Annotated in this window: 102 protein-coding genes and 1 tRNA gene (1 of these 103 only partly in view); 38 read left to right on the top strand and 65 right to left on the bottom strand. The window is 65.3% G+C overall.

The window, feature by feature from the left end:
* The 4 genes in view from VGT77_RS07455 to VGT77_RS07440 are tightly spaced (at most 36 nt apart) and all read right to left on the bottom strand, a layout consistent with a single transcriptional unit that may run on beyond the window.
* On the bottom strand, window positions 1-220 hold the 5' portion of the coding sequence (locus VGT77_RS07455; protein ID WP_327461121.1) for a type II toxin-antitoxin system VapC family toxin. The gene continues 167 nt to the left of window position 1, outside the view; only the first 220 of its 387 coding nucleotides appear in the window; it begins with the start codon at window positions 218-220; its stop codon lies beyond the left edge, outside the window.
* On the bottom strand, window positions 217-468 hold the full coding sequence (locus VGT77_RS07450; RefSeq protein ID WP_327461119.1) for a type II toxin-antitoxin system prevent-host-death family antitoxin: 252 nt from the start codon (window positions 466-468) through the stop codon (window positions 217-219). Before VGT77_RS07450 ends, VGT77_RS07455 begins: the two co-directional genes overlap by 4 nt.
* A gap of 31 nt (window positions 469-499) precedes the next feature.
* A complete protein-coding gene (typA, locus tag VGT77_RS07445) occupies window positions 500-2,320 on the bottom strand; it encodes a translational GTPase TypA (RefSeq protein WP_327461118.1) in 1,821 nt (606 codons plus the stop codon).
* A gap of 36 nt (window positions 2,321-2,356) precedes the next feature.
* A complete protein-coding gene (locus VGT77_RS07440) occupies window positions 2,357-2,896 on the bottom strand; it encodes a TetR/AcrR family transcriptional regulator (RefSeq protein ID WP_327461116.1) in 540 nt (179 codons plus the stop codon).
* A 122-nt stretch (window positions 2,897-3,018) separates the two neighbouring features.
* On the opposite strand from VGT77_RS07440, the gene VGT77_RS07435 reads away from it, so the two are divergent.
* Together VGT77_RS07435 and VGT77_RS07430 are read left to right on the top strand one after the other, a co-directional pair.
* Window positions 3,019-3,498, top strand: coding sequence for an ester cyclase (locus tag VGT77_RS07435; RefSeq protein ID WP_327461114.1), 480 nt, complete (start codon window positions 3,019-3,021; stop codon window positions 3,496-3,498).
* On the top strand, window positions 3,495-3,782 hold the full coding sequence (locus VGT77_RS07430) for a hypothetical protein (protein ID WP_327461112.1): 288 nt from the start codon (window positions 3,495-3,497) through the stop codon (window positions 3,780-3,782). Before VGT77_RS07435 ends, VGT77_RS07430 begins: the two co-directional genes overlap by 4 nt.
* Before the next feature lie 76 nt (window positions 3,783-3,858).
* On the opposite strand, the gene VGT77_RS07425 is transcribed toward VGT77_RS07430, so the two are convergent.
* The 5 genes from VGT77_RS07425 to VGT77_RS07405 are packed head-to-tail and all read right to left on the bottom strand — an operon-like array spanning window position 3,859 to window position 8,146.
* Complete coding sequence (locus VGT77_RS07425) at window positions 3,859-4,437, bottom strand: thymidine kinase (protein WP_327461110.1); 579 nt, start codon at window positions 4,435-4,437, stop codon at window positions 3,859-3,861.
* Window positions 4,430-5,767: a glutamate--tRNA ligase gene (gene gltX, locus VGT77_RS07420; RefSeq protein ID WP_327461108.1), complete on the bottom strand. Its 1,338-nt coding sequence runs from the start codon at window positions 5,765-5,767 to the stop codon at window positions 4,430-4,432. Before gltX ends, VGT77_RS07425 begins: the two co-directional genes overlap by 8 nt.
* Window positions 5,764-6,183, bottom strand: coding sequence for a type II toxin-antitoxin system VapC family toxin (locus VGT77_RS07415; RefSeq protein ID WP_327461106.1), 420 nt, complete (start codon window positions 6,181-6,183; stop codon window positions 5,764-5,766). Before VGT77_RS07415 ends, gltX begins: the two co-directional genes overlap by 4 nt.
* A complete protein-coding gene (locus VGT77_RS07410) occupies window positions 6,180-6,440 on the bottom strand; it encodes a type II toxin-antitoxin system prevent-host-death family antitoxin (RefSeq protein WP_327461104.1) in 261 nt (86 codons plus the stop codon). Before VGT77_RS07410 ends, VGT77_RS07415 begins: the two co-directional genes overlap by 4 nt.
* 50 nt (window positions 6,441-6,490) lie before the next feature.
* Entirely contained in the window at window positions 6,491-8,146 is a 1,656-nt protein-coding gene (locus VGT77_RS07405; RefSeq protein WP_327461103.1) for an NAD+ synthase, read from the bottom strand.
* Window positions 8,147-8,305: 159 nt separating this feature from the next.
* On the opposite strand from VGT77_RS07405, the gene VGT77_RS07400 reads away from it, so the two are divergent.
* Window positions 8,306-9,241, top strand: coding sequence for a ribose-phosphate pyrophosphokinase (locus VGT77_RS07400; protein ID WP_327461101.1), 936 nt, complete (start codon window positions 8,306-8,308; stop codon window positions 9,239-9,241).
* Here the strand turns inward: VGT77_RS07400 and VGT77_RS07395 are convergent.
* Window positions 9,238-9,474: a hypothetical protein gene (locus VGT77_RS07395; protein WP_327461099.1), complete on the bottom strand. Its 237-nt coding sequence runs from the start codon at window positions 9,472-9,474 to the stop codon at window positions 9,238-9,240. The two genes, VGT77_RS07400 and VGT77_RS07395, sit on opposite strands and share 4 nt — an antisense overlap.
* 115 nt (window positions 9,475-9,589) lie before the next feature.
* Here VGT77_RS07395 and VGT77_RS07390 point away from each other — a divergent pair, with 115 nt between their 5' ends.
* Window positions 9,590-9,889, top strand: coding sequence for a hypothetical protein (locus VGT77_RS07390; RefSeq protein ID WP_327461097.1), 300 nt, complete (start codon window positions 9,590-9,592; stop codon window positions 9,887-9,889).
* Here VGT77_RS07390 and VGT77_RS07385 read toward each other — a convergent pair.
* From VGT77_RS07385 to VGT77_RS07350, 8 genes are all read right to left on the bottom strand, one after another.
* Complete coding sequence (locus tag VGT77_RS07385) at window positions 9,875-10,669, bottom strand: potassium channel family protein (protein WP_327461095.1); 795 nt, start codon at window positions 10,667-10,669, stop codon at window positions 9,875-9,877. The two genes, VGT77_RS07390 and VGT77_RS07385, sit on opposite strands and share 15 nt — an antisense overlap.
* 96 nt (window positions 10,670-10,765) lie before the next feature.
* A complete protein-coding gene (gene rpoC / locus VGT77_RS07380; protein ID WP_327461093.1) occupies window positions 10,766-15,034 on the bottom strand; it encodes a DNA-directed RNA polymerase subunit beta' in 4,269 nt (1,422 codons plus the stop codon).
* A gap of 110 nt (window positions 15,035-15,144) precedes the next feature.
* Window positions 15,145-19,308 (bottom strand): DNA-directed RNA polymerase subunit beta, encoded by a 4,164-nt coding sequence (gene rpoB / locus VGT77_RS07375; RefSeq protein WP_327461091.1) that lies wholly within the window; start codon window positions 19,306-19,308, stop codon window positions 15,145-15,147.
* 280 nt (window positions 19,309-19,588) lie between these two features.
* Entirely contained in the window at window positions 19,589-22,255 is a 2,667-nt protein-coding gene (gene ppdK, locus VGT77_RS07370; protein WP_327461089.1) for a pyruvate, phosphate dikinase, read from the bottom strand.
* Between the two features lie 58 nt (window positions 22,256-22,313).
* Window positions 22,314-24,596 (bottom strand): glycine--tRNA ligase subunit beta, encoded by a 2,283-nt coding sequence (gene glyS, locus VGT77_RS07365; RefSeq protein ID WP_327461087.1) that lies wholly within the window; start codon window positions 24,594-24,596, stop codon window positions 22,314-22,316.
* The gene (locus tag VGT77_RS07360) at window positions 24,589-25,020 is read right to left on the bottom strand and encodes an endonuclease domain-containing protein (RefSeq protein WP_327461085.1); all 432 of its coding nucleotides are present in this window, start codon (window positions 25,018-25,020) and stop codon (window positions 24,589-24,591) included. Before VGT77_RS07360 ends, glyS begins: the two co-directional genes overlap by 8 nt.
* 110 nt (window positions 25,021-25,130) lie before the next feature.
* Window positions 25,131-26,000 carry a glycine--tRNA ligase subunit alpha gene (locus VGT77_RS07355; RefSeq protein ID WP_327461083.1) on the bottom strand — a complete coding sequence of 290 codons (870 nt, stop codon included), beginning with the start codon at window positions 25,998-26,000 and terminating at the stop codon, window positions 25,131-25,133.
* A 110-nt stretch (window positions 26,001-26,110) separates the two neighbouring features.
* Window positions 26,111-26,389 (bottom strand): hypothetical protein, encoded by a 279-nt coding sequence (locus VGT77_RS07350; protein WP_327461081.1) that lies wholly within the window; start codon window positions 26,387-26,389, stop codon window positions 26,111-26,113.
* Window positions 26,390-26,461: 72 nt separating this feature from the next.
* On the opposite strand from VGT77_RS07350, the gene VGT77_RS07345 reads away from it, so the two are divergent.
* From VGT77_RS07345 to VGT77_RS07330, 4 genes are all read left to right on the top strand, one after another.
* Window positions 26,462-27,241 (top strand): SDR family oxidoreductase, encoded by a 780-nt coding sequence (locus tag VGT77_RS07345; RefSeq protein WP_327461078.1) that lies wholly within the window; start codon window positions 26,462-26,464, stop codon window positions 27,239-27,241.
* A 142-nt stretch (window positions 27,242-27,383) separates the two neighbouring features.
* A complete protein-coding gene (gene proB / locus VGT77_RS07340; RefSeq protein ID WP_327461076.1) occupies window positions 27,384-28,487 on the top strand; it encodes a glutamate 5-kinase in 1,104 nt (367 codons plus the stop codon).
* A gap of 4 nt (window positions 28,488-28,491) precedes the next feature.
* Complete coding sequence (locus VGT77_RS07335) at window positions 28,492-29,403, top strand: NAD-dependent epimerase/dehydratase family protein (protein ID WP_327461074.1); 912 nt, start codon at window positions 28,492-28,494, stop codon at window positions 29,401-29,403.
* A gap of 158 nt (window positions 29,404-29,561) precedes the next feature.
* Entirely contained in the window at window positions 29,562-31,343 is a 1,782-nt protein-coding gene (locus tag VGT77_RS07330) for a DUF885 domain-containing protein (protein WP_414713365.1), read from the top strand.
* A gap of 92 nt (window positions 31,344-31,435) precedes the next feature.
* Here the strand turns inward: VGT77_RS07330 and VGT77_RS07325 are convergent, their stop codons facing one another.
* The 11 genes from VGT77_RS07325 to VGT77_RS07275 form a co-directional block, all read right to left on the bottom strand.
* On the bottom strand, window positions 31,436-31,819 hold the full coding sequence (locus VGT77_RS07325; protein WP_327461072.1) for a hypothetical protein: 384 nt from the start codon (window positions 31,817-31,819) through the stop codon (window positions 31,436-31,438).
* Between the two features lie 11 nt (window positions 31,820-31,830).
* Window positions 31,831-32,364, bottom strand: a complete 534-nt coding sequence (locus VGT77_RS07320; RefSeq protein WP_327461070.1) for a demethoxyubiquinone hydroxylase family protein — start codon at window positions 32,362-32,364, stop codon at window positions 31,831-31,833.
* On the bottom strand, window positions 32,361-32,846 hold the full coding sequence (locus VGT77_RS07315) for a disulfide bond formation protein B (RefSeq protein ID WP_327461068.1): 486 nt from the start codon (window positions 32,844-32,846) through the stop codon (window positions 32,361-32,363). Before VGT77_RS07315 ends, VGT77_RS07320 begins: the two co-directional genes overlap by 4 nt.
* A gap of 122 nt (window positions 32,847-32,968) precedes the next feature.
* A complete protein-coding gene (locus tag VGT77_RS07310) occupies window positions 32,969-34,297 on the bottom strand; it encodes a S41 family peptidase (protein ID WP_327461066.1) in 1,329 nt (442 codons plus the stop codon).
* A gap of 59 nt (window positions 34,298-34,356) precedes the next feature.
* Window positions 34,357-35,451: a murein hydrolase activator EnvC family protein gene (locus tag VGT77_RS07305; RefSeq protein ID WP_327461064.1), complete on the bottom strand. Its 1,095-nt coding sequence runs from the start codon at window positions 35,449-35,451 to the stop codon at window positions 34,357-34,359.
* Entirely contained in the window at window positions 35,448-35,870 is a 423-nt protein-coding gene (locus tag VGT77_RS07300; RefSeq protein WP_327461062.1) for a 23S rRNA (pseudouridine(1915)-N(3))-methyltransferase RlmH, read from the bottom strand. The genes VGT77_RS07305 and VGT77_RS07300 overlap by 4 nt, the downstream gene beginning before the upstream one ends.
* On the bottom strand, window positions 35,871-36,266 hold the full coding sequence (rsfS, locus tag VGT77_RS07295) for a ribosome silencing factor (RefSeq protein ID WP_327461060.1): 396 nt from the start codon (window positions 36,264-36,266) through the stop codon (window positions 35,871-35,873). It abuts the gene before it with no gap.
* Between the two features lie 13 nt (window positions 36,267-36,279).
* On the bottom strand, window positions 36,280-36,900 hold the full coding sequence (locus tag VGT77_RS07290) for a nicotinate-nucleotide adenylyltransferase (protein WP_327461059.1): 621 nt from the start codon (window positions 36,898-36,900) through the stop codon (window positions 36,280-36,282).
* Window positions 36,897-37,181 carry a type II toxin-antitoxin system RelE/ParE family toxin gene (locus tag VGT77_RS07285; protein WP_327461058.1) on the bottom strand — a complete coding sequence of 95 codons (285 nt, stop codon included), beginning with the start codon at window positions 37,179-37,181 and terminating at the stop codon, window positions 36,897-36,899. The genes VGT77_RS07290 and VGT77_RS07285 overlap by 4 nt, the downstream gene beginning before the upstream one ends.
* A complete protein-coding gene (locus VGT77_RS07280) occupies window positions 37,181-37,456 on the bottom strand; it encodes a hypothetical protein (RefSeq protein ID WP_327461057.1) in 276 nt (91 codons plus the stop codon). Before VGT77_RS07280 ends, VGT77_RS07285 begins: the two co-directional genes overlap by 1 nt.
* Window positions 37,457-37,487: 31 nt before the next feature.
* Complete coding sequence (locus VGT77_RS07275) at window positions 37,488-38,732, bottom strand: glutamate-5-semialdehyde dehydrogenase (RefSeq protein ID WP_327461055.1); 1,245 nt, start codon at window positions 38,730-38,732, stop codon at window positions 37,488-37,490.
* A 47-nt stretch (window positions 38,733-38,779) separates the two neighbouring features.
* Here VGT77_RS07275 and VGT77_RS07270 point away from each other — a divergent pair, with 47 nt between their 5' ends.
* Entirely contained in the window at window positions 38,780-39,835 is a 1,056-nt protein-coding gene (locus VGT77_RS07270; RefSeq protein WP_327461053.1) for a DUF3667 domain-containing protein, read from the top strand.
* On the opposite strand, the gene VGT77_RS07265 is transcribed toward VGT77_RS07270, so the two are convergent.
* A complete protein-coding gene (locus VGT77_RS07265) occupies window positions 39,832-40,794 on the bottom strand; it encodes a glycosyltransferase family 2 protein (RefSeq protein WP_327461051.1) in 963 nt (320 codons plus the stop codon). The genes VGT77_RS07270 and VGT77_RS07265 overlap by 4 nt on opposite strands.
* An 87-nt stretch (window positions 40,795-40,881) precedes the next feature.
* On the opposite strand from VGT77_RS07265, the gene hemF reads away from it, so the two are divergent.
* Window positions 40,882-41,721, top strand: a complete 840-nt coding sequence (gene hemF, locus VGT77_RS07260) for an oxygen-dependent coproporphyrinogen oxidase (protein WP_327461049.1) — start codon at window positions 40,882-40,884, stop codon at window positions 41,719-41,721.
* A 3-nt stretch (window positions 41,722-41,724) separates the two neighbouring features.
* Here hemF and VGT77_RS07255 read toward each other — a convergent pair whose 3' ends face one another.
* On the bottom strand, window positions 41,725-42,810 hold the full coding sequence (locus VGT77_RS07255) for a helix-turn-helix transcriptional regulator (RefSeq protein ID WP_327461047.1): 1,086 nt from the start codon (window positions 42,808-42,810) through the stop codon (window positions 41,725-41,727).
* Between the two features lie 140 nt (window positions 42,811-42,950).
* On the opposite strand from VGT77_RS07255, the gene VGT77_RS07250 reads away from it, so the two are divergent.
* Entirely contained in the window at window positions 42,951-43,616 is a 666-nt protein-coding gene (locus tag VGT77_RS07250; protein ID WP_327461045.1) for a PEPxxWA-CTERM sorting domain-containing protein, read from the top strand.
* Between the two features lie 62 nt (window positions 43,617-43,678).
* Here VGT77_RS07250 and VGT77_RS07245 read toward each other — a convergent pair whose 3' ends face one another.
* Window positions 43,679-43,846, bottom strand: a complete 168-nt coding sequence (locus VGT77_RS07245; protein ID WP_327461043.1) for a Flp family type IVb pilin — start codon at window positions 43,844-43,846, stop codon at window positions 43,679-43,681.
* A gap of 212 nt (window positions 43,847-44,058) precedes the next feature.
* Between VGT77_RS07245 and VGT77_RS07240 the strand changes: the two genes are divergently transcribed.
* The 4 genes from VGT77_RS07240 (at window position 44,059) to VGT77_RS07225 (ending at window position 46,701) form a co-directional block, all read left to right on the top strand.
* Window positions 44,059-44,391: a YciI family protein gene (locus VGT77_RS07240; protein ID WP_327461041.1), complete on the top strand. Its 333-nt coding sequence runs from the start codon at window positions 44,059-44,061 to the stop codon at window positions 44,389-44,391.
* A complete protein-coding gene (locus VGT77_RS07235) occupies window positions 44,388-45,614 on the top strand; it encodes an RNA polymerase sigma factor (RefSeq protein ID WP_327461039.1) in 1,227 nt (408 codons plus the stop codon). The genes VGT77_RS07240 and VGT77_RS07235 overlap by 4 nt, the downstream gene beginning before the upstream one ends.
* A gap of 77 nt (window positions 45,615-45,691) precedes the next feature.
* Entirely contained in the window at window positions 45,692-46,102 is a 411-nt protein-coding gene (locus VGT77_RS07230; RefSeq protein WP_327461037.1) for a RidA family protein, read from the top strand.
* 2 nt (window positions 46,103-46,104) lie between these two features.
* Entirely contained in the window at window positions 46,105-46,701 is a 597-nt protein-coding gene (locus VGT77_RS07225) for a GNAT family N-acetyltransferase (protein ID WP_327461556.1), read from the top strand.
* Here VGT77_RS07225 and VGT77_RS07220 read toward each other — a convergent pair.
* Entirely contained in the window at window positions 46,648-47,406 is a 759-nt protein-coding gene (locus VGT77_RS07220; protein WP_327461035.1) for a hypothetical protein, read from the bottom strand. The two genes, VGT77_RS07225 and VGT77_RS07220, sit on opposite strands and share 54 nt — an antisense overlap.
* 56 nt (window positions 47,407-47,462) lie before the next feature.
* On the opposite strand from VGT77_RS07220, the gene lipB reads away from it, so the two are divergent.
* The 3 genes from lipB (at window position 47,463) to VGT77_RS07205 (ending at window position 49,328) form a co-directional block, all read left to right on the top strand.
* The gene (gene lipB / locus VGT77_RS07215) at window positions 47,463-48,104 is read left to right on the top strand and encodes a lipoyl(octanoyl) transferase LipB (RefSeq protein ID WP_327461033.1); all 642 of its coding nucleotides are present in this window, start codon (window positions 47,463-47,465) and stop codon (window positions 48,102-48,104) included.
* Between the two features lie 105 nt (window positions 48,105-48,209).
* Window positions 48,210-48,503 carry a hypothetical protein gene (locus tag VGT77_RS07210; protein ID WP_327461032.1) on the top strand — a complete coding sequence of 98 codons (294 nt, stop codon included), beginning with the start codon at window positions 48,210-48,212 and terminating at the stop codon, window positions 48,501-48,503.
* Window positions 48,504-48,665: 162 nt separating this feature from the next.
* Window positions 48,666-49,328, top strand: a complete 663-nt coding sequence (locus VGT77_RS07205; RefSeq protein WP_327461030.1) for a hypothetical protein — start codon at window positions 48,666-48,668, stop codon at window positions 49,326-49,328.
* 81 nt (window positions 49,329-49,409) lie between these two features.
* Here the strand turns inward: VGT77_RS07205 and VGT77_RS15610 are convergent, their stop codons facing one another.
* From VGT77_RS15610 to VGT77_RS07170, 8 genes are all read right to left on the bottom strand, one after another.
* Window positions 49,410-49,916 (bottom strand): tetratricopeptide repeat protein, encoded by a 507-nt coding sequence (locus VGT77_RS15610; protein WP_414713371.1) that lies wholly within the window; start codon window positions 49,914-49,916, stop codon window positions 49,410-49,412.
* Between the two features lie 82 nt (window positions 49,917-49,998).
* Window positions 49,999-53,466, bottom strand: coding sequence for a DNA polymerase III subunit alpha (gene dnaE / locus VGT77_RS07200; RefSeq protein WP_327461028.1), 3,468 nt, complete (start codon window positions 53,464-53,466; stop codon window positions 49,999-50,001).
* A gap of 115 nt (window positions 53,467-53,581) precedes the next feature.
* Window positions 53,582-55,759: a family 1 glycosylhydrolase gene (locus VGT77_RS07195; RefSeq protein ID WP_327461026.1), complete on the bottom strand. Its 2,178-nt coding sequence runs from the start codon at window positions 55,757-55,759 to the stop codon at window positions 53,582-53,584.
* A gap of 80 nt (window positions 55,760-55,839) precedes the next feature.
* A complete protein-coding gene (locus VGT77_RS07190; protein ID WP_327461024.1) occupies window positions 55,840-56,319 on the bottom strand; it encodes a glutathione peroxidase in 480 nt (159 codons plus the stop codon).
* Window positions 56,320-56,333: 14 nt separating this feature from the next.
* Window positions 56,334-57,860 carry a PQQ-dependent sugar dehydrogenase gene (locus VGT77_RS07185; protein WP_327461022.1) on the bottom strand — a complete coding sequence of 509 codons (1,527 nt, stop codon included), beginning with the start codon at window positions 57,858-57,860 and terminating at the stop codon, window positions 56,334-56,336.
* Between the two features lie 61 nt (window positions 57,861-57,921).
* On the bottom strand, window positions 57,922-58,887 hold the full coding sequence (locus VGT77_RS07180) for a hypothetical protein (protein ID WP_327461020.1): 966 nt from the start codon (window positions 58,885-58,887) through the stop codon (window positions 57,922-57,924).
* 33 nt (window positions 58,888-58,920) lie between these two features.
* Entirely contained in the window at window positions 58,921-59,595 is a 675-nt protein-coding gene (locus VGT77_RS07175; RefSeq protein WP_327461018.1) for an ABC transporter ATP-binding protein, read from the bottom strand.
* Window positions 59,596-59,718: 123 nt separating this feature from the next.
* A complete protein-coding gene (locus VGT77_RS07170) occupies window positions 59,719-60,969 on the bottom strand; it encodes a lipoprotein-releasing ABC transporter permease subunit (protein ID WP_327461016.1) in 1,251 nt (416 codons plus the stop codon).
* Between the two features lie 492 nt (window positions 60,970-61,461).
* On the opposite strand from VGT77_RS07170, the gene VGT77_RS07165 reads away from it, so the two are divergent.
* A tRNA-Pro gene (locus VGT77_RS07165) sits at window positions 61,462-61,538 on the top strand.
* 6 nt (window positions 61,539-61,544) lie between these two features.
* Here the strand turns inward: VGT77_RS07165 and VGT77_RS07160 are convergent.
* The gene (locus VGT77_RS07160; RefSeq protein WP_327461014.1) at window positions 61,545-62,447 is read right to left on the bottom strand and encodes an ROK family protein; all 903 of its coding nucleotides are present in this window, start codon (window positions 62,445-62,447) and stop codon (window positions 61,545-61,547) included.
* 119 nt (window positions 62,448-62,566) lie between these two features.
* On the opposite strand from VGT77_RS07160, the gene VGT77_RS07155 reads away from it, so the two are divergent.
* A complete protein-coding gene (locus VGT77_RS07155) occupies window positions 62,567-63,895 on the top strand; it encodes a hypothetical protein (protein WP_327461013.1) in 1,329 nt (442 codons plus the stop codon).
* Window positions 63,896-63,909: 14 nt separating this feature from the next.
* On the opposite strand, the gene VGT77_RS07150 is transcribed toward VGT77_RS07155, so the two are convergent.
* Window positions 63,910-66,042, bottom strand: coding sequence for a prolyl oligopeptidase family serine peptidase (locus tag VGT77_RS07150; protein ID WP_327461011.1), 2,133 nt, complete (start codon window positions 66,040-66,042; stop codon window positions 63,910-63,912).
* 149 nt (window positions 66,043-66,191) lie between these two features.
* Here VGT77_RS07150 and uvrA point away from each other — a divergent pair, with 149 nt between their 5' ends.
* From uvrA to VGT77_RS07135, 3 genes are read left to right on the top strand one after another with little or no spacing between them, the layout of a single operon-like run.
* Window positions 66,192-69,215, top strand: a complete 3,024-nt coding sequence (uvrA, locus tag VGT77_RS07145) for an excinuclease ABC subunit UvrA (protein ID WP_327461009.1) — start codon at window positions 66,192-66,194, stop codon at window positions 69,213-69,215.
* Between the two features lie 6 nt (window positions 69,216-69,221).
* Entirely contained in the window at window positions 69,222-69,872 is a 651-nt protein-coding gene (locus tag VGT77_RS07140) for a hypothetical protein (protein ID WP_327461007.1), read from the top strand.
* Entirely contained in the window at window positions 69,873-71,273 is a 1,401-nt protein-coding gene (locus VGT77_RS07135) for a hypothetical protein (RefSeq protein WP_327461006.1), read from the top strand.
* Between the two features lie 410 nt (window positions 71,274-71,683).
* Here the strand turns inward: VGT77_RS07135 and VGT77_RS07130 are convergent, their stop codons facing one another.
* A complete protein-coding gene (locus VGT77_RS07130) occupies window positions 71,684-71,926 on the bottom strand; it encodes a hypothetical protein (RefSeq protein WP_327461004.1) in 243 nt (80 codons plus the stop codon).
* 204 nt (window positions 71,927-72,130) lie between these two features.
* Between VGT77_RS07130 and VGT77_RS07125 the strand changes: the two genes are divergently transcribed.
* Window positions 72,131-72,541 carry a cupin gene (locus VGT77_RS07125; RefSeq protein WP_327461002.1) on the top strand — a complete coding sequence of 137 codons (411 nt, stop codon included), beginning with the start codon at window positions 72,131-72,133 and terminating at the stop codon, window positions 72,539-72,541.
* A 138-nt stretch (window positions 72,542-72,679) separates the two neighbouring features.
* Here the strand turns inward: VGT77_RS07125 and VGT77_RS07120 are convergent, their stop codons facing one another.
* Entirely contained in the window at window positions 72,680-76,057 is a 3,378-nt protein-coding gene (locus VGT77_RS07120) for an error-prone DNA polymerase (RefSeq protein ID WP_327461000.1), read from the bottom strand.
* A 69-nt stretch (window positions 76,058-76,126) separates the two neighbouring features.
* On the bottom strand, window positions 76,127-77,626 hold the full coding sequence (locus VGT77_RS07115; RefSeq protein WP_327460998.1) for an NAD(P)/FAD-dependent oxidoreductase: 1,500 nt from the start codon (window positions 77,624-77,626) through the stop codon (window positions 76,127-76,129).
* A 249-nt stretch (window positions 77,627-77,875) separates the two neighbouring features.
* Here VGT77_RS07115 and VGT77_RS07110 point away from each other — a divergent pair, with 249 nt between their 5' ends.
* The 4 genes from VGT77_RS07110 to VGT77_RS07095 all read left to right on the top strand — a co-directional run bounded on the left by VGT77_RS07110 (window position 77,876) and on the right by VGT77_RS07095 (window position 80,891).
* On the top strand, window positions 77,876-78,568 hold the full coding sequence (locus VGT77_RS07110) for a phasin family protein (protein ID WP_327460996.1): 693 nt from the start codon (window positions 77,876-77,878) through the stop codon (window positions 78,566-78,568).
* Between the two features lie 143 nt (window positions 78,569-78,711).
* Window positions 78,712-79,059: an ATP-dependent Clp protease adapter ClpS gene (clpS, locus tag VGT77_RS07105; RefSeq protein WP_327460994.1), complete on the top strand. Its 348-nt coding sequence runs from the start codon at window positions 78,712-78,714 to the stop codon at window positions 79,057-79,059.
* A gap of 118 nt (window positions 79,060-79,177) precedes the next feature.
* Complete coding sequence (murA, locus tag VGT77_RS07100) at window positions 79,178-80,461, top strand: UDP-N-acetylglucosamine 1-carboxyvinyltransferase (RefSeq protein WP_327460992.1); 1,284 nt, start codon at window positions 79,178-79,180, stop codon at window positions 80,459-80,461.
* 40 nt (window positions 80,462-80,501) lie between these two features.
* A complete protein-coding gene (locus tag VGT77_RS07095; RefSeq protein ID WP_327460990.1) occupies window positions 80,502-80,891 on the top strand; it encodes a hypothetical protein in 390 nt (129 codons plus the stop codon).
* A gap of 39 nt (window positions 80,892-80,930) precedes the next feature.
* Here VGT77_RS07095 and VGT77_RS07090 read toward each other — a convergent pair whose 3' ends face one another.
* From VGT77_RS07090 to VGT77_RS07080, 3 genes are all read right to left on the bottom strand, one after another.
* A complete protein-coding gene (locus VGT77_RS07090) occupies window positions 80,931-82,178 on the bottom strand; it encodes a DUF445 domain-containing protein (RefSeq protein WP_327460988.1) in 1,248 nt (415 codons plus the stop codon).
* A gap of 78 nt (window positions 82,179-82,256) precedes the next feature.
* The gene (locus tag VGT77_RS07085) at window positions 82,257-85,355 is read right to left on the bottom strand and encodes an efflux RND transporter permease subunit (RefSeq protein ID WP_327460986.1); all 3,099 of its coding nucleotides are present in this window, start codon (window positions 85,353-85,355) and stop codon (window positions 82,257-82,259) included.
* A 9-nt stretch (window positions 85,356-85,364) separates the two neighbouring features.
* Window positions 85,365-86,552 carry an efflux RND transporter periplasmic adaptor subunit gene (locus tag VGT77_RS07080; protein ID WP_327460984.1) on the bottom strand — a complete coding sequence of 396 codons (1,188 nt, stop codon included), beginning with the start codon at window positions 86,550-86,552 and terminating at the stop codon, window positions 85,365-85,367.
* A 167-nt stretch (window positions 86,553-86,719) separates the two neighbouring features.
* Here VGT77_RS07080 and VGT77_RS07075 point away from each other — a divergent pair, with 167 nt between their 5' ends.
* The gene (locus tag VGT77_RS07075; protein ID WP_327460982.1) at window positions 86,720-86,980 is read left to right on the top strand and encodes a GlsB/YeaQ/YmgE family stress response membrane protein; all 261 of its coding nucleotides are present in this window, start codon (window positions 86,720-86,722) and stop codon (window positions 86,978-86,980) included.
* A gap of 59 nt (window positions 86,981-87,039) precedes the next feature.
* Window positions 87,040-87,753, top strand: coding sequence for an SIMPL domain-containing protein (locus tag VGT77_RS07070; protein ID WP_327460981.1), 714 nt, complete (start codon window positions 87,040-87,042; stop codon window positions 87,751-87,753).
* Between the two features lie 63 nt (window positions 87,754-87,816).
* On the opposite strand, the gene VGT77_RS07065 is transcribed toward VGT77_RS07070, so the two are convergent.
* Window positions 87,817-88,074: a GlsB/YeaQ/YmgE family stress response membrane protein gene (locus VGT77_RS07065; protein ID WP_327460979.1), complete on the bottom strand. Its 258-nt coding sequence runs from the start codon at window positions 88,072-88,074 to the stop codon at window positions 87,817-87,819.
* A gap of 162 nt (window positions 88,075-88,236) precedes the next feature.
* Between VGT77_RS07065 and VGT77_RS07060 the strand changes: the two genes are divergently transcribed.
* The 3 genes from VGT77_RS07060 (at window position 88,237) to VGT77_RS07050 (ending at window position 89,976) form a co-directional block, all read left to right on the top strand.
* Window positions 88,237-88,998 carry a class II aldolase/adducin family protein gene (locus tag VGT77_RS07060; protein WP_327460977.1) on the top strand — a complete coding sequence of 254 codons (762 nt, stop codon included), beginning with the start codon at window positions 88,237-88,239 and terminating at the stop codon, window positions 88,996-88,998.
* Window positions 88,999-89,115: 117 nt separating this feature from the next.
* Entirely contained in the window at window positions 89,116-89,652 is a 537-nt protein-coding gene (locus tag VGT77_RS07055; RefSeq protein ID WP_327460974.1) for a (2Fe-2S)-binding protein, read from the top strand.
* A 111-nt stretch (window positions 89,653-89,763) separates the two neighbouring features.
* On the top strand, window positions 89,764-89,976 hold the full coding sequence (locus tag VGT77_RS07050; protein ID WP_327460972.1) for a hypothetical protein: 213 nt from the start codon (window positions 89,764-89,766) through the stop codon (window positions 89,974-89,976).
* A 3-nt stretch (window positions 89,977-89,979) separates the two neighbouring features.
* Here VGT77_RS07050 and VGT77_RS07045 read toward each other — a convergent pair whose 3' ends face one another.
* The 5 genes from VGT77_RS07045 to petA form a co-directional block, all read right to left on the bottom strand.
* Window positions 89,980-91,701, bottom strand: coding sequence for a diguanylate cyclase (locus tag VGT77_RS07045; RefSeq protein WP_327460970.1), 1,722 nt, complete (start codon window positions 91,699-91,701; stop codon window positions 89,980-89,982).
* A gap of 71 nt (window positions 91,702-91,772) precedes the next feature.
* A complete protein-coding gene (locus VGT77_RS07040; protein WP_327460968.1) occupies window positions 91,773-92,300 on the bottom strand; it encodes an adenine phosphoribosyltransferase in 528 nt (175 codons plus the stop codon).
* Between the two features lie 84 nt (window positions 92,301-92,384).
* Window positions 92,385-93,254 carry a cytochrome c1 gene (locus tag VGT77_RS07035; protein ID WP_327460966.1) on the bottom strand — a complete coding sequence of 290 codons (870 nt, stop codon included), beginning with the start codon at window positions 93,252-93,254 and terminating at the stop codon, window positions 92,385-92,387.
* A 12-nt stretch (window positions 93,255-93,266) separates the two neighbouring features.
* Window positions 93,267-94,577 carry a cytochrome b/b6 gene (locus tag VGT77_RS07030; RefSeq protein ID WP_327460964.1) on the bottom strand — a complete coding sequence of 437 codons (1,311 nt, stop codon included), beginning with the start codon at window positions 94,575-94,577 and terminating at the stop codon, window positions 93,267-93,269.
* A complete protein-coding gene (petA, locus tag VGT77_RS07025; RefSeq protein ID WP_327461555.1) occupies window positions 94,574-95,152 on the bottom strand; it encodes a ubiquinol-cytochrome c reductase iron-sulfur subunit in 579 nt (192 codons plus the stop codon). Before petA ends, VGT77_RS07030 begins: the two co-directional genes overlap by 4 nt.
* 167 nt (window positions 95,153-95,319) lie before the next feature.
* Here petA and VGT77_RS07020 point away from each other — a divergent pair, with 167 nt between their 5' ends.
* Both VGT77_RS07020 and gatB read left to right on the top strand, forming a co-directional pair.
* The gene (locus VGT77_RS07020; RefSeq protein ID WP_327460962.1) at window positions 95,320-95,766 is read left to right on the top strand and encodes a tRNA (cytidine(34)-2'-O)-methyltransferase; all 447 of its coding nucleotides are present in this window, start codon (window positions 95,320-95,322) and stop codon (window positions 95,764-95,766) included.
* 26 nt (window positions 95,767-95,792) lie between these two features.
* Complete coding sequence (gene gatB, locus VGT77_RS07015; RefSeq protein ID WP_327460961.1) at window positions 95,793-97,277, top strand: Asp-tRNA(Asn)/Glu-tRNA(Gln) amidotransferase subunit GatB; 1,485 nt, start codon at window positions 95,793-95,795, stop codon at window positions 97,275-97,277.
* 75 nt (window positions 97,278-97,352) lie between these two features.
* Here the strand turns inward: gatB and VGT77_RS07010 are convergent, their stop codons facing one another.
* The 10 genes from VGT77_RS07010 to VGT77_RS06965 form a co-directional block, all read right to left on the bottom strand.
* A complete protein-coding gene (locus VGT77_RS07010; protein WP_327460959.1) occupies window positions 97,353-98,354 on the bottom strand; it encodes an ATP-dependent DNA ligase in 1,002 nt (333 codons plus the stop codon).
* A 3-nt stretch (window positions 98,355-98,357) separates the two neighbouring features.
* Window positions 98,358-98,999 carry a hypothetical protein gene (locus VGT77_RS07005; protein ID WP_327460957.1) on the bottom strand — a complete coding sequence of 214 codons (642 nt, stop codon included), beginning with the start codon at window positions 98,997-98,999 and terminating at the stop codon, window positions 98,358-98,360.
* A 28-nt stretch (window positions 99,000-99,027) separates the two neighbouring features.
* On the bottom strand, window positions 99,028-99,723 hold the full coding sequence (locus VGT77_RS07000; protein ID WP_327460955.1) for a PepSY domain-containing protein: 696 nt from the start codon (window positions 99,721-99,723) through the stop codon (window positions 99,028-99,030).
* A gap of 124 nt (window positions 99,724-99,847) precedes the next feature.
* Window positions 99,848-101,248, bottom strand: coding sequence for a dihydrolipoyl dehydrogenase (gene lpdA / locus VGT77_RS06995; RefSeq protein ID WP_327460953.1), 1,401 nt, complete (start codon window positions 101,246-101,248; stop codon window positions 99,848-99,850).
* 109 nt (window positions 101,249-101,357) lie between these two features.
* Window positions 101,358-102,566: a 2-oxoglutarate dehydrogenase complex dihydrolipoyllysine-residue succinyltransferase gene (gene odhB, locus VGT77_RS06990; protein WP_327460951.1), complete on the bottom strand. Its 1,209-nt coding sequence runs from the start codon at window positions 102,564-102,566 to the stop codon at window positions 101,358-101,360.
* 10 nt (window positions 102,567-102,576) lie between these two features.
* Window positions 102,577-105,531, bottom strand: a complete 2,955-nt coding sequence (locus VGT77_RS06985; protein ID WP_327460949.1) for a 2-oxoglutarate dehydrogenase E1 component — start codon at window positions 105,529-105,531, stop codon at window positions 102,577-102,579.
* A gap of 110 nt (window positions 105,532-105,641) precedes the next feature.
* The gene (gene sucD, locus VGT77_RS06980; protein WP_327460947.1) at window positions 105,642-106,526 is read right to left on the bottom strand and encodes a succinate--CoA ligase subunit alpha; all 885 of its coding nucleotides are present in this window, start codon (window positions 106,524-106,526) and stop codon (window positions 105,642-105,644) included.
* 44 nt (window positions 106,527-106,570) lie between these two features.
* Window positions 106,571-107,536 carry a malate dehydrogenase gene (gene mdh / locus VGT77_RS06975; RefSeq protein WP_327460945.1) on the bottom strand — a complete coding sequence of 322 codons (966 nt, stop codon included), beginning with the start codon at window positions 107,534-107,536 and terminating at the stop codon, window positions 106,571-106,573.
* A 230-nt stretch (window positions 107,537-107,766) separates the two neighbouring features.
* Entirely contained in the window at window positions 107,767-108,963 is a 1,197-nt protein-coding gene (rlmN, locus tag VGT77_RS06970; protein ID WP_327460943.1) for a 23S rRNA (adenine(2503)-C(2))-methyltransferase RlmN, read from the bottom strand.
* A gap of 40 nt (window positions 108,964-109,003) precedes the next feature.
* Window positions 109,004-109,648, bottom strand: a complete 645-nt coding sequence (locus VGT77_RS06965) for a histidine phosphatase family protein (RefSeq protein ID WP_327460941.1) — start codon at window positions 109,646-109,648, stop codon at window positions 109,004-109,006.
* Between the two features lie 140 nt (window positions 109,649-109,788).
* Here VGT77_RS06965 and VGT77_RS06960 point away from each other — a divergent pair, with 140 nt between their 5' ends.
* Genes VGT77_RS06960 through VGT77_RS06950 form a run of 3 tightly spaced genes read left to right on the top strand, consistent with a single transcriptional unit; the run spans window position 109,789 to window position 112,805 of the window.
* Complete coding sequence (locus tag VGT77_RS06960; protein ID WP_327460939.1) at window positions 109,789-111,075, top strand: homoserine dehydrogenase; 1,287 nt, start codon at window positions 109,789-109,791, stop codon at window positions 111,073-111,075.
* A gap of 18 nt (window positions 111,076-111,093) precedes the next feature.
* Window positions 111,094-111,852: a precorrin-2 dehydrogenase/sirohydrochlorin ferrochelatase family protein gene (locus VGT77_RS06955; RefSeq protein WP_327460937.1), complete on the top strand. Its 759-nt coding sequence runs from the start codon at window positions 111,094-111,096 to the stop codon at window positions 111,850-111,852.
* The gene (locus VGT77_RS06950; RefSeq protein ID WP_327460935.1) at window positions 111,849-112,805 is read left to right on the top strand and encodes a zinc transporter ZntB; all 957 of its coding nucleotides are present in this window, start codon (window positions 111,849-111,851) and stop codon (window positions 112,803-112,805) included. The genes VGT77_RS06955 and VGT77_RS06950 overlap by 4 nt, the downstream gene beginning before the upstream one ends.
* Window positions 112,806-112,947: the final 142 nt, after the last annotated feature.

Here is a 112,947-nt window from a genome sequence, read left to right as displayed (position 1 = left end):
TGACCTGCAAAGACGCGATCTCTGCCTCGAAGTTTTCGGCGAGGCTACTCGCTTCAGCCAGTTTGCCGAGACTGTGCTTGAAGCAGATTTCATACGCCGAGACCGCGCTGACGAGCAGGTCCGCTGCGGCATCGCCGATCACATCGATCGCGCGACTGGACAGCCGTTGTCCGCCCTCAAGCGCCCAGAACAGTGCATGAGTGTCGAGCAGGACCCTCAAAGAGGTTTGTTATCCCACTCGGCAAGGCCGAGCTCGTCCTCAGTCCAGGGCTTCCAGACGTCATCGCCTACGTCACCCAGCCGCCCTTTCAGCGCGCCAAGCAGCGGCCTTTTCTTCGCCGGCCCCTCGCGCACAAGGCGCACAACCGGCTCCTTGTTCCGGGCGATCACCACCTCTTCGCCGGCGAGCACGCGCTCGATCAGGCGCGACAGGTGCGTCTTCGCCTCATGGACACTAACGGTAGTCATCGCCCGAACTTAGTCATAAGGTTGACTAAGTTCAAGCTGCGTCCTTTTGCCGGCTTGCCCGCTTGCGCTCATGCGGGTCGAGGTGACGCTTCCTGAGGCGCACGCTCTTGGGCGTGACCTCGACCATCTCGTCATCGTCGATATAGGCGATCGCCTGTTCGAGCGTCATGCGTCGCGGCGGGGTGAGGCGGATCGCGTCGTCCTTGCCGCCCGAAGCGCGGAAGTTGGTCAGCTGCTTGGACTTGAGCGGGTTGACCTCAAGGTCTTCGGGCTTCGCATTCTCGCCGATGATCATGCCCTCGTAGAGCGGCTCGCCCGGATCGACGAACAGCACGCCGCGCTCTTCCAGCGCATTGAGCGCATAGGCGACCGCCTCGCCGGTGCCGTTGGAGATCAGTACGCCATTCTTCCGGCCTTCGATCGGTCCCTTGTACGGACCATATTTCTCGAACAGCCGGTTCATGATGCCGGTGCCGCGCGTGTCCGACAGGAACTCGCCATGATAGCCGATCAGGCCGCGCGAAGGCGCCGAGAAGGTAATGCGCGTCTTGCCGCCGCCCGAGGGACGCATGTCGGTCAGCTCGGCTTTGCGGATCGACATCTTCTCGACGACTGTGCCCGAATGCTCCTCGTCCACGTCGATGACGACGGTCTCATAGGGCTCCTGGCGCTGGCCGCCTTCGTCGCGGAACAGCACGCGGGGGCGGCTGATGCCAAGCTCAAACCCTTCGCGGCGCATCGTCTCGATCAGCACGCCAAGCTGAAGCTCGCCTCGGCCGGCGACTTCGAAACTGTCCTTGTCGGCCGCTTCGGTCACGTGGATCGCGACGTTCGACTCCGCCTCGCGGAACAGCCGGTCGCGGATCATGCGGCTGGTCACCTTGGTGCCCTCCCGGCCTGCCATCGGCGAGTCGTTCACCGCGAAGCGCATAGACAGCGTCGGCGGGTCGATCGGCTGCGCCTTGATCGGCGTGGTCACTGACGTATCCGCGATGGTGTTGGCGACGGTCGCCACCGTCAGGCCGGCGAGGCTGATAATGTCCCCCGCTTTCGCCTCTTCGACCGGCACCCGCTCCAGGCCGCGGAATGTCATCAGCTTCGACGCACGGCCGGTCTCGATGACGTTGCCGTCCATGTCGAGAGCGTGGATCGGCTGGTTGACCTTGACCGTGCCCGCATTGACGCGGCCGGTCAGGATACGGCCGAGGAAGTTGTCGCGGTCGAGCAGCGTGACAAGGAAGCTGAACGGGGCATCCTCGTCGACCTTGGGTGCGGGCACATGCTCGACGATCTTGTTGAACAAGGGCGCCAGCGTGCCTTCGCGCGCCTCGGCATCTTCCGACGCATAGCCGTTGCGGCCGGACGCGAAGAGCACCGGAAAGTCGAGCTGATCGTCATTCGCCTCCAGGCTCACGAACAGGTCGAACACCTCGTCGAGCACTTCCTGCACCCGCGCGTCCGACCGGTCGATCTTGTTCACGACGACGATCGGGCGCAGGCCCAGGGCCAAGGCCTTGCCGGTCACGAACTTGGTCTGCGGCATCGCGCCTTCGGACGAATCGACGAGCAGGATGACGCCGTCCACCATCGACAGGATGCGCTCCACCTCGCCGCCGAAATCGGCGTGGCCGGGCGTGTCGACGATGTTGATGCGGGTACCTTCCCAATCCACCGAAGTGCATTTGGCGAGGATGGTGATGCCGCGCTCTTTCTCGAGATCGTTTGAGTCCATCGCGCGCTCTTCGATGCGCTGATTGTCACGAAAAGTGCCGGATTGGCGGAACAGCTGGTCGACGAGCGTGGTCTTGCCATGATCGACGTGCGCGATGATGGCCACGTTGCGGAGGCTCATTGATAATCCTGATCTGAGCGGGAGTTGGCGGCGCCCTTAGCGCAAATGCTGCGGTGCGGGAAGGGGCGGCGTCAGGGAGTCTAGGAGTTGGGCGAGGCCATGCTTCAGGTCCGCTTCGACCGATCTCCCACCCGCTTCCGCATCGCCAGACTTGCTCTTGCGCCAGGCGGCAAGGGCCATGCCGGCGCCATTCAGATAGGCTCCGAGGATCCGCACCCGCCGCAGTGACTCATTCGCGTCGCAGCCCATCCGCTGAAATGCTTCAACGAAGCTGCCCGCCGCAGCGACGGCATCTGGCGTGTGCCACCTTCTGGTTGCGATCAATACGAATGCTTCGGGCCATTTCGAGGCGAGCGTCAGGTAAGCCTGGGACGCCTTATCGATAGCGGCGACCGAGTCGCTGCCGATCGGCAAGAGGGAACCGAGCAACCGGTCGACAATGGCATCGTACAGGTCGTCCATGTTTGCGACATGGTTATAGAGAGACATCGCCTCGCAGCCGAGCTTCGACGCCAGTTTCCTGGCGCTAAGCGCTTGCAATCCCTCCGCTTCGATCAGCTCGAGTGCCGTGCTCACCACCGTCTCCCGATTGAGGCGCCCTCGTGTGTCTCGTCGCATGCGATCGTTCCTTTGACTTGCTTACAATGTAAGTTTACGCGGTCAAGGAGTCTTACGTTGTAAGTTTATGGAGAATGAAAATGAGAACGGTGTTTCTGACCGCCGGCGCGCTTTTCCTGTGCCTGGCATCGCCGAGCATGGCGGGCGTCGCCGCACACAAGATCACGGCGGCCCGCGTGTTCCTGGAAAAGATGGGCCGCGGCGACTTCAGCAAGCTCGATCAAATCTACGGCTCCGGCTTCGTGGCGCATGGTTCCGGCAAGAGCTACACGCTGGATGAGGATAATGCGTCGGGCAAAGCGATCCGCGAGGCGGTGCCCGATCTTGCCGTGTCGGTCGATCATCTGATCGGCGAGGGCAATCTGGTCGCGGTTCGCTGGAGCGCGCGCGGCACCAACTCCGTCGCGGCAGCCGGCATGCCCGGAACCGGTAAGTCCATCGCTGTCGAAGGCATGACCATCTTCCGCTTCAAGGATGGGAAGATCGTCGAAGAGTGGAGCTTGACGGACCGGCTCGCCCTGATGCGTCAGCTGAGCGCCGAACAGGAGGGCCGGCGATGAGCGTACGCGCGATCCAGTATCTTCTCGCCTCCGTTTTCTTGGTGCTCGGAGGCTGGTGCCTGATATCGCCAGCCTCGGTTCTGGCGCTCGCGATACGGCCCGAATACCAGTCCGATGCTCCGATCGTGCCGGTGCTGATAGGTGCATTCGGCGCCCAGGCGCTAATTGCAGGCCTGTTCGCCACTTTCTCCGATTTCCGGAAGCGCACGTTTCTGGCTTACGGCGTGGCGTTGCTGCCGTTTTTGTCTTCGACTGGTACTTCTATTTCGAAGAGCCGATGCTGACTGCGGTCGGCATGTTGGATGCAGTGGGAAACATCGTCATGCTGGCGCTCTGCGCAATCGGCTGGCGCAAGGCGAGCTAGCCCCGCCACTGCTCCATGAAGTGCCTGCGGCAAAGCGCAACGTAGCGGTCGTTGCCGCCGATTTCGGTCTGCTCGCCGTGGCGCACTGCGCGACCCTCGGCATCGACGCGCAGGTTCATGGTCGCCTTGCGGCCGCAGGCGCACACGGCTTTGAGTTCGACCAGCACGTCGGCCAGGGCCAGCAGGCATTTGCTGCCTTCGAACAGCTCGGCGCGAAAGTCGGTGCGCAGGCCATAGGCGAGCACCGGAATGCCGAGATCGTCGGCGACGCTTGCCAGCTGCAGCACCTGGTCGCGGGTGAGGAACTGCGCCTCGTCGATCAGCACGCAGGCGAGAGGCCGCGCCGCATGTTCAGTCTCGATCGCGGCGCGCATGTCCAGCTCCGGATCGAAGCTGTTCGCCGGGGCGTCGATGCCGATGCGCGAGGTGATGACGCCGCTGTCATAGCGGTCGTCGATCGCGGCGGTGAACAGCATGGTGTGCATGCCCCGCTCGCGATAGTTGAAGTCCGCCTGAAGCAGGGTGGTCGACTTTCCCGCATTCATCGAGGCGTAGTAGAAATAGAGCTTAGCCATTGGCGGCCGCCGCCAGCCGCTCCAGCGCCCGCTCCCGTCCGATCAGGGGCAGCAGCGCCGCCATGTCGGGGCCGTGGTCGCGGCCGGTCAGGGCCCGGCGGAGCGGCAGGAAAAGCGGCTTGCCCTTGCGGCCGGTCCGCTCCTTCAACTGGCCGGTAAGCGCGTGCCAGGGATCGGCGGACCAGTCCATCTCGCCGGCGACGTCTCTGGCGGCGAGGACGAACTCCCGATCCCCTTCCGCAACAGAAGAGCTGATCGTGCCGCCGATCACTTGCCACCAGTCCGCCGCTTCCGCGACCGTCTCCAGGTTCGGCTTCACGGCTTCCCAGGCGCGGGCGTCCATGCCGTTGGGCAGTCGCTCCCGCACTTGATCGAAGCTGAGCAGGTGGATCGTCTGGGCATTGAGCTTCGCCAGTTCCGCTTCGTCGAACCGCGCCGGCGCCCGGCCGAAGGTCGCAAAGTCGAACGCCTCGATGAGACGCTGCATCGAAGCGGCCGGCTCGACGGGAAGGCTGGTGCCGATCCGCGCCAGCTTTGCCGCCAGTGCCAGCGGCTCGATGCCGGTCCCACGCCAGTGGTCAACGTCCGTCGCTCCCGCGCGCTTGGAGAGCTTGCCCTCCGCGCCCGTCAGCAAAGCTTCATGGGCAAAGGCGGGCGGCGAACTCCCAAGCGCCCCGAACATCTGCACCTGAGTGGCGGTGTTGGAGACATGGTCTTCGCCGCGCACCACATGGGTAACGCCCATATCGATATCGTCGATCACGGACGGCAGCAGGTAGAGCCAGGAGCCGTCGGCGCGACGCACGACCGGATCGCTCATCAGCCCGGGATCGAAACTCTGGTCGCCGCGGATCAGGTCGTGCCAGGCGATCGGCGCGGCGTGGTCGAGCTTGAATCGCCAGTGCGGCCGCACCCCCTCACCTTCCAGCCGCTCACGATCCGTGTCCGTCAGCTGGAGTGCCGAACGGTCGTACACCGGCGGCAGACCGCGCCCGAGTTGGATCTTGCGCTTGAGGTCCAGCTCCTGCGGCGTCTCGTAACAGGGATAGACGCGGCCGGCCGCTCGTAGCGCTTCGAACCGCGCCTCATAGGCATCGAAGCGAGCCGACTGCCGTTCCTCGCCATCCCAGTTCAGCCCCAGCCAGCGCAGGTCATCGCGGATGGCCTCGACGAACCGCTCTTCGGACCGCTCCCGGTCGGTGTCGTCGATCCGCAGCAGGAACCGCCCGCCCTGCTGCCGAGCATAGAGCCAGTTGTGCAGCGCGGTGCGAATGTTGCCAACGTGGATGCGCCCGGTCGGGGACGGCGCGAAACGAGTGATGACTTTCATGACAGTACCGGAACCGCGATAGCGTGCTTTCGGGCTGCATCTACGAGCCGCCGATCGAGACTGATCAAGCCGGCGGATGCTCGCTTCGCCAGTTCAAGATAGCCCGCGTCGTAGATCGTGAGCTGGTGGGCGGAAGCAAGCTGATAGCTATCGCTCCAGGCGCGAGCCCCTGTTTCGGTATCAACGATCAGCCCGAGGCCGTCCAAAAGTGCAAAAGCTTCGTCCGCCTCGGTCACAAGAGCGCGGCCACGACGGACACCCATCAAGATCAGATTGGCGACTTCCAGCCGCCAATGGGCGGTCGTCAAACAATCATGCGAAGCGATCAACTGTTCGATCGCTTGAGTTGATCCACTTCGCTCATCCTCAAACACCAGCGGGCCAACAATGGACGCGTCCAAGACGAGCAGGCTCAACGCTGGCCCTCATTCTTCCAGGCGATCATTTCCTCTATCGTGGCAGTGCGGCCCTCGGCTCGCATCCTCGCCCGCAAACGCGCAAGTCGGTCCAGCGCCTCTCTTGCTCGGCGTTGACGCTCTTCCCGGTCAACAGCAGTGGTCAGCCGTGCAGCCGGTCGACCATGGCGGGTGATGATGATTTCCTCTCCCCTTTCTGCGGCCGAGATATACTCAGATGCCTTATCCTTGAAGGCAGCGAGCGGAACATGACGCATCAAGACTTCCTTTCTGGCCAGAAAATAGGCCCGAACGGGCGTCCTGTCGACTAGGCAGTGCGAAAAGCGTGAGTGATCGGGTAGCGGCGATCGCGACCGAAGTTTCGTTTGCCGAGCTTGACGCCGGGCGGTGCCTGACGGCGCTTATACTCGGCGACATGGAGCAGCCGCTCGATTCGTGCGACCGTCTCGCGATCGAAGCCGCGCTCGACCAACTCGGCGACCGACAGCTCCTCTTCGACCAGGCCGTGCAGGATCGGGTCGAGCACATCGTACTCGGGCAAAGAGTCGGAGTCCTTCTGGTCGGCGCGCAGTTCTGCCGAGGGCGGCTTGTCGATCACCCGCTGCGGCATGACTGGGCCGTCCGACCCCAGGCCGAGCGCCGGCCTGTTCGCGTTGCGCCAGCGGCACAGCTCGAACACCGTCGTCTTGTAGGCGTCCTTCAGCACCGAATAGCCGCCGGCCATGTCGCCATAGATGGTGGCATAGCCCACCGACATCTCGCTCTTGTTGCCGGTGGTGAGCAGCATCGGCCCGAACTTGTTCGATAGGCCCATGAGCGTAACGCCGCGGATGCGTGACTGAATATTCTCCTCGGTGAGGTCCGGCTGCCGTCCAGCGAAGACTGGCGCGAGCATTTCTCCAAACGCCGCGACGGCCGGCTCGATCGGAATAGCATCGAGCCGCACACCGAGCATGCGCGCGCATTCGGCCGCGTCGTCGAGCGAGTCCTGGCTGGTGAAGCGCGACGGCAGCATCACGCACCAGACGCGATCGGCGCCCAGCGCGTCCACGGCCACCGCGGCGGACAGGGCGCTGTCTATGCCGCCCGACAGGCCAAGCACCACGCCGGGAAAGCGATTCGCGTTCACATAGTCGCGCAAGCCGACGATCATGGCGTGATAGACATCGGCCGGATATGGATCGAGCGGGTGGATCTCACCCTCGGCGCAGCGCCAGCCGCCATCGCCGCGCTCCCACTCGGTCAGCACCAGTGCCTCTTCCCAGTCGGGAAGCTGATGCGCGAGCGTGCCATCGCCGTTCAGCACGAAACTCGCCCCATCGAACACCACTTCGTCCTGGCCACCGACGCGGTTGAGGAAGATGAGCGGCACGCCCGTCTCCCGGACCCGATCGGCGCCGATCTGGCCTGTGCGAAGATCGTCCTTCTCGATCTCATAGGGGCTGCCGTGCGGCGAAATGAACAGCTCCGCCCCTTGCGTTCCAAGGTGAGCGCAGACCTGCGGGAACCAGATATCCTCGCAGATCGGGAGTCCGAGCCGCAAACCCCGCCACTCGATCGGCGCCGGCATCGGCCCAGGGGTGAACCACCGCTTCTCGTCGAACGTGCCATAATTAGGCAGCTCATGCTTGCGGGACGTGCCGACGATGCCGCCGCCGTCGATCAGGTGGAGAACGTTGTAGAGCCGCCCATCCTCGGCGAGCACCGCCCCGACGATCATCGCCGGGCCGCCATCGCCGCTGGCCGCAACCAACCGCTCCAGCTGCTCGGCGACGCGCCGGTGCAACGCCGGCTTCAGGACCAGATCCTCGGGCGGATAACCAACCAGCTGGAGTTCCGGGAAGACGATCAGGTCGGCGCCTTCCGCCTTGGCGCGCCACTCCAGCATCGCATCGGCATTGCCGGCAATGTCACCGACCCACTGGCTGATCTGGGCAAGGGCGATGCGGAGCCTTTCGGTCATGGCCGGGCCTTAACCTCCTCGTCATTCCCGCGAAAGCGGGAACCCAGTTCGTCACTCGGCTCGTCACAAAAGCTCGGTCCCCGCGTTCGCGGGGATGACGAAGAAGAGCGATGGTCCTAATGACCGCGACAGAATCGTGACAGCGGCGGGACGCAATCCATGAAACTTCTCTCCGGCAATGCGAACCTGCCGCTCGCGCAGGCGATCGCCGACTATCTCGAACTGCCGCTGACCGAAGCCAGTGTGCGCCGCTTCGCCGACGAGGAAATCTTCGTCGAGATCAACGAGAATGTGCGCGGCGAAGACGTGTTCGTGCTGCAGCCGACCGGCTTTCCCGCGAACGACAATCTGATGGAGCTGCTGATCTGCATCGACGCGCTAAAGCGTGCGTCGGCCAAGCGGATCACGGCGGTCGTGCCCTATTTCGGCTATGCGCGGCAGGACCGGAAGCCCGGCCCCCGCACCCCCATCTCCGCCAAGCTGGTGGCAAATTTGATCACCGTCGCGGGTGCGAACCGGGTGCTCTCGGTCGACCTGCACGCGGGGCAGATCCAGGGCTTCTTCGATATCCCGACAGACAATCTCTACGCCGCGCCGGTTATGTCGGCGGACATTCTCGCCCGCTTTCCGGCTGCCAATCTGACGGTTGTGTCGCCCGACGTGGGCGGCGTGGTTCGCGCGCGCGCGCTCGCCAAGCGGCTCAACAACGCGCCGCTGGCGATTGTCGACAAGCGGCGCGAGCGGCCGGGCGAGTCGGAGGTGATGAACATCATCGGCGACGTGGACGGGCGCTTCTGCATCCTGGTCGACGACATCGTCGATTCAGCCGGCACACTCTGCAACGCCGCCGCCGCCCTGCGCGAAGCGGGCGCGGAGGACGTCGTTGCCTATGTGACGCACGGCGTTCTGTCCGGGGGCGCTGTCGCTCGGGTGGACGGGTCGGCGTTGGCCGAACTCGTCATCACCGACTCGATCGCCGCGACGGAAGCGGTGCAAGGCAGCAAGCGCATCCGCACGCTGACCATCGCACCGCTTCTCGCCGAAGCAATCAAGCGGATCGCCGACGAAAGTTCGGTGTCCAGCCTGTTCGACTAGGCGCTTTCGGCGTCGTCGTCGGACGTTGCCGCGAGTACACCGATCGCGAGAATGCCCGCAACGAGCGCGATCGCGATGATCCCGCCCGTGCCTTCCGCCAGCTGATTTCCATCCGAAGTCGCCGCGCCCAACCGGGCATTGGACAGCGACAGCGCCGACGCGTCCGGAGCCGCCAACACGGGCGCCGAGACGAGACTGGCGGAAACGAGAACCGAGCTAATCAACTTACGCACATGCGCCTCCCTGGGTTAGGCCGCCGGTGAACCCGCCGAACCCGTCTCGGTTCCGTCGTCAGCGCCGAGCAGCGTGAAACTTGCGTTGGGGCGCAGCTCCGCGCCAAAGAGGCGCATGCGGCTCGGGGAAACAGTCAAACGGCAGGCAACGCGCGCCGGACTTTGCGCGGCACTGGCAGCCCTGCTCCTCTGGCCCGCCTTTGCCATCGCGCAAGGCTGGCTCCGCTGGCCCTTCGCCGCGGCTCTTGCCGTTGCCGCGGTGAGCGGCGGCGCGATCCTGATCATCACCCTGTCCGACATGCTCACCATCCGCCGCAGCCGCCATGCACGTCCTGCGCGCGTGTTCGATCTGGTGCTGGGAGCCGCGCTTGCGCTTCCCTGTGCCGCCGGACTAGCCGATCTATTGCTGATCTAGTCGCGCGCCTGTCGCACCTTTCTGGAACGCCTCGCTGAATGCACCTGCGAGAATGCCGGCCGGCAGAGCGATCACGCCGATGCCCGCGATTGCCAGCACAGAGGCAACGAGCTTGCCCGCAGGCGTGATCGGATAGACGTCGCCATAGCCGATCGTGGTGAGCGTGATGACGGCCCACCAGAGCGCGCGCGGCACGCTGCCGAATTGCTGCGGCTGGAGCTGGCCCTCGATCCAGAACAGCGCGGTCGCGCCGACGATCAGGAGCAGCGCCGCCAAGGTCAGCCCCAGCTCATAGGATCGGCTCCGCACTGCCCAGAGCAGACGCTGGAGCGCAGTCGAGGTGCGGCCCAGTTTGGCCAGGCGCAAGATACGCAACAAACGGACGAGCCGCAGGGGCATCAAGGCGGACCCCATAAGCGGCGCAACAGTCGCGAGCAGGACCACCAAGTCGATCAGCGACGAGGGAGTGAAAAGAAAGCGCAAGCGGCTGGTCGCAGCTGGCACTCCGGGTCGTTCGGCGGCGGTCCAGAGTCTGGCCAGGAACTCGCAGGCAAAGAGAACCAAAAAACCGAGCTCGCCAGCCGCGAACCAGCCGCTCCACCTGGCATCCAGCTCCGGTTCGGTCTCCAATATCGCGAGGAGTGTGGCGGCGAGAATGGCGACGATCAGCAGCCGGTTGAGCACCGACAAGCCAGATGCGCGCGCCTGCGGATCGAGCTGCAGATAGAGCCGCCACCGCAGCGTCGCCGCCGCTTCTCCAGCCGTAACGTCCCCGCTCATCCGCTTGCCCCCGAGCCGAACGGTAAGACGTGACCTAAGACGAGAAAAGCCCCGGCGTTTCCACCGGGGCTCTCCTTTTCACCTAGAGCTGCGGGATCACTTCTGCAGGTAATCGCCGGCGGCCTCGTCCGAGCCGTCGCCGCTGACCACCGCGACTGCGAGCGGATCGTCGCCGCTATCGTCCTCGACCGGACGGCGCAGCTCGGCGGCATGCTCTTCCGCGGCGCTGTCCGGCGCCACGAGCGAGGCCTGCCAGTTGCGCTGGGCGGCACGGAGGGCGGCATCGCGGCTGGAGGCGGCGACGCGGAGGCGGTTCATGCCCGCACCCGTGCCCGCCGGGATCAGCCGGCCGACGATGACGTTTTCCTTCAGGCCCATCAGCGTGTCCTTCTTGCCCTGGACCGCCGCTTCGGTGAGCACTCGGGTCGTCTCCTGGAAGGAAGCGGCCGAGATGAAGCTGCGGGTCTGGAGCGACGCCTTGGTGATGCCCAACAGGACCGGCTTGCCCTCGGCCGGGCGCTGGCCTTGGCTCAGCTTGGCGTTGACCTCGTCCATCTCCTCCCGATCGAGCTGCTCGCCGACCAGAAGGGTGGTATCGCCGGACTCGGTGATCTCGACCTTCTGCAGCATCTGACGAACGATCGTCTCGATGTGCTTGTCGTTGATCTTCACGCCCTGCAGTCGATAGACCTCCTGGATCTCCGACACGAGATATTCGGCGAGCGGCTCGATGCCGAGCACTTCCAGGATATCGTGCGGATCGGGCGAGCCGCCGATCAGGTTGTCGCCACGCTTGACGTAATCGCCTTCCTGGACGTCGATTACCTTCGACTTCGGCACCAGATATTCGACGACCTCGCCGCCGTCATCCGGCTGGATGCCGATCTTGCGCTTGGCCTTATAGTCCTTGCCGAACACGACGCGGCCGGAGACCTTCGCGATGATCGCGTTTTCCTTCGGCTTGCGTGCCTCGAACAGCTCCGCCACCCGCGGCAGACCGCCGGTGATGTCGCGGGTCTTGGCCGCTTCGCGCGAGACGCGGGCGAGCACGTCGCCGGCCTGGACGGTCTGGCCATCCTCGACCGAGAGCATCGCGCCCGGCGCCAGCATGTAGCGGGCCGCCTCGCCCGACGCTTCGTCGAGAAGGGTAATGCGCGGACGCAGATCCTCCTTCGACTTGGTCGTCGCGCGATATTCAATGACCACGCGCTGCGCGATGCCGGTCGCCTCGTCCGTCTGCTCGACGAGCGTCTTGCCCTCGATCAGGTCCTGGAACTTCACCACCCCGGCCTTTTCGGTGATGATCGGCATGGTGAACGGATCCCATTCGGCAATCCGCTCGCCCTTCTGGACGATATGGCCGTCGTTCACGAGCAGGTGCGCACCGTAAGGCAGGCGATGGGTCGCCCGCTCACGGCCGTCCATGTCGAGGATCGCGATCTCGCCGTTCCGGGCAAGCGCGATGCGCCGGCCGCGGCTGTCGGTGATCGTCGGCAGGTCGCGGAACTCGATGCGGCCGTCGCTGACCGCTTCGAGGTTCGACTGCTCGTTCAGCTGCGCCGCGCCGCCGATGTGGAAGGTCCGCATCGTCAGCTGAGTGCCCGGCTCGCCGATCGACTGGGCCGCGATGACGCCAACCGCTTCGCCGATATTGACCGGGGTGCCCCGGGCAAGGTCGCGGCCATAGCAGGCGCCGCAGACGCCGCCCTTCGATTCGCAGATCAGCGGGCTACGGATACGCACCGACTGGATGCTCATTTCCTCGAGACGGGCGACCATGGCTTCGTCGAGGAGCGTGCCTTCCGAGACCAGCACTTCGTTGGTCTTGGAGTCGACGATGTCCTCGGCAGTGGTGCGACCGAGCACGCGCTCGGCCAGCGAGGCGATGGTGGCGCCGCCCTGGACGATGGCCTTCATTTCGAGCGCACGCTCGGTGCCGCAATCCTCTTCGACGACAACGCAATCCTGCGACACGTCGACGAGACGGCGGGTCAGGTAGCCTGAGTTCGCGGTCTTCAGCGCGGTATCGGCCAGCCCCTTGCGGGCGCCGTGGGTGGAGTTGAAGTATTCGAGGACGGTCAGACCTTCCTTGAAGTTCGAGATGATCGGCGTTTCGATGATCTCGCCCGATGGCTTGGCCATCAGGCCGCGCATGCCGGCGAGCTGCTTCATCTGCGCCTGCGAACCACGGGCACCGGAGTGCGCCATCATGTAGATGGAGTTGATCGGGGCCAGACGTCCGTTCGCGTCCTTGGGCGTCGCCTTGATCTCTTCCATCATCGCGTTCGCGACCTGGTCGCCGCAACGGCTCCAGGCGTCGATCACCTTGTTGTACTTTTCCTGCTGGGTGATCAGGCCGTCCTGGTACTGCTGCTCGTAATCCTTCACGAGCAGGCGCGTTTCGTCGACCGTCGCTTCCTTCGACGCCGGGATGATCATGTCATCCTTGCCGAACGAGATGCCGGCCTTGAACGCGTGGCGGAAGCCCAGCGCCATGATGGCGTCGGCGAACAGCACCGTCTCCTTCTGGCCGGTGTGGCGATAGACCACGTCGATGACGTCGCCGATCTCCTTCTTCGTCAGAAGGCGGTTGACGGTTTCGAACGGCACCCGGTGCGACTTGGGCAGGGTCTCGCCCAAAAGCATGCGGCCCGGCGTCGTCTCGACGCGCTTCATATAGGTGTTGCCGTTCTCGTCGGTCTGCGGAACGCGGCTGATGATCTTTGAGTGAAGCGTCACTGCGCCGCTGTCGAGCGCCTGGTGCACCTCGGCCATGTCCGAGATCATCATGCCCTCGCCCGGCTCGCCTTCGCGCTCCATCGAGAGGTAATAAAGACCCAGCACCATGTCCTGCGACGGCACGATGATCGGCTTGCCGTTGGCGGGCGACAGGATGTTGTTAGTCGACATCATCAGCACGCGCGCTTCCAGCTGCGCCTCAAGGCTCAGCGGGACGTGTACGGCCATCTGATCACCGTCGAAGTCCGCGTTGAACGCGGAGCAGACCAGCGGGTGGAGCTGGATCGCCTTGCCCTCGATCAGCACTGGCTCGAACGCCTGGATGCCGAGGCGGTGGAGCGTCGGCGCACGGTTCAGCAGCACCGGATGCTCGCGGATCACCTCGTCAAGGATGTCCCAGACTTCCTTGCGCTCCTTTTCGACCCACTTCTTGGCCTGCTTGAGCGTCATCGACAGGCCCTTGGCGTCAAGGCGCGCGTAGATGAACGGCTTGAACAGCTCCAAGGCCATCTTCTTCGGCAGGCCGCACTGATGCAGCTTCAGCTCCGGGCCGGTCACGATCACCGAACGGCCCGAATAGTCGACGCGCTTGCCGAGCAGGTTCTGGCGGAAGCGGCCCTGCTTGCCCTTCAGCATGTCGGACAGCGACTTGAGCGGACGCTTGTTCGCACCGGTGATGGTGCGGCCGCGACGGCCATTGTCGAACAGCGCGTCGACCGCTTCCTGCAACATGCGCTTTTCGTTGCGGACGATGATGTCCGGTGCGCGCAGCTCCATCAGCCGCTTCAGGCGGTTGTTACGGTTGATGACGCGGCGATAAAGGTCGTTCAGGTCTGACGTCGCAAAGCGACCGCCGTCCAGCGGCACCAGCGGGCGCAGCTCGGGCGGGATGACCGGAATGACGTTCAGGATCATCCACTCCGGACGGTTGCCGGATTCGATGAAGCTCTCGACGACCTTCAGCCGCTTGATGATCTTCTTGGGCTTGAGCTCCGACTTGGTGGTCGCCAGCTCTTCCAGAAGCTGGGTGCGCTCCCCTTCGAGATCGAGGCTTTCGAGCATGATGCGGACCGCTTCCGCGCCGATGCCGGCGGAGAAGGCGTCCTCGCCATATTCATCCTGCGCGGTCAGCAGCTCGTCTTCGGTCAGCAGCTGGTAGCGCTCGAGCGGGGTCAGGCCCGGCTCGATCACGACATAGGCTTCGAAATAGAGGATGCGCTCCAGCTGCTTCAGCTGCATGTCGAGCAGCAGGCCGATGCGCGAGGGCAGCGACTTCAGGAACCAGATATGGGCGACCGGCGCAGCCAGCTCGATATGGCCCATCCGCTCACGCCGGACCTTCGAGACGGTGACCTCGACGCCGCACTTTTCGCAGACGATGCCCTTATACTTCATGCGCTTGTACTTGCCGCACAAGCACTCGTAATCCTTGATCGGGCCGAAGATGCGCGCGCAGAACAGGCCGTCACGTTCCGGCTTGAACGTACGGTAGTTGATCGTCTCGGGCTTCTTGATCTCGCCGAACGACCAGGAACGGATCCGCTCCGGCGACGCGATGCCGATCTGGATCTGGTCGAACGTCTCCGGCTTGGTCAGCGGATTGGCAAAGGGGGTCATCTCGTTCATGTCTTGCTCCAGTTCCCCTCCCGTTCGCGGGAGGGGTTAGGGGAGGAAATATCGTGAGGGAGGCGCTTGCCCCTCCCCCGTCCCCTCCCGCGAGCGGGAGGGGAGAAGAGTTACTCCGCGGCCTCGGCGAGCTCGTCGCCGTCGTCGGGCAACGCGTCCATCGTGTTCAGCTCGACGTTTAGGCCCAGCGAGCGCATCTCCTTGACGAGCACGTTGAAGCTCTCCGGAATGCCGGCCTCGAAGGTGTCGTCGCCCTTGACGATCGCCTCATAGACCTTGGTGCGGCCGACCACGTCGTCGGACTTCACCGTCAGCATTTCCTGCAAGGTATAGGCGGCGCCGTAGGCCTGGAGCGCCCAAACCTCCATTTCGCCGAAGCGCTGGCCGCCGAACTGCGCCTTGCCGCCCAGCGGCTGCTGGGTGACGAGCGAGTAAGGCCCGATCGAACGCGCGTGGATCTTGTCGTCGACCAGGTGGTGCAGCTTCAGCATATAGATGTAGCCCACGGTCACCTTACGGTCGAACGCCTCACCGGTGCGGCCGTCGTAGAGCGTCGACTGGCCCGACGAGTCGAGACCTGCCAGCTCCAGCATCGCCGACACGTCCGCCTCGCGAGCGCCGTCGAACACCGGCGTTGCCATCGGCACGCCGTTCTTCAACAGCTGCGCCATCTCCACGATATCGTCGTCGGAGCGGCCGTCGATCTCGGCGGCATAGTCGTCGCCATAGACCGTCTTCAGCCGGTCGCGGACCGCCTGCGGAGCAGCGCCGCCCTGCGCGTCCGGATTGGCCTCGCGCCAGCCTTCCAGAGCCTCGGTGATCTGGCGGCCGAGACCGCGCGCGGCCCAGCCCAGATGCGTTTCGAAGATCTGGCCGACGTTCATCCGGCTCGGCACGCCCAGCGGATTGAGCACGATGTCAACATGTGTGCCGTCTTCCAGGAACGGCATGTCCTCGATCGGCAGGATGCGGCTGATCACGCCCTTGTTGCCGTGACGGCCGGCCATCTTGTCGCCCGGCTGCAGCTTGCGCTTCACCGCGACGAACACCTTGACCATTTTCAAGACTCCCGGCGGCAGCTCGTCGCCCCGCTCCAGCTTCTCGCGCCGATCCTCGAACTTCTCGTTGATCGACTTCACGGCCTCGTCATACTGCGCCTTGACCGCCTCGATGTCGGCCTGGACGCGGTCGTCCTGCACCGCGAACTTCCACCATTCGTGACGCTCAACTTCATTCAGGAGCGCGTCGTCGATGGTCGAGCCCTTCTTGACACCCTTGGGCGCCGCGGTCGCGACCTGGCCGAGCAGCATCTCGCGGAGCCGCGACCAGGTGGCGCGGTTGAGGATGCCGCGCTCGTCGTCGGCATCCTTGCGGAGCCGCTCGATCTCCTCGCGCTCGATCGCGAGCGCACGCTCGTCCTTATCGATGCCGTGCCGGTTGAACACGCGCACATCGACGACCGTACCAGTCACGCCCGGCGGCAGGCGCAGCGACGTGTCGCGCACGTCCGACGCCTTCTCGCCGAAGATGGCGCGGAGGAGCTTTTCCTCCGGCGTCATCGGGCTTTCGCCCTTCGGCGTGATCTTGCCGACGAGGATATCGCCCGGCTCAACCTCTGCGCCGATATAGACGATGCCCGCCTCGTCGAGGTTGCGAAGCGCTTCCTCGCCGACATTCGGAATGTCGCGGGTGATGTCCTCGGGCCCGAGCTTGGTATCGCGGGCCATGACTTCGAACTCGTCGATATGGATCGACGTGAACACGTCGTCCTTCACGATCCGCTCTGAGATCAGGATCGAGTCTTCGTAGTTGTAACCGTTCCACGGCATGAACGCGACAAGCGCGTTGCGGCCGAGCGCCAGCTCGCCGAACTCGGTCGAGGGGCCGTCGGCGATGATATCGCCGGCAGCGACTGCATCGCCCACCTTCACCAGCGGACGCTGGTTGATGCAGGTCGACTGGTTCGAACGCTCGAACTTCATCAGCCGGTAGATGTCGACGCCCGACTTGCCGGCCTCGACCTCGCCGGTGGCGCGGACGACGATACGGGTCGCATCGACCTGGTCGACGATACCGGCGCGCTTGGCCGCGATCGCCGCGCCCGAATCCCGCGCGACGGTCTCTTCCATGCCGGTGCCGACGAACGGCGCTTCGGCGCGAACCAGCGGCACCGCTTGGCGCTGCATGTTCGATCCCATCAGCGCGCGGTTCGCGTCGTCATTCTCCAGGAACGGAATGAGCGAAGCGGCGACCGAGACAAGCTGCTTCGGCGACACGTCCATCAGCGTGATCTGCTCAGGGAGTGCCATCAGGAACTCGCCAGCCTGGCGAGCCGAGACGAGCTCCTCGGTAAAGCGGCCTTCGGCATCCAGCTCGGCATTCGCCTGCGCGATGGTGTGCTTGGCCTCTTCCATCGCCGACAGATAGACGACGTCGTTGGTGACCTTTCCGTCGACGATGCGGCGATACGGCGTCTCGATGAAGCCATATTTGTTGACCCGGCTGAACGACGCGAGCGAATTGATCAGGCCGATGTTCGGCCCTTCCGGCGTCTCGATCGGGCAAATGCGGCCATAGTGGGTCGGGTGGACGTCGCGAACCTCAAAGCCCGCGCGCTCGCGGGTCAGACCGCCCGGCCCGAGCGCCGACACGCGACGCTTGTGGGTCACTTCCGACAGCGGGTTGGTCTGATCCATGAACTGCGACAGCTGCGACGAGCCGAAGAACTCGCGCACCGCGGCGACGGCAGGCTTCGCGTTGATCAGGTCGTTCGGCATCACGGTCGACACGTCGACCGAGCTCATGCGCTCCTTCACGGCGCGCTCCATGCGGAGGAGCCCCACGCGATACTGATTCTCGAGCAGCTCGCCGACCGAACGGACGCGGCGGTTGCCGAGATTGTCGATATCGTCGATCTCGCCCTTCCCGTCCTTCAGGTTCACCAGTTCCTTAACGACCGCGAGGATGTCCTCGGTGCGCAGCGTCGTGATCGTGTCCTCGGCGTCCAAGCCCAGGCGCATGTTGAGCTTGACGCGGCCGACGGCCGACAGGTCGTAGCGCTCCGGATCGAAGAACAGGCCGGCGAACAGCGCCTCGGCGGTTTCCTTCGTCGGCGGCTCGCCAGGGCGCATGACGCGATAGATGTCGCTGAGCGCCTGGTCGCGATCCTCGGCCTTGTCGACCTTCAGCGTGTTGCGGATCCAGGGACCGGTGTTGACGTGATCGATGTCGAGCAGCTCGACGCGGTCGAGCCCGGCCTTATCCAGCTTCTCGAGATTCTCAGGGCTGACCTCGTCGCCGGCTTCGATGTAGATCTCGCCAGTCGCCTCATTGATCAGGTCGAGCGCGGAATAGCGGCCGAAAATCTCCTCGGTCGGGATCAAGAGCGTGGTGAGGCCGTCCTTGGCCGCCTTGTTGGCGGCGCGCGGCGTGACCTTCTGGCCGGCGGCGAACACGACTTCACCGGTCTCGCCGTTAACGACGTCGAACTGCGGCTTCTGCCCGCGCCAATTCTCGACGACGAACGGCACCTTCCAGCCGCCCTGGCCGCGCTCCCACGTCACCGTGTTGTAGAAATGGTGGAGGATCTCCTCGCCGTTCAGGCCGAGGGCGAGCAGCAGCGAGGTGACCGGCAACTTGCGCTTGCGGTCGATGCGGACGTTGACGATGTCCTTGGCGTCGAACTCGAAGTCGAGCCACGAGCCGCGATAGGGGATCACCCGCGCGGCGAAGAGATATTTGCCCGAAGCGTGCGTCTTGCCGCGATCATGGTCGAACAGCACACCCGGCGAACGGTGCATCTGCGAGACGATGACGCGCTCGGTGCCGTTGATGAAGAAGGTGCCGTTCTGCGTCATGAGCGGCATGTCGCCCATGTACACGTCCTGCTCCTTGATATCGAGCACGGAGCGGGAATCCGTGTCCGCATCGACCTCGAACACGATTAGGCGCAGCGTGACGCGCATCGGCGCCGCATAGGTGATGCCGCGCTGGCGGCATTCTTCCACGTCGTATTTGGGCGGTTCGAGTTCGTAATGGACGAAGTCGAGCTCGGCGGTGCCGGCAAAGTCGCGGATCGGGAACACGCTGCGCAGCGTCTTTTCCAGGCCCGACACATAGCCGGTCGACGGATCGGAGCGCAGGAACTGTTCGTAGCTTTCGCGCTGGACCTCGATCAGGTTCGGCATCTGCACCACTTCGTGGATGTTGCCGAAAACCTTGCGGATACGCTTGGACGCACGGCCAGCCGAAGCCGGAACTGCCTGAGTCGCCATGGGGGTTTAGTGCCTCGCCGTTAGAATCCGGACGCAGACCCGACACAAAAAGCCGCGTGTCCTCATAGCGAGAACCGCAGCTTCAGGCGTTCGGGCAACCACCAGTTTTCCATTCGTTCGGCCCGCCGCGCCACCTGCGTGCCATGTCCCGAAAACTGTGGTGAGGGGCGCGATATAGGATTCAGGACGAGGTGTGGCAACCCCAAACCCGTTCGCTTCGATCGAAGTCGAGAAGCGCTGGTCCGGATGTGCGTTTCTCGACTTCGCTCGAAACGACGGACTATTGAGTGGTCCTTAGCGCGGCCTGCGCGGCCGCTAACCGCGCGATCGGCACGCGATAGGGCGAGGCGCTGACGTAATCGAGGCCGACGCTCTCGCAAAAAGCGATCGAGGCCGGGTCGCCGCCATGTTCTCCGCAGATGCCGAGCTTAATGTCGGGCCGTGTCTGGCGCCCGCGTTCGGCGGCGATCTGGATCAGTTCGCCGACGCCTTCGATGTCGAGGGTGACGAACGGGTCGCGGGCGAAGATGCCCTTGTCGACATAAGCGGTGAGAAAGCGGCCGGCGTCGTCGCGGCTGACGCCGAGCGTCGTTTGAGTAAGGTCGTTGGTGCCGAAGGAGAAGAAGGCGCCGACTTCGGCGATCTCGCCGGCCTTCAGCGCCGCGCGGGGCAACTCGATCATCGTGCCGACCAGATAGTCGATGCGCCGGCCCTTCTCGGCAAACACCGCCTCTGCAGTCCTATCGATCACGTCCTTCATCAGCTCGAGCTCGCGCTTCGTTGCGACGAGCGGGACCATGACCTCGGGGATCGGCGCCGCGCCTGTCTTTTCTGCGACCTCCACAGCCGCTTCGAAGATGGCCTGGGCCTGCATCTCGTAGATTTCGGGATAGGTGACGCCCAGTCGGCAGCCGCGATGGCCGAGCATCGGGTTGAACTCGTGCAGTTCCGCCGCGCGGCGCTTCAGCGTCTCGACGCCGACCCCCGCCGCCTCGGCGACCTCGGCGAACTCCTCTTCCTCATGCGGCAGGAACTCGTGCAGCGGCGGGTCGAGCAGCCGGATGGTGACCGGCAAGCCCGCCATGATCTCAAAAATCTCGGCGAAGTCACTGCGCTGCTCGGGGAGCAATTTCGCGAGCGCCAAGCGGCGGCCCTTCTCGCTGTCGGCGAGGATCATCTGGCGGACGGCGGTGATCCGCGCTGCGTCGAAGAACATATGCTCGGTGCGGCACAGCCCGATGCCCTCCGCGCCAAAACCGCGCGCCGTGCGGCAGTCGAGCGGCGTCTCAGCATTGGTGCGGACCTTCAACCGGCGGACTCCGTCCGCCCATTCCATCAGCACGCCGAAATCGCCGGCCAGCTCCGGCTGCACGGTCGGCACCGAGCCGGCCATCACTTCGCCGGTCGCGCCGTCAATCGTGATCGTGTCGCCTTCGCGGATGGTGCGATCGCCGATGCGGAACAGCTTCGCCTTGGCGTCAATCGCGAGCGTGCCGGCGCCGGAGACGCAGGGCCGGCCCATGCCGCGCGCGACCACGGCCGCGTGGCTGGTCATGCCGCCGCGCGCCGTCAGAATGCCCTTGGCCGCGTGCATGCCGTGGATGTCTTCTGGGCTAGTCTCGATACGGACCAAGATCACGGCGGCGCCCAACTGAGCGCGCGTTTCGGCGGTGTCGGCGTCGAACACCACTTCGCCTGAGGCGGCGCCGGGTGATGCAGGGAGCCCCTTGGTCAGCACGTCGCGGTCTGCTTCCGGATCGAGCGTCGGGTGGAGCAATTGATCGAGCGCCTGCGGATCGACGCGGCCGACGGCTTCGGCGCGGGTGATCAGCCCCTCCTCCGCCATGTCGACGGCGATCTTGAGCGCGGCCTTGGCGGTGCGCTTGCCCGAACGCGTCTGCAGCATCCAGAGCTTGCCACGCTCTACGGTGAACTCGATGTCCTGCATGTCGCGATAATGGGTCTCGAGCAGGTCGAAGACGCGGGCGAGCTCGGCATAGGTCTCCGGCATCGCCTCTTCCATGCTGAGCGGCTTGGCGCCCGCCGCCTCGCGCGCGGCGCGGGTCAGATATTGCGGCGTGCGGATGCCGGCGACGACGTCCTCGCCCTGCGCGTTGATCAGGAACTCGCCATAATAGGCGCGCTCGCCGGTCGACGGGTTGCGGGTGAAGGCAACGCCTGTCGCCGACGTCTCGCCCATATTGCCGAACACCATCGCCTGGACGTTGACCGCGGTGCCCCAGTCGCCCGGAATGTCATTGAGGCGGCGATAGACCTTGGCACGGTCGGACTCCCACGATCCGAACACCGCACCGATCGCGCCCCAGAGCTGATCATGCACGTCCTGCGGGAAGGGCTTGCCCCATTGCTGCTCGACCAGGCGCTTGTACTCGGCGGTGAGCTTCTTCCAGTCCTCGGCCGTCATGTCGGTGTCGAGGAAGTGGCCCTGGTCTTCCTTGGCGATCTCCAACGCTTCCTCGAACGCGCCATGGTCGAGGCCGAGCACCACGTCCGAATACATTTGGATGAAGCGGCGATAGCTGTCCCAGGCGAAACGCTCGTCGCCGGAGGTGGCGGCGAGTCCGACCACCGTCGCGTCGTTGAGGCCGAGGTTCAGCACGGTGTCCATCATGCCCGGCATCGACACGCGGGCGCCCGAGCGGACCGAGACGAGCAGCGGGTCGGCGGGGTCGCCGAAGCGTTTGCCGGTGACGTCCTCGAGATGGGCAAGGCCGGTTGCCACTTCGGACCGCACGCTGTCGGGAAAGCTTTGCCCCTCGGCATAATAGCGGGTGCACATTTCGGTGCTGATCGTGAAGCCCGGCGGCACCGGCAGGCCGATCGAGGCCATGCCGTCGAGATTGGCGCCCTTGCCGCCGAGCAGCTCCTTGTTGAGGCCGCGTCCGTCCGACACTCCGCCTCCGAAGCGGTACACATATTGCGTCATTCACTCGTCCCTGTTGGCAGGCGAAAGGTCACGAAAGGTCGCACTGGCTATGACCGGCTCAGCCCTCGATCCGGGAGAAGTCCGCCACCTGGTGCACGGCGTCGCGCATCCGCGCGAGCAGGTTCAACCGCGCGGCGCGCTTCGCTGGATCGGGATCGTTCACCGTCACCTTTTCAAAGAACGCGTCGACGGGCCCGCGCAAACTCGCCAACGCCGCCATCGCCCCTTCGAAATCCTCACGCGCCACCGCCTCCCGCGCCCGCGGCTCCGCTGAGTCGAGCGCCGCGATCAGCGATGATTCCTCAGGCGCAGGCGAATAGGACAGCGAATTCACCGCGAGCGCATCGCGCAGATCCTCGGCCATGACGAACGGGTCTTCCTCGCCGGTTTGCGGGATGCCTTGCACTGTTCCCTCTCCCTCCGGGAGAGGGAGGGGCCCAGCCGAAGGTTGGGAGGGTGAGGGCGAAAACGCCCAGTCGTCCTCACCCCGCTCGCCTTCGGCGAGTCGACCCTCTCCCGACGGGAGAGGGTTGGCGGGCCACCCCTCCTTCTTCAGGATATTCGCCGCGCGCTTATAGCCGGCGAGCAGGTCGCGGCCCTCGGCCGTCTCGACGAACGCCTGCAACGCCTTCACCCGAGCGAGCAGACGGACGAGGTCATCCTCCCCACCCAGCGCGAACACCGCGTCGATCAGGTCATGGCGGACACCGGCCTCGCGCTGCTGGACCTTCAGGCGGTCGGCGAAAAAGTCGAGGACATCCCGAGCCGCCATGCGGGCGAGCGGAAATCGCAGGCCGTTGTCGAGCATGAGCGCGATCACGCCGAGCGCCGAACGGCGGAGCGCGAAGGGGTCCTTAGAGCCGCTCGGCTTGAGATCGGCGCCAAAGAACTGAGCAATGCTGTCCAACTTATCCGCCAAACTCACCGCCACCGTCACCGGAGCGGTCGGCACTTCGTCGCCTTGGCCGACGGGTTTGTAGTGGTCGCGGATGGCGTCGGCGACTTGCGGCGGCAGGCCCTGGGCGCGGGCGTAATAGCCGCCCATCACGCCTTGCAGCTCGGGGAACTCGCCGACCATGCCGGTGACGAGGTCGGCCTTGCAGAGGCGGGCGGCCTGTTCGGCCATTTCCGCCAGCTCTTGTGTTCCCCGGCGGAGGCCGGGGTCCAGTGCTTCTGCAGACGACTCCTGGGCCCCGGCCTTCGCCGGGGAACAGTCCGCTTGCACGATCCCCTCTTCCACCAGCCAGCGGGCGAGCTTGGCGACGCGCTCGACCTTGTCGGCGACGGTGCCGAGCTTTTCGTGGAAGACGATCTTGTCGAGCTTGGGCAGCTGGTCCTGGAGCGGAACCTTCAGGTCCTGTTCCCAGAAAAATTTCGCGTCCGAAAGCCGCGCCGCCAATACCTTCTGATTGCCGGCCACGATCGCGGCCCCGTGATCGCGGGGCTCGACATTGGCGGTACAGATGAAGTTCGGGGCCAGCTTGCCTGCAGCGTCCAGGCACGCGAAATATTTCTGGTTGGTCGCCATGGTGAGCTGAATCACCTCGGGCGGGACTTCCAGGAAGCCGGGCTCGAACGAGCCGAGCAGCGGCACCGGCCACTCCGTCAACCCCGCATTCTCGCGCAGCAGCGCCTCGTCTCGGACGAGGGTGAGGCCGGCCTGGGCGGCGACATTGGCCGTGCCGGTGGCGATGATGTTCTCGCGCTCCTCATGGTCGACGATAACGTGGCAGGCGCGGAGCTTCGCCGCATAATCGTCGGCCGAGCCGATGGTGATGCGGCCGGAGTGGTGGAAGCGGTGGCCGACCGTGGCCGCGCCGGACGCGATGCCGTCGATCTCGCAGGCGACGATCTCTTCGCCGAACAGCGCGACGATACCTTGCAGCGGACGCACCCAGCGCAGGCTCTCGGTCGATTGCGAGGCGGCGCCCCAGCGCATCGACTTGGGCCAGGGAAAGGCGCGGACGATGGCGGGAATGGCCTCGGCGAGCACGGATGCGGTGGGGCGTCCCGGCTTGTCGACAACGGCGAAATACACGCCGTCCCTGTCGGTGAGCTGGTCCTGAGTGAGGCCCATCTTGCGGAGGAAGCCTTCGAGCGCCTGAGGCGGCGCAGAGGTGCGCGGGCCTTTCAGTTCCTCGCGAACCGATTCCGTCTGGACGGCGAGACCGCGGGCGATCAGCGCTAGGCGGCGGGGGGTGGAGTAGGTCTGGATCGCCTCTGCCTCCAGCCCGGCCTTGCCGATCTCGGCCGAGAACAGCCGGGCGAGGTCGTCGCGCGCGCGGGCCTGCATCCGCGCGGGGATTTCTTCCGACAGGAGTTCGAGGAGGAAGTCAGCCAACTTGATCCTCCCCATTTATGGGGAGGGGGACCGTTCCGGAGGAACGGTGGAGGGGGGTGTACATCTGGTGCGGAGTGGGTGGAGCCCCCCCTCCACCGGCTACGCCGGTCCCCCTCCCCGTGAACGGGGAGGATTTGGCGTAAGCGATCAGGGACGTTGCCGCCTCATCCGGATCACGCAGCACGTCAGACGCGAGGACACGGAGGACGTGGTAGCCTCGTGTTTCAAGCCAGGCAGTGCGTTGCTCGCCGCGGGCAGGGCGATCGCCCATGTCGTGGGCGAGGCCGTCCACCTCGACCACCCGCTTGGCGGCAGCGCAGTAGAAGTCGGCACGATAGGGACCGGTCGGATGCTGCTTGCGGAAGGCGATACCCTGCGGCGAACCTTTGAGGCGTTGCCAGAGCAGGACTTCTGGCAGGCTCATCTCGTGGCGGGCTTTGCGGGCCTCATACACTTCCGGCTTGCGTAGGCCGCGTGACGCGCCCCCTCCACCGCTCGCCTCGCGAGCGGTCCCCCTCCCCGTCCCGAGGAGGATCATGACTGCCACCCGTTCTTTTCCATCCAGGCAGCGCAGGCGCCTTTGGCGAGGTCGCGGACGCGGCCGATATAGGCCTGGCGTTCGGCGACAGAGATGACGCCCCGGGCGTTCAGCAGGTTGAAGATGTGGCTTGCCTTGATCGCCTGTTCATAGGCGGGGATGGGGAGCTTGCGCTCGAGGCAGCGCTCGCACTCTGCGGCGGCCTTGCGGAAGCCGTCGAACAGGCTGTCGGTATCCGCCACCTCGAAATTCCAGGTCGACATCTGGATCTCGTTTTCGAGGAACACGTCGCCATAAGTGACGCCCTGGCCGTTGAAGTCGAGATCGTACACGCGGTCGACATTCTGGATGTACATGGCCAGCCGTTCGAGACCGTAGGTGAGCTCGCCCGCGACAGGCTTGCAGTCGAAGCCGCCCATTTGCTGGAAATAGGTGAACTGGGTCACTTCCATGCCGTCGCACCAGACTTCCCAGCCCAGGCCCCAGGCGCCGAGCGTGGGCGACTCCCAGTCGTCCTCGACGAAGCGGATGTCGTGCTTGAGCAGATCGAGGCCGATCGCCTTCAAGCTGCCGAGATACAGCTCCTGCAGGTCGGGCGGGCTCGGCTTCAGGATGACCTGATATTGGTAATAATGCTGGAGCCGGTTGGGGTTCTCGCCATAGCGGCCGTCGGTCGGGCGGCGGCAGGGCTGGACGAAGGCGGCGTTCCACGGATCGGGACCGAGCGCCCGCAGCGTGGTCGCGGTATGGAAGGTGCCAGCGCCCATTTCCATATCATAGGGCTGCAGGATCACGCAGCCCTGATCCGCCCAATAGCGGTGAAGCGTGAGGATCAGGTCCTGAAAGCTGGGGGCGGCCTGGGTCAAAGCCGTTCGCACCTGCACAAAGGGCGTTCCGGAATCAACACTTCCTTGTGCTCCGGCGAAGGCCGGAGCGATGCCTCACAAAGCTCCGGCCTTCGCCGGAGCACAGAGAGTTAGTAATCCCAGCTTTCGCGCTGCATGGCGCGGCGTTGGCGTTCGACTTGCTTGCGGCGCCGCTCCTCCGCCTTTTGGCCGGCGCGCTCTTCCTTGGCGAGTTGCTCTTCCTGTTTGCGGATCTCGCGGCCGCGTTTCTCGTCCGCCTCGGACTGGCTGGTGGTGAGCTTGTCCGCCGTCCAGCCGACCGCCTTGACCGGCATGGTCGCGACGTCGAGCGCGGTCTTGGCGAGGCAGCCGCCCAAGGCGAACGGCAGAAGCAGAACGAACGCGCGCATCACGACCCCTGAAATGATTTGCCGGCGAGCCTAGGCCGGTGCACCTTCACAGGCAATGAACGGGAGGGGCCAATGGACGTGACCGTGATCACCGGCGCTTCGGCCGGGTTGGGCGAAGGCTTTGCGCGGGCGTTTGCTGCGAAAAAGCAGAACCTGCTGCTGGTCGCGCGGCGGGAGGAACGGCTGGCGGGGCTCGCCATCGAGCTCGCCGAACGGCACGGCGTCGCGGTCGAGACGCTGGCGATCGACCTAGCAGCGGACGATGCCGGCGAGACGCTGATGCGGGAAGCGGCGGAGCGCGGGCTCGTCATCGACCAGCTGATCAACAATGCCGGCTTCGGCGCGCGCGGCGCCTTTGCCGAGATCGGCCTCGACGAGCAGAAGCGGATGATTGCGCTCAACTGCACCGCGCTGATGGAGCTGTGCCACCGCGTGCTGCCCGGCATGATCGAGCGCCGGCGTGGCGGAATATTGAACGTCGCCTCCACCGCCTCCTTCCAGCCGGGGCCCTGGATGGCCGTTTATTACGCGACCAAGGCGTTCGTGCTCAGTTTCTCCGAGGCGCTGCACGAGGAAGTGCGCGGGCACGGCGTCCGGGTCGCCGCGCTTTGCCCCGGCCCGACCCGCACCGAGTTCGCGGATGTGGCCGGCATGACTGACAGCGAGCTGTTCAAGCGCTTCGCCAGCCCGGCGGAGTCGGTGGTGCGCGACGGGCTTGCGGCGCTGGAGAGCAACACGGCCGTGAAAGTGTCGGGCGTGATGAACAGCATCATGGCGGAGTCGATCCGCTTCACGCCGCGGCTGCTGGCGCGGCGGATTGCGGGCGGGTTGCAGAAGACGCGGCAGGGGTAAGTTCCCTCTCTGCGGTTCGGGCTGACCCTGTCGAAGCCGACCCTTTCTGGGCACGGCAGCAAGAAGGGAGGCCTTCGACAAGCTCAGGCCGAACCCGTCTCTTGCCTTTGCGCTCAGGCGATCCGGCGTTAACGCAGCCCTCATGCCGCATTTCGCACCTTCGACCTGCCCGCGCCTGATCGTGAAGATCGGGTCGGCGCTGCTCGTCGCCGCCGACGGGAGCGTGCGGCGGGACTGGCTGGCAGGGATTGCTGCCGACATTGCGGCGCGGTGCCGGGAGGGGCAGCAGGTCGCGGTCGTCTCATCAGGCGCCATCGCGCTGGGGGCGCGGCGGCTGAAGCTGCCGAAAGGCGGACGCGCTTCGCTGGAGGACGCGCAGGCCGCCGCAGCGACGGGGCAGATCGCGCTGAGCCAGGTCTGGGCGGAGGTGCTCGGCGCCGAGGGACTTACCGCGGCGCAGATGCTGGTGACGCTCAATGATCTCGAAGACCGGCGCCGTTACCTGAACGCCTCGGCGACGCTGGACCGGCTGCTCGGCTTGGGCGTGGTGCCGGTGATCAATGAGAATGACAGCGTCGCCACTACGGAGATCCGGTTCGGCGACAATGACCGGCTCGCGGCGCGCGTCGGCCAGGCCGCGGGGGCGGGCGGCGTGCTGCTGCTTTCCGACGTGGACGGGCTTTACGATGCCGATCCGAACAGCCGGGCGGACGCGAAGCTGCTCGAGCGGGTCGAAGCGATCGACGAGCGCATCCTGTCCTTCGCAGGGGCCAGTTCCGGGTCGGGGATGGGATCGGGCGGCATGCGGTCGAAGCTGGAGGCGGCGCGGATCGCCACCTGCGCCGGCATTGCCCTCGTCATTGCCAATGGTCGGACGGAGCGCCCGCTCGCCGGCGACCGGGGCACGTTGTTCACCGCGCAGGCGGGTGCGTCGCCGCGCAAGGCATGGCTGGCCGGCCGGCTGACCGTGCGCGGGCATGTGACCGTCGATGCCGGCGCCGCCAAGGCATTGCGTTCAGGATCCAGCTTGCTGGCGGCGGGAGCGACCGGACTCGAAGGCCGGTTCGAACGTGGCGACGTAATCGATATCCTCCATGAGGGCAAAGCGGTCGGGCGCGGACTGTCCGAATATGACGCCGCCGACGCCGCGCGAATCCTTGGCACGAAGAGCGATGCGCAGGCGGACATCCTGGGCTATGCGCCCCGCGCCGCCCTTGTTCACCGCGACCATTTCGTTCTGATCTGACCTTATGGCCCATCCCGTTCTCGCGATTACCGGAGGCACAGGCTTTGTCGGCTCGACACTCGTCCGCCACGCGGCGATGCGCGGCCACAAAGTGCGCGCGCTGACGCGCAAGCCGCAGCCGTCCAACAGCAAGATCGAGTGGATCGAAGGCGCACTCGACCGGCCCGAGTCGCTGGTGCGGCTTGCGGTCGGCGCCGATGTGGTCATCCATGTCGCAGGCGCGATCAACGCCCCCGATCGGGCCGGCTTCCAGGACGCCAACGTGTTCGGGACGCTGAACATGGTGGAGGCGGCGAAAGCGGCGGGTGTCAGGCGCTTCATCCATGTGAGTTCGATGGCGGCGCGCGAGCCGGAGTTGTCCGACTATGGCTGGTCCAAGGCGCGGTCGGAGCAAGTGGTCGGTGCCAGCGGGCTCGACTGGACGATCGTGCGCCCGCCGGCCGTCTACGGCCCCGGCGACCGCGAGACGTTGGAACTGTTCAAGATGGCCAGGCGCGGCCTCGTCTTCCTGCCGCCGGCGGGCCGCATCTCGGTGATCGAGGTGAGCGACCTATCCCGCTTCCTGCTGACCTTGATCGGCCATGAAGAAACGTTCGGTGAAACCTATGAGCCGGACGACGGCTACGAAAAAGGCTGGACGCACAAGCAGTTCGCCGAGTCGATTGGCGCCGCCGTCGGGCGCAAGAGCATCGCGACCGTGTCCATGCCTCGCCCCCTGCTGCGGCTCGGCGCGCGCGCGGACCGGCTGTTCCGCGGCAGGCGGGCCAAGCTGACGCTCGATCGCGCCAGCTATTTCAGCCACCCCGATTGGGTCTCGAAGCGCCGTCCGCCCGCCGAGCTTTGGCGCCCGCATATCGAGACCAATGCCGGGCTGAAGGCCACGGCCGTCGCCTATCGCGCCGCTGGCTGGCTTTGATCACGCTGTACTTAACCATCGTCATTGCAAGTGCAGCGAAGCAATCCAGCTGCGGCGTGTGCAGCTCTGGATTGCCGCGTCGCTTCGCTCCTCGCAATGACGAAAGGAGGTAGGCCGGGCGCAGCTGCCCCTCGACTTTTCCGGCGCGCTGCGGATGAATGACCGCAACGAACGAACCGGAGAAGATGATGCTGAAAAGCCTTGCCGCCGCCTTGATGCTCGCTGCGTCCACACCCGCGCTGGCCGCTGCGTCCGACGACCTGAAGCGAGTGATGGACGAACAATGGGCCTGGTTCCTGAAGTCGAACCCCGTCTATGCGACCAGCCTCGGTACGCGGACCTATGACGACCGCATCAACGATATCAGCCTGGCGGAGGCGGACCGGCAGGCCGCACAGGCCAAGACGTTCCTCGACCGGCTGAAGGCCATTCCCGACGCGCAGCTGAGCCCGGCCGAACGCACCAACAAGGCGATCCTCGCCCGGCTGCTCAACGAGCAGGTGGAAGGCAATCGCTACGGCCAGCGGCAGATGCTCTTCACGACCTATTATGGCTGGCATCAGGGCTTTGCCGGCATGTCGGAGCAGCTGCCCTTCGCGAAAAAGGCCGATTACGAGAACTATCTGAAACGGCTTAGCCAATATCCGGCGTATAATCAGGAAGCGATCCGGATCACGCGGCAGGCAGTGGCTCAAGGCTTCACCCAGCCGTGCGAAGCGATGAAGGGCTTTGAGAAGACGATCATCGGCGTGGTGACGGAAGACCCGAGCCAATCGCGCTTCTATGCCCCGTTCGCCGGCGCCAGGCCCGCCGACGCGACCGAGGCAGAATGGGCAGCGCTGCAGGCCCGCGCGAAGACGCTGATCACCCTCACGCTCAATCCCGAATACCGGCGCTTCCACGAATTCTACACGGCTGAATACGCGCCCAAATGCCGTAAGACGGTGGGCGCCTCGGCTATGCCCGGCGGCGGCGACTGGTATGCGTTCCGCGCGCGATCCGAAACCACGACTAACCTTACGCCCGAACAGATCCACCAGCTCGGCCTGAAGGAAGTCGCGCGCATCCGGGCGGAGATGGAGACGGTCGCCAGGCAGGCCGGCTTTGCGACGCGCGAGGCGTTCATCCAGGAACTGCGCACCAATCCCAAATATTACGCCAGGACTCCCGAAGAGCTGCTCGCCGCCGCAGCGTTGCAGTCGAAGCGGATCGACGGCATGCTCCCCAAATATTTCGGCCGGCTGCCACGGCTGCCTTATGGCGTGAAGGCGATTCCGGCGGAAATAGCGGAAGGCACCACCACCGCTTATGCGCAGACCGGTTCGCTCGCGACCGGAATCGCCAGCCAATATTTCGTGAACACGTCCAAGCTCGATCAGCGCCCTCTGTGGGAGCTGGCGGCGCTGACGCCGCACGAGGCGGCGCCGGGGCATCTCTTCCAGCTGGGCCTGCAACAGGAGCTGGAGCTGCCGGAGTTCCGCAAGCACCAGGCGAGCTTCACTGCCTATGTCGAGGGCTGGGCGCTCTATACCGAGCGGCTGGGCATCGAGATGGGCCTGTACGACACGCCCCAGAAGCAGATGGGGCGGCTGAGCTACGAGATGTGGCGTGCCTCACGTCTCGTCGTCGATACCGGGCTGCACGCCAAGGGCTGGACCAAGGCGCAGGCGGTCGCCTTCATGACCGACAACACTGCCTTGAGCGCCGCGAACATCGACGCGGAAGTGAACCGCTACATCTCATGGCCGGGCCAGGCGCTCGGCTATAAAATGGGCGAACTGAAAATCCGGGAGCTGCGGACGCGGGCGGAGCAGGAGCTGGGGCCAAAATTCGACCTGCGCCGCTTCCATGACGCGGTGCTTGGCCAGGGCGCGGTTCCGCTGGACGTGCTGGAGATGCAGATCGACAGCTGGATCGCGGGGGAGAAAAGCAAGACTTAGCGAAGAAGAACCGTTCGCTTCGAGCGAAATCGAGAAGCGGTGGCTGACGTCACGCGCGTTTCTCGACTTCGCTCGAAATGAACGGGACTGGGTTACTGCCCTTCCGGCAATTCGCCCCGCTCGCGCGCCCGCCGCTCTTCGCGCGCTTGGCGGAGCATCTGGGCGTAGCAGCCGGTCCAGCCGCCGGCGCCCGAGGGCGTGCAGCTGTTGGTGCCGGATGCGCCGACATATTCCATGCTCCGGGCGCGGGCGGCCCAGCTGTTGCTCTGCGCACTTGGCTCGATGCGGCGCAACTCCTGCGGGATACGATAGCGTTCGCCTTCCGAGCGGCGGACGCAGATGGTGTCGCGGGGACAGGTGTCATCGCCGAAGATGACCAGCACCTGCTCGTTGGTGTTGCGCTGCGCGACCGCCGGTGCCGACGGCAGGCTCAGCGGCGCGAGGAGCGTGGCGGCGATGAGAAACTTCTTCAACATGGGACGCTCCTTCAGATGCGCTCGGACAGAGCGATGGCGGCGCGGCAGCCGAGCCGGATCGCGTGGAACATGAGTGGATAGGCGGGCGCCCGCTCAGCGCCGGCGGCGAGAGCATGGTCGCGGTGCGCCACCTCGTCGTCGCGGAACTCGCGGATTGTGTCCGACAGCTCCGGGTCGCTGTCGCCCAGCTCTTCAAGCTGCTCGGAATAATGTCGGTCAATCTCGGTCTCGATCGCAGCGGTGCAGGCCATTGCCGCTTCGGGCCCGATTGCAGCCGTGACGGCGCCGAGCGCGAAGCCGGCGACATCCCAGACCGGCTGAAGCAGCGTCGGCCGCACGCCGCGTTCGACGATCATCGCATCGAAGCGGCGGCGATGGGCTTCCTCTTGGGCAGCCATGCCGGCGATCGCCCGCCCGGCCGCGACGCGGTCGCCGAGCACGGCCAGCTGGCCGGCGTAGATGCGGGTGGCGCCATATTCGCCAGCCTGGTCGACGCGCAGCATCGCGGCGGCGTCGGGCCGGAGGTCTCCGGGTTTTACGGTCATCGCGCTCTCCTCGAACCATGCGCCAACGCCCAGATGGCGATTGCGGCTGCAAAGGAGAAGATGGCGTTGAACCCAGCGAGCGAAATGCCCAACAGCGTCCATTGTGCCTGATCGCAGCGGATCACCGGCGCGTTCAGGATCGCCTTCAGCATGTCTTCGGCCGAGCCCGCGGTCGGCGCGCGGGCGCAGGTGGTCAGCCCTTCCCACCAGCCATATTCGACGCCGGCGTGAAAGACGCCGATCGCACCGGAAATGGCGATAAAGATGGCGGCGAGGTTGGCCGCCACGCGAGACGCGGCGGGCTTCCTGGCGATGGCATAGGCCAGTGCCGCCAGCGCGATCGCCGCCTCGTGCGGCCAGCGCTGCCAGTAGCACATCTCGCATGGTGCCAGCCCGCCGACATATTGCGACGCCAGCGCGCCCCCCAGCAGCAGCGCGGGGGCGAGCAGGGCCAGCAGGCGGGCTTTGGCTAACGAGTCCAACTATCACTCCGGTTCGGGCTGAGCTCGTCGAAGCCCTCCCTTCGTTAGCTGGTAAGAAGAAGGGAGGCCTTCGACAAGCTCAGGCCAAACCGAGTTAAGGGCGGGAGCGGCTGAACCGGAGCTTACTTGCCCCGTGCCGCGGTCTGCACGGGGGGCAGCTTGCCCAGCCGCGCGATGGTCTTCACCGCATAGTCGAGCTGGAAGTCCTTCACGCCCTGTTTTTCCAGCTGCTCGGAGGTCAGCTTGAAGCGCGGATCGTCCTTCAGGTCTTCCTCCAGCACCGCATTGTCGACCTTGGCCTGGTTGACGAGATGGCGGCGCAGATCGGCCTCGCGGAACCGGGGACGAGTCTTGTAGTCGGGATCGCTCAGCTGCGGCACGGTCAGGTCCGGCTCGATGCCGCCTTCCTGCACTGACCGGCCTGACGGCGTGTAGTAGCGCGCCGTGGTCAGGCGCAGCGCGGTTGCGGTCGAGAGCGGGAGCAGGGTCTGCACCGATCCCTTGCCGAAGCTGCGCTCGCCCATGACGATGCCGCGATGATGGTCCTGCAGCGCCGCCGCGACGATCTCGGCCGCTGAGGCCGAGCCCGCATCGACCAGCACCACGACCGGCGCGCCGCCGGTGTCGTCGCCGGGCTTGGCATAATAGCGCTCGATATCGTTCTTTTCGCGGCCCCGCTGCGAGACGATTTCGCCCTGTTCAAGGAACACGTCGGAGACCTCGATTGCCTGGTCGAGCAGCCCGCCCGGATTGGAACGGAGGTCGAGCACATAGCCGGCCGGACGACGGCCGAGTTGTTTCTGAATGCCGACGATCGCGGCGCGAACGCCGGCACCGGTGTTCTTCGAGAAGCTGTTGATGTTGATGATGCCGACATCGCCCTTCACTTCCCACTTGACCGGCTTCAGCTCGATCACTTCGCGAGTGAGGGTGACGTCGAACGGCTTTTCGCGGCCCGGGCGGACGATGGTGACCTTGACCGGCGTGCCCGGCTTGCCGCGCATCTGCTCGACCGCTTCGTCGAGTGTGCCACCAAACAGCAGCTGGCCGTTCAGGTGCGTGATATAGTCGCCCGGCTTCACGCCCGCGCGATAGGCAGGCGTGTCCTCGCTGGCGGTGATGACCTTGACCGCGCCGTCCTCCATCGAGACGGTGAGGCCCAACCCGCCATAATTGCCGTCGGTCTGTGCCTTCATGGACTGGAAGTCGGTCGCATCGAGGAAGGAGCTGTGCGGATCGAGGCTCGACAGCATGCCGTTGATCGCGCCCTTGATCAGCGTCTTGTCGTCGACCCGATCGACATATTCGGCGCGCACCCGCTCGAACACGTTCATGAACTCGTCGAGCTCCTTGTACGTGTCGTTCTCGACAGCCGCGAGGCCGGAGGTGGCGATCGGAACCAGTGCCAGAGCACTGACGAGAGCGGTGGCACGCAACAGAGGACGGAACATGGCGACTTCCTGCCAGAGTGATTGCAGAAGAATATAGGCTTTTCGACGGGGATTAAAGGTCAGCCGACGAGCGGCGTGAAATCGACCGGGCGGCCGTCCTGCCGCAGCTCCACCGTAATGCCGCTCGGACCGGCCCGGCCCAGCGGCCCGCCGCCCGCGACCACGTCCCCGATCCTGGCGATGTTGGAGGCGAGACCGGTCACCAGGCTCACCTGCCCCCCGCCATGATCGATGATCGCGATGGCGCCATAGTTGCGGTAAAGTCCGGCAAAGGCGATCCTGCCTGGAGCCGGGGCGACGACGAGCGAGCCGGGCCGAGCGGCGATGGTGGCGCCGCGGGATCGGGCGCCGGAGGGCAGCGGTTCGCCGAAGCCGGCCAGCACCGGGCCTGCCACTGGAAGCCGGTAGGTGATGCCCGGCCGCGCTTCCACGCTGACACGCCCGCGACGGCGATTTCGGTCGAGCTGACGCACGAAGCTTTCGAGCGAGCGGCTGGATACAGCCAGCTGAGCAGCTCGCTCCCCCTCCGCTGTTGCCGTCGCCGACAGCGACGCGAGCCGCTGCCGCTGCCGCTGCTCGAATGCGGCCAGCCGTTGTGCTTCTCCGGCCGCCTCGCTGCGGCGCTGGCGCAACGCTGCCAAGGCGCGCTCGTTTTCCCCTCGCAGCCGGCGCGCTTCGGCGATCTCGGCGCGCAATGCCGATGTGCGGCTCGCGACGGCCGGAGCCATGGTGGCGAGGACAGCGCGGAGGCGCACGGCGTCATCGATGCTGCCCGGCTGAACGATCGTCGCTGCGGCGGGACGGCGCGCCATGGTCTGCAGCGCGGCGACCAGCTCGACAATGGGCCGCTGACGCTCGGCCAGCCGTCTCGCCTGCTCCTGCTGCCGCGACCGCAACAGGCTTAGTTGCGCCTCCGCCGCGGCCACCTCCGCTTCGGCCGCCTGGACTTGCGCCGCCGCGGCCGCCTGGGCACGCCGTGCGCGCTCCGCCTCGTCGGAGGCAAGCCTGACTTGCGCCTGGTAGAAGAGCGCGCGCTGGCGCGCCGCTACCGTCTCGGCGCGGGCATTGGCGAGGCGCTCGCGCGGATCGAGCGCCTGCGCCGCCAGCGCGGTCGCGGCGCCCGCCAAGAAAAGCGCGATCAAAGCCTTCATCATCCCTCCCGGTGATAGGGATGATTGGCAAGGATCGATGTGGCCCGAAAGAGCTGTTCCATCAGCATGGCGCGCGCGAGGAGATGCGGCCAGGTCGCCTTGCCGAAAGCGAGCAGCAGATCGGCGGAGGCGCGCTCCTGGTCCTCATGGCCATCAGCGGCGCCGATCAGGAAACGGCACTCGCGCCGGCCGGCATCGCGCCATCTCTCCAGCTTGCGAGCGAATTCGACCGAACTCAGCTGCTCGCCACGCTCGTCCAGCGCTACGGTGACGCCATCAGGATCGCGGGGGGGTATGCGGCCGCCCTGGTCGGGCAACTCGGTCAGCTTGACGGGCCAGGCGATGCGCTTGGCATAGCGATCGACCAACTCCGCTTCAGGGCCGCGGCCGATGCGGCCGCGCGCGACGATGTGGAGCAGCAATCAGGCGTGCGCAGTGCTAGGCGCGGGCGGCGCTTCGCCGAAGGCCCACATCCGTTCCAGATTGTAGAAGCTGCGTACTTCCGGGCGGAACAGGTGAACGATCACGTCGCCGGCATCGATCAGCACCCAGTCCGCGGTCGGCAGCCCCTCGACGCGCGCGGTCCGGCCCAGTTCGCCCTTGATGCGCTCGACCAGCTTCTGCGCCATCGACGCCACCTGCCGGGTCGAACGGCCAGACGCGATCACCATGTAATCGGCGATGCTGCTCTTTCCCTCCAGCGGAATGGAGATGGCTTCGATCGCCTGGTCATCTTCGAGGGACGACAGGACGAGATTGTGGAGCGCCGAAACCGGATCGGCTTCGGGCGTGGAGCGTGCGAGTGTCTGTGCGGCCAAGTGGGTTCCTCAGCTAGAGTGCGTGTCGTCGTAAATGGGTAACGCGTGAAAGCGCGCGGCGGTGCCAATAAGGGTCGGCCTGGCGGATGCTGGTCGCCGAACGAGGGTCGGGGACGAAGCGCAGGAACACGAGCGCCGGCGTACTCCACTCCGTCCATTTTACTGCCTGGCCAGCGGGCCGGACGGAGCGCCGTAACCAGCCCATCGCGGAGGCCGCGCGGGCAGCATGACTATAACCCGGCCGCGCAATGACCGCAATCGGAACCGTGCGTGCAATCTCTCGCCACGCCCGCCACCGATCGAACTGGAGCAGATTGTCGCCCCCCATCAGCCAGATGAATTTGTGGTGCTTGTACCGCTTTTTCAAGGCCTTGAGCGTGTCGACCGTGTAGCGGGTGCCCAGCTTGGCTTCGATCGCCGTCGGCCGGATCGCTGCGCCTCTTGCCCGCCGCCGCGCAGAGGCAAGCCGCTCAGCGAACCGCGCCATGCTGGCAGCGTCCTTGAGCGGATTGCCGGGCGACACCAGCCACCAGACCTCATCCAGCTTCAGTGCCCGCAACGCAAAGAGCGAAATCGCTCGATGCCCGCCATGCGCCGGATTGAAGCTCCCGCCGAGAAGGCCGATGCGCCTCAATGCGAGCGACGCCAGTCTTCCCGCTCGTGCCGGATACGAGCGACGCGCAGCACCTCACCGTGATGACGGTAGAACAAAAGAAAGGGAGTTCGCCCGATCCGCCACTTGCGCTGCCTTGAGCGGCCAACCGGAGTGCCGATCGAGGGGCTCTCGGCCAGCAGAAGGAGGGTGTGCTCAAGCGAGACGGTAAGGTCTCGATAGACTGAAGGGTCGCGAGGAACCCAATAATCTTCCGCGGCCTCCAGATCGAGTCGGGACTGGACCGAGAACTCGACCCGCATCAAGCCGGATTCTGGCGTCGGGCGATCTCTTCTTCCGCGCGCGCTCGCGACTGCCTGAGCCATGCAAGCACTTCTTCGTGGCTGTGGCAGCGACCTTCCTCGAAGTCGCGATCTGCTTCTGCCATGGCGGCTTCGAACGCCGCCTCTTCGGCAAGCGCTTCGGACACCGCCTCGGCAACAAACGCGTCCAGGCTCTGCCCCCTTGCCCGAGCGGCCTCACCCGCTCGCGCGGCAATGTCTGGACTCAAAGAGACGATATGCGGATCTGTCGCCATGAAGTGAACCTATGCTCCCGGTTATGCGCTTTCAACCGCGCACCTGGCCGGTGCCGCGGCCGACCCATTTATAGGTGGTCAGCCCCTCCAGCGCGACGGGACCGCGGGCGTGGAGGCGGCCGGTGGCGATACCGATCTCGGCGCCGAGGCCGAACTCGCCGCCGTCGGCGAACTGGGTGGACGCGTTGTGGAGGACGATCGCGCTATCCACCCGGTCGAGGAAGCGGTCGGCAACGTCTTGGTCAGCGGTGACAATCGCATCCGTGTGCCCTGAGCCATGTGCGGCGATGTGGGCAAGCGCCGCCTCCAACCCGTCGACGATCGCGACCGAGCAGATCGCGTCCAGATATTCGGTGTTCCAGTCCTGCTCGTCCGCGGGCTCCACCTGCGGGTCGAGCGCCTGCGCTCTCCGGTCGCCGCGCACTTCACAGCCGCGCGCCAGCAGATCACCGACCAAAGCCGCGGCGGCAGGAAAGGCGGCGTCGATAAGCAAGGTCTCCATCGCACCGCACACGCCCATGCGGCGGAGCTTGGCATCGAGCACGATGCGGCGCGCCATCTCCGGGTCGGCCGCTGCATGCACATAGACGTGGTTGTTGCCGTCGAGATGCGCGAGCACGGGGACGCGCGCATCCTGCTGTACGGCGGCCACCAGCGACCTGCCGCCGCGCGGGATGATCAGGTCGATCGCGCCCGCCGCGCGCAGCATCGCGCCGACCAGCGCGCGGTCGGGATCGTCGACCAGCTGGATCGCGGCTTCAGGCAGGCCGGTCTCGCTCAAGCCTTGCAGCAGTGCCGCATGCAGCGCGCGATTGCTCGCCCGCGCTTCCGAGCCTCCGCGCAGGATCGCGGCATTGCCCGCGCGGAGGCACAAGGCGCCCGCGTCGGCCGTGACATTGGGCCGGCTCTCAAAGATGATGCCGACCACGCCGATCGGCACGCGGACCCGCTGGAGGACCAAGCCGTTGGGACGGGTGGAGCGATCAATCTCCTGGCCGAGCGGACTGGGCAAGGCGGCTACGGCTTCGAGTGCCGCCGCAATGCCCTCGACGCGAGGCCCATCAAGCATCAGCCGATCGCGAATGGCGGCACTCAGCGCCGACGCGTTGGCCATATCCTCGGCATTGGCGGCGAGAATGGCGCGGCTTTGCTCGCGGACTGCGGCGGCAGCCGCTCGCAACGCCTCGGCGGTCCGCTCGGCCGGCAGCTGGGCGAGCGTCGCCGAGGCGCGCCGCGCGCGCGCCGCCATGTCTTGGATGCGGGCCTCTGCCGTCATGCCGCGGCGCCTAGCATGCGGGTGCGCAACGATGCTAGGCTCGGGCCATGATGGGGGCGGAAGCAGCAGGGGAGCTGGTGACCGGGGCACTGGTCGCCGGAGCGATCGAAGGACGCAGCGGCGAACGCCACGCGCGGGGCGAGCATGCGAGCCTCTGCCTCAACTGCGGCACCGCCCTGCTCGGCAGCTATTGCCATCGCTGCGGCCAGGCCGAGCATGTCCATCGCTCCCTCTCGGCGATCTGGCACGACATTGCCCATGGCGTGCTGCACTTCGAGGGCAAGATTTGGAACACCCTGCCCCTGCTTGCCTGGCGGCCGGGCGAGCTGACGCGGCGCTACATCCATGGCGAGCGCGCGCGTTTCGTGTCGCCGATGGCGCTGTTCCTGTTCAGCGTGTTCCTGATGTTCGCGACCTTCGGCGCGATCGGTGCGCATCTGGAGTTTCCCGACAACACACCGCCATCCGTCTCCGCCCAGGCACAGGCCAAGGCGAAGATCCCGCAGGTGCAGGCCGAGCTCGATAAGCTGAGGGCGGAGCAGAAGGCGGCCCGGGATCCGACCACCGCAGCGGCGCTAGACCGCCGCGCCGACAAGCTGGACGAGGATCTCGAAGGGCTTAGCCAGATCGCCAACTGGCAGCCCGGCCGCTTCGCCGATCTGAAGACCGGCTGGAAGCGGTTGGACGAGGGCTTCGCCAAGGCAAACAAGAACCCCAATCTTGCACTCTACAAGATGCAGTCGAGCGCCTACAAATACAGCTGGGCGCTGATCCTGATCTCGGTGCCGTTCGTCTGGCTGCTCTACGCCTGGCATCGCAAGTACAAGGTCTATGATCACGCCGTGTTCGTGACCTATTCGCTGTCCTTCATGTCGATACTGGTGATCGCGCTGACGCTGCTCGGCAAGGCGGGGGTCGGCGAAGATGGCCTCGCCCTGGCCGCTTTGGTCATTCCGCCGCTCCACATGTATCGCCAGATTCGCGGCGCCTATGGCACGCGCCGCCGCTGGGCGATACTGCGCACCCTGCTGCTCGTCGCCTTCGCGGCGGTGACGCTGACCGTCTTCTTCCTGCTGCTCTTTGCGGTAGGAGCGCTCGGTTAAGTCCCGGGCGGCCGCTGCGACAGATAGGCGAGCCGCTTCACCTCTCGCCTGCCCCGCGTCACAGTGTCGAGGATCAGCCCACAGGACAGGCTGAGGATGCCGAGCAAGACCAGGCCGGTCGACAGGATCGCGGTCGGAATCCGCGGAACCAGGCCCGTCTGCACATAGGTGATCAGCAGATCGATCGACAGGCCGACCGCGAGCGCCAGGAAGAAGACGGAGACGAGCCCAAAAAAGGCAACCGGCTTCTCGATCCGGTACAAATTCAGGATCAGCCCAAGGATGCGGAAACCGTCGCGATAGGTAGAGAGCTTCGATTCCGAGCCTTCCGGCCGCGCGGCATAGGCGGTGGGCACTTCGGCGACCGGCATCTTCAGCTCAAGCGCATGGACGCTGATCTCCGTCTCGATCTCGAACCCCTCGGATAGGGCCGGAAAGGACTTTACGAAGCGGTTCGAAAAGACGCGGTAGCCAGAGAGGATGTCGCTGAAGGTCTGGCCGAAGATCCAGGTGACGCAGCCGGTCAGCATCCGGTTGCCGAAGCGGTGGCCGCGCCGATAGGCCGCGGTGGCGTCGCTTTCCCGGGTACCGACGACCATGTCCAGCTGCTCGCTCAGCAGCCGCTCGATCATCCGGGGCGCGGCGCTCGCATCATAGGTCGCGTCGCCGTCCGACAGCACATAAACGTCCGCTTCCACGTCGGCGAACATGCGGCGGACGACATTGCCCTTGCCCTGCGTCCGCTCGGTGCGGACGACGGCGCCGGCCTCGCGCGCGACGCGGACCGTGTCGTCTTTCGAGTTGTTGTCATAGACATAGATGGTCGCGTCAGGCAGCGCGCGGCGGAACCCCTCGATCGTCTGCGCGATCGCGGCGGCTTCATTGTAGCAAGGCAGCAGCACGGCCACGCGCGGGCGGGTTGCGGAAGACGTGGCGGCCAGCCGTTCGACCATGTTCATTTGGCCTCCTTAGCATCGGCCAAGCTAACAAACACCCTCCAGCCTCGCGCTCGACTTGACTCGGGATGAGCGACTAGAGGCGGGCTCATGCAGTTGGACGAACAGCAATCCGCCGCCCGCGCCTGGTTCGAGGCGCTCCGCGACCGCATCTGCGCGGCGTTCGAGGAGATCGAACGTGAGGCAGGCTCCAACGCCGCCTTCGAATATACGCCATGGGACCGCACCGATCAGGACGGCTCGCCGGGCGGCGGCGGTGTGCGGGGCGTGATGAAAGGCAAGGTGTTCGAGAAGGTGGGCGTGAATGTCTCGACAGTGGGCGGACAGTTCGAGGGCGAGTTCGCCAGGTCGATCCACGGCGCCAGCGACGATCCGCGCTTCTTCGCCACCGGCATCAGCCTGGTCGCGCACATGGCCAATCCGCATGTGCCCGCCGTGCACATGAACACCCGCTTCCTGCGCACCACCAAACAGTGGTTCGGCGGCGGCGCGGACCTGAACCCGCCGCTGCCCCGTGACGAGGACACGGCCGATTTCCACGCCCGGCTGAAGGCCGCGTGCGACGCACATGGACCGGACTATCATGACCGCTTCAAGAAGTGGGCTGACGATTATTTCTACATCCCGCACCGCAAGGTGCATCGGGGCGTCGGCGGCATCTTCTACGATCACCTGGAAGGCGAATTCGAGGCGAACTTCGCCTTCACGCGCGAGGTCGGCGAAGCCTTTCTCGGTATCTATCCGCAGATCGTCCGCCGCCGCATGCACGAGCCTTGGACGGAGGCGGACAAGCGGGCGCAGCTCGTGTGGCGCGGCCGCTATGCCGAGTTCAACCTGGTCTATGACCGGGGCACTTTGTTCGGCCTCAAGACCGGCGGCAACATCGACGCCATCCTGATGAGCCTGCCGCCCGAGGCGGTCTGGGAATGATTTTCAGCAGGTTTGGACCAGCCGAACCAGCTCAGCTCGACGGCGAACGCCTGTCTTCCCGAAGATGGCCGTGAGATGCGCTCGCACAGTGGTCTCGCGAACGCCGAGCCTTGCGGCCATGGCAGCGCGGCTATCGCCCTTGGCAGCTTCGACCGCGACCAAAGCCTCGGTCGGCGTCAAGCCGTAGGTTTTCGCCAGCAGCTCGCGCCGGGTACGATCCAACTCCTCCGGCACGCTGATCCACAGCAGTGCGGCGGGCCGATCGACACTGAGCGAACGCATGTCACACGCCTCCGACTCGCGGCACGGAACAACGGTGATCCGAACGGTGCCGCCGCCGGCACTTCGGACGTCGACATGGCCACCGCTCATATGCCGGACTGCTCCTTGCACCAGCTCTTCCAGAACACCGTCCACGGTGACGACTTTCCCGAGTCCTCGATCCGCCGACAACAGACTCAATGCACTGAGCCGTTGAAGCACCGTCTCGCTGGCGTCCAGGATTCGCGCACCCCGATCCACGATCGCCAGCTCAGCATCGGCACGGGACAGGCCAGAGCGACTCCGCAGGCCGGCAATCTGCAGCTTCCGCTGTATGGCGACGGCGCGAATGAGGTGCGGCACCAAAGCTTCGAAGTTTTCACGCTCGCTGGTCTCGAAGGCATCCTGGCCGCGCCTGGAATGACTCGTCAGCAAGACATTGACTCGTCCATCCGCCACCAGCTTGACGCCGAGCGACCCGGCGCCCGAATTCTGGGGCGCCCACCATTCATTGTAGAATGCGGTCGATTGAAACCATTCGATGTCCGTCAGGTCGCCGTAAGTGAACGTCCGCCCCGGCGGCACATGGGCGGCCCAGGTGCGAAGCGAGAATTGGTGTCGATAATGTTCGATAAAGGAGCGACGGCAGCTTTCATCCCAGAATGGCGCGACCAGCGACAGAGAGTTCAAGGGGTCAGTTACGCTCAGGCTGGACTGCCCGGCGTTCATCGCCTCGGTGATATCAAGAAGCGTCTGCGACCAAAGCCTGCTGTCCAGCGCCGCATCGTAGATGCCGCCGATCAACCGTTCCCGCAGCTCGTTCCGCATCGGCAACGCTCCCAATCGTGAAGCCTACATGGCCCGAGCAGCTTGGCAAGGCCTTGGACATTTGTCCGATGCGCGCCTTGCGGAGCGGGACGATAGCGATCGGACCAGCTGTGATCGCTGGTCTACAGGGGAGATAGTCGATGAGCAGGGTATTTGGGCTTTCGTGTGTCATCGCGCTTTCTGCACTGGGGGCGCCGGCTCAAGGAGCCACGGCCGATGCCGATGACGATTTCATTCCAACCTTCGCCGGCACACCCGTGCAGGAACTCGACATCCGCAGCGTCGACGCGCGGTTGAAGGACGGCGTGTTCAGACTGTCCGTGACCACCGACGCGCCGATCGGCCAAACATCAAGCAGCTACTATGTGTGGGGCATCAATCGCGGGGCCGGCGCGCCCAGGCTGCAGTTCGTCGGAGCGCCGCCGTCGCTGCGCCCGGACCTCAATTTTGACGCGATCTTCATCACCTATGCGGATCAGTCGGCCGAGTTCTCGCTGCTCCCGCCCTCCAACTTCGTGAATCTGGCCGGCGCAGTGCAGATCAGCGGCAACACCCTCACGGCCTTGCTGCCGCTGGCCATGCTGCCATCGAACGGCTTCGCGCCCTGGCAGTATGAGTTTACCGTTTGGTCCCACTTCAATCCGATCGGTCCGATCTCCAGCGCCAACAATGCACGCATCGCCGATTTCTCGCCGACGATCCGCGCTGCGATTCCGGAGCCCTCGAGCTGGGCGATGATGATCGCCGGGTTTGGCCTGCTCGGGACCGCCGCCCGCCGCCGGCAGTCGAGCGTCGCGTTTGCGTGAAAGAGAACGGGCGGCGAGTCGGCTCGCCGCCCGTCACGACTGAAAATGTTGCGCTGATCGGATCAGCTGACCTTCATGTTCGACGAAACGTTGTTGAAGGTCGTGCCGACCTTGGTGCCGAGCGACGACATGGCGGTGATGGCCGCGACGGCGATCAGCGCGGCAATCAGGCCGTACTCGATGGCGGTGGCGCCCTTGTTTTCGCGAATGATCTTGCGGACGAACTGCATGGGGGTCTCCAATACTCTACACAAACCTGCTCATGGCCGGGTTCAGCCATGGCCCTGCTAGCTGCACGACAGTTGAAGGACTCTTAAGCCGCGGCGCAGATCATGCTTAACTTTGCAGTGACTCTCTTCGTCTGGCAAAAAAGTTTGGGCGGGTGTCGATTGGCGATGGCGCCGCGCGTCTCCTTGTTGCTGAATGAGCAGAGGAGACCGCAATGAAGTACATGCTGCTGATCTACGAGGACGAGACGCAATATGCCGATCCGGCCAAGCTCCAGGCCGTGATCGAAAAGCACCAGGCCTTTGCAGGCACCATCGGCGACAGGATGGCGGGGGGCGCCGGCCTCCGCGAGACCCGGGCTGCGACGACCGTTCGAACGCGCGGCGGTACGCAGAGCCTGCACGACGGCCCGTTCGCCGAAACCAAGGAGCAGCTCGGCGGCTTCTACATCGTCGACGTGCCCGATCTCGATGCGGCGCTCGAAATCGCCCGGCAAGTGCCGTTGGCGGGCGACGGGTCGATCGAAGTGAGGCCGGTGCTCGATTGACGGCAGCCGCGCTCGAGGCTGCGGTCCGGACGGCGGGCACCCGCATCCGCGCGGCGCTCGCCGCCCGCTTCCGCAGCCTCGACCTGGCGGAAGAGAGTTTCGCCGAAGCGTGCGCGCGGGCGGCCAAGGCCTGGCCTGCCGACGGCGTCCCCGCGAATCCGGCAGGATGGCTCTACCGGACGGCGGAGCGGGCGGCGCTCGACCAACTCCGCCGGTCCGAGGTCAGGCAGAGGCTGTCGCCACCCGCCCCCGAGTCTTTACGCGCGATGGAGGAGGTCATGGACGCCGGCCTGATCCCCGACGAGCGGTTGCGCCTGATCTTCGTCTGCTGCCATCCGGCGATCGCAGCCGAGGCGCGCGCCGCGCTGACCCTGAAGGTCGTGTGCGGGTTGTCGACGGGCGAGATCGCCACCGCCTTCCTGCTACCCGAGCCCACGCTGGCGCAACGCCTGGTCCGCGCCAAGCGCAAGATCGCCGAGGCCGGCATCCCGTTCGAAGTGCCGGGACCAAGGCTCTGGCGCGAGCGGCTCGACGCCGTGCTCGACACGATCGAGATCGCCTATGCCAAGGCGCATGAAGACAGCGCCGGCACGGGCCCGCACCGGGGCTACGCGATCGAGATGCTGAACCTCAGCGGCACGCTGGCCGAGCTGGTGCCGGACGATCCGGACGTGCTCGCGCTCGCCGCCACCATCCGCTTCGCCGAAGCGCGCCGCCCAGCGCGGCTGGGCCCTGACGGGCTGATGATCCCCTTGGTCGAGCAGGATCCGGCACGCTGGGACCAAAAACTGATCACCGCCGGCCGCGAGATGCTGGCCCGGGCCAGTCCGTCAGGCAGCTGGCGCGCGGTGCAGGCTGCGATCCACGCCGCCTGGTGCAGCCGCCAGAGCCTCGCGGAACCCGCGCCCTGGCGCCGGGTGCTCGCCATGTACGATCGCCTGCTCGCGTTCCGCGATGACGCCGTGGTCCGGATCAACCGCGCGGTTGCCCTTGCGGAGGTCGAGAGTGCGGATGCGGGACTCTCGGAGTTGAACACGCTGCAGCATTCAGGCCTCGCCACCTTCAAACCTTATCTCGCCACTCGCGCCGACCTGCTCCGCCGCGCGGGCCGGCGCGAGGAAGCGCAAACGGCCTATGCCGGACTGCTCGCCCTCGACCTGCCCCAGGCAGAACGGCGCTGGCTCGAACGCCGCGCCAGCCTCGTCCCGTCACCCCGGGCTTGACCCGGGGTCCAGCTTCTTCTCTTCCTTACGGAGAAGCGGAACCCCGGCTCGGGGGCCGGGGTGACGAAGGAGGATCCATGTTCGCGCTAACGCTCGCGCTTGCCGCGCCGGTCTATTTCCCCGCCCCGGCGCGCGGCGACACGCCGCGCCCCTTCTCCGAAGCGGTGCAGGTCGGCGACACGCTCTACCTCTCCGGCCAGATCGGCATTCGCGACGATGGCACGCTGCCGGAGGGCATCGAAGCGCAGAGCCGGCAGATGATGGAGAATATCGGCGCCGCGCTGAAACGGCGGGGCATCGGTTGGGGAGACGTGTTCCACTGCCTCGTCATGCTCGACGACATGGCCGACTGGCCGGCTTTCAACCGAGTCTATGTACCAAATTTCCCCGCCGGCAAGCTGCCCGCCCGCAGCGCGGTGGGGGCGGACGGCCTGGCGCTCGGCGCGAAGGTCGAGATGGAGTGCAAGGCCTATATGGGCAGACGCTGAGCATGCCGGTCGAGCCGGTCCCGGCCAGCCAGATCGCGACGATCGTCACCTCGCTGGAGATGCTGGAGCGTCCGCCGCTGCGGCCGATGCCGGCATCTCAGCTGAGGTTGGTGCGCTGGCCCTCGCCGGACCTTGCGAAATATCGCGCCCTGTTCCGCCGCGTCGGCGAACCGTGGCTGTGGTTCTCGCGGCTGATGATGCCCGACCAGGAGGTTCTCGACATCATCAGCGATGCCCGCGTTCGGGTCTTTTCCGTGGAGGACCGCGCCGGCATCGAGGTCGGCATGCTGGAGCTCGACTTTCGCGAGCCCGGCACCTGCGAACTCGCCTATTTCGGTCTTGTGCCGGAGCTTGCCGGCCAGGGCCATGGCCGCTGGCTGATGGCGCAGGCGCTGGCGCTTGCCTGGGCGAAGGACGTCCGCCGCGTCTGGGTGCACACCTGCACGCTCGACCACCCCTCCGCGCTCGGCTTCTACCGAGCGCAGGGCTTCCGGCCCTATGCGCAGGCGGTCGAGACCTTCCCGGACCCGCGCCTGACCGGCCACCTAACCGAAAGCGCCGCTCCGCACATTCCCCTGATCCGCCCGGCGGCGCCATAGGCCGACGCTGATCAGCGTCAGTATCAGGCCCAGCCCGGCGTCGGCCGTCGCGTCGACAAAGGCGTTCACGAAGCGCTCCAGCCCGCCGAGCCCGCTCAGCGCCGCCAGCACGCCCACGACGAAGCCGATCGCCGCGCGCAGGATCAGCACGCCCAGATAGATGATGAGGGCAACAAAGAAGATCCTCCACCCATTGCCACGCGTGACCTCAAAGCTGCGGGTGATACCGGCCACCGGATTATGCGCCCGCTCCGCGACGAACGCGGCCTCGGCGAGGAACAGACGGCCGAAGACGTAAAGCGCCGGCACGACGAACAGCAAAGACGCGCCGAACAGCATTAGCCGCATCAGCACCACCATGGCCAGGAACAGGATCAGCAGCCGCGCCGCCGCTCCAATCGCTTCGCCGACCGTCGGCCGGCCGGGACCCATCAGCAGGATCAGGATTGCCAAGCGACCAAGCCCCGCGAGCACGCCGGTCAGCATCAACCAATGCAGGTTCACGGTCGCCCATTGGACATATTCCTGCAGCAGGGTCGCCTGCGCGCCGGACGGCGTGAACGGGCGCAGCGCATAGAGCAGCAGCATTGGCAGCAGCAGGAAGAAACGGGCGACCGTCAGCAGGATCTCGCGCTGTCCCTTCAGCAGGGTCATGGCGTCGCTCCAGGCTTCACCTCCATCGATCCGTCTGATTTGCTGCTGCATCGGCGCGCTTATAGCGGCGGTTGCGCCCGATGCGAGGGTCCGCGATAGGCGCAGCCATGATCGACGGCGTGGAATGGACGGTCTCCTCCGGCCTCACCGACTATGAAGCGGCGGTGGCCGACATGGAGGCACGCGCCGCCGCGATCCGTTCGGGCGAGGCAGCGGAGCGCATCTGGCTGGTCGAGCATGCGCCGCTCTACACCGCGGGCACCAGCGCTGATCCGTCCGAGCTGCTCGACCCGCGCTTTCCGGTGCACCGCACCGGCCGCGGCGGGCGCTACACCTATCATGGGCCCGGCCAGCGGGTCGGCTATGTCCAGCTCGATCTCGACAGCCGCGGGCGCGACGTCCGCTGTTTCGTGCACCAGCTGGAGCAATGGGTGATCCGGGCGCTCGGCGAGCTCGGCGTCGCCGCCCGCGCGATCGACGGACGGATCGGCATCTGGGTCGACACGCCGGCGGGCGAAGCGAAGATCGGCGCGATCGGGGTCCGCGTCCGCCGCTGGGTGACGCTGCATGGCTTTTCGGTCAACATCCATCCTAACCTGGATCACTTCACCGGCATAATTCCTTGCGGTATAAGCGAATTTTCCGTCGCAAGCCTTGCATCGATCGGGAACAATGCGGGCCTTCAAGCGCTAGACGACGCGCTCCGCTTCACCGCAGCTGAGTTTCTAAAGAGGCTGAACAAGGGCTGAAAGAACAACTCTTGAGAGGTGAAGCTTTTGTGTCTAAGAACGGGCGCGATTTGGCTAACGGAGGGCCACCGAGCCGGCCAAATCGAACATATAAGGGAGTTTCGAATGCGTGACCTTCTCGCGAAAGTTCTGACCGGCTCGATGATCGCCGGCGCCGCCCTCGTCGTTTCGGCGTGCGGCAGCAAGGAAGAGGCTAACACCACGGAGACGACCAACGTCACCGAGATGAACGCCACCGACATGAACACCACGACCGACAACATGACTGCGGTCGACGCTGCCAACGGCACCGGCACCATGGCGAACGACATGAACGCCATGAACGCGACGGACGCCAATGCCATGGGTGGCAACACCACCGGCAACATGGCGGGTAACAACATGTCGAACGGCATGTAATCTCGTCCGTTTTTCGGATAGCGGAAGGGCCGTCCGGGCGACCGGGCGGCCCTTCTTCTTTGGCGATGGGGCGCCCCGTCTTTACGACGACTGGAATCCTGCTAATTCTTTGTTCGGCAGGGGAAAACGTCTAGTCTGCGGCGCAGCCCGGAGTTCGTTTCGATGCCTTCACGACTTTACCGCCTCTTCGCCGCCGGTGCGGCACTGCTGTCCATGCCCGGAGCGGCATCGGCTGCCCTGTTCTGGAAGGCGCCGGACCTGCGCAGCGCTCCCGTCACTGGAACCGAGCCGGGCGTGATCACCGGCCCGCTGACCGGGGCCACCCCGGCGGAAGTGCGCGCCGCCCTGCTCTGGAACCTGCGTGCCGGCCTCAACGTCGCGGCGCTGCAATGCCAGTTCGAGCCGACCCTGCTGACACGCAACCAGTATAACGCGATGCTGGACAATCACCGGACGGAGCTGGCCCAGGCCTATCAGACGCTCACCGGCTATTTCACGCGTACCGACAAGAAGACGGGCCAGACCAAGCTCGACCAATATGGCACCCGCACCTATTCGAGCTTCTCGACGGTGCTTGGCCAGCTGACCTTCTGCGAGGCCGCCGGCGCGATCGGCCGCGAGGCGATCTTCGCGCCCAAGGGCCAGCTCTACCAGGTTGCAGAACGCCGCATGGCCGAGCTGCGCAAGAGCCTGGCGATCGGCGGCGAGCAACAGTTCAACTTCTGGATTCCGCCCTACACCCCGCTGCTCCCGCCGTTTGCGAACGAGTGCTGGGACAAGAAGCGCAACACGCTGAACGGCCGCTGCGGCTGGACGCGAGGCTGATCGCGCCCATCGCAGAGGATGGCCGGAGAGCGGACGTTTTCTAAGGGTGGATTACGGACCTGAGCCAGACGCTCGGCAAGCCTAAAGCGATCGCAGGCGAAGCTTGCGCAGCAGCCGCCTTGCCAAGTCGCGTTCGGAGGGGCTGATGTAATCCGAACCTTCCGCAGCGGCTAGGCAACGGAGCGCCGCTTGGAGGTCGCGCTTCGTCCCACGACCTCGCAGGTAGCACTTTGCCATCTCAAGCTGGGAACTCCCATCGCCCGTTTTCGCAACCCGACACCACCATCGGAACATGGCGCGCCACTTTCGCCGCTCGCGAAACAGAATCGCTATGTTAGACCCAGCAGCGACGTCGCGGTCTCTGCGCCATGCGCGCTGATAGAGCCGCATTGCGGCGACCTTGTCAGCCACGACCCCAGTCCCAGTGTCGTAAAGGTACGCAAGGCGGGTAAGACAGTCTGCGTCCCCGAGGGCCGCCCCTCGTTCGTAAGCTGAGCGCGCGTGCGTCAGGTTGCCAGCTTCTTCAGCGGCATCCCCAATCTGGAAGAGGGCTCGTGTGTCCACCACGCTGTCCCCTGTGCCATGCATCAGCCGAAGCGCCAATGTCCGCTATGTGTCGTTTGCGGACGTGGTTTAACCCGCTTCGCCATCGTGTTCCGTGCAGCGGGGCTTAGCCGACCAGCGCCAGCTTTGGCAGCTCCGCGGCTTTCAACGACACGGAGGCGACCCCCGGCAGCCGCTCGATCCGTGCAGCCAGCTCCGCATCGAGTCGCAGGTCGCGGCTCAGGCGCAGGTCGGCCTCCCCCGCAGTCGTTCGCCCCCGCAGCCGCAATTCGCCACGGCCGCCGCGCAGATCGCGGACCAGATCGGCGATCAGGCCGACCGCCGCCGGATCGTCCAGCTCCACGTGCAGCTCCAGCCTCGTGCTCGCGGACAGGCTCTCGAAAGGGCGGATCGATCGGATCGTCACGCGCGGGGTCTCCTCGCCCGGCCGCTTGTCCAACTCGACGCCGAGTAGCCCGCAGCCGCCCACCCGCGCCGCTTCTTCGAGGTCCTTCGCGGCCGCATCGTCGAAGCAGCTGGCGACGAACTGGCCGGTCGCGTCGGAGCAGGTGGCGAGCAGATAACGGCGCCCCTTGGCGGAGGTCCGCCAGCGGACATCCTCCACCAGGCCGGCCATCGTTCCCGGAACCCGCTCTTCGCCGATGCTGGCGCCGCACAGGACGCCGAAGCTCTTGGCGCCATGCGCTTCCGCCAAGTGGCGATAGCGATCGATCGGATGGGCGGAAAAATAGAAGCCGAACGCTTCCTTTTCTTGCGTCATCCGCTCAGCCAGCGACCAGCTCTTGTCCTTGGCGAGCTTGATCGCGGCCATGCTGGTCTCCGGGCCGCCGAACAGCCCGCCCTGGCCGCTGCTCCGGTTCTGCTCGGCGCGCGCGGCGACGGCGAGCACCGTCTCCGCCGCGTCGAACACCGCCGCCCGCTCGGGCGCGATGCCGTCGAACGCGCCCGCGCCCGCCAGGCTCTCCATCTGGCGGCGATTGAGCAGCTTCGGGTCCACGCGATTGGCGAAGTCATCGAGGCTCTTGAACGCGCCGCCCTGTTTGCGCTCCGCGACCAGCTGCTCCATCGCCCGCTCGCCCACATTTTTTAGCGCGCCGAGCGCATAGCGCACGGCCAGGCCATCCCGCTCTTCGACCGTAAACTCCGCCTCCGACGCATTTACGTCAGGCGGCAGCACCGCGACCTCCATTCGCCGCATATCGTCGACGAATACGCAGAGCTTGTCGGTCTGCGCCATATCGTAGCACATCGACGCCGCGTAGAATTCGTGCGGGTAATGCGCCTTCAGCCAGGCCGTCTGGTAGGCGAGCAGCGCGTAGGCGGCCGCGTGGCTCTTGTTGAAGCCGTAGCCCGCGAACTTGTCGATCAAATCGAACAGCTCGTTCGCCTTGTCCGCCGGGATGCCGTTGGTCGTGGCGCAACCCTCGACGAAGATCGCCCGCTGCGCGTCCATCTCCGCTTTGATCTTCTTGCCCATCGCGCGGCGCAGCAGGTCGGCGCCGCCTAGCGAATAGCCGGCAAGGATCTGCGCGGCCTGCATCACCTGTTCCTGATAGACGAAGATGCCGTAAGTCTCGGAGAGGATGCCCTCCAGCAGCGGATGCGGATAGGCGACCTCGGCCCGGCCGTTCTTGCGGTCGCCGAACAGGGGGATGTTGTCCATCGGGCCTGGCCGGTAGAGCGAGACCAGCGCGATGATGTCGCCGAAGCTGGTCGGCTTCACCGCCGCCAGCGTCCTCCGCATGCCTTCAGATTCCAGCTGGAACACGCCAACCGTGTCGCCGCGCTGGAGCAGCTTATAGACCTTTTCGTCATCCCAGCTGAGCGCGTCGAGATCGACGGCGATGCCGCGCTGGGCCAGCATCTCGACCGCCTTTTGCAGCACCGACAGCGTCTTCAGGCCCAGAAAGTCGAACTTCACCAGGCCGGCGCCCTCGACATATTTCATGTCGAACTGGGTGACCGGCATGTCCGAACGCGGGTCGCGGTACATCGGGATCAGCTCGGCCAGGGGGCGGTCGCCGATCACCACGCCAGCCGCGTGGGTGGAGCTGTGGCGTGGGAAGCCTTCCAGCTTCATCGCCAGGTCGAGCAGTCGCTTCACCTGCGCGTCATTCTTATACTCGGCCGCTAGTTCCGAGACGCCGTTCAGCGACCGCTCGAGCGTCCACGGGTCGGTCGGGTGATTGGGGATCAGCTTGGCGAGCCTGTCGACCTGGCCATAGCTCATCTGCAGCACCCGGCCGGTATCCTTCAGCACCGCCCGCGCCTTCAGCCGGCCGAAGGTGATGATCTGCGCGACCTTGTCGGTGCCATAGCGCTGCTGGACGTAGCGGATCACTTCCTCGCGCCGCGTTTCGCAGAAGTCGATGTCGAAATCCGGCATCGACACGCGTTCCGGGTTCAGGAAGCGCTCGAAGAGCAGACCCAGCTTGATCGGATCCAGGTCGGTGATCGTCAGCGCCCAGGCGACCACCGAGCCCGCGCCCGATCCGCGACCCGGCCCGACCGGAATGCCGTTCGCCTTCGCCCATTTGATGAAGTCGGCGACGATCAGGAAGTAGCCGGGGAACCCCATCTGGATGATGACGTCGAGCTCGAACTCGAGGCGTTCAGAATATCCCCGCCGCTCGGCCTGATCCGTGATCCCCGCCTTGGCCAAACGCGAATTCAGCCCCTCCCGCGCGTCCTCGCGCAGCTTTTCGGCCTCCGCATCGCGGTCGCCGGCGAGGCTTGGCAGGATCGGCTTGCGCTTGGGCGCCGCGACGGCGCAGCGCTGGGCGATGACCACTGTGTTGGCAAGCGCCTCGGGCAGATCCTCGAACAGCTTCTGCATTTCCGGCAGCGGCTTCATCCAGGCGTCGGGCGAGCTCTTCTGGCGGTCATCGCTGTCGATATAGGATGAGCTGGCGATGCACAGCATCGCGTCGTGAGCGGCGTGAAAATGCTCGTCGCCGAAGCAGCAGGGGTTGGTCGCGACCAGCGGAAGCTCATGCGCATAGGCAAGGTCGATCAGGTGCTTTTCCGCACGTGCCTCGACCTCGTTCATCCGCCGCGACAGCTCGATGTAGAGCCGCCCGGGAAAGAGCAGTTCCAGCCGGTCGACATAGTCGATCGCCGCCGCCGCCTGCTCCTCCGCGAACAGCCGCGCGACCGCGCCCTCCGCCCCGGCGGTCAGGCAGATCAGGCCGTCGGTCTTGCCGGTCAGCGCTGCGAGCGGCACGTGTGGGTCCTGCTCCAGCGGCCGCTCGAGATGGGCGGCGGAGACGAGTTCGCAGAGGTTGCGATAGCCCGTCTCGTCCTGCGCATAGAGAGCGAGCCAGTCGAGCACCGGCGCGCCGTCCTCGCGCGGACGCCCAACGCCCAGCATCGTGCCGATGATCGGCTGCACCCCCGCTTTCATCGCCGCTTCCGAAAAGGCCATGGCGGCATATAGACCGTTGCGGTCGGTCAGCGCGGCGGCGGGAAAGCCGTGCCGCTTCGCGTATTTGACGATGTCCTTCGGGTCGAGCGCGCCTTCGAGCATCGTGAACGACGAGAAGATGCGTAACGGAACGAAGGGCGCGTGAGACATCGCCTCTCTATGGGATGCAGCACCGGATTCGGAAAGGCTGACGCGGAGTTATCCCCGCCTTCCCCTGTTCCCCGGCGTAGGCCGGGGCCCAGTTGCTCCGCGCCATGGACCCCGGCTACGCCGGGGAGCGCAGCTCTTCCGCCCGCCGCCGCTGCTTGTGCCGTGCCAACGCGTCTTCGAACTTGGGCAGCAGCTGGCCGTGCTTGGAGCCAAGCGGCACATAGGCAGGGCGCTTGGCCCGCCAGCCGAGTTCCGATGGCCGTGCCGCGCGCACCAGCCGCGGATCCAGGTCCATCGTCTCTGCGACACGTCGGCCAAAGTCGAACCAGCTGACCGGCTCCTGGTTGGTCAGGTGCCAGATACCCTGTTCCTCGTCGATCAGCAGGTCGAGACTGGCATGGACCAGGTCAGGCACGAACGTCGGCGTGACGATGAAACCCTCGGCGGCGTGCACCGGCCGCCCCTCGCGCAGTTCCCGCTCTACCCAGATCGCAAAGTTATAGGCGTCGAAGGGAGAGAAGAAGGCGGCGGTGCGGATTACCAGCGCCTCCGGCAGTGCCTTCAGCACGCGCTCCTCGGCCGAGGCCTTGGACGCGCCATAGACGTTCAGCGGCTTCGGCGCGTCATCTTCGAGATAGGCGTCGTTCTTCGCGCCGTCGAAGACCAGGTCGGACGAGAAGACGGTGTATCTCAGTCCCCGCTCCGCGCAGGCCTCCGCCATCAGCGCGGCGCCGTCGGCATTGGCGCGGAAGCAGGCCTCGCGCTCGCCCTCCGCATCGTCGACCCGCACCCAGCCGGCCGCGTTGATCACGGCCCAGGGCTGGTGCGTGTCGATGGCCGTCCGGATCGAGGCAGGATCGTCGATCGCACACGCCTTTCGATCGGTCAGCACATAGTCGAGGCCGCGCAGTTCGCACGCGCGGGCGAGCGCCTGGCCGAGTGTGCCGCTGGCGCCCGTGATCAGGATCGGCGGCCCGGCGCGTTCTTTCATCGGCTCGGCTCTCCTATCGGTCCAGACATAGGGCGCATGCTCCAGGCGGATGTCGCGCCGCCACCAGCCTGCGCGGCCCATCGCCGGGTGCTTGGCCAGCCATTCGCTCGCCTCGGCATCGCCGCCGAACGCCTTCAGCACGCGCGTGAGTGCGGTCGGCCGCGGCGTGCCGGTGCGTACATCGAAGGGGCCGCCTTCATAATGGTTCTTGGGCACAGTCAGCAGACTGCACCAGTCATAGTTACCGAGCAGCGCCCAGGCGGTGAGCGCGCGCACATCCACGCCTTCGCCCTTGAGCTTCAGGCAGGTGTTCCAGCCCTCGGCGAGCCATCGCATCTGCTCCTCGCGCGTGCATCCGAGATGACTCTCGGTGACGGCGAGCGGAATGCCATAGCGCTCCCAGGCCTGGCGCATCACCGACTCCAGCCCCGGAGGCGGCGGGTCCATCACCCGCGCGGCCGTGAAATCGTGGAAGCCGATCTCGGGCCGCTTCAGGTCCGGATAGCGGCGCGTCCGGTGATCGATAAACCGGTCGCTGGTCACGTAATGGTTCACGCCGATGATGTCGGGCGGGCACGGCCCCGCGCAGATCGCCTTCACTCGATCGGCCAGGCCGGCCTTCGCAATCCAGCGCCAGTAATAATGCGTCTCGTCAACCTGCCCCGTTAGCAGGTCCCAGCCCAGCCAGCGCCGGGCGTTATAATGCTCGACAAGCCGCTTCATCCGCGGCGTGCCATAGGTGTCGCCGAGATCGTCGGTCTGGATCAGCCGCGCCTGCGGATTCACCTCCCGCACCGCCTTCATCGCAGCGATCGTCGCCTCGATTTCGGTCACCAGGCAGGTCAGGAAGACCGTCTCGTCGCGGCCATGCGGATACCAATGGCCGTAGAGACCGGCGAAGCGCGCGGTCGTCAGCGGTTCGTTGACGGGCGTCCAGTCTTCGACATGCGGGTAGCGCTCGGCGACGGCACGCGCATAGTCGCCGAACAGCCGCGGCATCTCCGGGTCCACCAGGCTCGTGAAATGCGGCCCGCTGCCATGATGGAGCAGTCCCAGAATCGGACGGATGCCCAGCCGCTGCAACTCGGCGGCACGCGCATCGCTCCAGCTGAAGTCATATTCGCCCGGCCGCTCCGGCCCGACCCGTTCCCACAGCACCGGATAGCGCAGCGCCTTCACGCCCAGCCGAGCGAAGCGCTCCAGATCCTCGATGCGGTCTTCGTGCCCGGTCAGCCGGTTCTGGTCGCAAAAACGATCTTCGACACGATTGACCGTGCATTCATGGCCGCCCCAGAGCTCCATGCGAGAACCTCAAATCCGTTAATCCCGCGGTCATAACGCGGATGTGCCGGAATCGACGCAAGCTTCGTGCCGACTTTAATCTAGAGTAATGATTCTATGTCCTGCTCTATATCTTCGGGCCGCGTGGTCGGGGCATAGCGGCGAACGACGTTGCCGTTGCGATCAATGAGGAACTTGGTGAAGTTCCACTTGATCGATGTCAGGCCCATAATGCCTGGCGCATCTTTCTTCAGCTGTTCGAAGAACGGGTCAACCTTCGGACCATTGACCTCGATCTTGGCGAAGACAGGAAAGGTCACGTCATAGGTGGTCGAGCAGAAGTTGGCGATCTCCTGCGCGTCGCCGGGCTCCTGGTTGCCGAACTGGTTGCAGGGGAAGCCGAGCACCTCGAAGCCGCGATCCTTGTACTTGCGGTACAGCGCTTCCAGCCCGGCATATTGCGGCGTGAACCCGCACTTGCTGGCGACGTTGACGACGAGCAACACCTTGCCCGCATGGGCGCTCATCGGCTCCGTGCCGCCGCCGGGCTTCTTCACTTCATGGTTGAGGATCGTCGTCATCTTCCCCTCTTGGATCAGGAAGACGGCTCTAGCACGAAAATCTCGCCGTCGAAGTCGATGATATAGAGGTTCTGGTTCCGGTCGGTCCCGAAGCTCACGATATTGCTATAGGCGCCGGCATTGGGAGCGAAGCTCTGCAGCCGGTCGACGAAGCTGGTGGCCGGCACCGTCTGTCCGATCGATAAGGCGGTTCGCGGCAGCGACCAGAGGCGCGGCCGGATGAAGTCGGCAAAGACATAGCTGCCGCGCAGGCTTGCGATCGGCCCGCGATAGACGATGCCGCCAGTCACCGTGTTGCCGTTGAGCGGCCCGGTGCCATGGCTGTATTCCGCGATCGGCGGCCTCAGGCCTACGCTGCTGCCGCCCCGAAAGGCGCGCGTGCCTTCCAGGATCGGCCAGCCGAAGTTGACCGGCAACGCATCGTTGCCGTCGATGCTCATCAGGTCGATTTCCTCGACCGCATTCTGACCGACATCGCCGATATAGAGCGCAGCCTCGTCGATCCTGGCGCGGAAGGGATTGCGCAGGCCGAGCGCGATTACCTCGCGTGCGCCGCCACCGCCCGCAAAAGGATTGGCGGCAGGGATGCGATAGTCGCGGTTCGGATCGGCCGGGAAATCGTCGCCTGCAGGGTCGATGCGCAAGATCTTGCCCAGCAGGCTGAAGCTGTTCTGGGCATTGTTGTCCGGATCGCCGCTGCCACCGCCGTCGCCGGTTGCGATGTAGAGCAGATTGTCGGGCCCGATGCCGATCCAGCCGCCGTTGTGGTTGGAGAAGCCGGGGTGCGGGATGGAAAGGATTACGTCGGCGCTGGTGCCGTCCGCGACATCCGGGTTGCCGGCGCTCCGCACATAACGGCGGATCTCGATCGTGCCCTGCGAATTGGTGAGGAAGACGAAAAAAGCGCCGCTCGTCTGATAATTGGAAGCCGTTGCGAAGCCGAGCAGTCCGCGCTCGCCATCCGTCGAGATCTGGTTGCGGACGTCCAGGAACGGCGTTGCCGCGATGGCGCCCGTCGCGGGATCGAGGATGCGGATCAGACCGCCGCGCTCGACTACGAACACCCGGCCGCTGCCGGGCATGGCGGCCAGGAACACCGGCTGGTCGAAGCCGGTCGCGACCCGCCGCACGCGAAAGCCGGTGGCGGTCGGCACGACCGTCAGCGCCAGATCCAGCGTGGCCGCCGCTTGCCCGTCAGAGACGCGCAGCTGCACCAGATAGACGTTGTTGGCGTCCTGATCCGCCGGGGCGGCGACGCTGGGCGGCGTCTTGAACGACAGCGCGCCCGCAGCACTGACCTGAAACAGCGCCTGATCCGCGCCGCCTGATATGGAATAGGTCAGCGGGTCACTGTTCGGGTCGGTCGCCTGCGCATTATAGACCGTGCCGCTCGCCCCCGAGGTGACGTTCGCAGTCGCAGCGGAGGTGAAGGCCGGTGGCGCATTGGCGGGCGGGGGTGCAGGCTGAGGCTCGGCATCGCTGCCGCCGCACGAAGCGATCAGCGACCCGAGCACGAGCAAGGAACAGGTACGGCGCACCATAAGCCACTCTCCCGCTCCCCTGCCGAGGCGCAGGGAACGCGGCTTTGTGGCTCAGGTCAAGTCACTCGCCGGACATGATGCGGTCGATCTCGTCGACCCGGTCCTCATAGGCGCGGGCGACGCAGCCGGGCCCGCCGCACCGCTCGCGACGCGCGAGGAAGCGGTCGCGGGACCGGCGGAGGATCGAACGCGTCTCCGGATCGGCATTGGCGACTGCGCTGTAATAGAGCGAGGCCATCTCGCGGTCGCGCGCCGCCAGCCGCTCGTCGGCGCAGACCATCTGCTCAGTGCGGGTGCGGGCATAGCGGCAGTTGAAGCTGGGGCGGGCGAGCGCAGGCCTTGGCCGCTCTTCCTCGACGACGGGCGGGCGCTCGCGGCGCGGCGCAGGCCGCGCAGGCGCAGGACGCGTCGTCGCTCGTGGCGCGGGCGGCGGCGGTACGGGGCGCGCGGCGGGAGGCGCTGCCTGAGGCGGAGCGGGAGGCGGCGCGGCCTCTGCCAGCTGCGTTTCGGGGGTTTCGACCGGCGTCGGCGCAGGGAGTGGCGCGCCGCCCTTCATGTCGATCGCGGCGAGCCGGTAGATGATCGGCTCCGCGCCATCGAGCTGATAAACCATGCCGCTGCCGTCCGCGGCGGTTTGGGCGGCGAACTCGACGTCCGCGACCAGCCGCCGTTCGCCATTGAACGCGTCCTCGGCGCCTGGCGGCAGGTCGATGACCATTCGCCCCCGGCAGACCGTCACATTGAGCGCATCATCGCGGCTCTTGACGACCGGGTCCTCCATCCGGACGACAGTCGCCGCGCGCAGCTGTTCCAGCATGGCAGTGCGGCCGGCGCGGACTTCCTCGGCCTTCTCAAAGGCAAGCGCCTTCAGCCGCTCATAGCTTCCCTGAGATGCACAGGCCTGGCGGGTGCGCTTCTCGTCGGCTGCGGTGCGCTCGGCCTTGGCGTCCTGTTCGGCCTTGGTTTCGAGCTTCTTGCAGCCGCCGGCGACGAGCGCGGCGATGATGATCAGGGGAAGGGCACGCATGGCGCGGCAACGCATTTGCGCCCAGAACTTTCCCTATTCGAGCCGGCCCTCATGCAGCCGCAGCACCCGGTCCATGCGCTGCGCAAGCCGCTCGTTGTGCGTGGCGACCAGGGCGGCCGAGCCTTCGCCGCGCACCAGCCGCAGGAATTCGTCGAACACCCTGTCGGCGGTGGCCTCGTCGAGATTGCCGGTCGGCTCGTCGGCCAGCACCAGCGCCGGGCGGTTGGCGAGTGCGCGGGCGACCGCCACCCGCTGCTGCTCGCCGCCGGACAGCTGGCTCGGGCGGTGCGTCAGCCGATGGCCGAGGCCGAGCGCGCCGAGCAGCGCTTCCGCCCGTGCCTGCGCTGCGGCGGGCTCCACGTCGCGGATCAGCTGCGGCAGCACCACATTCTCCGCCGCGCTGAAATCCGGCAGCAGATGATGGAATTGATAGACGAAGCCGATCCGGTCCCGCCGGACCTGCGTCCGCCGGTCATTGTCGAGCTTGGACACTTCCTCGCCGACAATCCGGATCGACCCGCCGAACCCTCCTTCCAGCAGTCCTACCGCCTGCAGCAGGGTCGACTTGCCCGATCCGCTCGGCCCCAGGAGCGCGACGATCTCGCCGGGCGCGACGCCCAGATCGACGCCGCGTAAGACATGGATCGTCTCCTCGCCTTGCCGGAAATCGCGCGTCAGGCCGGAGGTAGAGAGGACGGGTTCGGTCAACGTCTACCTCCGTCATCCCGAACTTGTTTCGGGATAAGGTGTCCGCCTCGTAGCGCTCGCCGCTCCGTCGCACATCCGTCACCACGACCCTTGTCCCGAAACAAGTTCGGGACGACGATTACCTCACTCATAGCGCAGCACCTGCACCGGGTCGGTGCTGGCCGCCTTGAACGCCGGGTAGAGCGTCGCGAGGAAGCTCAGGATCAGCGCCATCAGCACGATCGCCAGCACCTCGAACGGATCGGTTTTGGCCGGCAGCTCGGTCAGGAAGCGGATCGAGGGGTCCCACAGATTCTGCCCCGTCACCAGTTGGACGAAGTTCACCACCGACTGGCGGTAGAAGAGGAACACCGCGCCCAGGATCAGCCCGGCAATAGTGCCCACGGCGCCGATTAGCGTGCCGATCGTCACGAACACTTTGATCAGCCCGGCCCGCGTCGCGCCCATGGTCCTCAAGATCGCGATGTCGCGCGTCTTCGCCCGCACCAGCATGATCAGCGACGACAAGATGTTGAAGACCGCCACCAGCACGATGATCGAGAGCACCACGAACATCGCGATCCGTTCGACCTGCAGCGCTTCGAAGATGGTCGCGTTCATCTGCCGCCAGTCGGTCAGCAGCCCGCGATTGCCGATCACCGGCAGCAGCGGCCGCAGGATCTCGCCGACCTTGTCGGCATCGGTTGTCTGCACTGTGATCATTGCCACATCGCTGCCCATCATCAGCAATGTCTGCGCGTCCTCCAGCGGCATCACCACGAACGCCTTGTCGTAATCATAGACGCCGACCTCGAAGATCGCCGCCACCCGGTAGCTGACGATTCGCGGCACGGTGCCGAACACGGTCGACTGGCCCTGCGGGCTGATCAGGCTGATTGAGCTGCCGACCCGCGCACCGAGCATGTCCGCGAGCCGCGCGCCGATCGCAACATTGTCGCTGCCAGGCGTCAGCGCCTTCAGGTCGCCGTCGACCACCTTGCCCTTCAGCACCGCGTTCGAGCGGATATCCTCCACCCGCATGCCGCGCGCCAGCACGCCTTCGACCCGGCCTTCATAGCTTGCCATCAGCGGCTGCTCGATCAGCGGCAGGGCTTCGGTGACGCCGGGCGTCTTCTGCGCCTCTGCCAAAATCTCGCGCCAGTTCGGCAGGCGGCCGCCATAGCCCTGCACTACCGCGTGCCCGTTCAGCCCCACCACCTTGTCGAACAGCTCGGCGCGAAAGCCGTTCATCACGCTCATCACGATGACGAGCGCGGCGACGCCCAGCATCACCGCCACCAGGCTGATCGAGGCGACGAGCGCGATGAACGCTTCGCCCTTGCCCGGCCACAAATAGCGCCGGGCAATCATCCGCTCATATCGGGACAGGATCATTTTTCTCGGGAACCGGAGTGGATGGGCGCGCTCCGTCTAAGAGGAGCACCGGGGCACTGCAAGCTGTGCTGTTGCGCGGCTGCCACAGCGTGGCGCAATTTTGATGAACGCCAGATAAACGACGGTGACTCTATCGGAAAGCTGACATAGTCTCCGGTGCATTCGAAGCTCAGGCTCTCAAAACGGCCGTGGTTCGGGGAGAGCAGTCGCTCCATCGGGTCTCTTGAAGGGGAGCAGGCCCGGATGTCGAGAGACGGCTTTCAAGGGGGCTGACGATTGATCGTCACGCGGGTGCCCGGGTCGGAAACGACTCGGGCATTCGGCATTTCGAGCCCGTCTTCATTCGTCATCCCCCCGAAAGGGGGACCCAGCGGTCCGGCTTTCGGGCGAACTTTCTGGGTTCCCGCTTGCGCGGGAATGACGAAGCTGAGGCGGCCGGGGCCTGGAGCCTTGCCTTCTCACGCCGCCGCGCATAAGCCCGCGCGCCTAGGTCGGGGCGTAGCGCAGCCTGGTAGCGCATCACACTGGGGGTGTGGGGGTCGCAGGTTCGAATCCTGTCGCCCCGACCAACTTCTTCAAGCCGGCGACAGACAGCCCTGCGCAAACATCAGGGCGCCGTGCAGTCCGGCGTCGGCGAGAGCGGGAGCGACCACCACAGGACTTGCCGCTTCGGGCAGATAAGCGTTCAGCTTTTCGGCCATGGCGGCATTGACTTCCGGCAGCAGGTCCAGCCTCGACAGCACGCCGCCGCCCATCACTATCCGCTCGACGCTGACCGACAACCGCAGCGCCATGGCCAGCTGCGCCAGATAGTCGGCGAGGATGGCCCGGAACGGATGATCGACGCGCAGCGTGTCCAGCGGTGCGCCCAGCCGCGCGCTGATCGCGGGGCCGCTCGCCAGCCCTTCTAGACAGTCGCCATGATAGGGGCAGATGCCCGCAAAATCGTCGTTCGGATGGCGGCGCGGCAGCAAATGGCCGATCTCGGCATGCAGCGCGCCATGATGCGGCGCATTGTTCAGCAGCAAGCCGCCGCCGATCCCCGTCCCGACCGTCACATAGGCGATGTGCCGGCAACCCTGGCCGGCGCCGATCCGCGCCTCCGCCAGAGCGGCCGCGTTGACATCCGTGTCCATGACAACTGGGCAGCCGAGCCGCCGCACGAAGAAGGGCGCCACCTCCGCTCCCGCCCAGCCCGGCTTCGGTGTCGCCAGCATGCAGCCCCAATCGGGCGTTTGGGGATCCAGCCGCACTGGCCCGAACGATCCGATCCCCAGTCCGGCGATGCTGCCGTGCCGTGCGGCCCATTCCTCCAGCAACGCCGCAGCCCGCCCTAGCGTGCGCTCCGGCGTCTCGGTCGGGAAGCGTTCGACCGCGATCGGCCGTTCGGGATCGTAGCCAATCGCGACGATCGTCTTGGTCCCGCCAAGCTCGATCGCGGCAAGCAAGGCGTTCGCCGGGGGGAAGATCGCGTCCATGCGACAGCGCTAGCAATCCGGCCTCCCTCGGGCAAACGCCACCAAAGGTCATGACTTACGGCACGTTGTTTCTTGGCAGCGAGAAGGCATAACGGCTTCGATATCTTCAGGGGACGCCCATGCCTGTTTTCCGCTCCGCGCTGGCCCTGCTGCTGTTGGCGACGAGCGGCTGCGCCTTCCGCTCGCAGGTCTCCGGAATGGCGGTCGAGTATAACGAGTTCGTGGCAGAGGCGACCAATCGCCAGACTGTCGTCAACATCCTCCGCGCCCGGTCGCGCGAGCCGCTGCACTTCACCAGTTTCGCGAAGGTACTCGGCACGGCACGGGTCGAAGGCACGGCGGGCCTGGACCTGACGGCCAACGGCAATGGCGGCGAACAGCTGCCTGGCGGCGGCGGCTTCGCGACGAGCAAGCGCACGCTCGGCGCCACCAACCTGACGCCGAGACTTGGCGTCCGGATCAACTCGGGCACCGATTTCGAAATCGGCGTCAACGCAACCGACGATTTCTGGAAAGGCATTACGACGCCGGTCGCCCCAGCCACGATCGTCCATCTGTTGCGCCAGGGTTGGGAGCGGGACCTGATCAGCTATCTGTTCGTCCACAAGATCGACTTCGCCGGGCGTATCACCGATCCTAAAGGTCAAACTGTAGCAACCCTGCCGCTCGGCGCCCTGCGCAACGCGCCCGACTATGAGGCGACGGTGGAACCCTTCACCAACCTGATCCGGTGCAGAACACTCTATTATTCTCTGGCGGAAGCGGCAGAAGGCAGCGAGTTCACCATTACCTTCGCCGAGAATATGGAAGTCTCCGCGCCCATCCGGCGTGAGGCTTGCGCGCGGTTCGAGAAGGGGCTTCGAGACCAATTCCAGCAGGCGCTGAGCAGTCAGGGCGTGACACTGCCGCCCCTCGCACCGGACGGGACAACGGACGCGCCCTCCGCGACCGGCGCGCCAGGCACGGACCCGTTCCGCGGCCGCTCCCACCATGGTGCCGGTGCGCCTCCCGGTCCCGGCGTGACCTCTCCGAACGGCGCCGGCTTCACGGCGACGGATTATTTCCGCGGCCTCGTGCCCGCCGGCTACAAGACCGAGCTTCTGGTCGACGTGTCGCTGCGTTCGGTCGAGGGGATGATCAACTATCTCGGCGAATATGTGCGCACGGTCAACGAACGCCCTCTCGCCTATGGCCGCTGCGAAGACGGCCAGTTCCGCCAGTGCATTCCGTTGATCGTCATCAAGCCGGCCGAAGAGGCGGGGAACGCCGAGCCCTTCATCACTGTCGACTATAAGGGCAAGAGCTACATCGTCCCCTTGAGCGGCGAGGACATTCGCTCAGGCGCAGGCTTCTCGTCGCAGGTGATCGGGCTGGTTCAGACCATGCTGAACCTGCACCGATCCTCGAAGGACTTGCCGTCAACGCCCTTAGTCCGCGTCATCAACTAGGGTGTGTACTCATCCTAAGGCTTGGGCGTGAACTCCGCCCGGCCGGCCTGCCACAGCGCGAAGCTGAAGATGTCGGTCCAGACCTGATCGAGTTGCGTGCGCGTCGAGCCGATGCCGTGCCCTGCGTCGAAGTCGATGCGCAGCAGTACTGGCTCGCCGCTGGTGGTCGAGGCCGCCATCTTCGCCGCATATTTGGCGCCGTGGAAGGTCGCCGCGCGGGGATCGTTGATGCCGCTGACCACCAAAGTCGCCGGATAGCGCGTGCCCGGCTTCACATGCTCATAGGGATCGAGATCGTACATGATCTTGAACGTCTTCGCGTCCGCGATCGGGCCGCCCCATTCCTGAATGTCGGCGAAATTCTGCTCGGAGACATAGCGGATCGGGTTCATGAAGCCGACATTGGCGATGGCGCCGCTGAACAGGTCCGGCCGCTCATTGACGGCCTGGCCGACCATCACGCCGCCGGCCGATGTGCCCAGGATCGTCATATGCTGCGGGCTGGTCAGCTTGGTACGGACCAGCTCTTCCGCCACATCGATCGCGTCGCGCCAAGTGTTCGCCTTGGTCTCCGCCTTGCCGGCATAATGCCATTTGCGCCCGAACTCGCCGCCGCCCCGGACGCTCGCCTCGACATAGACGCCGCCGCGATCGAGGAAAGGGATCATTTGGCTGCGATAGGCAGGGGTCATGGAAATCCCGTAGCTGCCATAGGCTTCGATGATCAGCGGATTGCGGCCATTTGCGGCCAGCCCTTTGCGGGCGAGCACGGTATAGGGAATTCTGGTGCCGTCGCGCGCTGTGGCCATCAGTTCGCGCGCTTCATATTTGGACGGGTCGAGCGCGGCCGGCGGCTTGACCAAGCCCAGATCGACCAGCCGGTCCCCTTCCAGCCGATAGGCCTGGGCCGGCGCGAACCAGCCGCCGAGACTGACAAAGCCAGCATCGGAGTTGATATCCGGCTGGATCCAGCGCACGGTGCCCGCCACGGGCAGCGCGACCCGCTTGGCGGTTCCGTCGCTGCCGATCCGCCACAATCCCGACTTGCCCGCCTCCAGCGTCTGGAGAATGGCTCCAGACTTGGTTGCGACGACCGTCTCGATCACGGGATTGCCGGGGATGTCGATCTTGCGCGCGCTTGCAAGATTGGGCGCCCTGGCGGAGGTAAGCAGCAGGCGGCCATTGCTGTCCTCCTTCCGCGACACCAGCCACAATGCGTCGCCTGAAAGCGCCACATCGACGATCAGGTCGTCAAAGTCGGCAACCTTGGTCCAGCTCGCCTTGCCAGCCAGGGCTTCGGCGCGGTCGGCGCGGTAAACGGCCCGCTCGGGCCTGCCGTCCCACACGCCCAACAAGGCGGTAGCGGAACTGGGCGAGAGGAAGACACCGTTGAACTGGTCCGCCCGCAGCGGCACTGGCGGCGCGACCCGGTCGACGAGCACCGTATTGGCCGCGGTGCTGCCCAAGCGGTGGAAACGCGCCGAGTTGTTGACGTAATAGCTGGGCGTCCCCTTCTCACCCACGAACGTCAGGTAACTGAAACCGCTCTCGTCGGGCAGCCAGCCGAAGATGCCGAAGTCGGTGTTCGGAATGCGGTCCGGCAGCAGCGTTCCGGTCGCCGCCTCGATCACGTGCAGGATCGACGCCTCGCTGCCGCGCTTCGACAGGCCAACGGCGACATAGCGGCCATTCGGCGATGCCTGCCACCAGTCGATGACCTGGTTGCCGCCGGCGACCTTCGCTGGATCGACCAGCACCCGCTCCGCTGCCTTTTCAGTCTGCACATACAGCACCGAATCCTGCGCTCCCGCGTCGCGGCGCTGGACGAAGCGGTGCGGCCCCGCCTGCACGACCTTTTGCACCGTAGTCACCGCGCCGGACAGCGCCTCCGCGTCCTTCAGAAACTGGGCCCTGCCGGGAACGGAGTCGAAGGTCGCGCGCGTCGCATTTGCCTGGGCCTTCAGCCACGGCATCCAACGAGGGTCCTTGCCGCTCTCCATCCAGCGATAGGGATCAGTGATCCTGGTGCCATAATAGTCGTCGGTCACAGGCTCGACCGGCGCGGGTGGCGGCGCTGCTGTCAGTGATGTGGCCGAAACCAAAGCCAGCGCAGCAAAGCTCGTACGCACCATCGACAGACGAATCATGAAGCTCTCCCCTTTGGCCTGAGCTTACGAAAACCGCGCGCTGAATCGAGAGGCCATGATGGACGGCACAGATCATCTTGCCCGCCGCGCGCCGCGCCCCCATCTCCACCTCTGGCGCTCCTTAAAGAACAGAAGTAGAACTCACCTTCATGCTGACCCACATCCAGGTGCGCGGCGCGCGCGAGCATAATCTGAAGGGCGTCGACGTCGATCTGCCGCGCGACAAATTGATCGTGATCACCGGCCTGTCCGGCTCGGGCAAGTCCAGCCTCGCCTTCGACACCATCTATGCCGAGGGGCAGCGCCGCTATGTCGAGTCGCTGTCGGCCTATGCGCGCCAGTTCCTCGAGCTGATGCAAAAGCCCGATGTCGACCATATCGAGGGCCTCTCCCCCGCCATCTCGATCGAGCAGAAGACGACCAGCCGCAACCCGCGCTCGACGGTCGCCACCGTCACCGAAGTCTATGACTATATGCGCCTGCTCTGGGCGCGGGTCGGCATCCCCTATTCGCCCGCCACCGGCGAGCCGATCGCCGCACAGCAGGTCAGCCAGATGGTCGACCGCGTGATGGCGCTGCCCGAAGGCACGCGCGCCTATCTGCTTGCCCCCGTCGTCCGCGGCCGCAAGGGCGAATATCGCAAGGAACTGGCCGAGTGGCAGAAGGCCGGCTTCACCCGCGTCCGCATCGACGGGACCTTCTACGAAATCGACGGAGCCCCCGCGCTCGACAAGAAATACAAGCACGACCTGGAAGTGGTGGTCGACCGCATCGTGGTCCGGCCCGGCATCGAGAGCCGGCTGGCCGACAGCTTCGAACAGGCGCTGAAGCTGGCGGACGGGTTGGCCTATGTGGATCCGGCGGATGCTCCCACTTCGGCCACCCCAACTCCGTTCGCTTCGAGCGAAGTCGAGAAGCCCGGAGCGGACGAGCGTTTCTCGACTTCGCTCGAAACGAACGGTGAGGGGGGCTCCAAGCCGGAGAAGAAACTGGTCGCCGGCGAGCACGCCCCTCCCGGCCGCATCGTCTTCAGCGAAAAATTCGCCTGCCCCGTCTCCGGCTTCACCATCCCCGAGATCGAGCCGCGGCTCTTTTCCTTCAACGCCCCGCAGGGCGCCTGCCCGGCCTGCGACGGGCTCGGCGAGAAGCTGATCTTCGACGAGAACCTGGTCGTCCCCAACGAGACGCTGAGCCTCAAGAAAGGCGCGATCGTGCCCTGGGCGAAGAGCCAGCCGCCCAGCCCCTATTACATGCAGGTGCTCGCCAGCCTCGCCCGCGAGTTCGACTTCACGCTCGACACGCCCTGGGCCGAGCTGCCGCTCGCCACCCAGCAAGTCATCCTGCACGGCACGCAGGGGCGCCCCGTCACCCTCCGCTTCATCGACGGCCGCAAATCCTATGAGGTGAAGAAGCCGTTCGAAGGCGTGATCGGCAATCTGAACCGCCGCCTGCTCCAGACCGAGAGCGCCTGGATGCGCGAGGAGCTCGGCAAGTACCAGTCGGCCCAGCCCTGCGAGACCTGCCTCGGCGCGCGCCTCAAGCCCGAGGCGCTGGCGGTGAAGATCGCCGGCCGCGACATTAGCCAGGCCACCCGCCTCTCCGTCGTCGACGCCCTCGCCTGGTTCACCGGCCTGCCGCCGCAGCTCTCGCCCCAGCAGCGCGCCATTGCCGAGCGCATCCTAAAGGAAATCGTCGAGCGATTGGGCTTCCTCAACAATGTCGGCCTCGACTACCTCAACCTCGACCGCACTTCCGGCACGCTGTCGGGCGGCGAGAGCCAGCGCATCCGCCTCGCCTCGCAGATCGGCTCGGGCCTGTCGGGCGTGCTCTACGTCCTCGACGAGCCCTCGATCGGCCTGCACCAGCGCGACAACGACATGCTGCTGGCGACCCTCAAGCGCCTGCGCGACCTCGGCAACACCGTCATTGTCGTCGAGCATGACGAGGACGCGATCCGCACCGCCGACTATATCGTCGACATGGGCCCCGGCGCCGGCGCCCATGGCGGGCAGATCGTCGCGCAGGGCGACCTGGCCGAGCTGCTCGCGCACGAAGACAGCGTAACGGCGGATTATCTCTCCGGCCGCCGCGAGATCGCCGTCCCGCCCAAGCGTCGCAAGGGCAATGGCAAGAAGCTGACCGTCCACGGCGCCCGCGCCAACAACCTCCGCAACGTGACCGCGAGCATCCCGCTCGGCACCTTCACCTGCATCACCGGCGTGTCGGGCTCGGGCAAGTCGAGCTTCACCATCGACACCCTCTATGCCGGCGCCGCCCGCGCGCTCAATGGGGCGCGCATGGTCTGCGGCCCGTGCGAAAAGATCAGCGGCCTCGAACATTGCGACAAGGTGATCGACATCGATCAGTCGCCGATCGGCCGCACCCCGCGCTCCAACCCCGCCACCTATACCGGCGCCTTCACCCTGATCCGCGACTGGTTCGCCGGCCTCCCCGAAAGCGCCGCGCGCGGCTACAAGCCCGGCCGCTTCTCGTTCAACGTCAAGGGCGGGCGCTGCGAGGCCTGCACCGGCGACGGCCTCCTCAAGATCGAAATGCACTTCCTGCCCGACGTCTATGTGACGTGCGACGTCTGCCACGGCGCCCGCTACAATCGCGAGACGCTGGAGGTGAAGTTCAAGGGCAAATCGATCGCCGACGTGCTCGACATGACGGTCGAAGACGCCGCCGAGTTCTTCAAGGCGGTGCCCGGCATCCGCGACAAGATGGCGATGCTGGTCGAAGTGGGCCTGGGCTATATCAAGGTCGGCCAGCAGGCGACGACGCTCTCCGGCGGCGAGGCCCAGCGCGTCAAGCTCGCCAAGGAATTGTCGCGGCGCTCCACCGGCAAGACCCTCTACATCCTCGACGAACCCACCACCGGCCTCCACTTCGAAGACGTCCGCAAGCTCCTCGAAGTCCTCCACGCGCTGGTCGAACAGGGCAACAGCGTCGTCGTGATCGAGCACAACTTGGACGTCATCAAAACCGCCGACTGGGTGATCGACTTGGGGCCGGAAGGCGGCGTCAAGGGCGGCGAAGTGCTGGTGACGGGCACGCCGGAGACGGTCGCTAAGGAGCCGCGGAGTTTCACGGGGGCGTATTTGGCGCCGCTGTTGGCGCGGGGAAGACAGGCGAACTCTGACGTGCAAAGAACGGCTGTAGCGGCGGAGTAACTAGTTGTGGAAGAGCTCACCATTGAGGCCTTGATGAGAGAGGCACGGGAGTTTGCGGAATTCGAGAATGAACATCACGAGCCAGCGCTTTTCGGGGTAAGTGATGGAAAGGTGATTGGAACATACCTCGAACAGAAGTTCACCCATGGGCTCACAGCAGTCTACGACTTTGCCGCAGGAAACTCTGCCTCAGGGATCGACTTGCCAGGCCTGAACGTCGACATAAAGACAACTAGTGTGCGCCAGCCACAATCATCATGTCCCTTCCGGTTCGCGCGGCAAAAGATCTACGGTCTCGGCTATCATCTTCTGGTATTCGTGTATGAGAAGACAGACAATCACGCGGAACGCACGTCAAACTTGAATATGCATCATGTTGTATTTGTAGATAAGGCGCGTACTGCAGATTATCAGACATCTCGCGGAGTAAGAGAAATATTGGCGAACGACGGTAATGCAGACGACCTAGTGGCGTTCTTCATTGATCGGAATCTGCCTGTTGACGATATTAGCGCTCAGCAGCTTGCTGAGACGATCCTGAACGACCCGCCCGAGCAGGGTTACCTAACGATATCCAACGCACTTCAGTGGCGTCTTCAATACGGGCGAACATTGAATCAAGCGGGGCTCGTCCCCGGCCTGGTGCGTGTGCTGTAAATGCCCAATAATCAGTATGGCGATTTTCAGACACCACCACACCTATCCCAAAAGGTCGTGGAGCTTGCGTCGCGGCTTTCCCACATACCCGAGACCATTATCGAACCGACCTGCGGCGTAGGGTCGATCGTCAAGGCGGCGTTAGACGCATATCCTGATGCCGCCGTCCATGGGATTGAGATACAGGCCGAATACGCCGAATATCTCAAGAGCTCTCTACGGGGCAGGTCCCGTCTCACCATCCATAACGCAGACTATTTTACCTTTGACTGGGATGGCCTGATCGCGCGCAGTCACAAGCCATTATGGATTCTTGGAAATCCACCTTGGGTAACGAACACATTTCTAGCAGCCAACGGGAGTTCAAACCTACCCACCAAATCACCGCAAGCTGGCCTCCGTGGAATAGAGGCGCAAACTGGAAAGAGTAATTTCGACATCTCTGAGTCGATGATTCGAGATTGGTTCAGCTGGTCGGCAAGCTGCAACGGCACGTTGGCCGTAATCTGCAAACAATCGGTAGCTCGCAAAGTCCTCCTCTGGTGGTGGAAGGCAGGTAGAAGAAGCCCTGCCGCAAGAGTTCATCTTATTGACGCAAAAAGAGAGTTTGGCGCCAGTGTCTCGGCATGCGTGCTGGTCTGTTCGTTCGCAATCGGAAGCTCGGAACAGGTGTGCGACGTTTACTCTGATGTGGACGCTTCCAGCCCCTCAGGTCGATTTGGCTACGTGGATGGTGCCTTGGTCTCCGACGAACGTGCTTACCGCGCGGGACAGCACCTACTTGGGGCTGCGGTTCCGCGCTGGCGCTCGGGAATTAAGCATGATGCACGGTTGGCGCTTGAGCTAACCGGAACTGCAGCAGAGATGAGGACGCTGGATGGAAGCGGCGTTTGCCTCGAACCATCCTTTATCTATCCCCTGCGGAAAGGATCGGACCTCAAAGAGAATCGATCTGCCCGTTCCCTTATAGTGCCGCAAATGAATATCTCCGATGACCGGCTTGATCTGCAGAGGTTGGCTCCCAGGACATGGTCCTATCTGCAATCACGTAGGCACATCTTCGACGCTCGGCGAAGCGTGATTTACAAGAAGGGCGGGCCGTTCTCAGTCTTTGGAGTAGGTCCATATACTTTTCTGCCGTGGAAGGTTGCCATTGGAGCACTCTACAAGGAACTAAGCTTCTACGTGATCGGCCCAGAGGGGGGTAAACCTGTCGTGTTTGACGATACGGTCTACTTCCTTTCCTTTCATACAGAAGAGGAGGCACGAAAAGCGTTGAAAAGGCTTGAGCATCCGGATGTACAATCGTTCTTGCGATCGATGATCTTCTGGGACGATATGCGGCCCGTCAAGACGGAGCTTCTCAATCGCCTCAATCTTAATGGTATTGAACTCCACTAAGCCTCTGCACCTTACCCTTTGCAGCGCTTCAAAGCGTATCTGTGCCTCACCCTCGCGCCAACCGCACCATCCGCTTCCTCTCCCGCTCGTCCGCATAGGCCCAGCGGATCGGGTCCACGCCGGGTGGGGCGGGGGGCATGGGGCCGCCCTCCTTCGGCTGGCTCAGGACAGGCTTCGACAGGCCCAGGACAGGCTTCGGGCGGTTCGTGGTCGCGGGGGCGGCTGCCCTGGACAAAGGCGGGCGTCATGTCGCGGCCGTGGAGCCAGAGGAAGCGCTGGTCGGGCCTGAGCGCCGCGACGAATCCTGTCCTGAGCGTGTCGAAGGGGCGCCGCTCGCCCGGCACTTGCTCGTCCTTCGGCTCCGCTCAGGATGCACCCGGCCTGCGGCCGCCACCGCGCGCGACCGTCGATCAGGCACCAGGCCTGTCCTGAGCCTGTCGAAGGTTGCGGCGGCGGAAGGAGTTCAGCGCCTCCAGGTCCACGTCATAGACGCGCTCGCAGCGCGGGCAGCCCTGAGCCGGTCGAAGGGGCACGATCGCCCCCGCCTCCCACATCGCGCCGAGCGACCAGACCCACACCGGCCAAATCCGCCCCGCCTCCTGCACCGCCCCTGATTGGAACGAAACGGGAACTTGGTAACGGAAGATGGACAAGGTCCGAAATCGCGGAAGCTCAATCCGAAATGGAGGGAGCCCGCCTGCTGCAGGGCCTCTTGTAGTCACTTAAGAACAAACAGGCAACAAAATGCTGTCCTATTCGGCCTGACTGGGCTATGCCCTTTTTTCAGAGCCACAGTTGCGGGCTGGACACTTTTTCTCGCCAAACACTTGGCAGGGGCGTGACTTTCGTGACTTTCGATGGAGGCAAAAGCCGTGCCGAACCTCACCACCGACTTCGCCCATCTCGGCCCCGGCGGCGGCGCGACGGTGCTGCCGCCCTTCACCGGCATGGACTGGTACGAGGCCTATGGCGCACGCTTCGCTGCGGACGGGGCCGATGGGCGGCTCGTCTCCATGTACAGCTTCGGGGAAAGCTGGACGAGCTGGGAACGGCACCCGGCCGGCGCCGAGCTGGTGCTGTGCACGGCCGGCAGCATCGTGCTGATCCAGGAGCATGAAGACGGCCGCCTCGAGCGCGTGGCGTTGGGCGCGGGCGACTATGCGATCAACCCGCCCGGCCTCTGGCACACCGCCGATGTGGGGCCCGGCGAGAGTGCGACTTGCGTGTTCATTACCCCCGGCCTCGGCACCGAACACCGCCCCCGGTGAGCGGATCGTTCCTTCCGCGCCGAGCTTTGCACTCGGCGAGTGCGCGCTTCCGTGGCTTTTGATTGCACACCCCTTTTCCCGAAACGAGTTCGGGATGACGGTGGGGGTGGGCGCACCTGCCCTCCCCTGCGCTCCCCGTCAGTGAAAGTCCCGCGTCTTGACCTTGATCACCTCTTCCGGGTCGGCGCCGGTGCGGAAAGGCGGATGGTAGCTGTCGCGGACGCGTTTTTCCCAGCCGGCTTCGCCGCGGTCGGGGGCGCCGCCATGGGTCGCGCCGTCGCCGGGGCCGGGGCGGTGGGGGAAGTCCATCTCGCCGACCGAGCGGAGCAGGGGCGTCTGGTCCGCGACCGTGTCCGAGATGATGTGGATCACCTGCCCTTCTTTCTGCACCTTGCCGGTGACCGAGATCATCGCAGAGGACAGGATCGTCCGCCGCTGCGCCTCGAACCGGTCCGGCCAGACGATCAGGTTGGCGACGCCGGTCTCGTCCTCGATGGTGATGAACAGCACGCCCTTGGCGCTGCCCGGCTTCTGCCGGACCAGGATGATGCCGGCGACCTCGACGGGGCGGCCGTCGGCGATGCGGTCGAGATCGGCGCAGGCGACCATGCCGCGCCGCTTCAGCTCCGGCCGCAGGAAGGAAAGCGGGTGGGCGCGCAGCGACAGCTGGGTGGAGCGGTAATCCTCGACCACTTCGCGGCCGGCCGACATCGGGGTGAGCGCGACCGGCTCTTCCCGCGTCTCGACCGCGCGGAACAGCGGCAGCTCGCTATGGCCCAGGCCCCGCACCTGCCACAGCGCCTGGCGCCGGTCGACGCCCAGCGAGGCGAAGGCATCCGCCTCCGCCAGCCGCTCCAGCGCGGCGACCGGCACGCCCGAACGCCGCCAGACATCCTCGATGCTGGTGTAGGGGATGTTGGCGCGGCGCGTGATAATTTGAATGGCGTGGTCCTCGGCAAGGCCACGGACCACGCGCAGGCCAAGGCGGAGGGGAAACAAGCCCCTCTCCCCTTGAGGGAGAGGGAGGGGCCCGCTCGCCGCAGACGACTGGTAGGGTGAGGGGGAACCTCCGAAACCTCCTCGTTTCACCCTCACCCCGCTCCCGCTGCAGCGCGAGTCGCCCTCTCCCTCAGAGGGGGAGGGGCTGAGCACCAAAGTATCCCACCGGCTGTCGTTCACGTCCGGCGGCAGCACCTCCACGCCATGCTCGCGCGCATCGCGGACGATCTGCGCGGGCGCGTAAAAGCCCATCGGCTGGGCGTTCAGCAGCGCTGCGCAGAAGATGTCGGGATGGTGGCATTTGATCCAGGACGACGCGTAGGCGATCTTGGCAAAGCTTGCGGCATGGCTTTCGGGAAAGCCATAGCTGCCGAATCCTTCGATCTGGCGAAACGTCCGTTCGGCGAACTCTGGCGAATAGCCCTTAGCGATCATGCCATTGACCAGCTTGTCACGAAAACGGCTGACGCCGCCGGTGAACTTGAACGTGGCCATGGACCGCCGAAGTTCGTCGGCTTCGGCAGCCGTGAAGCCGGCGCCGACGATCGCCACCTTCATCGCCTGTTCCTGAAACAGCGGCACGCCGAGCGTCCGCCACAGCACTGCCTCCAGCTCCTTTGATGGATATTCGACCGGCTCCTTGCCTTCACGGCGCCTGAGATAGGGATGAACCATGTCCCCCTGAATGGGGCCGGGCCGCACAATCGCGACCTCGATGACCAGATCATAGAATTCTCGGGGCTTCATCCGCGGCAGCATCGACATTTGCGCCCGGCTCTCGATCTGGAACACCCCCAGCGTATCAGCACGCTGGATCATCTCGTACACGGCCGGATCGTCCTTCTGCAGGTCGGCCATGCCGATGGTGATGCCCTTATGCTCGGCCAGCATGTCGAAAGCCCGGCGCATGCAGCCCAACATGCCGACGCCCAGCACGTCGACCTTCATGAACTTCAGTTCTTCGATGTCGTCCTTTTCCCATTCGATGATCCAGCGGCTGGGCATAGACGCGGGCTCGATGGGCACCAAAGTGTCGAGCCGCTCCCGCGTCAGCACGAACCCGCCGGGATGCTGCGACATGTGGCGCGGCGTGCCGATCAGCTCGCGGGCCAGTTCAAGCGTCAGCGCGAGCCGTGGGTCGGCGATGTCCATGTTGAGATCGGCAGCGTGCTTTTCGCCGACTCCCTCTTGCGACCATCCCCAAACCTGGCCCGCCAAGGCGCCCGTCATGTCCTCCGGCAAACCAAGCGCCTTGCCGACTTCACGCACTGCGCCGCGGGCGCGAAATCGGCTGACCACGGCCGTCAGCGCCGCATGCTGATGGCCGTAGGTTTCGTAGATCCACTGGATCACGACCTCGCGCCGCTCATGCTCGAAATCGACGTCGATATCGGGCGGCTCGTTGCGGTTGGTCGAGATGAACCGCTCGAACAGCAGCTGGTGTTTCACTGGATCGATGGAGGTGATGCCGAGGATGTAACAGATCAGCGAGTTCGCCGCAGAGCCGCGCCCCTGACACAAAATTCCTTGGCTACGCGCGAAGGCGACGATCGAATTGACCGTCAGGAAATAGGGCGCGTAGCCCATCCGCCGCACCAGCCGAAGCTCGTGCTTCAGCAGCTTCTTATACGATTTTGGCGCCCGGCCGGCGAACCGGTCGCGCAAGGCCTTGTGCGCCAGCCGTTCCAGTGCATCCTGCGGTGTGCGGCCGCTCATCACCAGTTCGTCGGGATATTGATACTGGAGCTGCCGCAAGTCGAAGCTGCAACGTTCGGCAATGGCGGCGCTGTTGGCGATCGCTTCCTGATGGTTCGCGAACAACCGCTCCATTTCCTTGACGCTCTTCAGGTGGCGATCGGCATGACGCTCTCGTTTGAAGCCCAGCGCGTCGATCGTGCATTTCTCGCGAATCGCGGTGACCACGTCCTGCAGCATGCGCCGATCAGGCGAGTGGTAGAGCACGTCGCCAACAGCCAGCGGCTTGACCCCATAGCTGCGGCCCAGCGTCTCGAGCCGGTGCAGTCGCAGCCGGTCGCCCGGACGGCGGCGATAGCAAAGCGCAATATGGGCACGATCGCCGAACAACTCGCTCATGCAGGCCAGGCCGAACTCCGTTTGGGAATCGGCTTCGTTCGGCACCAAGGCAGCAACCAGCCCATCGCACCATGACGCCACATCATCCCAATAGAGGTGGCATTGGCCTTTCTGCCCCCGCTGAGCATCGACGCGAGATTTGCCGATCGCCAGCAGCCGGGTGAGGCGGCTCCAGGCAGCGCGATCCTCCGGCCAGACGAGCAGCGAGTCTCCCTCGATCAGATCGATCCGGCAGCCTGGGACCAGCCGCATGCCCGTCGCTTTGGCCGCAACCAGTGCGCGGACCATCCCGGCGACGCTGTTACGGTCGGTAATCCCTAGCGTTTTATGGCCCAAGAGAGCGGCAGTCGCGAACAGCTCGTCGCAAGAGGACGCTCCGCGCAAAAAGCTGAAATGCGTAGTGATGTTGAGTTCGGTGTACATGGCGAGTCGCGCGCCATTGTACACGTTTTGTTCTTGTTTAACCTTCTCCCGTTTGTGGGAGAGAAACTCCTACTCCGCCGCCTCCAGCATCGGCTCCGCGCTTCGGACGGGCGCGCCCGCCTTGCGGAAGGTCATTGCGCCGTCATCGACCTTCCCGAACTTCAGGTCGAGCAGGTCCTTGGCGTAATTCTGATGCACCTTCCACGGCCGCTTGGAGCCCTGTTTCGGCAGATGTCCAAGCGCGCGTTGGACATAGCCGGAGGTGAAGCTCAGCCAGGGCTCTTCCTGCACTTCCGGGTCGTTCAGCACCGGTGTTGCGATCTGGGTGCCGGTCTTGTCCATATGGTTGATCAGCCGGCACACATACATACAGGTCAGGTCCGCCTTCAGCGTCCAGCTAGCATTGGTATAGCCGAACGAGGTGGCGAGGTTCGGTACGCCCGAGAACATCATCGCTTTGTAGGTCATGGTCTGGCTGGGCTCGATCCGCTGCCCGTCGACCGTATACTCGACGCCGCTCAACAGCTGCAGGTTAAGTCCGGTCGCAGTGACGATCACGTCGCAGGCGAGTTCGCGGCCATCCGTCAATCGAATGCCCGTTTCCGTGAAGCGATCGATATGGCCGGTGACCACATCGGCCGAGCCATTCTTGATCGCCTCGAACAGATCGTCGTCCGGTACCAGGCAGAGCCGCTGGTCCCAGACATTATAGCTGGGCGTGAAATGGGCCATGTCATAGCCCTCGGGCAGCAGCGCCTTGACCCGGTCCAGCACCCATTGATTGACGCCTTCGGGATTGGTGCGGGTCTTGTTGTAGAAATACATGCCGAACAGCACGTTTTTCCAACGCGTCAGGCCATAAGCGACCTTGGACGGCAGCACCTTACGCAGGCCATTGGCAATCTTATCCTGCGCCGGACGCGAGACCATATAGGTGGGCGAGCGCTGCAGCATGGTCACATGCGCGGCATCCTTCGCCATTTCGGGCACCAGCGTCACCGCGGTCGCGCCGGAGCCGATCACGACGACGCGCTTGCCTTTATAGTCGAGCTGCTCGGGCCAATGCTGGGGGTGGAGGATCTCGCCCCTGAAGTCCTCGCGGCCTTCGAAGTGCGGCGTGAAGCCTTCCGCATAATTGTAATAGCCGCTGCACATGAACAGGAAGCTGGCAGAGAAGGTGAGGGGCTCGCGTTCGGGCCCGCGCTCGACCTCGACGGTCCAGCGAGCGGTTGCGCTATCCCAGGCGGCGCGCTTCACCCGGTGCTGGTAGCGAATGCGCTTGTCGATGCCATAGTCGCGTGCCGTTTCGCGCAGATATTTCTTGATCGATGGCCCGTCGGCGATCGCTTTGGCTTCCTTCCAGGGCCGGAAGGAGAAACCGAGCGTGTGCATGTCGGAGTCGGAACGGATGCCGGGATAGCGGAACAGATCCCAGGTGCCGCCAAGATCGTCGCGCCCTTCCAGAATGACATAGCTTTTGGTCGGGCAATAGGTCTGCAGGTGATAGCCCGCGTCAATGCCGGAGATCCCGGCGCCTACCACCAGCACGTCAACGGACTCGGTCGTCATATCCACTCTCCTGACGTTAACGTAAACCGTTGCTTACATCAGGTCCAGTAGCGGAGGCGCCGGCGTCCCGCTGCACTGCAGTGCAGCCGGGCTTGAACGCTCTGCAGGATCGAAGTAGAGGCGAGCACGTTGATCCTGCGGAACTTTCCGCCCGCCCATGCACTTTTTGTGCACTGCACAATTTGCCTTGATTTTCGATCGAGCGCCCTATATTGTGCACTGCAGCAAAACGGGGAAAGTTTCGTCTCGATGAGCACCAAGGAAGTCAAGACTGCTGCCAAGGCGCCAGCCAAGAAGGTTGCGCCTGTTGCCGCTTCTCCCGAGCCGGCCATGACGGCGCCGACCGCCATTGCCGCTGCCACGGTAGAGGCCGTGGTCGAGCCAGTTGCGGTTCAGCCAGCGGCTGAAACCGTCACGACCGAACCCATGCCGGCCGCCGCGCCGGTTCAGACCGAAACGAAAGGACCGAGCATGACCGACACCGTCAACACCACTGCCGAGCAGACCAAGAACTTCGCTCAGGACGCCCAGAACCGCGCCACTGCGATGTTCGCCGACGTCAACACCCGCGCCAAGGCGGCGATGGAGCGTTCGACCAAGCTGTTCGAAGAGCTGAACGAGTTCAACAAGGGCAACATTGAAGCGCTTGTGGAGTCGTCGAAGGTCGCTGCCAAGGCTGCCGAGCAGCTGGGCCAGCAGGCCGCCGAGACCGCCCGCAAGAACTTCGAGCAGGCCACTGCCGCTCTGAAGGGCTTCGCGTCGGCCAAGACTCCGACCGAATTCTTCCAGCTGCAGAGCGACTTCGCGCGTTCGGCGTTCGACCAGCTGATCGCCGAGACGTCGCGCAACAGCGAGACCGCGCTGAAGCTCGCCGGCGACATCTTCCAGCCGATCTCGAATCGCTTCGCGGTCGCGGCCGAGAAGATGAAGCAGGCCGCCTAAGCGGGACCTATTCAGAGCCGGCATCCCTTCCCCGCCGGCTCTGAGCGACGGCCGCCCCCGTTGGGGCGGCCGTTTTCGTTTGGGCCCTTGCCCGGCAGGCGCGCGTTGCCATATCTTCATGGCTGCGTGAGACGGATTCCCTTATGACCGAACGACCGACGCTGATGGCAGGCGAAGGCCGCGACGAGGATGCCGGCACGGGCGTGGGCGTCGCCACCCGCACGCGCGCCAAGTCCAAAAAGCCGTCGCTGTACAAAGTATTGATGCTCAACGACGATTACACGCCGATGGAGTTCGTCGTGCTCGTCCTGCAGCGCTTTTTCCGGATGAGCATCGAGGATGCGACGCGCGTGATGCTCCACGTCCACCAGAAGGGCGTCGGTGTGTGTGGCATCTTCTCTTACGAAGTTGCGGAGTCCAAGGTTAGCCAGGTGATCGACTTCGCCCGCCAGAACCAGCACCCGCTTCAGTGCACGCTGGAAAAGGCGTGAGCCGCGAAGGCGGCGCGCGCCCCGGCGAAGGCCGGGGCCCAGACGCGAGCTGAAGCTGGACCCCGGCCTTCGCCGGGGAACGGCTTGCTTCAGTTCGACGACTCGCTAATCCCCGCCCATGGACCGCATCATCATTCGCGGCGGGCGCCCGCTCGAGGGCCGCTTGCCGATTTCAGGCGCGAAGAACTCCGCTCTTACCCTCCTTCCCTGCGCGCTGCTGACCGATGAGCCTCTGACCATCCGTAATCTGCCGCGGCTGGCAGACGTGGACAGCTTTGGCCACCTGCTCAACCAGCTCGGCGTTTCGACCACGGTGGAGGGCACCAAGCCCGAGGAATTCGGCCGCGTCATGACGATGCGCGCGACCGGCCTCACCGCAACCATGGCGCCCTATGACATCGTCAGGAAGATGCGCGCGTCCATCCTGGTGCTCGGCCCCATCCTCGCCCGCGCTGGGGAAGCGACCGTGTCGCTGCCCGGCGGCTGTGCGATCGGCAACCGCCCCATCGACCTGCACCTGAAGGCGCTGGAGGCAATGGGCGCCCGGCTGGAGATGAGCGCCGGCTATGTCCGCGCCGTAGCACCTGGCGGGCGGCTGCCTGGCGGCAATGTCCGCTTCCCGATCGTGTCGGTCGGCGCGACCGAGAACGCGCTGATGGCGGCCGCCACCGCCAAGGGCCGTACCGTCATCGAGAATGCCGCGCGCGAGCCGGAGATCGTCGATCTGTGCCGCTGCCTCCAGCGCATGGGCGCGAAGATCGACGGCATCGGCACCTCGACGCTGACCATCGATGGCGTCAAGGAACTGCACGGCGCGACCTATGCCGTCATGCCCGACCGGATCGAGGCGGGCAGCTATGCCTGTGCGGTCGGCATCACCGGCGGCCGCCTAGAGCTGGCCGGCGCCCGCGCCGACGAGATGGCGGCGACGATAGCCGGCCTGCGCGCCGCCGGCGTCGAGGTCGAGGAGACGGAAGACGGGCTGATCGTCAGCTCCACCGGCGAACTCAAGCCGTTAACGCTCTCGACCGAGCCCTATCCGGGCTTTGCGACGGACATGCAGGCGCAGTTCATGGCGATGCTGACGCTGGCCAAGGGCGCGAGCGAGCTGACCGAAACCATTTTCGAAAACCGCTACATGCATGTGCCCGAGCTCGCACGCATGGGCGCCGACATTCGCGTCAACGGTCGCACAGCTGTCGTCCACGGCGTTGAAGAGCTGAACGGGGCGCCGGTGATGGCGACCGATCTGCGCGCCTCCATGAGCCTGATCATCGCCGGCCTGGCCGCCAAAGGCGAAACTCAGGTCAACCGCGTCTATCACCTCGATCGCGGCTATGAGCGGCTGGAGGAGAAGCTCTCCGCCGTCGGCGCGGACATCGAACGCGACAGCGCCGGGTGATGAACTGATCGTCCGAGAAGGGTGGAAAACGGACGAAGGCTTGCGCTACAAACCGACCATTTCGTTCACAAAAGCCGTGACTTTGGCTGCCGCAGTTGTGGTGCTTTTTGGCATTGGGACAAGCTGGGCCTTAGCGGGTAACAAGAAGCTCGCGCCAAAGCGGCTCATCATGGACCTACATTTTGTTCCGCCCACCACCTGCGAAGTGACCGTAATGGGCGAGACGTTCAGCCTGCCACTCGACGAAGAACGCATGGTTCTCGCTCTTCGGAAACTTCGGCGAGAGTGGAAGTCGGCCCGGGCCTTAGGCAACGTCGAGACACCATATCGGTGCGTTGGATTTGCGATCTACATCGCTCAGAGAGCCGGATTCAGGAAGGTGGACTTCATCACTGATCGACCCGCGCCTCCTGCCGAGCAAGTCCGCTAAGGGTCGGTAGCTGTAATCGCTCGACACCAGAGACACGCCCTAAAGCCACACCTCGACCGCATGGATCAGCAGGCCAACCAGGCCGCCCACAAGGGTGCCGTTTACCCGGATATATTGAAGGTCGCGGCCGACGGCGTCTTCCAGCCGGCGGGTGATCGTGCGGGTGTCCCAGCTACGCACCGTCTCGCTGACCAGCTTGACGATGCTTTCGCCATAGCGCGCCGAAAAGCCGACGGCGGAGCGGCGGGCAAAGCGGTTGATGGTTATGCGCAGCCGTTCGTCATGCTGCAACGTTTCGCCCAGCTGGCGCAGCGTCTCCCCGAATTTACCCCCTAGGGCGGAGCGCGGATCGCGGGCGGCCCGAAGCAGGGCGGCGCGGCCCTGTTCCCAGAGCCCGTCTAGCCAGCGGCGCATCGCTTCATTTTCGAGCAACTCGTCGCGCCACTGCGCCACTCGCTGCTGCATCACCGGATCGAATTGCAGATCCTCGGCCAGGCGGGCGAGCCCATCCTCGGCCTTCATCCGCACCGGGTGGCCAGGATCGACGGACATGTCGTCGAGCAGGCGCAGCAGCCCATCGATGATCTTGTCTGCCAGCGTCTCGTCGAGGCCGGTCCAGCGCAGGATCGAACCGGCGCGGTCATGCACCATCTGCCGGATCAGATGCTCGTTGCCTTCGAGAGTACGCGCGCCCCAGCGGATCATGCCTTCGAGCAAAGGCAGATGCCGGTCCTTCGCGATCGCGGCCTGCAGCGCCTGGCCGAGCATCGGCGCGATGTCGAGATTGCGCAGCCGTCCGTCGATCACGCCCTTGATCATCCCGCCCAGCCGTTCCTGGTCGAGCGCTTCCATCACATCGGCGACAAGCCGAGAGGCAGTCTCCCGCGTGCGCCCTTGCGTCTCGGACGGATTGGCAAGGAAGCGCCCCGCGGCGCCAGCGACGTCCACCCGCCGCATGCGCCGCGCGACCACGCCGGGAATGAGGAAGTTGTCCTTCAGGAACACGGCAAGTGTGTCCCCGATCCTATCCTTGTTGCGCGGAATGATTGCCGTGTGCGGGATAGGTAGCCCGAGAGGATGGCGGAACAGCGCCGTCACCGCAAACCAATCGGCCAAGCCACCGACCATCGCCGCCTCGGCAAAGGCGCGGACGAAGCCCCAAGCGGGGTGTACGGGCTCGAGATGACGGGCGAGGAGGAACAGGCCCGCCATCACGACCAGCATGCCGGTCGCGACGATCCGCATCTGGCGCGCGCCCTGGCCGTTGCGGATCGTGAGTGCGGGCATCGCCGTCATCGCCCCTTCCAAAGCGCGGCGCGGCCCAAGGTTCAAGCCTTCACCCCGATGAAGGGGCGCGCCCGTAACCTACTCCGCCGGCTGCGGCGCGGGGCGATCCACGTCGTCGCCGGGTTTGAACGTGAGCAGGCGGCTGAGCTTGGGCGCGAGCCACCGCTCGAAACTGTCGGCGAGGCTGAATGCCGCCGGCACGATGACCAGCGTCAGCAACGTCGACAGGATCAGGCCGCCGATCACCGTGATTCCCATTGGCTGGCGCCACGCGCCGTCGCCCGACAGCGACAATGCGGTCGGCACCATGCCGGCGACCATGGCGACCGTCGTCATTACGATCGGCTGCGCACGCTTCAGGCCCGCGTCGATGATCGCCTCGGCCTTCGGTACGCCCTTGCCCATCTCTTCGATCGCAAAGTCGATCAGCAGGATCGAGTTCTTGGCGACGATGCCCAAGAGCATCAGCAGTCCGATAAAGACCGGCATCGAGATCGGCATGCCCGCCAGGTGCAGCGCCACCGCGCCGCCTAGGGGCGCCAGCAGCAGCGACCCCATGTTCACGAATGGCGGCATCACGCGTTTGTAGAGCAGCACCAACACCGCGAAAACGAGCAGCACGCCGGACACGACGGCAATGGCGAAGTTGACCAGCATCTCTTGCTGGAACTTGCTGTCGCCGGCGGTGATCTTCTGGACGCCCTCGACCTTGCCGTCGAGGATGGCCTTCATCGTCGGCAATGCATTCAGCTTCTTCATCGCGTCGCTGGTGACGATGCCGGGCGCCAGGTCGGCGCCGACGACCACGCGGCGGATCTGGTTGTAGCGCCGGATCGTGGTGGGCCCTGCCCCGAACTTGACGTCGGCGACGACCTTCAGCGGCACCGAGCCGCCATTCGTCGTCGGCACCGGGAGGTTCTCGATGGTCGACAGATCGCGGCGTGAGTCTTCGTCCAACGCCACGCGGATCGGGATCTGCCGGTCCGAGAGCGAGAATTTGGCGCTGTTCTGGTCGATATCACCCAGCGTTGCGATGCGGATAGTCTGGCTGAGTGCCTGCGTCGTCACCCCCATGTCCGCCGCCAGGTTCATGCGCGGCGTGATGATGATCTCCGGCCGCTTCAGGTCGCCGGCGAGGCGTGGCGCGCGCAGCTCGGGCACGCCTGACATCTCGCGAACAAGCTGATTTGCTATCGCGTCCAGCTTAACCGGATCGTCGCTGCCGAGCATGACGATGATGTCGCGGCCGAAACCACCGCCGGACTGGGACTGAAAGTTCACTCGCGCGTCGGAGATATTCTGGAACTTGGGCGCGGTCTGCCGCTCCCAATCCACGCTGGAGATCGGCCGGTCCTTTCTGAGAGTCAGGTAGATGTTCGCCTGAGTGGGATTGATGTCCGCAAAGGCCGCATCGACCTGCTTCGTGTCGGAAGCGAGAAGCTCCGCGACCTGCCGCGTGACCCGGGTGGTCGTCTCCAGCGTGCTGCCGGGCACCATTTCGATCTGCACCTGGCTGTAATCCTGGTCGATCGTCGGCTGGAACGTCATGGGCAGCGTGGCAAAGGCCAGAATGGTCGCCGCGAATGCGCCGCCGCCGCCGATCAGGACGGTCTTCCAGCGGTGCTTGATCGACCAGGTGAGGATCGACACATATTTGTGGATCCACCAGCTTTGGCCATGGCTCTGCTCGCCATGCGCCTTGAGGAAATAGGCCGCGATCATGGGTGTGATCAGGCGCGCCACCGCAAGGCTGAGCAGCACGGCCGCGACCACGGTCAAGCCGAACTGCTTGAAGAACTGACCCGAGACGCCCGGCATCAGACCGACCGGCAGGAACACCGCAACGATCGACATGGTCGTCGCCAGCACCGCCAAACCGATCTCGTCGGCAGCGTCGATGGACGCCTGATAGGCAGATTTCCCCATCCGCATGTGGCGAACGATATTCTCGATCTCCACGATCGCATCGTCGACGAGCACGCCCGACACCAGGCTCAACGCCAGCAAAGTCAGGAAGTTGAGCGTGAAGCCCATCATGTCCATGAACCAGAAGGTCGGGATCGCGGACAGCGGGATCGCCAGAGCCGAGATGATGGTCGCGCGCCAGTCGCGCAGGAACAGGAACACGATGACGACCGCTAGCACGGCGCCTTCAACCATCGTGTGTATCGAGCTCTTATACTGGTTCTTGGCGTATTCGACGCTCGTATAGAGCTGCTTGAACTTGACCTTGGGGTTCTGCTCCTCGAGCTTCTTCAGGACCTTCAACGCCTCATCATAGACGGTCACGTCGGAGGCGCCCTTGGCCCTGGTCATCCCGAAACTGGTGACCTGACGGCCGTTCATCATCGAGATGTTGCGTTGTTCGGCATACATATCGCGCACGTCGGCGACGTCGGCGAGCTTCACCGTACGGCCGTTACCGACCGAGATGTTGGTCTGGCCCAGTTCATAGGCGCTGCGGGCATTGCCAAGCACGCGCACCGACTGTTCGGAGCCGGCAATCTCCGCCCGTCCGCCGGCAGCGTTCAGGTTGATCTGGCGCAGCGCCTGATTGACCTGGACAGCCGTCAGCCCCTGCGACTGCAGCTTGGCCGGATCGAGGATGACCCTGATCTCGCGGCTGACGCCGCCGCCCCGCTGCACCGAGGCCATGCCCTGAATCGCGAGCAACTGCTTGGCGACAGTGTTGTCGACATACCAGCTGAGTTGCTCCAGCGTCATGTCGGTCGCTTCGACGCCGAAATAGGCAAGCGGGCCGTTCTCACCCGCCTCCATGCGCGTTACCTGCGGCTCCAGAATGCCGTCGGGCAGCTGGCTGCGGATCTGATCGACCGCGTTGCGCACATCGTTGACCGCGCGGTCGACTGGCGTGCCGATGTTGAACTGGACGATGGTGAAGCTGGTGCCTTCATCGGCGCGTGAGGAGATATCCTCGACGCCGCTGATGCTGCGCACCGCCGCCTCGATCCGCTGCGTGACCTGCGTTTCCAGCTCAGTCGGCGCGGCACCCGGCTGAGTGACGGTGACCGTCACGCCGGGGAAGGACACGTCCGGGAAGTTGTTTACGTCCATGCGCAGGAAGCTGATCAGGCCCGCCAGCGACAGTGCGATGAACAGAACGATGGGCGGAACCGGGTTGCGGATCGCCCAAGCCGAGATGTTGCGGAAGCTCATGGCCTGTCCTTAGCGGGGGGCGGCGGCGCGGCTGGGGCGAACGGCCTGACCCGGCGTCAGGAAGGCGCCCGCGGTCAGCACCACCTGCTCATTACCCTGCAGCCCATCCAGAATGACGACGCCAGCGTCCGTCACTTGGCCCGTCTTCACAACCCGGCGCTGCGCCTTGTTGTCCGGGCCGACCACATAGACATAGTTGCCGCGATCATCGCTCTGCACGGCTGATTCCGGCAGCACCGGCGCATCGACCTGGCCCGTCACGATCTGGGCCTGGGCAAAACCGCCCGGCCGCAGCGCTGGATCATAGGCAAGCGCGACGCGGACAATGCCCTGGCGCGTCTGCGGATCGATGACCGGCGCGACTTGCCAGACCTGACCGGCAAAGGTCCGCGTCGAGCCGACTGGCACCACGCTCGCCTGCGAACCGAGCCGCACCGTCGCAAGATCGGCCTCGGCCAGCTCGGCGCGCATTTCCATCTGTCCGCCCATGGCGATCCGGAACAAGGTCCCGCTTGCGCCGCCGATCACCTGCCCGGGCTCGACCGAGCGGGTCAGCACAAGGCCAGCGGCCGGAGCCCGAATGTCCAGCCGCGCATTGCGGTTCAGAGACTCGCGATACTGCGCCTCGGCGACGCGGACCTGCGCCAGCGTTTGGTCGCGGGTGGCGATGCGCCGGTCAACATCGGCCTTGGAGATAAAGCCGCGGCTCACCAGCTGCTGGGCGCGCGCCAGTTCCTGCTCGGCCAGCCGCGCATTGGCGCGCGCGACGCCGATCTGCGCCTGAAGCGATGCTGCCTGCTGCGATTGCACCGAGCGCTCGACAACCGCCAGCACCTGGCCGGCGCCGACCCAGGTACCAGGCTCGACCAGCACGCGCGTGACCATGCCGCCCTCGCCGACCACGCCGACCGGCATTTCGCGACGAGCAGCCAGCGACCCGGTCGCGGATACGGTGCGGGCGACGGGCTGCCGCCCGGGCACGACCACCGTCACCTGCGGCGCATTGGCTGCGGCCTTGGCTGCCGCGTCCCCGGCACCCGGCGCCGGCTCGCCGCCGCGGAACATGAAGAAAGCAGCCAAGAGGGCCGCCACCAGAACCAGCGCACCGATGAGCAGTGCGCGGCGGCGGCCGGCATTGGCGTCCGTTCCCGCGGTATACGCCGACTCCTCGGGTCGGATGCTGGTCTCATAGTTCATATTCACGTGCCTTCCGCCCCGGCGCTTCTGAGTTCGGAGCTGTGTTACATAAATAACTCACCCGCCTCAAGGGCGGAAATGCGCAATTTCGCTTGCGTTCGGCGCTCCGGGCGATGACCTTTCGGCACGCGCCGTTACTCTGGCGCATGTAGTCACGAGGGTCGGCTGTGGAAAGGAACCTCTTCCTCTGGATCCTGGCGGGCCTGGTGATCGGCGCCGCCGCCAAGCTGCTCCTTCCAGGCCGCGAACCGGGCGGCTTCGTGCTCGCCCTGCTGCTCGGAATCGCCGGAGCTCTCGCCGGCGGCTTCCTGCTGCTGGCGCTCGGCGGGCCCGGCCAGCCGCTCGTGCAAAGCCTCGCCGCGTCGGCAGCGGGTGCGGTGCTTGCTTTGCTGCTCTACCGCATCGTCATCCACGCGCGCAGCCGTTAAGCCTGGAGCCAGCGGCCCGGCACCAGAACGCAGCCGCAACAATCAGCGGAGGCATTATCATGAAGCATATTCTGGCCGCGGGGCTTATCTCGGCCTCGGCGCCGCTCCTGGCGCAAACTCAGGCCCTGCCGGTGCAGACGATCGCGGGCACCCTGCTCGAGGTCAGCGCACAGGGCGAGACGCGGCGCACGCCCGACATTGCGACGATCAGCGCCGGTGTCGTCACCCAGGCCGCCGATGCCGCGAGCGCGATGCGCGAAAACGCCGCGCGCATGGACCGGGTGATCGCGGCGCTGAAGCGCGCCGGCATCGCCGACCGTGACATCCGCACGGCCAACATCTCGTTGTCTCCGCAATATCGCTATGCGAATAACGAGCCGCCGGTCATCACCGGCTACCAGGCTTCCAACAGCGTCACCGTGCGCTTCAGGGATATCGCCAGGTCCGGTGCCGTGCTGGACGCGCTGGTCGCCACCGGCGCCAACCAGATCAACGGACCCGAACTCGGCCTGGACAATCCTGCGGCGGCGCTCGACGAAGCGAGGGCGGATGCCATCGCCAAGGCGCGCGCGCGTGCCGAACTCTACGCCCGTGCCGCGGGGTTGAGGGTCAAGCGCATCCTTTCAATCAGCGAATCCGCCTTCGAGATGCCGCGGCCCATGCCGGTCATGCTCCGCACCATGGACGTGTCGGAAGCGGCGCCCGCGTCCAAGATTCTGCCGGGCGAACAGGCACTGAACGTCAACCTGTCGGTCCGCTTCGAACTGGAGTGAGCACAAAAGAAGGGCCGGGCGATCAGGCCCGGCCCCAACTACCTGCGTGACGAAGTCTGAGGCTTAGCGCACGCTACCGCGACGGAAGAGGTTCACGATCGCGAGCAGGATCACCGCGCCAAGCAGCGAAACCAGGAACGAATAAAGATTCAGGCCATCGTTGTTGATGTTGCCGCCCGAAAAGATCAGGCCGCCGATGAAAGCGCCGACAATACCGACGATGATGTTGAGCAGGATACCCTGCTGAGCGTCAGTCCGCATGATGATGCTGGCGAGCCAGCCGATAATGCCGCCGACGACGAGCCAAACAATAAGTCCCATCCTAACCTCCTGTTCGAACCTTCAACCCTTAGTCCTGATCTTCGGTGTTGAACCGTGGCACTAGACGCATGACGGGCCGCAACGGTTCCGCAACGTTATTGCAGAGCGTTGCCGTCGTGCCGGTGTCATGCGATAGGAACGGGTTCAAAAGGAGAGAACTCGATGGCGACTGCGGTGCTGCGCAATTCCCGGATGAGTGAGGCTGAGTGGGCCGCCCGGCAGGAGCTCGCGGCCTGCTACCGGGTGTTCGCGATGCTCGGCTGGGACGAGCTGATCTACAATCACATCTCGCTGAAGGTACCGGATGAGCAGGACGCCTTCCTGATCAATCCGTTCGGGCTCCACTTCAGCGAAGTGAAGGCATCGAATCTCGTCAAGATAGACATCGACGGCAATAAGCTCGACGACAACCCCTATCCGGTGAACCTTGCCGGCTTCGTCCAGCACAGCGTCTTTCACCGCAACCTGCCGGACGCCCATTGCATCGCCCACACCCATACGACGGCGGGCATGGCGGTCAGTTCGCTGGAAGGCGGGCTGCAGCCGGTCAATTTCTATGCCGCCAACTGGGTCGGCCAGGTTGCCTATCACGATTTCGAGGGTGTGACCGTCCGCTCGGAGGAAGGCGCCCGGTTGATCGAGCATCTCGGCGATAAGCGCGCGATGTTGCTGAAGAACCACGGCATATTGGTGATGGGCCGGACCGTGCCCGAGGCCTTCCTGAAGCATTGGTCGCTGCAGCGCGCCTGCGAGATCCAGCTGGTAACCATGCAGGCAGGCACCCCGCTCACTATTCCGGCGGACGTGCTCGCCGTTCATCAGCGCGACATCTCGAAGACGCAGGCACCCGGCGGTCCCGGCCGTGCCGATTTCGACGCGATGGTCCGCCGCGTCGACAAAATCGACCCGAGCTGGCGCGATTAGTTGGACTTTGGCTTCGCTCGTCCCGAGCGGAGCGCGTAACCCGCAGTCGAAGGGCGTCGTTCGGAGCAACGCCCCTCGACTTCGCTCGGGACGAGCGATTAACTCGGCAGCTCGCTGATGACCAAGTTCACCGTCAACAACCAGCCTGTCGAATATCTCCTCGATCCGGAGACGCCCCTGCTCTGGGCGCTTCGCGACGCGTCGAACCTGACCGGCACCAAATATGGCTGCGGCACCGGCGAGTGCGGCGCTTGCATCGTGGACATCGACGGCGCGGCGGTGGCCAGCTGCCGTGTTTCCATCGCAGCGTGCGAGGGCCGGTTCGTGACCACCATCGAAGGCCTGTCGCGGGACCGCAGCCACCCGGTCCAGCAGGCATTCGCCGCCCTGAACGTATCACAATGCGGTTATTGCATTCCGGGCATGATCATGGCCGCCTCCGTGCTGCTGAAGCGCGTACCGGCGCCGGCAGACGCCGACATGGATGCGGCGATCACCAACATTTGCCGCTGCGGCATTTACCCCCGCCTGCGCGAAGCGATCCGGCGCGCGGGGCGAGCATCACGAGGGGAGCCGATCGGCGTCGTTCCGCTGCCCGGAACCGACCCGAGTGAGGCCGCCCGCCAAGTCCCTGCACTGCAGCCAAAACAATGAATGGCTGTTAATCTGAAGAACGCAAATATTTACGGCAGATAACAGCCCTATTCCGAAGTTGTTCAGCGCTCGAGTCGCATAAGCCTCCCCACATTCATTTGGGGTTGCGCAATGATTCACTTCGACAAGCGTGCGCGTCATGGCGCTCGATGGGACGAGGCGGCAGATGAAGAGCTGCGGCGGCGATTTGCCGAAGGACAACTGCTGCCGGAGGTCGCACGCGCGATGAACCGTTCGCAGGAGGCGGTGCGCACCCGCGCGAATGTGTTGCACATCCCGGTGCGGTCGACGCCTCGGCGGCGTGAGGATGGCGCGGCAGCCTGACTCTTAGGCTGCGGCGGCGTAGACCAAAGGTCCGTCCGCCAGCATGACCTTGTTCCGGCCTTCATTCTTGGCTCGGTAAAGCGCACAGTCGGCATCCTGCAGCGCCGTCGCGACGGTAGCGCTGTCGCCGACCGCAACGCCGATGCTGACGGTGACCCGCGGTAGGTTCGGTTCGCTCTCATGCGCCAAACCGATGCCGATCCGGATGCGCTCAGCCATCGTCCCGGCACGCGTGAGGTCGTAGCCGCGAAGAACAACGACGAACTCTTCGCCACCATGCCGACCCACAATGGCGCCTGGTCCAGCGACACGCGCCACGTGCACGGCGACGTGCCGCAGGATTGCGTCACCGGTGGCATGGCCGTGCTGATCGTTGACGCGCTTGAAATGATCGATGTCGATCAGCAGCAGCGCCAGCGGGAATGGCTCGGCATGGGCGATCGCCGCCCGGTCGAGCGCCTCCACGAAGCCGCGACGATTGGCGAGGCCGGTCAGCGCGTCGGTATGCGCCTGCCGTTCCAGCAGCACATGACGTTCAGCCGCCCGCTCATGCTCGAGCCGAAGCGCGCGGATGCGGCTGGCCACCGGCAGCGACAGGATAAGGCATTCGACCGTGGCCGCGAACATCATCAATCCGTCCGGCAAGGCTGCGTCGCCGATCAGGCCCATGGTTCTTGCCGGATACATGAGCGAGACGGAGATCGGCAGGCTCCAGCCAAGCAGCAGGGGCACGGCCATGACCTGGCGCCGGAACAGCGCGAAGAAGATGATCACCGTGGTCAGCATGATCGCGTGCATCGCGACGGCATTGGCTGCAAGGAACACCGGATAGCCGATCGACGCGGGCGCGAGCACCAGGGCGAAGGCCGCGGTGGCTGAGGCTGCCGAAGCTCCGATCGCCCAGCGTCGCAGCCATAGCGGCGTCACTACACCGAGGAATTCGACAACGAAGGCGATGCCGGTGGCAGTCGCCGCTGCCATGGTGAAGCTGACCAGATTCGAGATGGCGCCGCTGCTGAGTTGGGGCAGCAGGATGTGGACGATGCCGGAATAGCCGAGGCCATAACCGAGCAGCAGCCCGACATGGATGCAGTAGATCAGCTGAAAGCGCCGCCGCATCGCGAAGAACAAGCTGAGGTGGAACAATATGGTGAGGGCCAGCATGCCCACACCCATTCCGTAGATGGCGGCATGATCGCGCTCGATCGGCGCGAAGCTCTTCGCGCGGGCGATGCGAGGCGCGCGCACGTAAGTGACGCCCTCGGCATCGCGGAGACGCAGCACCAGCCGCTCCACTTCTGCTTTTGGCGTGAACAGAATGGATTGGTAATTGCCGGCGGCCCATTCCCGAGCCGGATCATTCGGATCGTAAACCGAATGCTCGGTCTTGCCGTCGCGCCGCACCACCCAGAGATCCACCGCGCTGGAGCGGTGATTGTCGATGGTCAGGCGCCAGGTCTTGGCCGGCTGCAGCCAGAAATCGAACGGATCATAGCTGATCCAGACAGTGCCGACATGATGCCGTGAGGCCGACTTCTCGCACCTTTTCAGGGCGGCGACTGCTTGGTGAAGCGGCATGTTCGCGTCAGCAGCGATTCGGCAGCTTTCGGTGAGCCGTACCGGCGCCTGAGCGGCGGCAGGGACCGTGGCGAACAGCAAGGCGGCGAAGGCGACGAGCCCAAGCCACACTCCCGCGACAATCCTGGAAACGACGCGCCCGCTCACGTGCGAACGCTTAGGCCGATAGGTGCTGAAGGAAGGTTAATCCTCGCACATGCGGGTTGTGGATATCGGGGTTAGTGTCCCTCGAAATGCATCAGGGTGTGCGGCTCCACCCCCGCCTCCCGAAGGAGCTTCGCGCCGCCAAGTTCCGGCAGATCGATGACGAAGAGCGCACCCCGCACTTCGGCGCCCGCCTGCCGGAGCAGTCCGACCGTCGCCAGCGCCGTCCCTCCGGTCGCGATCAGATCGTCGACGAGCAGCACGCGGTGCCCGGGCACACAAGCGCCTTCATGAATCTCAAGCCGGTCGGTGCCATATTCGAGCGCATAGTCGATGCCGATCCGGGGCCCGGGCAGCTTGCCGGGCTTGCGCACCGGCAGCAGCCCGGCGCCGAGCGCACGTGCGACCGGCGCCGAGAAAATGAAGCCTCGCGCCTCAATGCCGGCGATCAGGTCGGCGCCGTAAGGGCGGGCGAGCTCGACCAGCTGATCGACAGCTGAGGCGAATCCGGGCCCGTCGATCAAGAGAGTCGTTATGTCGCGGAATTGGATCCCGGCTTTTGGAAAATCGGGGATCGTGCGAACGAGCGATTTCAGGTCCATGCCAACTTCATCCGTTCGCTTCGAGCGAAGTCGAGAAGCGCGTATCTCGACTTCGCTCGATACGAACGGAATTGGTGCGCCGGATCATCCCTGCGCCAGCGCGCCCTTCTTGCTCGCCCAGATGTTCCGGTACGACATATAGGCGAGCGCGGTGAAGACGAGCAGGAAGATCAGCACGGCAAAGCCGGTCTGATGACGCCGCTCCATGTTCGGCTCTGCCGTCCAGGTCAGGAACGCCGAAACGTCCTTCGCCATCTGGTCCACGGTCGCCTTGGTGCCATCGGCATAGGTCACCTGGCCGTCGCTGATCAGCGGCGGCGGCATGGCGATGTTCAAGTTCGGGAAATAGGGGTTGAAGTAGAGCCCCGTGCCCGGACGGTTCGCCGCTGGAAGCGTCTCGCCCTTTTCGTTCTTGTAGGTGTCGGCGTTCCGGTAACCGGTCAGCAGCGAGTAGGTATAGTCGGTGCCCTCGTGCCGCGCCTTGGTGATCAGCGACAGGTCGGGCGGCAGCGCATTGTTGTTGGCCGCACGCGCGGCGACTTCGTTCGGATAGGGCGACGGGAAGCGATCCGACGGCAGGTTCTTTCGCGTCGTGGCTTCACCGGTGTCCGGGTTCACGGCCGGGGTCTGCACCGCCCACTGGTCGGCGATCGCCTTCACTTCCGCTTCGCTATAGCCAAGGTCGGCGAGGTTGCGGAACGCGACATACTTGAGCGAGTGGCAACCGGCGCAGACCTCCTTATAGACTTGGAAGCCGCGCTGCAGCTGCTGCCGGTCGAAGGTGGTGAACGGGCTGCGCCCCTTTATGTGCGCGTCTTTGGGATGAAGGTGGAAAGCATGTTCCACCGTCTCGGGCTTGCCCTCGCGGATGAAGCCGGCGGCGCCGGTGATGAACGACACCAGCAGCACCAGGCAGAAGCCCAGGCCGACGAGGAATGCGATCAAACGAGCCATTGATGGACTTCCTTATTCGGCCGGCTGCGCATTGCCGAAGGTGCCGCCCGCGCCCAGAGGCGCCGACTCACGGGCTTCGCCGTGCAGCACCGACTCGCTGATCGAGTTCGGCAGCGGCAGCGGCTTCTCGATCGCGGACACGATCGGCAGGATGATCAGGAAATGCGCGAAATAGTAGAGCGTCGCGAGCTGCGAGATCATGATGTACGGCTCTTCCGCGTGCGCGCCGCCGCAATAGCCGAGCACCAGGATGTCCAGGATCAGGATCCAGAAGAACGGCTTGTAGAGCGGCCGGTAGTTGGTCGAGCGCACGGGCGACCGGTCGATCCAGGTCAGGAAGAATAGGAGGATGATCGACCCGAACATGGCGATCACGCCCCACAATTTCGCCGGCAGGATGAAGTCCACGGTGAAGGCGCGCAGGATCGCGTAGAAGGGCCAGAAATACCATTCGGGCACGATCAGCGCAGGCGTCGAGAGCGGGTTCGCTTCGATATAATTGTCCGGATGGCCGAGATAGTTCGGCGCGAAGAACACCATGAAGCAGAACAGGAGCAGGAACACGCCGACGCCGAACCCGTCCTTGGCGGTGTAATAAGGGTGGAACGGCACCGTGTCGGACGCCTGCTTCACCTCGACGCCGGTCGGGTTGGACGAGCCCGGAATGTGCAGCGCCCAGATCTTCAGAATCACCACGCCGGCGATCACGAAGGGCAGCAGATAATGGAGCGAGAAGAAGCGATTGAGCGACGGGTTGTCCGGTGCATAGCCGCCGAGCAGCCACACCTGGATCGGCTCGCCCACGAACGGGATCGCGCCGAACAGGCCGGTGATCACCTTGGCGCCCCAGAAGCTCATCTGCCCCCATGGAAGCACATAACCCATGAAGGCGGTCGCCATCATCAGCAGGAAGATAACGAGGCCCAGAAGCCACACCATCTCGCGTGGCGCCTTGTAAGAACCGTAATAGAGGTTCCGGAAGATGTGCAGATAGACGACGATGAAGAAGAAGCTGGCGCCGTTCGCGTGCATGTAGCGCAGCATCCAGCCGCTGTTCACGTCGCGCATGATGCGCTCGATCGACTGGAAGGCGGTCGCGCCATCGGTCGAATAGTGCATCGCCAGCACGATGCCGGTGACGATCTGCAGCACGAGCGCCAGGCCCGACAGCACGCCGAAGTTCCAGAAGTAGTTCAAGTTGCGCGGGACGGGATAGCCGCCGCCGATCGCGTTATAGACGAGCCGCGGCAAGGGCAGCCGCTCGTCCAGATACTTCATGAACGGGTGCTTCGGCTGGTAATGATTGGCCCAGGGAAAGCTCATGCGGCCGCTCCCACTTCAATGACGGTGTCGGACCGGAACACATAGTCCGGAACCACGAGATTGGTCGGCGCCGGACCTTTGCGAATGCGGCCGGCGGTGTCGTAATGCGAGCCGTGGCAGGGGCAGAAATAGCCGCCAAACTCACCCTTGCTCTCGCCTTCGGCGGCGCCCAGCGGCACGCAGCCGAGATGGGTGCACACGCCCATGGTGACCAGCCATTGCGGCTTGCCTTCCTTGGTCCGCTCGGTCAGCGACTGAGGGTCGCGGAGCTCACCCGCCGGTACGGCATTGGCGGCAGCCACTTCCTGGGGCGTCAGGTGACGCACGAACAAAGGCTGCTTGCGGAAGATCGTCTTGATCGACTGGCCCGGTTGCACCTGGCTCAGATCGACCTCGGTGGTTGCCAGCGCCAGCGTGTCGGCGGCCGGGTTCATCTGGTTGATCAGCGGCAGGACCACGGTCGCCGCGCCGACGCCCGCGAAACTGACGGCAGCGATATTGATGAAGTCACGACGGCGATGGCCTTGTTCTTCGGCCAGCGCTTCTTCGCGGTGCTGATGCTCGACTGTGGCCATCATCTGCCTTTGCGAAAACCCTTTGAGGCCGCGAGCCGGGCGGGACCGGATGGACCCTGCGCACATACTCGCGCGGCCGCATCCGGACGGGTCCGGCACGGCTGGCGCGCTGATAGCGCCGATTGCGGCGGTTGCAAATATTCTGTTTCGGTTCAGGAAGCCGCGCCATGCGCCTCGCCCTGTTCCAGCCCGACATCCCCGGCAATGTCGGCGCCATCCTGCGCAGCTGCGCCTGCCTTGGCGTGCCGCTGGACCTGATCGAACCGCTCGGCTTTCCGTGGGACGACAAGCGCGTCCGCCGGTCGGCAATGGACTATTATGAACGGGTCGAGATCACCCGCTACCCAGGCTGGGAGTCGTTTCGCGCCGCCCGGCCCGGCCGCATCGTGCTGATGACCGCGCATGCGAGCGTGCCGATCACGGCGGCACGGTTCGAAGCCGACGACATCATCGTCATGGGCAGCGAAAGCGGCGGCGCTCCTGCCCATGTGCATGACGAGGCGGCGTTGCGTGTGCGCATCCCCATCGTGCCCGGCTTGCGTTCGCTGAACGTGTCGGTCGCGGCCGGCATCGCGATGCACGAAGCGCTGCGGCAGACCGGCGGCTTGCCTTAGCAGTTCCGCTGTCGCAGAGCGCGTCCATGGCAACCGCAGCATCATCCAGTTACCGCGTCCAGGGCGCCACCGGCGATTGGGAAGTCGTGATCGGCCTTGAAGTCCATGCCCAGATCACCGCGTCCAAGGCCAAGCTCTTTTCCGGTGCCGCGACGGCGTTCGGCGCCGAACCCAATGCGCAGGTGTCGCTGGTCGACGCCGCCATGCCGGGCATGCTGCCGGTGCCGAACCGCGAGTGCATCCGCCAGGCAGTGCGCACGGGCATTGCGCTCGACGCCGTGATCAACCGCTGGTCGCGCTTCGACCGGAAGAACTATTTCTACGCCGACCTGCCGCAGGGCTATCAGATCTCCCAGCTCTACCATCCGCTGGTCGGCGAAGGCACGATCGCCATCGAGCCGGAGGGCGGCGAGCCGAAGACGGTCGGCATCGAGCGCATCCATGTCGAACAGGACGCAGGCAAGCTGATGCACGATCAGCACCCAACCCGCTCCTATGTCGACCTGAACCGCTCGGGCGTCGCGCTGATGGAGATCGTGTCCAAGCCGGACATGCGCTCCCCCGCCGAAGCCGGTGCCTATGTCCGCAAGCTGCGCTCGATCCTGCGCTATGTCGGCAGCTGCGATGGCAATATGGAAGAAGGCTCGATGCGCGCCGACGTGAACGTCAGCGTGCGCCGGCCCGGCGAGCCGTTTGGCACCCGCACCGAGACCAAGAACGTCAACTCGGTCCGCTTCGTCATGCAGGCGATCGAATATGAGGCGAGCCGCCAGGTCGATGTGCTCGAAAGCGGCGGCCGCATTGTTCAGGAGACTCGGCTGTTCGATCCGGACAAGGGCGAGACGCGGTCGATGCGCTCCAAGGAGGATGCGCACGATTACCGCTACTTCCCCGACCCGGACCTGCTGCCGCTGGAGCTGGACGAGGCGTTCCTCGCCGAGTGCAAGGCGAGCCTGCCGGAACTGCCCGATGCCAAGCGCCGCCGCTACGAACAGGAACTGGGGCTCTCCGCCTACAACGCCGCGGTGCTGACGGCCGAGGTCGAGACCACGCGCTGGTTCGAGACCTTGCTGGAAGCCGGCGGCGACAAGGTACCCGCCAAGGCTGCTGCCAACTGGCTGATCTCCGACCTGTTCGGCGCGCTCAACCGGCTGGGCCGGTCGATCGACGACAGCCCCGTCACGCCCAGCCAGGGTGCGGCGCTGCTCGGCCTGGTCGCCGACGGCACGCTGTCCGGCAGCCTCGCCAAGCAGGTGTTCGAGATCATGCTCGAGACCGGCGAAGACCCCGGTGCCATCGTCGAGGCGCGGGGGCTCAAACAGACCAGCGACACCGGCGCGATCGAAGCGGAAATCGCCAAGGTCCTCGCCGCCAATGCCGACAAGGTCGCGCAGTATAAAGCGGGCAAGGAAGCGCTGTTCGGCTTCTTCGTCGGCCAGACGATGAAGGCGATGGCGGGCAAGGCCAACCCGCAGGTGGTCAACGAACTGCTCCGCAAGGCCCTCCAATAGCCGTCACCCCGGCGAAGGCCGGGGCCCAGGAGTCATCTGGAAGTGAGCTGGACCCCGGCCTTCGCCGGGGAACAGCTAGAGCAGCCCCGCCAGCTCCGCCGGCCGCAGCTCCCCCACCTGCTGCTCGATCCGGCATTGTTCCGGCGCCTTGTCCGGCCGCCAGCGCAGGAAGCGGGTGGCGTGGCGGAAGCGGCGGCCGGTGACCTGGTCGTACTTTACTTCCGCGATCAGCTCCCAGCGCAGCGGCTGCCAATCGCCCGAGCGTTCCGTCGACCAGCGGCTCGGCCCGCCGGGCGCGTCGCCGGTGAAGCCCGGCGGTTCGACCAATGCCTCCAGCCGCGCGGTCAGCTCGGCCTTGTCGCCGGGCGGCGGGCAGAAGCCGACATGGTGCAGCTTGCCGTCCTCGCCGAACAGCCCGAGCAGCAGCGAGCCCGCCTCCTTCTTGCCCGAGGCATATCGGAAGCCCCCGACCACGCAGTCCGCGGTGCGGAGCTGCTTCACCTTCAGCATGGCGCGTTCGCCGGGCCGGTAAGGCTCATCCAGCCGCTTGACGATCACGCCGTCCAGCGCGCCGCCGGTTCGCGCGAGCCACGCGTCCGCCTGGGCCCGCTCGACAGTGGTCGGCGACAGCAGCAGCGCCGCATCACCATGCGCCGCATGGAAACGCTCCAAGGTCTGCCGACGGACCGAGAGCGGCTCGGCGGCGAGCATCTCGTCACCAAGCGCCAGCAGGTCGAACAGCATAAATTGTGCGGGCGTGTCGTTCGCCAGCTTGCGGATGCGGCTTTCAGCGGGGTGCAGGCGCAGCTGCAGCGCTTCAAACGACAGGCAGTCACCCACGGGAATAATCAGCTCACCGTCGAGGATGAAGCGCTTTGGCGTCAGCGACTGGAGCATCGCCGCGACCTCAGGAAAGTAGCGGGCCAGCGACTTGCCAGACTTTGAGATCAGCTCAACCTTGCCCCCATCCCGCAAGGCAATGCAGCGAAACCCGTCCCATTTCGGCTCGAACTGCCACCCTTCATCCTCGGGCAGCGCCTCGACCAGCTTCGCTTCCATGGGCGCGATGGCGTCCATGACTCAGCCGCCCGGCTCTGCCCCGAAGCGCTTGGCGCAGGCGTCGAGCACGGCGACGGGCGAGCCCAGCTGCACCACCTTGGCCAGCGCCTTGTCGCGCGCAATCTCACCCTGTTTCTGCGACATGCCGCGGGCGCGGATGGTGGCGCCGAGCTTCGGGTCGAGGTCCCGGCGCATTTGGTCATAAAGGCGGATGCGGTCGATATAATCCGCCTCTGACTGGCGCATTGCCGTGGTGAAGAACTCGGCCAGATCCTGGCAGCCCGCCTCTGCCTCCAGCCGGTCGGATGGCAAGGTGACGTCACCCGCCTTGGTCGCGGGATAAGCCGCTTCGCATTGCGGGATCAGCCGGTCCCATTTGCCCTGCGTGACCTTGTCGCCGAGGCCGGGCATCGCGTTAACCACGCCGGCAGCGCGGGTCTTGTCGAAACTGCCGCCTTCGGCACCGGCAAGCAGCGCATAATGGAGGATGCGGCCCTGCTGCTCCAGCGTCAGCTTTGCCTCGACATTGTTCGACGCCTTCCTCGCCTGGGCGGCCGCGACGACGCCGCAAGTCGCCGCGCGGTCGACAGGGTCGGCCGGCAGCTCGGCTTCGCGGGGGCCACAGGCGGTCAACGCCAAAGGCAGCATCAGCCAGGCGCGCATTTTCATCTCCCATCCGTAACGACGGGGATTACGGATGGGCGGCCTTCGGGTTCCGCTTGCGGCGGCGCGTGAAGAGGAGCGCAGTGCCGGTGATCACGCCGAGCAGCCCCAGCGCCGCCGCGGAAATCAGCAGCGGGTGGCTGGTGTCCTCGCGCTCAATAGGGTCTAGGATGTGTAGGCCCCACATAAAGTCGAATAGGCGCCACTGCCTTGTCCGCAGCGCCAGAATTGCGCCCGTGTCGGCGTCGACATAGAGGCGCGTGCCATCGTCGAAGCGAACGGCCCATGCCGGACGGGGCCGGCGCAGCTCCAGCGGGGGCCGAGCGGCGGGCGTGCGGCCGACCTCCGCAACTTTCGCCGTTGCGAGATAGGCTGCCCGTGCGAGCAGCACGGCCTCGTCGCGCGACACTGGCGGCAAGAGACGGCCGGTGACGAGATCGGCGCGGCGCGCTTCGCCGGTTGTGAAGCTCGCCACCCAAACGGGCCCGCCGGGCCGGCTCTCGACGACCAGCGACTTGAGCGTCCGCCCGCCGGTGTCGGGCCATTGCGCGACACCGGCATAGGCGAGCGGCACCGGCGTCGAGCGGAGATGCTCCCCGCGCACCTCCTCGATCGGCCGCGCGACCATCCAGAGGCCGGAGATCGTCCAGAGGAGGAGCGGCAGGGCGACAATCCAGCCGAGCCAGATGTGGAGGCGGCGGGAGATACGGTGTGTCGGCTTCACCTGATCCCCCTTTCAACGTCATCCCGAACTTGTTCCGGGACAAGGCCTGAGCTCGCAGCCGAGCCGATCGGATCCCGCCTTCCTGGACCCCTATCCCGAAACAAGTTCGGGATGACGGCAAAGGCTAGACGTGAATCGGCTTGCCCGTCACGGCCATCGCCGCTTCCTTCAGCGCTTCCGAATGGGTCGGGTGGGCGTGGCAGGTATAGGCGATGTCTTCGGACGTGGCGCCGAACTCCATCGCCTGCGCGGCCTGGGCGATCATCGTGCCGGCGACCGAGGCGATGCACCAGACGCCGAGCACGCGGTCGGTCTTGGCGTCGGCGATGACCTTTACAAAGCCGTCCGGCTCATGATTGGTCTTGGCGCGGCTGTTGGCGAGCATCGGAAACTTGCCGACCTTCACCTCGCCGCGCTCCTTGGCCAGCTCCTCGGTGAGGCCGACGCCGGCGATCTCCGGGAAGGTGTAAACGACGGACGGAATGACGTCATGATTCACGATGCCCGTCTGGCCGGCGATATTCTCGGCGACGGCAATGCCTTCGTCTTCAGCTTTGTGGGCGAGCATCGGCCCGGGCGCGACGTCGCCGATCGCCCAGATGCCTGGGACGGAAGTGCGGAAGTCGTGATCGATTTCGACCTGGCCGCGATTGTTGGTCTGCAGGCCGGCGGCTTCGAGGTTCAGCCCTTCGGTGTTCGGGCGGCGTCCGATCGAGACCAGCACCGCATCCGCTTCGATCGTCTGCGCCTCGCCGCCCTCAGCGGGCTCGACGGTGAGCGTCGCCTTGCCGCCCTTTACCTCGACCCCGGTGACTTTGGTCGACAGGCGGAACTCGAAACCCTGCTTCTTGAAAATCTTGTTGGCTTCCTTGCGGACCTCGCCGTCGAAGCCGGGCAGGATCTGGTCCAGATATTCGACGCAGGTGACCTTGGCCCCAAGGCGGCGCCATACGCTGCCCAGCTCCAGCCCGATCACGCCGCCGCCGATCACGACCAGATGCTCCGGCACTTTCTCCAGCTCCAGCGCGCCGGTTGAGTCGACCACCACCTTCTGATCAATGGTAACGCCGGGCAGCGGCGTTACCGAAGAGCCGGTCGCGATGACGATGTTCTTGGCGCGGACTTCGCGCTCGCCGACCTTTACCGAGTCCCTGCTCGTGAAAGCCGCATGACCCTTCAGCCACTCGACCTTGTTTTTTCTGAACAGGAACTCGATGCCGCCGGTCAGGCCCTTGACCGCATCCCGCCGCTGCGCGTGCATGGCGTCGAGATCGAGCGAGACATTGTCCATCCGGACGCCGAGCCTGGCCAGCGCCCCGCCCGCGGCCTCCGCGAACAGCTCGGACGCATGCAGCAGCGCCTTGGACGGGATGCAGCCGACATTGAGGCAGGTGCCGCCCAGCGTCTCGCGGCTTTCGGCACACGCGGTCTTGAGCCCCAGCTGTGCCGCCCGGATCGCAGCGACATAGCCACCAGGCCCGGCGCCAATCACGAGGACGTCGTAGTCGTATTGCTGCTCGGACATTCCAAAGCTCCGTCCGCCCTGAGCCTGTCGAAGGGCTGTTCTTCTTTAGCCGCCATTCACGAGAAAAGCAGGGCTTCGACAGGCTCAGCCCGAGCGGGATTTGGTGATGCTAGAGGTCGATGAGAAGCCTTGTCGGATCCTCGATCGCGTTCTTCAGCGCGACGAGGAACGTCACCGCCTCGCGGCCGTCGATCAGGCGGTGATCGTAGCTAAGCGCCAGATACATCATCGGGCGGATCACGATCTGGCCGTTGCGGACCACCGGCCGCTCCTCGATGCGATGGAGGCCGAGCACGGCGCTCTGCGGCGGGTTGATGATCGGGGTCGAGAGCAGCGAGCCGAACACACCGCCGTTCGAGATGGTGAAGGTGCCGCCTTTCATCTCGTCCATCTTCAAGCTGCCGTCCTTGGCGCGCTTGCCGAAATCGGCGATGGTCTTCTCGATCGTCGCCACCGACATATCCTGCGCGTCGCGGACCACCGGCACGACCAGGCCGTTCGGCGCCGAGACCGCTACCGACACGTCGACATAGTCACGATAGACGATCTCATCGCCTTCGATGCTGGCGTTGACCGCGGGCACATCGCGCAGCGCCTGCACGGCCGCCTTCACGAAGAAGCCCATAAAGCCCAAGCGGACCTGGTGCTTCTTCTCGAACAGATCCTTATACTTGCTGCGCGCCTCCATAACGGCCGACATGTCGACGTCGTTGAACGTCGTCAGCATCGCCGCCGTGTTCTGCGCTTCCTTCAGGCGCGACGCGATGGTCTGGCGGAGGCGCGTCATGCGGACGCGCTCCTCACGTCGGCCGCCGGAACTCGGAGCCGCGGCGGGCGCAGGGGCGGGAGCGGGCGCGGCGGGCTTGGACTTGGCCGAATCGATCGCCGCCTGCACGTCTTCCTTGGTCAGCCGGCCGTCCTTGCCGGTACCCTTGATCTGAGTCGGGTCGAGGCCATGCTCCAGCACCAGCCGCCGGACGGAGGGTGACAGGGTCAGGTCTCCAGCAGGCTCGTCCGAGGCGGGGGCGGCCGCAGCGGGAGCGGGAGCCGGCGCCGGGGCGGGAGCCGCAACCGCAGCACCCCCCGCCTCGATCGTGCCGATCACAGCGCCGACCTGCACCGTGTCGCCGACCTGCGCCGCATAAGCGCCCATCGTGCCGGCGACGGGCGATGGCACCTCGACCGACACCTTGTCGGTCTCCAGGCTCGCGACCGGCTCATCGGCGGCAACCGCCTCACCCGGCTTCTTCAGCCATTCGCCGATCGTCGCTTCGGTGATCGACTCGCCGAGCACCGGCACTTTGATTTCGGTAGCCATTCTTCTTTCCTCAGCTCGTCGGGGCTTGCTTCGGGCCCGAGGTCGCGGTGTTGGCGCCGGCGCGGGTGCGGCGGATCTCGCCGCGGACGCTGTGGCCGAGCGCATCGGCGATCAGCGCGCCCTGTTCGGAGGTGTGGCGCTTGGCGAGGCCGGTTGCGGGCGACGCCGACGCGGCCCGGCCCGCATAGCGCGCGCGGGCTGGCCCGACGCCCGCATCCGCCAGGCTCTGTTCGATCCAAGGCTCGACGAAGGTCCAGGCGCCGTTGTTCTTTGGCTCCTCCTGCGCCCAGACCACATCCTCGAGACTGGTCATCCGCTTTAGCCGCACCGTCAGCGGCTCGTTGGGGAAGGGATAAAGCTGCTCGATGCGGACGATTGTGGTGTGCTTGTCGCCAGCTGCGTCGCGCGCCTCCATGAGGTCATAAGCGACTTTGCCAGTGCACAGGACCAGGCGTTTCACCTGGTCATCGGCCGGTGCCGAAGGATCGGAGAGGATGCGGCGGAAATGGCTAGCACCAAGGAAATCCTCCGCCGCGGATACCGCCAATTTGTGCCGCAGCAGCGACTTGGGCGTGAAGATCACGAGCGGCTTGCGGAACGGCCGCAGCATTTGGCGGCGCAGAATGTGGAAGTAGTTGGCTGGCGTCGTGCAGTTGGCGACCTGCATATTGTCCTGGGCGCAAAGCTGCAGATAACGCTCCAGCCGCGCCGAGCTATGCTCCGGCCCCTGCCCTTCATAGCCGTGCGGCAGCAGCATCACGAGCCCGTTGGCGCGCAGCCACTTGGCCTCGCCCGACGAGATGAACTGGTCGATCATAATCTGCGCGCCATTGGCGAAGTCGCCGAACTGCGCTTCCCAGAGCACCAGAGTCTTCGGGTCGGCCAGCGCATAGCCATATTCGAAGCCGAGCACGCCATATTCGGAAAGCGGCGAGTCCAGCACCTCGAAGCGGCCGTGCGGCAAGGTGGTCAGCGGCACATATTTGCTCTCGGTCTGCTGATCGACCCAGACTGCATGGCGGTGGCTGAACGTGCCGCGGCCTGAGTCCTGGCCCGACAGGCGCACGCCATAGCCTTCGGTTACCAGGCTGCCGAAGGCGAGCGCCTCGCCGGTGGCCCAATCGAAGCCCTGGCCTGATTTGAACATGTCGCGCTTGGCGTCGAGGATGCGGGCGAGCGTTTTGTGGACGTTGACGCCATCGGGAACGGTGGTGAGCGTACGCCCAAGGCTGTCGAACAATTTGCGGTCGATGCCGGTCTCGACATTGCGCCGCGCGCTTTCGGCGTCCGCGGGCTTGTTAAGGCCCGACCAGCGTCCGGCAAACCAGTCCGCCTTGTTCGGCAGATAGGACTTGGCGCTTTCGAACTCTTCTTCCAGCTGGGCAGTGAAGCTGGCGGCGCACTCAGCGGCGAAGCCTTCCGCGATGACGCCCTGGCTGGTCAGCTTGCCGGCATAGACGGCGCTGACCGGCGGGTGGTCCTTGATCTTCGCGTACATGAGCGGCTGGGTGAAGCTCGGCTCGTCGCCTTCATTGTGGCCGAAGCGCCGGTAGCACCACATGTCGATCACGATGTCGCGGCCGAAGCGTTGGCGGAACTCGATGGCGATCTTGCAGGCGAAGGTGACCGCTTCGGGATCGTCGCCGTTCACGTGGAAGATCGGCGCCTGTACGCCCTTCGCTACGTCGCTCGGATAGGGCGAGGACCGCGCAAACTGCGGGCTTGTCGTAAAGCCGATCTGGTTGTTGATGATGAAGTGGACGCAGCCGCCGGTATTGTAGCCGCGCACGCCAGAGAAGCCGAGGCACTCCCAGACAATGCCCTGGCCCGCAAAGGCCGCGTCGCCGTGGATCAGCACCGGCAGCACCTGGTCGTGCTTGTCCAGATTGTCGCGCATGACCTGCGTCGCGCGCACCTTGCCCAGCACCACAGGGTCGACCGCTTCGAGGTGCGACGGGTTCGGCACCAGCGACATATGGACGCTGATTCCGTCAAACTCGCGGTCGGTGGAGGTGCCGAGATGGTATTTCACGTCGCCAGAGCCGCCGACGTCCTCCGGATTGGCCGAGCCGCCCGAAAATTCATGGAAGATGACGCGGAAGGGCTTGGCCATCACATTGGCCAGCACGTTCAAGCGACCGCGATGCGCCATGCCATAGACGATCTCGCGCACACCATGCTGGCCGCCATATTTGATCACGGCCTCCAGCGCGGGGATCATTGCCTCACCACCGTCGAGGCCGAAGCGCTTGGTGCCGACATATTTGCGGCCCAAGAACTTCTCGAACTGCTCGCCGCGAATGACGGCCGACAGGATCGCCTTCTTGCCTTCGGGCGTGAACTCGATCGCCTTGTCCTGACCTTCCATCCGGTCCTGAAGGAAGCGGCGTTCCTCGGTGTCGGCGATGTGCATGTACTCGAGGCCGACCGGGCCGCAGTAATTGCGCTGCAGAATGGCGACGATCTCTTTGACCGTCGCCTGTTGCAGGCCAAGCACGCCGCCAAGATAGATGGGCCGGTCGAGATCGGCGCCGGAGAAACCGTGATATTCGGGAGTCAGATCCGCCGGCAGCTCGCGCTGGTGCAAGCCCAGCGGGTCGAGATTGGCGGCGAGATGTCCGCGCACCCGGTAGGTGCGGATCAAGAGCATCGCACGGATCGAGTCGGCGGCGGCCTTGGCGATGGCATCGGGGTCAGCGGGCGCGGCCGGGGACTCCCTGGTCTCGGCCTTGGGCGCGACGGCGCTCTGGGTCGGATCGAGCGCCGCGGTCAGTGCATCGGTGTCGGCCGGCGGCCAGTTGCCGCGCTTCCAGCTCGGGCCTTCGGTGCTCGCCTCCAGCCCCTCGAAGAAGCCGCGCCAGCTCGGCTCGACCGAGCCGGGGTTCGCGACATAGCTGCGGTAAAGCGCCTCGACGAACGAGGGCGACACGCCTTCGATGTCGAACGTACTATTCTCGTATCCCATAACCCTCACCGTTCGTCTCGAGCGAAGTCGAGAGACGTTGGGAGCGCCCCCAGGCCCGTGTCTCGACTTCGCTCGACACGAACGGATGTGGGGTGCGTTCCCGGTTGCGGTTACCCCTTCAACAGCGCCTGCAGCGTCTCGCCGAGTTCCGCCGGCGAGGGCGACACGCGGATGCCCGCAGCTTCCATCGCCGCGATCTTGTCTTCGGCGCCGCCCTTGCCGCCCGAGACGATCGCGCCGGCATGGCCCATGCGGCGGCCCGGAGGTGCGGTGCGACCGGCGATAAAGCCGACCGTCGGCTTCTTTCGCCCGCGTTTCGCCTCGTCGATAAGGAACTGCGCCGCCTGCTCCTCCGCGTCGCCGCCGATTTCGCCAATCATGATGATCGACTTGGTGTCGTCGTCGGTTAGGAACAGCTCCAGCACGTCGATGAAGTTGGTGCCGTTGACCGGATCGCCGCCGATGCCGACCGCGGTGGTCTGGCCCAGGCCCGCGTTCGATGTTTGGAACACCGCTTCATAGGTAAGCGTGCCGGAGCGCGAGACCACGCCGACCGAACCTTTCTTGAAGATGTTGCCCGGCATGATGCCGATCTTGCACTCGTTCGGCGTCAGCACGCCCGGGCAGTTGGGCCCGATCAGCCGCGACTTGGAGCCGGACAAGGCGCGCTTCACCTTAACCATGTCGAGCACCGGAATGCCTTCGGTGATGCACACGATCAGCGGCACCCCCGCGTCGATCGCCTCAAGGATCGAGTCCGCGGCAAAGGGCGGCGGGACGTAGATAACCGACGCATCCGCGCGCGTCGTCTTCACCGCTTCCTCGACCGTGTCGAAGACGGGGAGGCCGATATGCGTCGTGCCGCCCTTGCCCGGCGTGACGCCGCCGACGACCTTGGTGCCGTACGCAATCGCCTGTTCCGAATGGAACGTGCCCTGCGCGCCGGTGAACCCTTGCGTGATCACCTTGGTGTTCGCGTTGACGAGAATGCTCATACTTTGTGTCCGACCCCGATGAAGGCCACCCAAGGGGGCGACGCTTAGGCTTTCAGGCTGTTGTCGATGCCGGCGCAGGCAGTCATCAGTTCCTTCACCGCGTCCACCGATACCTGGAAGTTCTGCTTGGCGCTGTCCGACAGCTCGATCTCGACGATCTTCTCAACGCCGCCTGCGCCGATCACCACCGGCACGCCGACATAAAGGTCATTCTGGCCATATTGGCCCTGCAGGAACGCCGCGCAGGGCAGCAGACGCTTCTGGTCCTTGAGATAGGCCTCGGCCATCTCGATGCCGCTGGTGGCGGGCGCGTAGTAGGCCGAACCCGTCTTCAAGAGCGCGACGATCTCGCCGCCACCGGACCGGGTGCGCTGAACGATGGCGTTGATCCGCTCCTGCGTCGACCAGCCCATCTTGATCAGCGCCGGGATCGGGATGCCGGCGACGGTCGAATATTCGATCACCGGCACCATCGTGTCGCCATGACCGCCGAGCACGAACGCGGTCACGTCCTTCTTCGACACGCCGAATTCTTCGGCAAGAAAGTGGCGGAAGCGCGCCGAGTCCAGCACGCCCGCCATGCCGACGACCTTGTTGTGCGGAAGGCCCGAGAACTCACGCAGCGCCCAGACCATCGCATCGAGCGGGTTGGTGATGCAGATGACGAAGGCGTTCGGGGCATGCGCCTTGATGCCTTCGCCAACCGCCTTCATGACCTTCAGATTGATTCCGAGCAGATCGTCGCGGCTCATGCCCGGCTTGCGCGCGACGCCGGCGGTGACGATGCACACGTCCGCGCCGGCAATGTCGGCATAGTCGTTGGTGCCCTTGAGGTTGCCGTCCTTGCCCTCGACCGGGCCGCACTGGTTCAAGTCCAGCGCCTTGCCCTGCGGTACGCCCTCGACGACATCGAACAGCACCACGTCGCCCAGGTCGCGGGTGAGCGCCAGATGCGCGAGCGTGCCCCCGATATTGCCTGCACCAATAAGAGCAATCTTGTGCCGAGCCATGCGGTCCCTCCCTGAGGTTTGCGAGGGCGCTTAGGCCGGAACGGTTAAGGGTTCAACCGTGCGCTGTGGATTATCTTTGCTACTGCGAATGAGTTGCAAGAAGGTCTGCACTCGTCATCCCGAACCTGTTTCGCAATAAGGCATCCGCAGCTCCTTCAGCTGGACGTGCTCACGAGCATCCGTCGCATCGACACTTGTTCCGAAACAAGTTCTGGATGACGATAACAGCATTACCCCAAAGCCGCGAGCTTCTCTTCCGCCTGGCGGTCCAGCTCGGCGCGAGACTTCTTCTCCGCCGCGGTCTTGAGTTGGCCGCAGGCAGCATCGATGTCGCGGCCCCGCGGGGTGCGGACAGGCGCGGAGATCCCGGCCTCAAAGATGATGTTGGAGAAGGCGCGTATGCGCTCTGGGTCCGAGCACTCGTACGGGGCGCCGGGCCAGGGGTTAAACGGGATCAGGTTCACCTTCGCCGGCAGCTTGTACTTGCGGATCAGGCGGACGAGCTCGCGCGCGTCCTCGTCGCTATCGTTCTTGTCCTTGAGCATCACATATTCGAACGTGATGCGGCGGGCATTGTTGGCGCCGGGATAGTCGGCGCATGCCTGCAGCAGCTCCTCGATGCCATATTTGCGATTGAGCGGTACGATCTCGTCGCGGACGTCCTTGGTGACCGCATGCAGCGACACGGCCAGGTTGACGCCGATCTCCTCGCCTGCCTGCGCCATCTTCGGCACCACGCCGGACGTGGACAAAGTAATGCGGCGCTTCGACAGGGCCAAGCCATCGCCATCCATGACGATCCGCAGCGCGTCGCGGACATTGTCGAAGTTATAAAGCGGCTCGCCCATGCCCATCATGACGATGTTGGTGAGCAGGCGCCCTTCCGGCTGGCTCGGCCATTCGCCCAGCCCGTCGCGGGCGAGCATCACCTGGCCCACGATCTCCCCCGCGCTCAGGTTGCGCACCAGCCGCATCGTACCGGTATGGCAGAAGCGGCAGTTGAGCGTGCAGCCGACCTGCGAGGAGACGCACAAAGTGCCCCGGTCCGCATCGGGGATGAAGACCATTTCATAGTCCTGGCCGTCGTCCGAACGGAGCAGCCATTTGCGGGTGCCGTCGGTCGAGACCTGCGCCTCGATCACCGCGGGCCGGCCGATTACGAAGCGCTCGGCGAGCCAGGGCTGCTGCGCCTTGGCGATGTCCGTCATCAGCGCGAAGTCGGTGACGCCGCGATTGTAGATCCAGTGCCACAGCTGCTTGGCGCGCAGCTTCGCCTGGCGCTCGTCCATTCCGGCGGCGAGCAGCGCCTCCCGGATCTGCGGCTTGGACAGGCCGACCAGATCGACACGGCCATCAGCGCGCGCAGGCGCGGCGCGAGGCACGGGAACGGGATCGATATGGCCGGGAATCTGCATGGCAGGAGTCATCGCGCGCCCATGTAAGGAGAATGCGGCCCTTTTGCGAGCCTCACGCAGGGGCGTGGCCGGCACCCAGATGCACGACGGTCTCCACCCCGCCTTCGATCATCACCATTGATCCCTGCGGCAAACTGGGAGCAATCGGCGCGGACCAGCGCGGCTCGACGTCTATGCCGGTCATCAGACCGCGCAGTACGCGGCTCGACATGCCGTGCATGATGATGAGCTTGTCACCATCTTCGTGCCCATGCTCCTCCAGCCATGAGGTCAGGCGCGCGGCGATTTCGTCATACCATTCGCCCTGCGGCGGCCGCGCCGAGAAGAGCCCGCAGCTGCGATCCACGATCTCGCCCTGTTCCTCGATGATCTCGCGATAGGTGCGGCCGCCCCATATTCCCACGTTGATCTCTGACAGGCGCTGGTCGCGCCGGGCGCGATGCCAATCCGCGCCGATATGCTCGCAGACAATGGCGAGAGTCTGCAGGGCCCGCCCATAAGGCGAGGCCCAAAGATGCGCCGGCCGGGCGCCATCGCCCAGAAAGCGCACCAGCCCCTCGCCCATCGCATCGACCTGGGCGAAGCCGGCGCGGGTAAGCGGCGTGTCCATCGCGTCCCCCTGCATGCGGCCAGCGGCGTTGAACACGGTCTCGCCGTGACGGGCGATGAAGAAGCGGCCGGGGAATTGTGCGAACATTCGCCGCGCTTACCCCCCTTCGTCATTCCCGCGAAAGGCTCTCCTGAGCCTGTCGAAGGACGGGAACCCAGTTCTTTCTTCTTTCGCACCTGCAGCAACGAAGGTAGCTGGGTTCCCGCTTTCGCGGGAATGACGAACCTATGAAACCTCTGAAGATCGCACTGGCCGGGCTCGGCACCGTCGGTGGCGGCGTCATCCGGCTGCTCGACACGAATCGCGAGCTGATCGCGCGCCGCGCCGGGCGGCCGATCGAGGTCGTGGCTATTTCCGCCCGGGATCGGACAAAGGATCGCGGTGTCGACCTCTCCCGCTTCGACTGGGTCGACGACACCGGCGCGTTGGCCGATCACCCCGGCATCGACGTCGTCGTCGAGCTGATCGGCGGCTCCGATGGCCCCGCCCTCGCGCTCGCCCGCAAGAGCATCGCCGCGGACCGCGCCTTCGTCACCGCCAACAAGGCGATGATCGCTCATCACGGGCTGGAGCTCGCCGAGGCGGCGGAAGCAAAGGGTACCGCGCTCAAATATGAGGCGGCCGTCGCGGGCGGCATTCCGGTCATCAAGGGTCTGCGCGAAGGCGCGGCGGCCAATGAGCTGGCGCACGTCTATGGAATCCTCAACGGCACCTGCAATTACATACTGACGACGATGGAAGCGGAAGGCCGCGACTTCTCCGACGTGCTCGCAGAGGCGCAGGCGCTGGGCTATGCCGAGGCGGATCCCAGCTTCGACATCGACGGCATCGACGCGGCACACAAACTCTCGATTCTGGCGAGCCTCGCTTTCGGCACGCGCCTCGACTTCGATGCGGTGCAGGTCACCGGCATTCGCCACGTGCTCGCCGCCGACATCGCCGAGGCGCAGGCGCTCGGCTACAAGGTCCGTCTGCTCGGCCATGCCGAGACGCTGGGCGACGGGCTGTTCCAGCGCGTCCACCCGCATCTGGTGCCGGTCGATCACCCGCTCGCGCATGTCGCGGGCTCACTGAACGCCGTCGTCGCCGAAGGCAATTTCGTCGGCCGCCTATTCTTCCAGGGGCGAGGTGCAGGTGACGGTCCGACCGCAAGCGCAGTCGTCGCGGACCTGATCGATATCGCACGCGGCGAGTTCGGCCCCGCTTTCGCCATGCCCGTGGCCTCGCTGGACGTGCGCGACGCAGCGGATGCAGGCGAGCGGCGCGGGCGCGCCTATCTGCGCTTCACCGTCGAGGACAAGGTAGGCGTGCTGGCCGAGATCGCGGCCGCAATGCGCGATTCGAACGTCTCGATCGAAAGCCTGATTCAGCGCGGTGCGCAGGAAGACGGCTCGGTGCTGGTCGCGATCGTCACGCACGAAAGCCCCGAACGGAACATCACGCAGGCGCTGGAACGCCTGGAAGGTTCCCCCAGCATCCGCGGCAAGCCGATGCTGATGCACATTCTGGATTGAACCCGCTAAGGACGGGCCGTGCACAGCCTGGCCGTCTTCCTGCGCCTCCAAGGCCGTCCCGTCATTCTGGCCGGCGAAGGCGCTGCTGCCGAGGCCAAGCGGCGACTGCTGCAGCGAGCGGGCGCGAACGTCGTGAGCGAGGCATCGGACGCCCGGCTCGCCATCGTGGCGGTGGACGAGCCGGACGAAATCGTCGGGCGGCTGAAGATGCGAGGCATTCTCGTCAACGCCGTCGACCGGCCGGATCTGTGCGATTTCACCTTGCCTGCGATGGTCGACCGCGATCCGGTGCTGATCGCCATCGGCACCGGCGGCGCCTCTGCCGGGCTGGCGAAAGCCCTGCGGCAGCGGCTGGAACGGCTTCTTCCCGCGAGTTTGGGCGACTTGGCGTCGGCCATGCAGCGGGCGCGAGCCGACTTGCGCAAGCGCTGGCCCAACCCTGACGACCGTCGCCACGCTATCGACGCGGCTCTGGACGAAGGGGGTCAACTCGACCCGTTCTCGGGCAGAACCGATGTCGCGAGTTGGCTCGTCGATGCGACGGCGCCTTCGCCCAATCGGCTCGTCATGATCCAGCTTGCCTCGCCCGATGCGGACGATCTGACGCTCAGACAAGCACGGCTGCTCGGTCAGGCAGACCTGGTGTATCACCGTCCCGATGTGCCTTCCGCGATACTCGACCGCGCCCGGGCGGATGCGCAGCGAATTGCGTGCGACCGGACGCCCGACAACCCTGGTTCCGGTCTGGCGCTCGACCTGTCTATGGGGAACGCGTGAAGCAGTTCGCCTATATCGATGACGGTGCCGAAGTGCATTCGGTCACGCCCCAGGAGGCCGCGGCGGCGAATGGCTCGGCGCAGCTGATCTGGATTCACCTCAGCTTGACCGACCCCGCCACCAAGAGCTTCCTGACGGAGCGACTCGGCCTTTCGGACGTGGTGACCAGTGCGCTGACCGCGCTCGAGACTCGGCCCCGCTGCGAGCCGATGGAAGGCGGCGCGCTCGTCAACCTGCGCGGCATGTCGCTGCAGGAAGAGCCCGAATCCGATCCCCTCGTCTCGATCCGCCTGTGGATCGGGCGCGGCTGCATCGTGTCGCTGAGCCGCTACACGCTTAGGGCCATGCCGCCGATGTGCGCGGCGATCAAGGCGCACAAGGTCAGGGACCCCGGCGATTTCGTCGCCATGCTCGCTGACGAGATCACCGATCAGCTCGACCCCGACGTTGCCGAACTGGGCGACCGTCTTGACGATTGCGAGCTCGTCCTGGACGCGCGCCGCGCCTTCACGCTCCGGCGCCGAGTCGCATTGGTCCGCGCGAAGGCGATTTCGTATCGGCGCTTCGTCGCTCCGCAACGTGTTGCGCTGGACAGGCTGTCGCGGCTTGGCGCCGAGTGGCTCGAAGAGGACGACCGCCTGCACCTGAGCGAATCCGCCGATCGCTTCGCGCGCATGACGGAAGAGCTGGAGGCAGTGCGCGAGCGCGCCGCGCTTATGGCGGAGCAGATCACCGACTTGCGGGCCGAGCTGATCGACACAAGGTCGCTGTGGCTTTCCGTCGTGGCGCTGATCTTCCTGCCTCTGACTTTCCTGACCGGCCTGCTCGGCATGAATGTCGCAGGCATTCCCTTTGCGGAGGAGCCCTGGGCATTCTGGGGGGTCGTCGGGGTCTGCTTCGTGCTCGGCACGGCGGTGATGGTCTATTTCGTGCGGTCCCGCTTCCTGCGCTGACTCAGCCGATGAACGCTTCCACGGCGGAGAAAGCTTCATCGTCGGTCATCTGGACGGGCGGGTGTTTGCAGAACCAGGCAGAAGCGGGGAGGATGGCGCCGGCCATGCCGCGGTCGCGGGCGAGTTTGGCGCAGCGGATCAT

Source organism: Sphingomonas sp., assembly GCF_035944535.1.
Taxonomy (GTDB): domain Bacteria; phylum Pseudomonadota; class Alphaproteobacteria; order Sphingomonadales; family Sphingomonadaceae; genus Sphingomonas_B.
Note: the sequence above shows the minus strand (reverse complement) of the source record. Positions and strands in the feature narration are given on the sequence as shown.

Excerpts from the sequence above, each read along its gene's own strand:
- VGT77_RS07450 (WP_327461119.1), bottom strand. The coding sequence starts at position 468 with ATGACTACCGTTAGTGTCCATGAGGCGAAGACGCACCTGTCGCGCCTG.
- typA (WP_327461118.1), bottom strand. The coding sequence starts at position 2,320 with ATGAGCCTCCGCAACGTGGCCATCATCGCGCACGTCGATCATGGCAAG.
- VGT77_RS07435 (WP_327461114.1), top strand. The coding sequence starts at position 3,019 with ATGAGAACGGTGTTTCTGACCGCCGGCGCGCTTTTCCTGTGCCTGGCA.
- VGT77_RS07430 (WP_327461112.1), top strand. The coding sequence starts at position 3,495 with ATGAGCGTACGCGCGATCCAGTATCTTCTCGCCTCCGTTTTCTTGGTG.
- VGT77_RS07425 (WP_327461110.1), bottom strand. The coding sequence starts at position 4,437 with ATGGCTAAGCTCTATTTCTACTACGCCTCGATGAATGCGGGAAAGTCG.
- gltX (WP_327461108.1), bottom strand. The coding sequence starts at position 5,767 with ATGAAAGTCATCACTCGTTTCGCGCCGTCCCCGACCGGGCGCATCCAC.
- VGT77_RS07410 (WP_327461104.1), bottom strand. The coding sequence starts at position 6,440 with ATGCGTCATGTTCCGCTCGCTGCCTTCAAGGATAAGGCATCTGAGTAT.
- VGT77_RS07405 (WP_327461103.1), bottom strand. The coding sequence starts at position 8,146 with ATGACCGAAAGGCTCCGCATCGCCCTTGCCCAGATCAGCCAGTGGGTC.
- VGT77_RS07400 (WP_327461101.1), top strand. The coding sequence starts at position 8,306 with ATGAAACTTCTCTCCGGCAATGCGAACCTGCCGCTCGCGCAGGCGATC.
- VGT77_RS07390 (WP_327461097.1), top strand. The coding sequence starts at position 9,590 with ATGCGGCTCGGGGAAACAGTCAAACGGCAGGCAACGCGCGCCGGACTT.
- VGT77_RS07385 (WP_327461095.1), bottom strand. The coding sequence starts at position 10,669 with ATGAGCGGGGACGTTACGGCTGGAGAAGCGGCGGCGACGCTGCGGTGG.
- rpoC (WP_327461093.1), bottom strand. The coding sequence starts at position 15,034 with ATGAACGAGATGACCCCCTTTGCCAATCCGCTGACCAAGCCGGAGACG.
- rpoB (WP_327461091.1), bottom strand. The coding sequence starts at position 19,308 with ATGGCGACTCAGGCAGTTCCGGCTTCGGCTGGCCGTGCGTCCAAGCGT.
- ppdK (WP_327461089.1), bottom strand. The coding sequence starts at position 22,255 with ATGACGCAATATGTGTACCGCTTCGGAGGCGGAGTGTCGGACGGACGC.
- VGT77_RS07360 (WP_327461085.1), bottom strand. The coding sequence starts at position 25,020 with ATGAGCCTGCCAGAAGTCCTGCTCTGGCAACGCCTCAAAGGTTCGCCG.
- VGT77_RS07350 (WP_327461081.1), bottom strand. The coding sequence starts at position 26,389 with ATGCGCGCGTTCGTTCTGCTTCTGCCGTTCGCCTTGGGCGGCTGCCTC.
- VGT77_RS07345 (WP_327461078.1), top strand. The coding sequence starts at position 26,462 with ATGGACGTGACCGTGATCACCGGCGCTTCGGCCGGGTTGGGCGAAGGC.
- proB (WP_327461076.1), top strand. The coding sequence starts at position 27,384 with ATGCCGCATTTCGCACCTTCGACCTGCCCGCGCCTGATCGTGAAGATC.
- VGT77_RS07335 (WP_327461074.1), top strand. The coding sequence starts at position 28,492 with ATGGCCCATCCCGTTCTCGCGATTACCGGAGGCACAGGCTTTGTCGGC.
- VGT77_RS07330 (WP_414713365.1), top strand. The coding sequence starts at position 29,562 with ATGACCGCAACGAACGAACCGGAGAAGATGATGCTGAAAAGCCTTGCC.
- VGT77_RS07325 (WP_327461072.1), bottom strand. The coding sequence starts at position 31,819 with ATGTTGAAGAAGTTTCTCATCGCCGCCACGCTCCTCGCGCCGCTGAGC.
- VGT77_RS07320 (WP_327461070.1), bottom strand. The coding sequence starts at position 32,364 with ATGACCGTAAAACCCGGAGACCTCCGGCCCGACGCCGCCGCGATGCTG.
- VGT77_RS07310 (WP_327461066.1), bottom strand. The coding sequence starts at position 34,297 with ATGTTCCGTCCTCTGTTGCGTGCCACCGCTCTCGTCAGTGCTCTGGCA.
- VGT77_RS07305 (WP_327461064.1), bottom strand. The coding sequence starts at position 35,451 with ATGATGAAGGCTTTGATCGCGCTTTTCTTGGCGGGCGCCGCGACCGCG.
- VGT77_RS07285 (WP_327461058.1), bottom strand. The coding sequence starts at position 37,181 with ATGCGGGTCGAGTTCTCGGTCCAGTCCCGACTCGATCTGGAGGCCGCG.
- VGT77_RS07280 (WP_327461057.1), bottom strand. The coding sequence starts at position 37,456 with ATGGCGACAGATCCGCATATCGTCTCTTTGAGTCCAGACATTGCCGCG.
- VGT77_RS07275 (WP_327461055.1), bottom strand. The coding sequence starts at position 38,732 with ATGACGGCAGAGGCCCGCATCCAAGACATGGCGGCGCGCGCGCGGCGC.
- VGT77_RS07270 (WP_327461053.1), top strand. The coding sequence starts at position 38,780 with ATGATGGGGGCGGAAGCAGCAGGGGAGCTGGTGACCGGGGCACTGGTC.
- VGT77_RS07265 (WP_327461051.1), bottom strand. The coding sequence starts at position 40,794 with ATGAACATGGTCGAACGGCTGGCCGCCACGTCTTCCGCAACCCGCCCG.
- hemF (WP_327461049.1), top strand. The coding sequence starts at position 40,882 with ATGCAGTTGGACGAACAGCAATCCGCCGCCCGCGCCTGGTTCGAGGCG.
- VGT77_RS07255 (WP_327461047.1), bottom strand. The coding sequence starts at position 42,810 with ATGCGGAACGAGCTGCGGGAACGGTTGATCGGCGGCATCTACGATGCG.
- VGT77_RS07250 (WP_327461045.1), top strand. The coding sequence starts at position 42,951 with ATGAGCAGGGTATTTGGGCTTTCGTGTGTCATCGCGCTTTCTGCACTG.
- VGT77_RS07245 (WP_327461043.1), bottom strand. The coding sequence starts at position 43,846 with ATGCAGTTCGTCCGCAAGATCATTCGCGAAAACAAGGGCGCCACCGCC.
- VGT77_RS07240 (WP_327461041.1), top strand. The coding sequence starts at position 44,059 with ATGAAGTACATGCTGCTGATCTACGAGGACGAGACGCAATATGCCGAT.
- VGT77_RS07230 (WP_327461037.1), top strand. The coding sequence starts at position 45,692 with ATGTTCGCGCTAACGCTCGCGCTTGCCGCGCCGGTCTATTTCCCCGCC.
- VGT77_RS07225 (WP_327461556.1), top strand. The coding sequence starts at position 46,105 with ATGCCGGTCGAGCCGGTCCCGGCCAGCCAGATCGCGACGATCGTCACC.
- VGT77_RS07220 (WP_327461035.1), bottom strand. The coding sequence starts at position 47,406 with ATGCAGCAGCAAATCAGACGGATCGATGGAGGTGAAGCCTGGAGCGAC.
- lipB (WP_327461033.1), top strand. The coding sequence starts at position 47,463 with ATGATCGACGGCGTGGAATGGACGGTCTCCTCCGGCCTCACCGACTAT.
- VGT77_RS07210 (WP_327461032.1), top strand. The coding sequence starts at position 48,210 with ATGCGTGACCTTCTCGCGAAAGTTCTGACCGGCTCGATGATCGCCGGC.
- VGT77_RS07205 (WP_327461030.1), top strand. The coding sequence starts at position 48,666 with ATGCCTTCACGACTTTACCGCCTCTTCGCCGCCGGTGCGGCACTGCTG.
- VGT77_RS15610 (WP_414713371.1), bottom strand. The coding sequence starts at position 49,916 with ATGCATGGCACAGGGGACAGCGTGGTGGACACACGAGCCCTCTTCCAG.
- dnaE (WP_327461028.1), bottom strand. The coding sequence starts at position 53,466 with ATGTCTCACGCGCCCTTCGTTCCGTTACGCATCTTCTCGTCGTTCACG.
- VGT77_RS07195 (WP_327461026.1), bottom strand. The coding sequence starts at position 55,759 with ATGGAGCTCTGGGGCGGCCATGAATGCACGGTCAATCGTGTCGAAGAT.
- VGT77_RS07190 (WP_327461024.1), bottom strand. The coding sequence starts at position 56,319 with ATGACGACGATCCTCAACCATGAAGTGAAGAAGCCCGGCGGCGGCACG.
- VGT77_RS07185 (WP_327461022.1), bottom strand. The coding sequence starts at position 57,860 with ATGGTGCGCCGTACCTGTTCCTTGCTCGTGCTCGGGTCGCTGATCGCT.
- VGT77_RS07180 (WP_327461020.1), bottom strand. The coding sequence starts at position 58,887 with ATGCGTGCCCTTCCCCTGATCATCATCGCCGCGCTCGTCGCCGGCGGC.
- VGT77_RS07170 (WP_327461016.1), bottom strand. The coding sequence starts at position 60,969 with ATGATCCTGTCCCGATATGAGCGGATGATTGCCCGGCGCTATTTGTGG.
- VGT77_RS07160 (WP_327461014.1), bottom strand. The coding sequence starts at position 62,447 with ATGGACGCGATCTTCCCCCCGGCGAACGCCTTGCTTGCCGCGATCGAG.
- VGT77_RS07155 (WP_327461013.1), top strand. The coding sequence starts at position 62,567 with ATGCCTGTTTTCCGCTCCGCGCTGGCCCTGCTGCTGTTGGCGACGAGC.
- VGT77_RS07150 (WP_327461011.1), bottom strand. The coding sequence starts at position 66,042 with ATGATTCGTCTGTCGATGGTGCGTACGAGCTTTGCTGCGCTGGCTTTG.
- uvrA (WP_327461009.1), top strand. The coding sequence starts at position 66,192 with ATGCTGACCCACATCCAGGTGCGCGGCGCGCGCGAGCATAATCTGAAG.
- VGT77_RS07135 (WP_327461006.1), top strand. The coding sequence starts at position 69,873 with ATGCCCAATAATCAGTATGGCGATTTTCAGACACCACCACACCTATCC.
- VGT77_RS07125 (WP_327461002.1), top strand. The coding sequence starts at position 72,131 with ATGGAGGCAAAAGCCGTGCCGAACCTCACCACCGACTTCGCCCATCTC.
- VGT77_RS07120 (WP_327461000.1), bottom strand. The coding sequence starts at position 76,057 with ATGTACACCGAACTCAACATCACTACGCATTTCAGCTTTTTGCGCGGA.
- VGT77_RS07115 (WP_327460998.1), bottom strand. The coding sequence starts at position 77,626 with ATGACGACCGAGTCCGTTGACGTGCTGGTGGTAGGCGCCGGGATCTCC.
- VGT77_RS07110 (WP_327460996.1), top strand. The coding sequence starts at position 77,876 with ATGAGCACCAAGGAAGTCAAGACTGCTGCCAAGGCGCCAGCCAAGAAG.
- clpS (WP_327460994.1), top strand. The coding sequence starts at position 78,712 with ATGACCGAACGACCGACGCTGATGGCAGGCGAAGGCCGCGACGAGGAT.
- murA (WP_327460992.1), top strand. The coding sequence starts at position 79,178 with ATGGACCGCATCATCATTCGCGGCGGGCGCCCGCTCGAGGGCCGCTTG.
- VGT77_RS07090 (WP_327460988.1), bottom strand. The coding sequence starts at position 82,178 with ATGCCCGCACTCACGATCCGCAACGGCCAGGGCGCGCGCCAGATGCGG.
- VGT77_RS07085 (WP_327460986.1), bottom strand. The coding sequence starts at position 85,355 with ATGAGCTTCCGCAACATCTCGGCTTGGGCGATCCGCAACCCGGTTCCG.
- VGT77_RS07080 (WP_327460984.1), bottom strand. The coding sequence starts at position 86,552 with ATGAACTATGAGACCAGCATCCGACCCGAGGAGTCGGCGTATACCGCG.
- VGT77_RS07070 (WP_327460981.1), top strand. The coding sequence starts at position 87,040 with ATGAAGCATATTCTGGCCGCGGGGCTTATCTCGGCCTCGGCGCCGCTC.
- VGT77_RS07065 (WP_327460979.1), bottom strand. The coding sequence starts at position 88,074 with ATGGGACTTATTGTTTGGCTCGTCGTCGGCGGCATTATCGGCTGGCTC.
- VGT77_RS07060 (WP_327460977.1), top strand. The coding sequence starts at position 88,237 with ATGGCGACTGCGGTGCTGCGCAATTCCCGGATGAGTGAGGCTGAGTGG.
- VGT77_RS07055 (WP_327460974.1), top strand. The coding sequence starts at position 89,116 with ATGACCAAGTTCACCGTCAACAACCAGCCTGTCGAATATCTCCTCGAT.
- VGT77_RS07050 (WP_327460972.1), top strand. The coding sequence starts at position 89,764 with ATGATTCACTTCGACAAGCGTGCGCGTCATGGCGCTCGATGGGACGAG.
- VGT77_RS07040 (WP_327460968.1), bottom strand. The coding sequence starts at position 92,300 with ATGGACCTGAAATCGCTCGTTCGCACGATCCCCGATTTTCCAAAAGCC.
- VGT77_RS07035 (WP_327460966.1), bottom strand. The coding sequence starts at position 93,254 with ATGGCTCGTTTGATCGCATTCCTCGTCGGCCTGGGCTTCTGCCTGGTG.
- VGT77_RS07030 (WP_327460964.1), bottom strand. The coding sequence starts at position 94,577 with ATGAGCTTTCCCTGGGCCAATCATTACCAGCCGAAGCACCCGTTCATG.
- petA (WP_327461555.1), bottom strand. The coding sequence starts at position 95,152 with ATGGCCACAGTCGAGCATCAGCACCGCGAAGAAGCGCTGGCCGAAGAA.
- VGT77_RS07020 (WP_327460962.1), top strand. The coding sequence starts at position 95,320 with ATGCGCCTCGCCCTGTTCCAGCCCGACATCCCCGGCAATGTCGGCGCC.
- gatB (WP_327460961.1), top strand. The coding sequence starts at position 95,793 with ATGGCAACCGCAGCATCATCCAGTTACCGCGTCCAGGGCGCCACCGGC.
- VGT77_RS07010 (WP_327460959.1), bottom strand. The coding sequence starts at position 98,354 with ATGGACGCCATCGCGCCCATGGAAGCGAAGCTGGTCGAGGCGCTGCCC.
- VGT77_RS07005 (WP_327460957.1), bottom strand. The coding sequence starts at position 98,999 with ATGCGCGCCTGGCTGATGCTGCCTTTGGCGTTGACCGCCTGTGGCCCC.
- lpdA (WP_327460953.1), bottom strand. The coding sequence starts at position 101,248 with ATGTCCGAGCAGCAATACGACTACGACGTCCTCGTGATTGGCGCCGGG.
- odhB (WP_327460951.1), bottom strand. The coding sequence starts at position 102,566 with ATGGCTACCGAAATCAAAGTGCCGGTGCTCGGCGAGTCGATCACCGAA.
- VGT77_RS06985 (WP_327460949.1), bottom strand. The coding sequence starts at position 105,531 with ATGGGATACGAGAATAGTACGTTCGACATCGAAGGCGTGTCGCCCTCG.
- sucD (WP_327460947.1), bottom strand. The coding sequence starts at position 106,526 with ATGAGCATTCTCGTCAACGCGAACACCAAGGTGATCACGCAAGGGTTC.
- mdh (WP_327460945.1), bottom strand. The coding sequence starts at position 107,536 with ATGGCTCGGCACAAGATTGCTCTTATTGGTGCAGGCAATATCGGGGGC.
- rlmN (WP_327460943.1), bottom strand. The coding sequence starts at position 108,963 with ATGACTCCTGCCATGCAGATTCCCGGCCATATCGATCCCGTTCCCGTG.
- VGT77_RS06965 (WP_327460941.1), bottom strand. The coding sequence starts at position 109,648 with ATGTTCGCACAATTCCCCGGCCGCTTCTTCATCGCCCGTCACGGCGAG.
- VGT77_RS06960 (WP_327460939.1), top strand. The coding sequence starts at position 109,789 with ATGAAACCTCTGAAGATCGCACTGGCCGGGCTCGGCACCGTCGGTGGC.